We start from the raw sequence: 113,150 nt of genomic DNA on the forward strand, positions 1-113,150 counted from the left end.
CCTGCCCCACAAGGAATTCAGTACGCAACCGTAGGTAGAGACGAGTTTCGTTGCTGCAAAGTAGCGCCGAGTCGCTCTCATTGAAACATTCACTCGTACAATCGGTTTCCGCCGGTGGGGGTGCATATCAGTCGCGTAGCATCCTCTGGGATCAAAGCGACTGCGCGCCAATAGAAGTACCCATCCTCACCTTCGGCGTCATACGCATTCGCTGTGATCAGTGAACATGCTGCTCGGTAAACCAAGAGCGCCTCTCGTTGGTAGCCGAGACGTTTCTCGATCGGCGTGTAGAGCCCAGTTCTGTCTCGTGAGCCTTTGGTATCGGTCAGAGGGTGAGTAGCACTTTGGTGGCGCGCCGCTCGTCCATCGCCCGGTAGCCTGCGGCGGCGTCCTCCAACGGGAGAGTGAGGTCGAAGACGATGCCTGGGTCGATCTGGTCGGTCATGATGAGCTCGATCAGTTCGGGTAGGAATCGCCTGACCGGCGCGGGACCGCCGAGCAGGCTCACCGTCGCGAAGAACAGGTTCATGCCGTCGAGTTCGACGCCGTGGGATACCCCGACGTAGCCGACATGTCCGCCGGGGCGGGTAGCTCCGATAGCCTGCATCATCGATTCTTGGGTACCTACGGCTTCGACGGTCGAGTGGGCGCCGTAGCCGCCGGTGAGTTCCTTGATCTTCGCGATGCCCGCGTCGCCCCGCTCTTCGACGATGTCGGTGGCGCCGAATTGTGTGGCGAGTGCCTGCCGGTCGGCGTGACGTGACATGGCAATGATCCGCTCGGCGCCGAGTTGTCTGGCAGCGAGGATCGCCAAAAGTCCGACTGCGCCGTCGCCGACGACGGCGACCGTTTTGCCAGGTCCGGCTTCCGCAGCTACGGCGGCGAACCAACCGGTGCCGAGTACGTCGGAGGCTGCAAGGAGGCTGCGGGCCTGCCGCTCGGTCGGCTCTCCGTGGACAGGGACGAGGGTGCCGTCCGCGAGCGGGATGCGAGCGTATTCGGATTGGGTGCCGACCGAGCCCATCATGACCTGGTGTATACAGCGAGACTGAAAGCCGGCCTCGCAGATTTCGCAGGTGTTGTCCGACGCGACGAACGAGCCCACGACGAAGTCCCCAACTTCGATGTCGTTGACGTCGGGGCCGACCTGTTCGACGACGCCCACGTATTCGTGTCCCATCGGCGTCGGGCCATTCAGCTCTTCGATGCCGCGATACGGCCAGAGGTCGGAACCGCAGACGCAGGTGGCTGTAACGCGAATGATCGCGTCGGTCGGTTCGACGATCACCGGCGCATCGATCTCTTCGACCCGGACATCGCCGGGGGCATGCATGACGACAGCGCGCATGACGTGGCTCCTCACCATCGGTTTCTTCGTGTCACTTCAACCTGATCACGATTCGGCGGCGTGCGGGAGTCCCGCGCGATAGTGGTACTGCGAGGGACTCCCTCGCTACCGGTCACTGACTTACGCTCGATGGCATGGACGATCGAGCGCAAGTACGCGAATTCCTGACCTCGCGGCGCGCCCGAGTCACGCCCGAACAAGTTGGACTTCCGGCCGGATCGAACCGCCGCGTGGACGGTCTACGTCGAAGTGAAGTGGCAACCCTCGCCGGCGTGAGCGTCGAGTACTACACGAGGCTCGAGCGCGGAGCGATCAGCGGCGCATCGCCGGGTGTACTCGACAGTATCGCGAAGGCCTTACGACTCGACGACGCCGAGCGCGCCCACCTTTTTGATCTCGCGCACGCGGCAAGCCCGGTAGCCAGGCCCCCGCGTCGGCGAAATGCGAAGGGCTGGAAGCCCCATCAGAGCCTGCAGTGGGCGCTTGATGCAGTCACCGCGGGACCCGCTTTCGTGCGGAACGGTCGCATGGATCTTCTTGCTGTCAACCCACTCGCGCGTGCGTTCTACAAGGACCTGTACGACATGCCGGGGCAGCCCCCGAACATCGCGCGCTTCACGTTCCTCGACGAAAGGGCTTTCGAGTTTTATCCGGACTGGAACGAGTTTGCCGAGGTGACCGTCTCGATTCTGCGAACCGAGGCCGGGCGAGATCCTCACAACAAGGAATTGCACGATCTGATCGGTGAACTCAGCACTCGGAGTGAGGAATTCCGGCGTCGGTGGGGCGCGCACGACGTCCGCCATCACGGCACCGGATTCAAGACATTTCACCACTCCGCCGTGGGGGAGCTGACGCTTGCCTTCGAAGGTTTGGAGATGGCCGCCGAGCCGGGGTTGACGCTCACGATCTACACCGCAGAGCCGGGATCGCCGTCCGCGGAACGGATGCAGTTACTCGCCTCGTTGGCAGCCAGTGAGAATGCGGACTCTTCGCCTCACGTGTCGGAGCGGTCGCTGACGGACGGCTGACGAACTGCGCGACGGTTGATCGGGTCGTCAGTTGACGACTTCGACGGCGGTGCGCTTCGTGCGTTCCTTGCGCAACAGGATCATCAGCGGCAGAAAGTAGAGAGCGGCAACGCCGGTGCCTACCAACACCGGCCCAGTGGCACCGAGACTCGAGGCGAACGCAAACCCGGCGATCCAGGAGCCGACCGCCGTGCCCAGATTGAACGACGAGGTGCTGAGAGCAGAAGCCATCGTCGGCGCCTGATCGGCATAACGCACAGCCATCCCGATCAGGATGGGATTGGTCGACATGCCGAATAGTCCCAGCATGACTACGAGAAACACCGTCACGATCACGTTGTGCGAGAAGAGGCAGAGCGCCCCGAGCACGAGAAACGTCATCGCTGCCGAGACGAACAAGACCCCGTACTGATGCTTCGCACCGAGTCGACCGCCGAGATTGGAGCCGACGAACGCACCGAGTCCGTAGCCGACAAGCACTAGCGGCACTGCCGACGCAGCAAGTCCCGTGTTCTCGGTCAACAGCGGAGAGATGAAGCTGTACGCCGCCAGCGACGACCCGCACACGACGGCGCAACCGGACAGAACGAGCCAGATGCGTCCGTCCCGTAGGCTCGCGATCTCCGCTCGCCAGGACGGCACCGCACCGGATTCGGTGTCGGCGGGTACCAATCGGTGGACGACGGCCGCGGCGACGAGTGCGAGGGCGGCGAGGGCCCAGAAAGGACCACGCCACCCGATGCTCTGACCGGCCAGAGCGCCGAGCGGAACACCGATGACGTTCGCGAGCATGCCTCCGCCCAAGACGATGCCGAGCGCGCGCGAGGAAGACGCCGGGCCTGCCGCTTTTGCTCCGACCACTGCAGCGACTGCCCAGAAGGCGCCCGTCGCCACGGCTGTGAGGAAGCGGGCGCCGAGAATGAGTCCGAAGTTGGACGAGAGCGCGACGATGACGTGTCCGATCGCGAAAACAATCAGGGCCGAGCTCAAGGTCACGCGTCGGGGAACCCTGAGTGTCAAGATCGCCATCGCCGGCGTGCCGACGATCATCCCGATCGCGAAGACGGTGATCATCAAGCCGACGTTCGCGATCGACGTCCCGAGGTCACCCGCAATCTCGGGAAGAATGCCGGCGACGACGAATTCGGTTGTGCCCATCAAGAAAACTCCGACGGCCAGCACATAGATCACGAGCGGCAGGCGGCCGGTTTCTTCGACGGTCGGGGCGGAAATCATGAGGTGGTCAGTTCTCTTTCTGTTGACGACGCGCATGTCGTGGCGCACCCGTCCAGGGCATCACGCCCGTCGCCTGCGAGGGAGTCCCGGTCGTTGGGGGTACTCGAAGGGACTCCCGGTGTGACCGATTGCGCGCTACCGTCGGCGCAAAGACTGCCTGAACCCGGGAGGCGCGCCCATGACACGACGACAGATCCGAGGGCTTGGCGCCGCAGTGGTCCTTTCGGCCTTCCTGACTGCCTGCGGTAGCGAGGATCCTGAAGGGCCCGGTCCGCAGGCAAGCACGACAACACGATCGGCGCCCGCCGCGGCCTTCGGCGAACCCGAGACCGTCGCCGACGGCTTGGACGCGCCCTGGTCGATCGCATTCCACGGCGATACACCACTTGTCAGTGAGCGCGACAGCGCGCGAATCCTCGAACTCGACGCCGGCGGAAACAGCCGCGAGGTGGGAGTCGTCGACGGCGTCAGCCCCAGGGGTGAGGGCGGTTTACTAGGGATCGCAGTACGTGAAAACCGCCTGTACGCGTACTTCACCGCGAACGGGGAGAACCGGATCGAACGCTTCGACATCATCGGTGCTCCGGGGGAATTCGCGCTCGGGCCGGCCGAGACGATTCTCGACGGGCTCGCTTCGGCCAGCTACCACAACGGTGGTCGCATCACGTTCGGCCCGGACGGGATGCTGTATGCCACTGTCGGTGATGCCGGTAGTCGAGACAGAGCTCAGGACCTCGACTCGATGTCCGGGAAAATCCTTCGAATGACTCCGGATGGCGATGTGCCGCTAGATAATCCATTTCCGAACTCGTTTGTCTACAGCTACGGCCACCGCAACTCCCAGGGCATTGCCTGGACCGAGGACGGCACGATGTACGCCAGCGAGTTCGGGCAGGACACCTGGGACGAACTCAACCGGATCGAAGCAGGCGGAAACTACGGGTGGCCCGAGGTCGAAGGGATTGTGGGTGAAGACGGATTCATCGACCCGCTCCAACAATGGTCACCTGACGACGCCAGCCCCAGCGGAATCGCCATCCACGACGGCACGATCTACATCGCCAATCTTCGTGGTGAGCGACTCCGCACGGTGCCCTTGACCGATCCCGCGACCGCCGACGAGCAGTTCGTCGACGAATACGGGCGCCTCCGTGACGTTGTAGTCGCACCGGACGGGTCGCTGTGGATACTGACGAACAACACCGACGGTCGTGGCGACCCCAACCCCGGTGATGACCGCATCCTTCGCGTGCCGTTGCGCTGATGTCGATTTCCGGCGAACGCAGTACTTCCAGCCCGAGGGTCCTGGCCGAAGCCTGTGATTCACTAATATCTTTACGACAGGTGCGCCGGGTACGGATCGGAGAGACAGCATGGGGACTTGGGGTTCAGGACCTTTCGACAACGACGTAGCGGGCGACCTGCTCAGCGCAGTACAGGCGGGTGACTACGACATCGACGATTACGCTAGCCACCCCGATGGCGGTTATCTCGATGCCGATGATGCTCAAACAGCAATCGCCGTCGCCGAGATTCTTGCGGTTGCGCACGGCGTTGCGCCGAAGCCTGTGCAGCTGGATGGAATTGACGCCGCCGGGTACGTCAGCACCTTGAGCCCGGAGCAGAAGAGTTGGGTCCTCTCCGCACTCGAGCGTGCAGTTTCCGACAGCGACACTTCGGAGTTGTACGAGTTGTGGGAAGAGAACGGTCCGGAAGACCTCGCAGCTTGGCGGGCACCGATCCTGAGCAGATTGGCCACCCTCAAAACGGTGGGGTAAGCGTCACTCGTCTGCAGTCCCTTGCTTACTCGGAGTTCGACGAGGACAGACTCCCCTTGACGTACCGGGTGGTGTCGTCAGCGAGGATCTCGGCGAGCCCGCTTTCGATACCGTCCAGTGCTTGCGCGGCGACGTCGGCAGGATCGATCTTCTGTTCGGCGGGTACGCCAGCGGCCATGTCGGTATCCATGTATGCGACATGCAGTGCCGATACGGAGATTCTGCGCGGCGCAAGTTCTTCTCGAACGGCGTCGGTCATCGCCCAGGCCGCTGCCTTCGACGACGCGTAAGACCCGAGCGCGGCTGGATGGAACCAGGACAGCACCGAAAGAACGTTGAGTATTGTTCCGCCGTCGTTGTTTTCGATGACGGGAGCAAACGCCCGGGTCACGGCGAGCGGGCCGTAGAAGTTGACGTCCATCTCTCGTCGAATGTCATCGATGTCGCCCCCGATCAAGGGCGCCGAGGTAGAGATACCTGCGTTGTTGACCAGCAAGGTCACATCCGATGCGATTTGCGCGGCGGCGGTTATCGATTCGGCGTCCGTCACGTCCAACCTCAGGGGGATGACGCCGGGTAGATCGACAGTTTCCGGATTGCGCGCAGCCGCGTACACCTTTGCGCCGCGCTCGACGAGTCCCGCAGCCAGATGGCGTCCGAGCCCGCGATTGGCTCCTGTGACGACCGCAACCGTCTTGTTCAGGTCCATGATTCTCCCAGAGTTGTGATTGCTCGTGAGGTTTAGATTATGAATCAAATCTAAGTGTCGGCTAGGATAGATGTCAAGTGAAATCCAAACTGGAAGGCGTTGTGATGGGCCGCGTATCGCAGCAACAAGCGGAAGAGAACCGTCGGCGCGTCGTGGAAACCGCAGCCCGACTGTTCCGAGAGAAGGGCACTCACCTCAGCGTCGCCGACCTGATGAAGGCGTCGGGGCTGACCCACGGTGGCTTCTACAAGCAGTTCGCGTCCAAGGACGCTCTCATCGACGAAGCGACCACCCACGCCTTCAAGGAACTGGCTCAGCTGCATTCTGTGGGACTCGAAGAGCATGCAGGGCAACGTGACTCCGCCCGAAAAGCTTTGATCGATACCTATCTCTCGGTGGCGCATCGCGACAACCCGGCAGACGGATGCCCCGCTGCTGCGCTCGCCGCCGACATGGCGCGCGAGCCTGCAGACAGCGAGGCCCGTCGGGTTTACACGGAGGGAGTGGGGGATTTTGCCGCAGCTCTTGCCGACGACGAAGCTGTCGGTCTCCTCCGGCTCTCCACCATGCTCGGTGCACTGGTTCTTTCGCGAGCTACCAAGGGTTCCCCGCTCTCCGAGGAAATTCTCGATTCCGCGCGCGTCGAACTGATCAGAGGGCTTCGAGAGCCGCTGTCATCTTCTTGACGGTCTCGGGTGCCCCTGGCCGCGAATCCCGCTTTCACGAGGTCCAGTGCTCGCGGTTCCGAGAGTCGGACTCTCGATATGTCGATTGAACGCTCTAGTTGATTCCGACGACTTCCTGGGCGATCGCTGCGAGTCTTGCCTGGGCAGCGGATACGACGCCGTGGCGGTTCTTGTGCGCTTCCTCGTACGCAACGATGTCCCGCACCTGTGCGGCGTCGGTCAGTTCCTTCACGGCGGAGACGGCTTGGGTGACGTTGAGTTCGTCGAAGTCTTCGATGGGAAGTTCAGTGGGGTCGAGTAGCCCACTCGACTTCCGTACCGAACGGAAGACGTCGGCGGCACCGTCAGCACCTTCTCGGCGAGTGACCTTTTCTGCAGTGGCAATCGCCGCATCCCTACTGGCCGAGAGTGTTTTCACAGTCACGTCACCGGCATATGCGCCCCAGCTGATCAGCTCACCCAGTACCGGCGGTGAGGTGCGAACAGCGTCGATGGCACGGTCGAGGCTGCGGGTGGACCAGGAGACCGGAACGTTGACCAGCCGTATCGCCGCGCCGGTGGCAGCTTGCATCGGTGTGCGGCGCAAAGCTGCCGGTCCACCGAGTGCCTCTTCGGCCAAGACAGTCGTGAGCCAGTCCACGGTCGCGGAGTGTGCAGTGATGAGGCGGTCGGCCAACGCCGCGACGGTCTGATCGCCGCCGGCAGTGGCCAGGGCCTTGAGGTAGCGGGAGCGGTCGAGGAGTTGGTGTTCGAGCGCAAGGTCTCCCAATACCGCTTCGTCGAAGGGCTGAGCCTGTTCGACCATCGCTTTCACTCCGGCTGTCGCGCGTCCGATGAACGGACCGACCAGTTCCGGCACGCCCCCCAGATCGCGAACAGTGGACTCTATGGAACTCGCCCTTTCACGGCCGTTCTCTGCGTTTTCCGTCAATTCGCGTCGAACAGCCTCGGTTCTGGCCTGTGCGACGCGCGTTTCGGCGACCTGGATCTCGGTGTGCGTCAGACCGAGGAGGATGCGTAACTGGGTGATCAAGGCGGACGTGGTTTCGGAGTTGCTCATATCGGGGTCGTCCCTTCGTCGGTGCGTGCTTTACGTGATGTTCAGCTTCTGCTCGACGAGTGCTCCGCGGGTCGCGGAGCCACCGCCGCTACGCGGGCTACCCCGACCTACCGCGTAGTAACCACAACGAACAAGTGGGGTCGACGCACCGAGATCGTCGGCGCCAGGACGAGTGAGATCCCGGCCACCCCGAGGTTTCGATTTCTATTCGGTGGGAAGGAGGCATGTGCAGTGCATCCATCCAGAAGCCCACGAGAAACTGCGTCACCCGAGGAGTATCGATATGCCGGACCAGTACGCAATGCAGGACCCGACCACGCGGTTCCCCGCTCCTGTGCGTGAGCGGCAGGCGGAGATCGCACACCCCGGTCTCACCGCAGACATGATTTCTCCTCCCGACCACGGTGAAAACACCTATCGAGGAAGCGGTCGACTCGAAGGAAGGCGTGCGATTGTCACCGGAGCAGATTCGGGCATCGGACGTGCGGTCGCGATTGCATTTGCCAGAGAAGGCGCGGACGTTGTCCTGAGTTATCTCGACGAGGAAGAACAGGACGCTCGGGAAACCGCTCGCTGGGTCGAGGAGGCAGGTCGCAAAGCCGTCTCGGTGCCGGGAGATCTCCGAAGCGAGGAACACTGTTCTGCTTTGGTCGAAACCGCGGTGCGTGAACTCGGCGGACTCGACATCTTGGTGAACAACGCCGCGTTTCAGATGGTGCAGATGGGCGGCATCACCGATATCACCACCGAACAATTCGACCGTGTGATGAAAACCAACCTCTACGCACTATTTTGGCTCTCCAAAGCAGCGATCGCGCAGATGGAGCCCGGATCGACGATCGTGAATACCTCGTCCATCCAAGGTGCGTCCCCGTCGCCCGAGCTGCTCGATTACGCCACGACAAAGGCGGGCATCATCGACTTCACCAAGGGGCTGGCCGCCGATGTCGCACGGAAGGGAATCAGGGTCAATGCCGTTGCACCTGGACCGATTTGGACGCCACTGATTCCGGCGACGATGCCCAAGGAGAAGTTCGAGACGTTCGGGGACGACGTTCCGCTCGGGCGGGCAGGTCAGCCGGCCGAGCTTGCTCCCGCCTATGTATTTCTCGCCTCTGGCGAATCCAGTTACACCACTGGGGAAGTCATCGGCGTGACGGGTGGAAAACCGCTCACCTGAATGTGCGACTAGACAAGGCGTACGACGACGGCGTAACGGTCAACCGTTGTCGAGGCCGGCGGCGACCATCGCTGCGGCGGTCTCTCGTTCGGAGAATGAGCCCTTCTCCAGACCCCGGATGACGCCGGAGCGATCAGCGGGGGAACGGTTTTGGTTCAACTTCGCTTTTCCGTAGACACGGGCCACGTGCAGTTCGATCCCCACAATCCCTCGCAGCTGCGCATCGACGAACTGCGGCGGCGCGTCGGTGACCTTCCATTCGTTCTCACGGCCGGATTCATGTCGAGCTGTCAGTGCGGTGACATGAGCACGCAGCCACTGCTCGTCGTCGTGCGCAACCAGTTGGCCGTAGACGTAGAGAACTTCGTAGTTCCACGTCGGGACGACCTTCCCGTGGACGCTCTTGCTCGGGTAGAACTCGGGGCTCACGTAGGCGTCGGCGCCGGGGAGGATCACCAGAGACTCCGATGTCCCGGTGTATCGCCAATGCGGATTCGTCCGGGCGAGATGCCCCTCCAACACGTTTCCTTCGGCGTTGTACAGCAGTGGCATCGACGTGACTTCGAGGGTCTCGGGGCCCGGTGTGACCAGGTGTCCGAATCCACCGGCGTGGAGAGAGTCGGCGACCGCGTCGTCGGAGAGGCGGAATTGTCCGGGCAGAATCATGTGTCTCCTCACAGATTTTTTGTCATGTGACAATGTGTCACAGCGTGGAGGTTTTGTCATGTGCTAATAGAGTGAGCCTGTGACCAGCACTGTGGCGGACCAGGTGAGGCTCTATGTCGTCCGCGGGACAGCGGGCGAGATTTCCGAGGGCATCCGCAATCTCATCAGTGCTGGGGTACTGGCTCCAGGGGATGCGTTGCCGCCCATACGGGCCTTGGCCGACGATCTCGAGGTTCACCGGAACACAGTTGCCGGAGCCTATCGCTTGCTCGTGGCGGCGGGAGTTGTGGAGACACAGGGCCGGCGCGGCAGCTTCGTGCGAGCCATACCGTTCCTGGAAGGAGAAGGCGGTATCGCTCTTCCTGGCAGCGTGGATCTCGCCAGCGGAAATCCTGATCCGGCATTGCTGCCTGATCTCAGAGCCTCGTTGGACCGGACCACTTACACGCCCCGGTTGTACGGCGCCGCAGCCACCGAGCCTCTACTCGATTCCTGGGCACGTTCCTCGATCGAGGACGAGGTTCCAAGGCCGTGCTCGATCACCATCACCAACGGTGCCGTTGACGCGGTCGAGCGACTGTTGACCGCTCATTTGACCCGAGGTGACGCCGTCGCGATCGAGGATCCGTGCTTCCTGGCGAGCATCGGAACGCTCAAAGCCAACAGCTTCCGAGCGGTACCGATGGACATCGACACTTCGGGTATTACCCCGCAAGGGCTGCTGCGTGCTCTCGAAAGTGGTGTGCGCGCGATTATTTGCACCCCTCGTGCGCACAACCCCACCGGGGTCAGCATGAGCGCCGACCGAGCGGCGATTCTCGGAAGCATCCTGGCCGAGTTCCCTCACGTTCTGGTAATCGAGGACGATCACTTCTCTGCCGTGTCCAGCGATCGGTACTGTCGGCTCGCTCCGATGAGCACGACGCGGTGGGCGCTTGTTCGTTCCGTGTCGAAATTTCTCGGGCCCGACCTGCGCGTGGCAGTGGTCGCCTCGGACCTCGACACCGGCATTCGGCTGAGCACTCATCTCCGGTCGGGCGCCAACTGGGTCAGTCACCTGCAGCAGCGCTTGAGTGCTGAACTGCTGAGTGATCCGACGGTGATCGACGGCCTCGCCAATGCTCGCGCTGTCTACGAGCGCCGCCGAACCCTTCTGAAATCTGCACTGTCAGAACATGATATCGAGGTTCCTGACACTTTCGACGGACTCAATGTCTGGGTTCCGCTGGATCGGGATTCCGAACCGATTGTCGAGCGACTCGCCGAGTCTGGCTGGCTCGTGCGGGACGGAAGTCAGTTCTCGGCGACGCCGGGTCAGTGCCACCGGGCACTTCGTGTGACCGCCTCCACCATCACCTCTGACCAAGCACGCGAGTTCGCCAGTGCCCTGGCTGAAATATTGGCGAGCCCGTAGTTGTCCAGCTGCACTACGGTGCGAATCTGAGTCTCTCGCTTCTCGACGAAACTACCGGCGACGGCTGGATCGATAGGATCGGTTCGAGCGACGACGAAGGGTGTAATTGTGGCGAGGGCGGTTGTTGTCGGTGCGAGCCGAGGTCTTGGTCGTGCTTTGATCGAGGGTCTGAGGAGCGATGGCGACGAAGTTCTCGGCATATCGCGTCGGCGTCCTGACGGGTTCGACGTCTCCGAGTGGATCGAAGCCGACCTGACCGATCCTGTTACGGCAGCGAATTCGATCGATCAGGAGCTTGTCGGTGGTGTAGATACCCTGATCTGCAACGTCGGAATTTGGGAAGGGGATGCCTTCACTTCCGATTATGCGTTCACAGATCAATCCGATGTCGAAATGCTCGAAATGATCAACGCCAACATCACGGCCACAATTCTCCTGCTCAAGCGCCTGATCCCGAGAATGATCGGCCGTCCTCGACCTCGGATCATCTTGACCGGGTCCACCTCGGGACTCCCGCGAAGCGGTAGGCCGGAGGTTGCGTTCGGTGCATCGAAGTTCGCGATCAACGGCATTGCCGACGCGTTGAGAGAGGGCTATCGGAAGGACAGACTCGCAGTGACTGTCCTTCATCTCGGATATCTCAATACAGAAGACGGACTCGACGTGCCCCGAGACGTCGCTGCCGCCAGGGGAGAGGGATCTCTGGTCCCGGTACATGACGTTGTGGATACGGTGCGCTCGATCTCGAGTTTGTCGTCTTCGACGTCAGTGCGGGAAGTAGTCCTCACTGCGATCGACGATCCGCGATTCTGATTTGCGGCTGTCGACTCAATCTGGTTGCTGAACAGACGTATTCAGAGAATCTAGACCCCGATCAAGAAGTAAGCTCCGGTCAGATACGTCAGGGTGAGGCCCGCCAAGGTCCACGCCATGTACGGCCGGATGTAGAGGCGCCGCAGGCGGTGCAATCGCAGGGAGGCTCGCAAGAACGCGCCCACGGTCCCGAGCAGCAACATCAGGCTCGGGACGAAGACCGCCAGTCGGCGATCCTTCTGTGAGCACAGCAAGGTGTCGGTACCGAAGCATTCGCCCCGCCGGGAGCCCAACCACACGATCGCGATAACCAAAACCGCGGTAGCCAGAACGACTGACACGCCGTACGTCAGGGTTCGCCTGTTGATCTTTCGCTCTCGACGCTGAATTACATCTGACGCGTCAGAACTGTCGGTCATCACACCGGCTCCTGTACATCGCACCTCACTTCGTGGATCGGCGGTGGGAGAGGGCGTACAGCACTACTCCGACGGCCAAGAGTAATGATGCGCGTAACCACGTCGCAGCGCTCTGCTGGGTGAGCAACGCAACGCACGTACCGAGAGCGAGGATCGGGAAGATGATCGGCGTTCGGAAGTGTTTGTGTTGCACTGCGTCACGGCGCAGAACCAGGACGGCGATGTTGGTGCTGATGAATACGAAAAGCAGCAGGAGTACCACCGTCTCCGCCAGGGCTGACAGCGATCCGGTGACGCAGAGAGCCATGGCGACGGCGGTGGTCGCGATAATCGCCACCCAGGGGGTCCGTCGCTGCGGCAGTACCCGAGCGAAGACGCTCGGGAGCAAGCCTTCCGATGCCATCCCGTAGGTCAGCCTGCTCGCCATGATCATTGTCAGCAGTGCGCCGTTGGCGACGGCGACCAACGCGATCAGACTGAACAGGCGAGGCGGAACACCGACATCGGCAGCTGACACAACTTCCAGCAGTGGCCCGGAGGATGCGGCAAGTTCGTCGGCGGGCAGGACCACCGAGACAGCCAGGCCGACAAGGACATAGGCGGCGCCGGCTGTCAGCAATGCTCCGAACAGTGCGCGTGGGTAGACCTTGCTCACGTTCTTCACTTCTTCGGCGACGTTCGCGGACGTTTCGAAGCCGACGAAAGAGTAGTACGCGAGGAGTGCCGCAGCCAGCACCGCGAGTGCAGGCGATCGGCTGTCGTCGAACTCCACGACTCGGCTCAGGGTTCCGTCGCCGCGCCCGAGAACTATGCAAGCGAGGACGACAACGAGGACGAGCCCGGTGACCTCCACGACTGTCATGACGACGTTGGCGCGCATCGACTCCTTGATGCCTCTGGCATTGAGAAGTCCCACCAGGAGCAGGAAGACGAGCGCCGCTGGAACGGTTGGGACGTCGATGAAGGCTTTGAGATAGTCGCCCGAGAATGCGAGGGCGAGTCCCGCCGCACTGGTTACGCCGGCCGCCAGCATCGAGAAGCCGACAAGGAACGAGATCAGTGGTTTCCGATACGCCCGTTGGGCGAAGACGGCTGCGCCGCCCGCTCGCGGATATTTGGTGACCAGTTCGGCATACGACGTTGCTGTCAGCAATGCCATGACGAGCGCTACGAGCAGTGGTACCCAGACGGCTCCACCAACTTCACCGGCGATGACGCCCACCAATGCGTAGATGCCGGCACCCAGAACGTCTCCGAGGATGAACACGAAAAGGAGTGGGCCGGTTATGGCCCGAGTGAGAACGTTCTTACCGCCGCCTTCATCTCCGCGTGCGGTTTCGTCCACGTTCTCAGCACCCGCGGCGCGTCGCATATGCAAGGTTCGTCCTGTCTTCATGGTGACGTGCCGCCACCTCAGGAGCAGACATGTACCCAGTGGTCGAAGTTTCAAACGTGGGTCGCTCGCCTTCTCGTGCTTTGCTTGTAGGTGAATCGCAGAAATAGTGACTGGAGGACGACGTGGCTGAAACGACGGTTGCTGCGGTGATGGACGAGCTGGCTGCGCTCGAGGATCCGAAGGCGCGCGCGGTGAACGAGAAACACGGTGACGATCACGGTGTGAACCTTTCAAAGCTGCGCGCTGTTGCGAAGCGATTGAAGACTCAGCAGGAACTCGCACAACAGCTTTGGGCAACGGGCGACACCGCAGCGAGACTGCTTGCCCTTCTGATCTGCCGCCCGAAGGTGTTCGAGCGTGACCAGTTGGACGTCATGTTGCGTGAGGCCCGTACTCCCAAGGTGCAGGACTGGCTCGTCAACTACGTGGTGAAGAAGAACCCGCACGCGGAGGAATTGCGGGTGGTCTGGACCGCAGACTCCGATCCCGTGGTTGCGAGCGCCGGCTGGGCCCTGACCACCGAACGTGTCGCGAAGAAGCCCGAGGGCCTTGATCTTTCAGGGTTGCTCGACGTCATCGAGGCGGAGATGAAAGATGCTCCTGATCGCCTGCAATGGGCGATGAACCACTGCCTGGCTCAGATCGGGATCGAACATGCCGAGTTTCGGGCCCGCGCAATCGACATCGGTGAGCGTCTGCGAGTGCTCGAGGATTACCCGACTCCGCCGAACTGTACCTCGCCGTTTGCGCCGATCTGGATCTCGGAGATGGTGAGCAGACAGAGTGAGAAGTAGGTCGACTACCGCGACGTTCGAAACTGCGTCCGGTATCGCTGTGGACTGGTGCCGACCAGGTCTCGGAAGCGTTCGCGGAATGTCGTGACGGCATTGAATCCGACTTGTCCCGCAACACGTTCGATCGAGTGGTCGGTAGTCTCGAGCAGAAATTGCGCTTGGCGGAGCCGCGCGTGATGGAGCCACTGCAACGGCGTCGTACCGATTTGTTCCTGGAATCGGCGGTTGAGCGTGCGAGTGCTCATCGTTGCCTTGGCCGCGATTGTCGTGATGTCGAGTTGCTCCCCGAGGTTCTCTTCCATCCAGTTCAGTAGCGGCCTGAGGGTTGTCCCGCTGGGTACGGGAGGCTCGTGAACGATGAATTGTGCTTGCCCTCCGGCACGTTCGAGCGGCATCACACTCAGCCGCGCCGTGTCGGCGGCGACCGCGGACCCGTAGTCCTGACGAACCATGTACAGACACAGGTCGAGTGCGGCCGCGGCGCCGGCGGAAGTCAGGACGTGCCCGTTGTCTACGTAGAGAACGGCAGCGTCGACGTCGATAGCCGGGTGCCGGCGGGCCAACTCCGACGCAGCCGCCCAGTGCGTCGTCGCGCGAAGTCCGTCGAGCAGGCCTGTGTCGGCGAGGGTGAATGCGCCGACGCACAGTGAGGCGATGCGCGTGCCGCGATCCGCGGCAGTTCTGAGGGCTTCGATGATCTCGGGGTCGATCGGCACATCGAGATCGGCGGTGCCCGGGATGATGATCGTGCTGGCTTGGGCGAGACGTGACAGTCCGTGCGGTACGCGCATCGTGAACGTTCCGGTCTCCACCTCCTCGGTGAGCGCGCACACGGCGGTCCGGTAGGCCGGTGCGCCTGAGGGAAGCCTGCATCGTCCGAAGACTTCGAGGGGTGCTGCCAGGTCCATCGGCACCACTCCGGGCAACGCGAGAACTGCAACGTCATGCATGTCTGAAACGTAGCGTATGTGGCGCGAGATTCTGTGATCTCGTGTCGTGAAATATCCTCTCAACTGGTATTTCACAGAAGATGTGAGGTTGGCTGAAAGCCGTCGAAGGTTGGCTTTCAGCCGTCGCCGCAGGGGTCAACTTCCTCCTACTGTCGTAGGAACAGCGACGCGCACAGGAGCGCGTCGCACAAAATCGGAGGTTGCAGTGCACGCGCAGATCGTGTTGTTCGACGGATTCGATCCCATGGATGTCGTGGGTCCGTACGAGGTGCTCTACGCCGGGGGTCTCGCCAGCGGTGGGGCGTTGAGTGTCGAACTCGTCAGTGCGGAGGGGCCTCGGACCGTCCTGAGTGGAAGTGGTGAACTCGCTATGACCGCCACTGCAACCCTCGATGTCGAACACGCGGATCTGATTATCGTTCCCGGAGCATCGGGTCTCTTCGAACCCGATGCGGACCAGCCGGGCACCAGTTTGCCGGAAAGACTCGCGGCCACAACGGAAACCGAACTGCCTGTCATGATGCGGCGTGCACTTGACGATCCTGGTGTTCTTGTTGCGACCGTCTGTGGAGGATCTTTGGCGCTGGCGATGGCGGGGCTTCTCGAAGGGCGCCGCGCCGTGACGCACCATCTTGCCGTGGACGCATTGGCGGCCGGCGGCGTTATTCCGATCCAGGCGCGAATCGTCGACGACGGTGACCTGATCACCGCCGGCGGTGTGACATCCGGTCTCGACCTTGGCCTGTACCTGTTGGAACGATGCCTCGGGCCCCGGATAAGTCTCGAGGTCGAAGCGCTCTTCGACTACGAGCGTCGTGGAACGGTGTGGTCGGCCAATGGCGCCGAGCCTGTAATCACCTTCGCCCCGGACGCTGCGTGAATACGCTTGTGCGTACCGAAACGCGAGAAATCCCATGACCGGAATCCTGCTGTCCCTCCACGTGATTGCGGCCATTCTTGCCATCGGCCCCGTCGCGGTGGCGGCGAGTATGTTCCCGGTGGCGAGCCGCGCCGCGCTCGCCGATCCGGACAGCGCCAGTGTTGCGACGACGGGCATGCTGCATCGCATCGTTCGGGTGTATGCCACGATCGGCGTTGTCGTTCCGATGCTCGGTGTCGCCACCGCCGTCAATCTCGGAGTGCTCGGTGACCTGTGGATCCTCACCTCGATCGCACTCACCGTCGTTGCCGCCGTGATACTCACCGCGGTCGTGCTTCCCGCCCAACGGCTGACAATGGCGGCGATCGAAGGAACCGGGTCCGTTGTGGATGTCGCAACGCGGCTCACCCGTCGACTGGGCACAGCGACGGGGATCTTCAATCTGCTCTGGGTCGTTGTCGTCGTGCTGATGATCTTTCGGCCAGGATCGACAACCGGCGTGTGATCCGAGGCGATATTTCCCGTGTCGGAGACAGCGACGCTTGACCTTGACACAGTGACAAGGACTCCAATGGTCGACGAAGGAGGTGGTTGTCGTGAACACAACCAACCATGGTGGGCAGAATGCTCACCTCGTCGACGCATTGGCCGCGGCTGATCCCTCGGTTAGGCTGCGCGCCGCGCTAGCCGCCGGCACACGCCCGGACCCTGAGCTGACGGTTGCCCTGGTCGATCGGTGTGCCGTCGAGCCGGATTTCTTCGTCCGCGACATGCTGACCTGGGCGTTGTGCCGCCTGCCGGCCGAAATCACGGTACCGAAGCTGATCCGTGAGCTCGGGTCCGATGGTTCGCAAGCCCGCAGTCAGGCGCTCCACACCTTGTCCAAGATCGGCGATCCGACCGCTTGGCCCGAGGTCTCTGCGCTGGTGCACGACCAGGACGACGAGGTCGCGCGCAGTGCGTGGCGCGCCGCAGTGGCACTCGTGCCGGCAGGAGTCGAGGGTGCACTCGCAGCGGATCTGGCGACCGAACTCGGGCGGGGTGAACTGCAGATGCAGCTCAGTCTGAGCCGTGCTTTGACCGGGCTCGGCGAGGCTGTACTCCCGGTGCTCGACGCGGCCGGTATGAGCCCGAATCCGCGTGTCCGGGCGCATGCTGATGCTACAAAGCAACTCTGGCACGACCCCGACGGTGGGTTCGCACTCTCTCACGAGTTGGCGAAGCGCGTCGCGGCAATCGGCCCGGACGCGTAGGAAGGGGAGACGGATGTTGATCGGCGAGGTCTCGCGGCGTTGTGGTGTCAGCACACGGATGCTGCGTCACTACGACACCTTGGGACTGGTGAAGCCGACGGGCCGCACGTCCGGCGGTTACCGGGAGTACTCCGCCGACGACATCCGTCGACTCTTCCACGTCGAGAGCTTGAGGACGTTGGGGCTCTCGTTGAACGAGGCCAAGCGTGCACTGGACGAACCCGACTTCGCGCCGGCCGATTTGGTGGGTGAACTTATGCAACACACTCGGCAACGGATCGCGGCGGAGGAGGAATTGCTGACCAAACTCGAAAGGGTCGATGCCAGCGCCCCTTCGGAGTGGGACGACGTCCTACGCATGGTCTCACTGTTGCGTGCACTCGAATCCGAGTTCGCTGCCCATCGTCAGCAAGCGATCCTGTCGCAGGAGCTGAATGCGGCGTTGCCCGTCGACGCACTCGTCGAGGCCATCCTGTCGGAGAAGGATGCCAACGTGGCCGGAGCGTTGCAGTGGGCGTTGGCGAGGACCGAAGGTGCGGGCCTTGCAGGTCTCACGAAGGGCCTCGAATCGGAGGACGTCGAGGTTCGACGCCGCGCGACGTCGGCCATCTCCGGGATCCACACCGAGGAAGCAACTCGGGCGCTGAAGCGAGCTCTCGATGATTCGGACGCGATAGTCCGCGCTGATGCCGCTCTCACCCTCGGATCTCGCGGAGAGGCCGTCTCGATGCCCGCTCTCCTCGAGATGGTCGCCGACGGGCGACGCGACGTCGAGGCCGGAGAGGTGCTCGGTCTTCTCGCGGAGCACTCACCGACAAGCGGTGAGGTCGTCGATGCCGTGCAGGCAAGGCTCGACGGCACTGACGACGCCCCGACGAGGTTGCGAATCACGCAGGCACTCGCTGAGATTCCCGGCGCGGCGGCCCGGGAAGCGCTCGCCCGGCTGACACGCGACGACGACAAGACGGTCGCGTCCACGGCAGCGGCGATCCTCGCGATGCGGGACCGTGGACCACGCCGACGCGAACGACCGCGTATCGGGAACTGAAATCGGAGAACTAGGGCACCTCTGAAAAATGCGGGCCCGGGTGGTCAGCGCCGCAACGATTTTGCCGCAGCGTTGCCCTTCAACGCTGCACAGAGCAGGACAAGGAGCACCGCTAGAAACACGACTGTTGAGGCGACAGCCGACACCACAGATCCGAAACCTGTCACGACACCGATGGCGACCTGCATGCACAGTCCCACTACGGCTGTCCACACCGTCCGGCGTAGAAGGGGCCACGCAATCCGATGGGCCAATTGCCACGCCTCGGGGCTCGAGATCGTCGCCTTCGTGCGTATGCCGACAACGGGATTCGGTTCATCACCGACGACTCGCGGAAGAATCCCGGCAACGAACGCGAGGACAAGCGTCGACGACGACAGCGAGGCCGTCAGACCCAGTAAGTCAGGCGATCCCACCCGTCCAGCCCCCCTGTCGGCAGATTTGACACAGCGGACATTCCAGTCTGGGTTGCCGCTGGGACACACCCGACCGTATGCGAACGAATGCATGTACGGCTGTGCGGGTGACGCACTTTCAAGCTTTGCCGAATGAGCAGTGGACTCGATCTCGGACTAGTTTTCAGACAAGCCCTAGTGTGGATTGCCTAGGCAGAAAAGGTTTCCCGCCGGATCTGCCAACACGTGCCGGATGATCCGCCCGAATCAAGTCGAGGTGAACCGTATTCCTTTGGCTGCGAGCCTGATCGATCTCAGGCAAAGCCTCGAAGCTGCTGCGCACCCGCTGCGCGGTGATCAACGGATATGGTCTCTCACGTGGTGGATCAACGGCGAATGAGTTTGCGACGCAGGTACCTGAGCCTCGGTCTTGGCGAACTGGCCGCCGCGGGAGTGTTTGCCGCCGTGGCTGTCAGCGTCGTGATGCCTCGGCTCGAAGGTCCGAAAGACTCCGCGGCGCTGTGGTCGGCGCTGGCCCCAATGCTCGTGGTTCTCGTGCAAGCGGGTGTCTATTGGCTGCTTGCCCGAGGCTGGGTCGAGCAGGCGCCGGTGCCTGCCCGCCTCGCGGCGCTCTACCGTGTGTTTCGGGTCCTCGACATTGTCGTCTTGGCGGTCGGTCTCCTCGGCGTGCTCATTTGGCTACCAGATCATTTCGTCACTGCGGCGGCCATCATGGTGGTGTGGGCTTTCGGCGTCGTCGAATACGTCAATTACTTCGTGGCCCGTCTCGCTTATCCGCTGCGGCGGTGGCCGTTCGAGGTCGGCAAGTGGCGGACGCCTCAACTTGTGCGCGACCTGCATTCGGCGCGGTGATACCGGCAATTAAGCCGGCCTTTGCCGCAACGGCAAAATTTGATGCGGGATCGGCGTGAGTTCGGAAGGATCGGTACTGCCTATCCAGGAATGAAGCCTCTTCGTCGTTCTTCACCGAGGAAGGAGATCCACCATGGCAACGTCGCGTCGGAGCCGCCGTGATGTCCCACCGCCCCGGACAGGGATTAGCGAGACCGATACGCTGCGCGCGTTTCTCGACTACCTGCGTGATTCGATCGCTGCCGAGGTTGAAGGTGCTCCGGAACCTCAGGTGCGCACCACAATTGTTCGGTCGGGAACAACCTTGCTCGGGCTGGTCAATCATTTGACCTTTGTCGAACGATCGATGTTTCTCGCCGAAAACGTGACGGATTGGAAAGCGACGTTTCAGCGAAGAGACCGGGCGCCATGCCGGGCACGCTGACATCCTCCGCGAACTTATCGACGGTTCGACCGGTCGGTGACATCGCAACATCGATCACAACAGTGGTTCGAAGTCGTCCGTCTCGCCGACAGCTTCCGCGCTTCATTGAGGCGAATGTCCACTACCGAAATCGGGGCCCACAGGTATCGGGTCGGTCGCTCCGTCGGGAGTTGTTACTTCCCAGTGCAGTTCGGATGCAGTCGGGGGAACGAGCGCGCCGATCCACTCGGCAACGACACCGACGATAACTTTCTCGAGTTCCGTGCGTGACCACTCTCGCGGACGAGTGGGAACCGGTGGCTCCCAGCCTTCCTCACCCCAGATCACGCTGAAAAGCTCCCGCTCGTCGCCGATCTGCTGATTCAAACTGAACGCATCCGGATCGTCGAATCGCGCCCAGACGCCGAAAGTGCCCTCGCCGTCCTGGTCCACGGAGACGTCGATGACAATGCCTTCGGCATGTGCTGTCGCCGCGGCGCGCATCGCCGCCAGCCGGCTTTCGACTACCGACGATGTGGTGTCGAGGACGGACCTCAGCGAGTCACGGTATTCGGTAGCTTCCACGGACTCAGAATATAGAACTCGTGGCTTCGAGCATGGTGGTATCGGGTCTTGGCCGAAATGTGGAGCGATGACGAGACCTGGGGGACTCGCAGTGCATCTTCGTGTCAAAGGATAACCATTCGCCTGCAAGCATTTTCGGAAATCGATAGGGTTTGGCTTGTATTGATGTGGGGAGACTCGCAGCGTTGAGTGCGGAATCTGCGCACGACGGTTTCGCTCCTCGAGATCAGAGCGGTGAAGGTGGCATATGTCCGTTATCTTTTAAGCGGTGGTCCCATCTCCGGCCGCCACGCACTTGCGAGTGCGGACTGCAAGTGGAAGGCGGCCCTCGTGCAACAGGTATCGAGCCGAGTCTTGTGACGGCCCTGCGAGTGGTCATCGCCGACGACGACGTGCTCCTACGGGAGGGGGTGGCCAGCCTGCTCACTCGGGCAGGCCTGGAAATCGTCGGACAGGCAGGGGATGCGGACGAACTGCTGACACTGGTCGACGGGCAAAATCCGCAACTGGCCATCATCGACATCCGGATGCCACCGTCACACACTTCGGAAGGGCTCGACGCAGCGCTGCGTATAAGAAGAGAGTTCCCCTCCGTTGCAATGCTTTTACTGTCAGCACATGTCGAGGTCGATCATGCGTTGGAGCTTCTCGACGGAGGGAAGGGGATCGGGTACCTCCTCAAGAGTCGAGTGACCGACGTAGACGATTTCGTCGCGACGCTCGACAGGATCGCAGCCGGCGCCTCGGTCATCGATCCCGCTCTGGTCTACGAATTGGTGGCGGCCAGGCGACGTGACGACCCGTTGGCGGCACTTAGCGTCCGCGAGCGAGAAGTGCTGACGCTGATGGCAGAAGGCCTGTCGAACGTGGGGATAGGGCGTCGGCTGTGGATCACCGAGGGCACCGTCGAAAAGCACGTGCGGAGCATCCTCACCAAGCTCGATCTGGAGAGTACCGCCGACGACCATCGCCGCGTGCGCGCAGTCATCATGTATCTCGATGCCGTCAGCTGACGGGTGTCTGCGTTTGAATCGGCACACTCATCCTTGCGAAAGAATCCGCGCAATCGAGTCTGCGGACAGTTCGAACTTCGAGAGGAATCCGATGGCTGAACTCGATTCGACAAGATCGGCGAAGTCTTCTTCGTCGTGTGTCGACACAAGGATGATGGCCGGCGTCGGCGCCAAACCGGCGGCGTGGAGAATCTCCACCACGTCGAATCCGCTTTCGAAACCGAGGTCGATGTCCACCAGGACCAGGTCGGGGTGGGTAGCTTCGGCCACTGTGATGGCCGTGCCGAGGCTGGATGCGGTTCCGACAACCGTCATACCCGCGGCCTCGAGCACTCGTCGTGCAGCGGTGCAGAATGCATCGCTGTCGTCGACGATGAGGCAGCTCCGGTCGGAAGACTTCACCCTGTCAAGGCTGTCAGACGTCGGCGCACCCGGCATTACCGCTACCCGTAATTTCTCGGGGAACCCGGGCGTCCGATGACTTCGTCAGTTCCGTTGCGCGGCCGTCTCGTCACGTCCGTGCTGCGTCCGAGCGCTCCTCCCCTCGGTTGGGGCATCGCCCTGGCTACGGGATTGATTGTCGTGGAGATTCTTCTCGTTCTGATGTTGAAGCGGATTGCACCCGAGAATGCGTTCGGCGCGGTTTTTCTTTTCGGTGTCCTCGTCGTTTCGGCAGGCTGGGGATTTCGGCTGTCAATTGCGACGGCGGTTGCCAGCACTGCCGCGTACGCCTACATCCACGTCGTCGAAAGCCGTGAAAGCCTTGTACCGGCAGTGGTGGTTTTTCTCGTCCTGGCCTTGCTGACCAACGTTCTCGTCGGTCAGTCACGTCTTCGCGCCATGGAATCGGATCAGCGTCGTCGTGAGGCGGATCTGTTGGCTGCGCTGGCTCGGACGATGCTTCGGACGTCGAATGTAGTGGAGATGCTTGACGACGCGAGCGTGCGATTGTCCGCCGTGCTCGACCTGCCCGCGCCGTATGCGAAGTTAGGGCCCGCGGATGCCCCGGTGGGGCGCGGGCAGAGGCGGATCGTTCTACGGGATGGAGCCTGTGTCGCGGGTTCGCTACTTGTACCGGCAGAGTTGACCCAGGCCGATGCTCGCCGCGTTCAACGAATCGTACCGTCGCTCGAGGCCCTGCTTGCCGCTGTGCGAGATCGCGGGGTACTTCTCGAACAGACTCTCGCGTTGGCGCGTCAGCAGGCTTCACTGCGACGCGTAGCGACACTTGTTGCCTCGAGAGCCGAACCCGACGATGTCCATCATGCTGTCGCCGCGGAGTTGGCCGACGGACTGGACATCGAACACGTGTCGGTCGTGCGTTACGACGACGACGACTACTTCACAATTCTCGCTGCGCGGGACGATACTACAACCGGAGAACGATTGATCCCGGGTGAACGCTTCCCTGTCGGTGGATACAACGTCTGCACGATCGTCGAGACTTCGGGTGCGCCGATTGCCATCGACTTCACCACTGCGACAGGGGCGATCGCGGGGAGGCTGCGCGGACGCGGGTTGCGTACGGGAATCGGGGTACCGATCAACGTCGACGGTCGGACGTGGGGAGCTGTAATCATCGGCGGTACGGGACGTGTTCTCGCGAGTGACGTCGAGGACCGGTTGACCGACTTCGCAGACCTGCTCGCAACCGCGGTCTACAACGGTGAAACCAGGCGCGAGCTCACACGGTCCAGGGCGCGCGTCGTGGCTGCAGCCGACAAAGCCCGCCGAACCATCGAACGTGACCTGCACGACGGGGCGCAACAGCGGATCGTCACTCTCGGGATGGAGTTACGCGGCGCTCAGGCCGCAGTTCCCGACGGATTCGATGAGCTGCGAATCAGCTTGGCCCGCACCGTTGAGACACTGGCTCAAGTCAATACCGATCTTCGTGAACTCTCGCGAGGGATTCACCCGGCGATCCTGTCCCGCGGGGGTCTCGCGCCGGCGCTGAAGACTTTGGCTCGCCGCAGTCCGATCCCGGTCGCGCTCACAGCCGAGATCGTCACTCGACTAACCGATTCTGTGGAAGTCGCGGCGTACTACGTTGTCGCTGAAGCGCTCACCAACACCGCGAAATATGCCGACGCGTCCGTGGTTACGATCGCGGCCGTCTCGCAAGAGGGTCGTCTGGACCTCACCATCAGTGACGATGGCAAGGGGGGAGCAGACGCCGAAAGCGGTTCGGGTCTGATCGGGCTGCAGGACCGCGTTGCCGCGGTTGGAGGAACTCTGACGATCTCGAGCCCGGTCGGTGGTGGCACCACCATCACCGTTCGCATCGATCCCTCTACCAGTTAGCCGGTAGTGGGTTCCCCGGGTAGCGCTCCCCCACAATGGAAGCCAGCAGCGACGACATCGCTCCTGAAGTGGACGAATGTTCTTGTTACCCAACGAGAACCTTTCGCCCAGGAGGACATCATGCCGTACATCACCACTTCCGACGGAACCGAGATCTACTACACCGAACAGGGCGCCGGGAGGCCTGTGCTGCTCAGCCACGGTTGGCCCCTCTCCTCGGACGCCTGGCAGTTGGAACTCAAGGTGCTCGCCGACGCCGGTTACCGTGCCATCGCACACGACCGTCGCGGCCACGGCCGGTCCTCGAAGACCTATCAGGGCAACGACATGGATACCTATGCCCGTGATCTGGCTGAACTCGTCGAAGCGCTCGACCTCCACGATCTGACGCTCGTCGGTCACTCGACCGGAGGCGGCGAGGTCGTTCGGTACGCAGCGCAACACGGCGCAGGGCGTGTTGCCAAGGTGATCACCGCCGGCGCCGTTCCGCCGATCATGGTGAAGTCGGAGAACAACCCGGAGGGCACACCGATCGAAGCGTTCGACGACATCCGGTCCGGAGTTCTCACCGACCGTTCGCAGTTCTATCGCGACATCGCCGAGCCGTTCTTCGGCGCAAATCGCGAGGGGTCGAACGTGTCCCAGGGGGCGAAGGACGATTTCTGGCGCCAGGGAATGCTGGTCAATCTGGCAGCTGCCTACGACTGTGTCAAGGCGTTCTCGGAGACGGACTTCAGCGAGGACTTGAAGGCGTTGACCGTTCCCGTCTTCATTGCGCAGGGTGACGACGACCAGATCGTTCCCATTGGCGCAGCCGCCCTCAAGGCAATCGAATTGGTCAATGACGGCACATTGAAGATCTACAAGGGTGCGCCGCACGGAATCTACGGCGACTACCAGAAGGCTTTGGACGCAGACATTCTCGACTTCATCGCCAAGTAAGCCATTCAGCCCAGGCCGGTGGTGACCATATGGTCACCACCGGCCTTTACGCGACAGAGTCCCGCCCTCGTCCGGAGACGGGACTCGGGTGTCAGCGAACTCGGCAGCGCGTCAGACTGCTTCCTTTGTCGCCTGCGCTGCGAGGGTGAGCGCGATGTCGACGATCATGTCCTCCTGACCACCCACCAGACGGCGGCGTCCAGCTTCGAGCAGCAGTGTGCGAACGTCGATTCCGTAGCGCTCCGACGCAGCTTCGGCGTGGCGCAGGAAGCTCGAGTACACGCCGGCGTAGCCGAGAGTGAGGGTTTCGCGATCGACGCGGACCGGCCGGTCCTGCAGCGGTCGGACGATGTCGTCGGCGGCATCCTGCAGGGCGAACAGGTCGCAGCCGTGCTCCCACTCCTCGATGTTGGCGACGGCGATGAAGGCCTCGAGGGGGCAGTTGCCGGCACCGGCGCCGTGACCGGCAAGCGAAGCATCGACGCGGGTGACGCCGTTCTGCACTGCAACAACGGAATTGGCAACCGAGAGCGAGAGATTCTCATGGGCGTGGATACCGATTTCGGTGCCCTCGTCGAGGATGTCGCGGTATGCACGAACACGATCCGCGACTTCGTTCATCACCAGACGTCCACCCGAGTCGGTGACGTAGACGCAGTGCGCGCCATACGATTCCATCAACTTGGCCTGCTTGGCCAGTTCCTCGGCAGGCGCCATGTGGCTCATCATCAGGAAGCCCGAGACGTCCATGCCGATCTCGCGGGCGGTTTCGATGTGCTGCGCGGAGACGTCGGCCTCGGTGCAGTGCGTGGCAACGCGAACCGAGCGCACACCGAGGTCGTAGGCATGCTTGAGTTCACTGATCGTGCCGACACCCGGAAGTAGCAGCGTGGTGAGACGAGCGTGCTCGAGTACCTCGGCCGCTGCTTCGATCCATTCCCAGTCGGTGTTCGAGCCGGGGCCGTAGTTGAGCGAGCCGCCGGCGAGGCCGTCACCGTGTGCTACTTCGATCGCGTCGACGCCGGCAGCGTCTAGAGCTGTGACGATCCGCTTGACGTCGGTGGGCGAAATGCGGTGGCGGACAGCGTGCATGCCGTCACGAAGGGTGACGTCCTGGACGAAGATCTTGCGGTTGCTCACTTGGTTGCTTCCTTCTGCTGGGCGATGCGCTCCGCGATCTGCATTCCGGCGGACGTCATGATGTCGAGATTGCCGGCGTACGCAGGCAGGTAGTGTGCCGCGCCCTCGACCTCGAGGAACACCGACACCTGGTGGGTGGGGCGATTGCCGTCGACGAGCAACGTCTCGACGGGCTGGTCGGCCGGGATCTCGGTGATCTGGACTTCCTGCTTGAGTCGATAGCCGGGGACATACGCGGAGACGTCGCCGACCATCTTCTCGATCGACTGACGGATCTCGTCGTGAACAGCCGGGTCCGGTGCGTCGACGAGGCAGAAGACCGTGTCGCGCATGATGAGCGGCGGCTCAGCGGGGTTGAGGATGATGATGGCCTTGCCGCGACGAGCGCCGCCGACTGCCACGATCGCCTCGGACGTGGTCTCGGTGAACTCGTCGATGTTGGCGCGCGTTCCGGGACCGGCCGACTTGGAGGCGATGGACGCGACGATCTCCGCATACGCCACCGGGACGACCCGAGAAACAGCGGCAACCATCGGGATGGTGGCCTGGCCGCCACACGTCACCATGTTGACGTTGGGTGCGTCCAAGTGCTCGTCCGCGTTGACAGCCGGTACGACGTACGGTCCGATCGCGGCAGGCGTCAGGTCGATCATGCGCTTGCCGAGGGGAGCCAGCCGCGCGTTGTTGGCCACGTGAGCCTTTGCCGAGGTGGCGTCGAAGACGATCTCGATCTCGTCGAAGTTCGGCAGACCGACAAGGCCTTCGACGCCTTCTGCCGTGATCGGCACGTTCAGACGCGCGGCGCGAGCGAGGCCGTCGGACGCGGGGTCGATACCGACCATCGCGCCCATCTCCAGGTAGTCGGAGTTGCGCAGCACCTTGATCATCAGATCGGTGCCGATGTTGCCCGATCCGATGATCGCGACCTTGACCTTGCTCATGCGTTGTCCTCTTCGCTGGAAAAACTGGTGGTGACGGAACCGAGCCCGGAGACGGTCACGGTGACTACGTTGCCTGCGGTGACCGGTGCCATGGGGCCGAGAGCGCCGGACAGGATCACCTGCCCTGCGGTCAGCGGCTGCCCCAACTCACGTGCAGTGCGGGCGAGCCAGACGACGGCTTCGATCGGATCGCCCAGGCAGGCGGTTCCGACGCCGGTGGACACCTCGGTGCCGTCGACGGACATCGACATGACGACGCCGGCGGGTTCCACCTCGTCGAGGGTGCGTCGTTCGGTTCCCAGGACGTACACGCCCGAGGACGCATTGTCGGCGACGGTGTCACCGAACTTGATGTCCCACGACTCGATGCGGCTGTCGCAGATCTCGATCGCGGCGACGGCGTAGTCGATCGCACCGCGCACCTGCGCACTGTCCAGCGGTCCGTCCACGAGGTCGGCACCGAGCACGAAGGCAACTTCCGCTTCGACCTTGGGCTGGATCAAACGGCTCATGGGGATGGCGCCGCCGGCGGGGAACTCCATGTCGGCGTACAGCACGCCGAGGTCGGGCTGGTCGACACCGAGCTGCTGCTGGACTGCCACCGAGGTCAGGCCGATCTTGCGGCCTACGACCACGGCCCCCGCCTGCCGACGGATTTCGTCGACGCGGCGCTGGACGGCGTAGGCGGCGACGAGGTCGTCGGCGCCGATCAGATCGCGCACGGGCGCGCAGGGAGTGCCGCTCGCGATGGCGGCTGCGAGGCGGTCCGCAGCAGCTGCGATGTCGGTCTCGCTAGCTGTACTGGTATTCGTGGGCTGGCTCATGGCCACTACTTTCGCCGCGGCACCGAGATTGCGCCAGGGAACTGTCTCACTCAGCGATACGCTGGGGAGGTGACTGGCAGCGCAAACCTCGACACCGTACTCGGCAAGGCGGTGACGATCCTGCGCGCCTTCCGGGCCGACGACCACGTGTTGCCTCTGGCCACCCTGGTCCAGCGGACGGGCCTGCACAAGGCGACGGTGCACCGCCTGGCCAACGAACTGGTCGCGAACCGGCTACTCGACCGTATCGACGGTGGCTACCGGCTCAGCGGCGGCCTCTTCGAACTCGGCATGCTCGCCTCTCTCGAACGGAGCCTTCTGGAGATGGCGATGCCGTTCCTCCAGGACCTGTACGAGCGGACCCACGAGACAGTCCACCTGGGGGTCCGTGACGGCCACGACGTCGTCTATGTCGCGAAGATCGGCGGCCATCGACAAGCCAACTCCCCGTCTCGGACCGGCGGCCGGATACCGCTGTATTGCACCGCAATCGGAAAGGCGCTCCTTGCATTCTCCGACAACGAATTTCGCCGCGAAGTGTTGTCGGAACCGATGACGCGCCGAACCCCGCACACAATTGTTGCGCCCGGCATTCTCAACACCCAACTGAACCGAGTGGTCGAGACCGGTATTGCGTTCGAGCGCGAGGAATCAGCGCCGGGTCTCGCGTGCGTTGCGGCGCCGGTATTCGGAACCAATGACAAACCCGTCGCGGCCATCAGTGTCACCGGTCCCACCAGCCGCTTCGTTCCCGAGAGCCAAGTGCCTTACGTCCGCGCCGCTGCCGAAGGACTACACAGCACCATCGCTCGCCGCGAACGATTGCGGTGATCTGGCCGTCCCGACCCGGACGAGCCCGGTCAATGCGTGCGGCAATGGCCCCTCGTGTAAGACGCCGAGACGTTGGGTTGCGCGGGTGAGGGCGACATAGAGTTCAGACGCACCGCGTGGGCCGTCGGCGATGATTCGCTCCGGTTCCACGACGAGCACGGCATCGAATTCCAGACCCTTCGTTTCCGAAACCGGCACAGCGCCGGGCACACCCGCAGGTCCGATGACGACGCTCGTACCCTCGCGTCCGGCCTCGTCCTGATTGAATTCGTCGATGGCGGAGGCTAGTTCGTCGGCTGATATTTGTCTGGACCACGGCGCGATCCCGCAGGCGCGGACGGACTCGGGTGGCTGGACGTCCGGCGCGAACTCGGCGAGCAAGGCGGCGGCGACGCTCATGATCTCGGCGGGGGTGCGATAGTTCACCGACAGGGATCGGTAGATCCAGCGGCCGGGGACGTACGGCTCCATCACCGTCGCCCACGAGCGAGCACCTGCGGGCGAACGTCGTTGCGCGAGATCACCTACCACCGTGAAAGACCGGTCCGGGCAGCGGCGCATCAGGACTCGCCAGTCCATCTCGGACAGCTCTTGTGCCTCGTCGACCACGATATGCCTGTACGTCCAGTCTCGGTCAGCAGCAGCGCGTTCGGCGAGCTCCCGGGTATCGCGTTCGACGAAACGATCCGCCAGGTCCTCGGCGTACAGCATGTCCTGGGCGAGGAGATGATCCTCGTCGTCCATCAAGTCTTCACGACTGATCATCATGTCCAGCACGCCCGCTGCATACGCAGCCTCGTCGCGGCGTTCACGTTCGGCACTCTGGTCGACGGGCTTGTCCCGGCCGAGCATGTCCACCAATTCGTCGAGAAGCGGAACGTCGGACACCGTCCAGGCATCGCCCTCTCGGCGCAACAGTGTCTCGTCTGCGCCGGCCTTGCGTAGGCGTTCCGGCGAAGTAAAAAGCTGTGTCAGTAGCTCTTTCGGTGTCAAGATCGGCCAGAGTGCGTCGAGTGCGGCGGCAAACGCGTCATTCTCCGCCAACTCTGCGGTCAGATCTGCGCGCACTTGTTCCCAGGCTTCACGGTCACTGCGTGTCAACCATCCCTTGCCGATCCGCGCTATCGCCCGCTCGGTCAGTGCCCAGGTGACGATTTCGGTGAACACAGTGCGAGCGTCGTTGTGGGGGAGTCCGCTCGAACGAGCTTCTTCGCGGGCCCACTCCGCCGTTTCGGCGTCGATTCGCACTGTGACGTCCGCCAATTCGATCAACAACGGGTTCTCGGGCAATCGCTGATGATCGGCAATCGCTGCGCCGAGAACGTCCAGGATCTTCAGCGAGCCTTTGAGCCCAGCGGCCTCAGGAGCATCCTCGGCGGTGACGCGTAAACCCGGAACGAGATCACCGGTGGTCATGAACACCACGTCGGACTCGCCCAGCGAGGGCAGTACGCGGCCGATGTGGTTCAGGAACGCCGGGTTCGGCCCGACCACGAGAACGCCGTGACGTTCCATTCGCTCTCGCTGCGTGTAGAGCAGGTAGGCGACGCGGTGCAAGGCGACGACGGTTTTCCCGGTACCGGGGCCACCTTCGATCACCAGCACCCCGGGGTGTTCGAGTCGGACGATGTCGTCCTGCTCGGCCTGGATCGTGGCCACGATGTCGCGCATGCCCTCATCTCGCGGTGCGTTAACCGCAGCGAGCAAGGCGGAATCGCTGTGGGTGTCGTGTTCTGCGCCGTCAGGGCGCCCGAGTACCTCGTCGGTGAAATCGACCACGTGTCGACTGCGTGTGTGGAACTGACGGCGTCGACGCATGTTCTCCGGGTTTGCAGCGGTGGCAACGTAGAACGGGCGAGATGCCGGCGCCCGCCAATCGAGCAGCACCGGTTCGTAGTCGTTGTCCGCATCGAGAAGGCCGATTCGGCCGATGTACGAAGTCTCACCAGTCAGCGAGTCCAACCGGCCGAAGCACAGGCCGTTGTCGGCTACGTCCAGCCTCTTCACCTCTTTGGCAAGCGCGCGCACCTCTGCATCGCGTTCCATGAGTGCTTCGCCGTTTCCGCGCAGAGCGGTGCTGTACCTGCCCTTGACTCGGGCGCGCTCCGCATCGAGGCGTGCGTAGAGCCCCTCCACATAGTTCCGCTCGGAACGCAGTTCTTCTTCGTATCCCTGGATTGGCACGTGCCCTCACTTCCGCTGACTGTTCCGATCCCGTAGTAGGTCGTGCGGGATCGGAAGAGCCATTCTGCGGCACTACCCGGGCCTTGCCGCAAGGCCCCCGGTGAGATATACATTGATAGTGGAAGGGAGTGTCGATCCTCCCCCGCTTTTTCCAACAGATCCTCTCGCAACCCCCAGACTGGTGCACGGCTCCGCGCCTGGTCGATGTTTGGACCCCGAGTGCCACGGGTACAAATCCAGTGACCGGTGTTCCAAAATCGGTTCCCCTCATGAACTTACGTGGATCGAGGGATTGTGAAGGCGATACTGGCAACGGCCGCGAGCATCCTTCTGGTGGTTGCCTTGGCCGTCGCCGTCTTGCTTCTCCTTTCCGGATCACCGCGCGAAGGTACTTCGCACGAGCTCGCCGATACGGTTCACACGATCGGTGGGAAGCCGACAACCTGCACCGAGTTGTTCGGTGAAACATGCAGCTTTGCTTTGCAGTCGGACTACAACCAGTGGGGACAAAACCTCGAGGGTTTTGTCAATGCCGGGACCCTCGGACCTTTCGCCCGCAGTATCGGCTTCGTGGCGGAGGCGAAACTGAGCTTGCAGGCATGCGAAGTCAGCGCAACCGCCGGGCGGACGATTCTCGATTTCTACACTCTCGCCGAGATCGACCACCCCACGGCCACCACCACCGACCTCTTCCCCTTCTGGAACGAGTCCCGCCAATTCCTGTGCCCGGTAAACAGTTTTTGAGAACGGGTGATCGCTACTTGAGGCCGGACTGAACAAATGCGTCGCGCACGTAGCGCTGAAGGAAGAGATAGATCAGGAAGATCGGCAGACACGCGAGTCCGGACGCCGCCATGATGGCGCCCCAGTTGTTCCCCTCGGCGCCGAGGAAGCTACGGATACCGATCTGCAGCACGGAATTCGACTGACGCATGATCAGCGCGGGCCAAAGGTACTCGTTCCAGGCCGAGATGAACAGCATGATGCCGAGTGCTGCGAGAGCGGGCTTCATGTTGGGCAGCACGACCTTCCACAGCGTTGCCCACGAGTTCTGTCCGTCGATCTGACTGGCGTCCAGTAACTCCCGTGGAAATGCCTCCATATGCTGACGCATCAGCAGAACTCCGAAAGCCGAGCACAAGTTCGGGATCACGATGCCTGCGACGGTGTTGAGCAAGCCCATCTGGGAAATGAGAAGGTAGTTGGGGATCATCGTGACCTGAAACGGAACCAGCCACGACCCGACGAAGAGCAGAAACAACGCTTGTTTGCCGAAGAAGTTCCACCGCGCGAACCCGTACGCGGCAAGGATTGCGACGAACAGCTGGCTGACCGACATGGCCAAAGCCATGGTGAAGGTGTTCACCATCATCGACGCCATCGGGATCGTGTTCCACACGTAGCGGAAGTTCTCGAGGCTGAAAGGCGAGGGGAGGGGACTCGCCGACAGAGAATCGTCGGGGCGACGAAAGGCCGTGGTGAACAGCCAGTAGATCGGGAAAATGCTGAACACGGTCACGGCCGCGAGGACAACATGCCCGAGCACTCGCCGCGTTCGAGAGCGGGACCGGACCGGTCCGTCATTGCTCTTGCTCCGTGTGTCGAGGTGTTCCACCGCCGGAGTTGCACCGGGACCATGCGTCTGGCTGGGTGCGTCGACCAGAACAAATGCCATGTCAGTTCCTAATTGTCGTAGAAGCTCAGTCGGTCCGACAGGCGGACGAAGATGACGGCGATGATTCCGAAGCCGACGAAGAAGAGAGTGCCTGCGGCTGCTGACAGTCCGGCGTCGAAGTTCTGGAAACCGAACTGGTACAACAGGTAGTAGATGTTCGTGGACGCACCGCTCGGTCCACCCTGGGTGAGAATGTCGATCACGGGGTACGCCCACTGCGCACCCAGCAGAATCGTCATGAGGGCGAGGAAGACCAGTGTCGGGGAGAGCAGTGGCAGCGTTATCTTTCGGGTGATCGTCGCCTCGGATGCGCCGTCGAGTGACGCTGCCGAAGCGTAGTCCGGGTTGATGCCGGCAAGCCCAGCCGAGATGACCAGGACACCGAAGCCGAGCATTTGCCATCCGACGATCACGACGACGCCTAGCAGTGCGAATTTCGGATCACGAAAGATGTTGCCCATCTCTATTCCCCACGTTGCGGCCACCCGTGGGATTGCGCCGCCGTCGGGATTGAAGAGCCAACGCCAGACGGCACTGCCCGCGATCGGTGTCACCAGGAACGGGACAAAGATCAGAGCTTGATAGATCGTCTTGGACCGTCCGGATATCCGCTTGGACACCAACGCGATGACGATCGGCAGCAACAGCGAGAACACCATGAAGGCGAGTGTGTAGACCACGGTGTTTCGTAGTGCCTGATGCAACTCGGGCAACGACAGAACACGCGTGTAATTATCCAGTCCTACAGCCACTTTGGGAGTGGTGGGAATCATGTTCCACTTGTAGAAGGACAGATTGACAGTCTCGCCGAGTGGCTTGTAGATCCACGCGATCAATAACACCACAGCCGGCAGTAGGTACAGGTAAGGCACCAAGGCGCGGGGCGCCCACCCGGAACGGGCCGGGTGCGCCGCTACGGCACGCTCCGACCCGCCGGTGCTTGGAACTTCGACAAACATGTTCGAAACTCAATTCGCCAGTGCAGCAGAGGGACTGGACGAATTGTTCGCAGGAACCAGCTTGGAGATCGCCTCCGCAAGATACTCCGCGCTCACTTCGTATACAGTTGCCGACTCCTCTACCGGAACTACCGTGTGCAGAACCCGATCTCGGAACACATGGACCATGTTGAATGCCTGTGCACCGTCGCGGCCGCGCATGCTGCCCTTGTTCGCAAGAAGATCCTGTGTGTAGCAGGTCGCTGAGGCAACCGAGACGGGAATTCCGGCGAAGGTACAGGTGGTCGAGTAGTGCAGGTGGCCAGCGAGGATACCGCGAACGTCGGTTCCCTCGAGTACCGTGGCAAGTCTGTTCTGCTCCTTCAGTTCCACCAAAGTGAGCACATCCAGAACCGACGGGACTGGCGGATGGTGCAGCGCGAGAAGGGTTCCGTGTGGTGCGGGTACAGCCAGAACCTCTTCGAGCCAAGCGAGCTGTTCGTCGGTGATCAGGCCGTGATGGCTTCCGGGAACAGTGCTGTCCAACACGACGATGCGGAGGCCGTTCACGTCGACCACCGAGTCGACGGATTCCTGGGTCGGAGCGGTATCCAGCAGGCCGCTACGGAATGCCGGGCGTGCGTCGTGATTCCCCATGACCCAAATCACCTTTGCGCCTAGCTGTTCGGCGGCCGGTTCGACGATCCGGCGCAGTCGCACGTATGCCTCGGGTTCCCCCATGTCGGCCAGATCGCCGGTGAAGACGATAGCCTCAGGACGCTGGCCAGTCCGTTCCAGTCGCTCGAAGATGCGTGCCAGATTGGCATCGCTGTCCACGGAATCGTGGAGAAGATCTCCGTCGGTGACGAAGTGAGTATCGCTGAGGTGCAAGATGTAGTGATCGGGTTCGCCGTACTGGGACATGAAAAATTCTCCTTCAAGTGTGTGTCAGTTGACCAGTGCAAGATGTAGGCGGTCGAGTTCTTCGGAGCTCATTCCGTGGGCAAGAAGGTAATCGGACGCACTTCCGTACGAATCGTCGATGGTTTGCAGGCTTGCACGCATGAGCGCAGCCGGGCTTGCCCCGACGAGCTGGGCGAGGTTCTCCCCGTCGCCGATGCCGTATTCGCGCATCCTGACGGCCATGGCCGTTGCCCACTCGCCGGCCAACATGACCTCCGAGAGCGAATAGTCCGCGACGATGTCGCGGTAGTCAACGCCGACCGCTGCCAGAGCGAGTGCAACGACGAGGCCGGTACGGTCTTTGCCTGCCGTGCAGTGCACGAGTACTGCGCTGTCGTCGGACTCTGCTATTGCGCGTACAGCTCGAACCAGTCGGACACCGCATTGATCGATGACCTTCGCGTAGATTGCTGCGAGGTCCAAACTTGTTTCTCGAGAGTTTATTTCGCTCTCGAAGATGGGCAGGTGGAGTTGCTGGAGGTCAAGTCCTCCGAGAGCGTTCGGTGCTGTGTCCAACTCTTCCTGCTCGCGCAGGTCGATGACGAAGGCCAGCCCACGGGCGCGGAGGATCTCGCGGTCAGCTTGATCGAGTCGATGAAGAGCGTCCGCACGAAAGAGCTTGTTCCACTTGGTGCTGAGGCCGTCGCGGGTAGCGTATCCGCCCACGTCGCGAAAGTTGTAGGTGCCGTTCAGGTCGAGCCGACGATTGGCCCGCTGAACCGGAAGAGCTGTAGTCATAGTTGTTCCCGATTCGGAAGTGATGTTCGCTGGAATTGGAATGGACCGTGTCAGCCGATCAAGGCCTGAGCCCGTTGCTGCGCGGCTTGCATGGTCGCTTTCGGGTCCTTGCCGTAGAACACGGATTCCTCGATGGCTTGCGCGAGAATGTCGTCGACCTGGACGTAGCTGTTGCCGGGGTACGACTGCCACGGCTGAAGCGAGTCGAGCTGCTTGAGGTTGGGCGCCAGTAGCGGATTGCTGTCGGCCCATGGCTTGAGTGCAGCAGGATCCTGTGTCAGCGAAGAGCGGAGAGGCAGGTATCCGATCTTGGTGGAGATCTGTGTGTACGCGTGATCGCTGGTCATGAATTTGATCAGTTCCCAAGCAGCGCGGGCCTTTGCCGGGTCTTGCGAGAAGACGGAGAGGACCGAACCTGAATTGGTGGGGACCGCTGCGTGCCCGTCGAAGGCAGGCATCGCGGTAGCGCGCAGATCCCAACCCGCCTTGGCCGCAGAACTGACAAACATGCCTTGCAGCGCAGACGTGTTGAGATCGATCGCGATGTCGCCCTTTGCGAAACCTTCGTACTGTGTGGCCGAATCCGCGTTCACCAAGACTCCGTCCTCGTAGAGTCCACGAAGCATGGAGACTGCCGACACTGAGGCAGGCTCGCCGAATTCGATGGTCTTGCGATCTTCGGACAACACACCCCCTCCGGCCGATTTGAAGAGTGCCTGCATACACCAGCTGCCACCCTTGACCGAACAGCTCACTCCGAGCGACGGCTTTCCTGTCTTGGCGGTCACTGCCTTTGCGGCAGCGGCAACCTTGCTCCAGGTGGAGAGATCGGTATCGGCCGGGAGCCCGGCCTCGGTCAGTGCGGTGGAGTTGTAAAACAATGTCGGGGTGGAGAACACGTACGGAACGCCGTAGGTTTCCCCATTCCAGTCGCCGAGTGTTGCAGCTCTGGGGTGGAAGGGATGGTCGCCGCCGAAGTTCGCCTGCACTGCGTCCTTGCCGACGAGTTCGTCGAGATTTCTTGCTTTCAGCGCGGTGACGGCGAAATCAAGTGTGTCGAAGGTCAATTGAGCGACATCGGGTGGCGAACCGGCGAGCATCTGTGTTTGCACGCTGCTCGCGGTGCCGGAACCGGCCGCACCACCGCTCTGCGGCGGCTGAGCTTTGACGTGGATGTTCGGGTGGGCGGCCTCGAAGTCGGAGATGAGACCGGTGACGGTGTCTGTCCACAAACCTGCCTGGGCAAGGTTGTAGGACTCGAAGACGATGTCGACCTGCTGATTCGGGTCGAGTTCCGGAACCTGTACTGCGGAATCGGAGCCGCCGGTGGTGGCACCTCCCGTGGCACATCCGGCAAGGGCGAGGGATGCCGCCAATGCTGTGGCGATCTTCCATCGTGTTTTGCGCATGACAAATCTCCTGGTGGTGGAATGCAGTGTCAGAGGATGAGTTGAAGGTTCAGCTGAGAACGGATGAATCAAGGTCCAATGTTGCTGGTATGTCCAGCCATTCGAGTCGCCGTCCGCTGGATCGGTCGAAGAGGTGAAGATGGCGCAGTTCGGCGGACAGCACCGCGGGCCGACCCTCGTGAAGTGCGATCGGTCGCGGAGCGCGCACGCAGATCGTGGTCGACCCGACCAGACAGTAGGCCACTTGCTCGCTTCCGAGGTTCTCGACCGAAGTGACGTCGACGGTGATACGCGCACCGGTTCCGGAATCCGTGCCTGGATGTATCGGTGTGAGGTGTTCGGGACGAATGCCGAGTACGACGTCGCGCGAATCGGTCTCCCCTGACCAGAGTGAGGCTTCGATTCCTTCTGCCGAAACCCTCACTTGCCCGTCCGTCGAGAATGCTCTCGCATCAACAAGATTCATGGCTGGACTGCCCAGGAATCCTGCGACGAACACCGATGCCGGACGATCGTAGACATCCTCCGGGGTGCCGAGTTGCTCGAGCCTGCCATGGTTGAGCAGTGCGATACGCGTCGCCATTGTCATTGCCTCGACCTGGTCGTGGGTGACGTAGACGAAGGTGGCACCCAACCGTCGGTGGAGGTCGGTGAGCTCACGACGGGTCGCCGTTCTGAGCTTCGCGTCGAGATTCGACAGAGGTTCGTCCATCAAGAACGCCTTCGGATTTCGAACGATCGCGCGTCCCACCGCCACTCGCTGACGCTGGCCACCAGACAACTCCTTCGGCTTGCGCTCCAGCAGATGTGCGATCTCGAGCTGCTGTGCTACCTCCTCGACACGCGCTACTGCGGAGGCTTTGTCGATCTTCTTCACCTTCAAGGGGAATCCGAGGTTCTTTGCCACGGAGAGGTGAGGGTAGAGCGCATAGTTCTGGAACACCATCGCGACGTCGCGTCGACGCGCGGGAGCGGTGGTGATGTCTTCGTCGTCGAGCAATATCCGGCCGCTGGTCGGTTCCAGCAGGCCGGCGAGCATCCTCAGCAGTGTCGTCTTACCGCAGCCACTGGGCCCGAGGAGGACCAGGAAATCGCCGTCACGAACATCGATGTCGATGTTGTCGACTGCGGTGACATCTGCGAACTTCCGACTCAGATTCTCTATTCGAATCCTGCCCATTGGCTTCTCCCGATGAAATGACGTTACCCAATCGCATCGAATTGGGAATTTTCGTTACATCGGAAGTTAGCCAGTCGAAGGTGAACGGCGATCGAACGCTGTCGTAAATGTCCGTAATTCTCAGGGCAACTATTCGGGCCGGAACGTAGGGAGGATCCGAATTTCAGCTAGTGGAACCGTGATTGAGGATTCCGATCACATGCTCGAGGGTCTGGGCGGCAGCTTCCGCCGACCCGCCGCGTCGTTCACTGACGGCGATCTGGAGGCCGATCAGAAAGGTCAGCTGGATGACGGTTGCCGAAGCGCCGTGCGCGCCCCACGGCCCGGTTCCGCCACCGAGAACCAGGCCCATGTCGGCCAGTTCCACCAGTGGGGAACGTGCGTATCCGGTCACGCCGATGACGGTGGCGCCGGCCTCTTTCGCGGCATGGGCCGGTTGGAGGGTCAACGAGTTGAGTCCACTGTCACTGATCGCCAGACAGACGTCTCGAGAGGTGAGGTGGCGGGCTGTCAGCTGCTGCATCACTGCATCGGTGGGTGCTTCCGCGGCCCGTCCGTTCAGGATGAACCGCACAGCCACTGCGGATGCCGACGGCCCGGATACCCCGTTTCCCACAACGAGTACGCGGTCGGCGTCGGCGATGGCTTCGACGGCCTGGTCGAAAGCATCGCGATCCAGTGGTGTGAGTGCTCCGCCGAGATCGGCCGCCACTTCGCCGAATACCGCTTGCATCAGCCCTATGCTGTCCTTGGTGTGCGATGCATCCTGCACGCGTGATTCCGTAGCGCCGAGATCTCTGAGCAGCAGCATCCGCAGATGCTGAAAGCCTTTGAATCCGAGATTCTGACACGCTCGAATAACCGTTGCTGTCGACGTGGACGCGTGCTCGGCCACATCTGCCGCCGACCACCAGGCGAACTCCTTGGGCCGGGCTATGCAGATGTCCGCGACGCGTCGCTCGCTCGGAGCCAGGTTGGGCGCAAGCGCGCGAATCGTGGACAGCGTTCCGCCCACGGGGGGATCGGTCTGTAACTGGCTCATGAGCACTGAATAACACACGAGAGTGAACGGCACTCCTCTCCGTGGCCGCTTCTTGTACGCGTTGCGCCGTGTCGGTGCACGGATGTTTATGCGAATTTCGACGGGGTAGGGCCTTCTGTGTGGGAGTCCTGCCTGTGTGGGAGCCCTGAGCAACAATCCGAAACGTATTGGAGGGTCAACGTGCCAGATGACAAGAGCGGTCCCAGCGAGGGAATCAAAGGCGTCGTAGAGGACGTCAAGGGTAAGGCCAAGGAAGCCGTGGGTGCGGTTTCCGGAAACGACAGTTTGACCCGAGAGGGCCGCGCCCAGCAGGACAAGGCCGAAAGCCAGCGAGAAGTCGCGAAGAAAGAGGCAGAAGCCGAGAAGGCTCGCGCAGAAGCGGCCGCGGACGAAGCGCGACAGAAGTCCGAGCAATAGCCCTGACGCACTCGTCACCCTCGGCCTGGAATTGATCCCAGCCGGGGGTGAGTCGTGGCTCCGCGTTCAGTTTGAAATCTCGACTTACATAAGGCGTAACAAGATTCTTGCGCCCAGCATGACGATCAAGAGGAGCTGTTCGATGCCTTCATCTCAGTCCGTCCCAGGTGCACCGGCCCCGAAAGCGCCGGACCTGAAAGAGCCGGTCAAGCCTCGACAGCCGTTGCCGCCCAAGGATGACCAGCGGCAGCCGGAGGTGCGTACTGTCGCGGGTGCCGAGGAGAAGGTGAAGGGAAACGGTCGCGGCCAGCGGGGGGAGTACCTCACCACCGCAACCGGTACACGTCTCTACGAGACCGACCACTCACTCACTGCCGGCGAGCGCGGCCCGACTCTTCTTCAAGACCACCACCTGCGTGAGAAGATCACACACTTCGATCACGAGCGAATTCCGGAGCGCGTCGTCCACGCCCGCGGGGCGGCTGCACACGGAACGTTCCTGGCGAATGGCGCGGCCGAAAACATCTGTAAAGCATCGGTGTTCGCTTCCGGTGCTCGAACCCCGGTGTTCGTGCGGTTCTCGACGGTGCTGGGTTCACGAGGTTCGGCGGACACCGTACGCGACACACGCGGTTTCGCCACCAAGTTCTACACCGACGAAGGTGTCTTCGACCTGGTGGGCAACAACATCCCGGTGTTCTTCATTCAGGACGGCATCAAATTCCCGGACATCATCCATGCCGCGAAGCCCCACCCGGACCGCGAGATTCCGCAGGCGCAGAGCGCGCACGACACTTTCTGGGATTTCGTGTCGCTGCACACCGAGGCCACGGCGCACACATTGTGGAACATGTCCGATCGCGGCATCCCGCGCTCCTATCGCATGATGGAGGGCTTCGGTATTCACACGTTCAGGCTCGTGAATGCCGACGGCGAGACGAATCTGGTGAAATTCCACTGGAAGCCGGCCGCCGGAGTGCATTCACTCGTGTGGGAGGAAGCGCAGATCGCCGGCGGTGTGGATCCGGATTTCCATCGACGCGATCTTGCCGACGCCATCGAGGCGGGCGCATATCCGTCCTGGGATCTGGGCGTGCAGGTGTTCCCTGATACCGAAGACGAAATGTTCGAAGGCATAGATCTATTGGATCCCACCAAGATCGTGCCCGAAGAACTCGCGCCGGTTCAGGTCATCGGAACGATGACACTCGACGCCAATCCGACGAACTTCTTCGCCGAGACCGAGCAGGTTGCATTCCATCCGGGTCACTTGGTTCCGGGTGTCGACATCACCAACGATCGTCTCCTGCAGGCACGTTTGTTCTCGTACCTCGACACCCAGATCACGCGACTCGGTGGCCCCAATTTCGATCAGATCCCGATCAACCGTCCTCACGCGCCTGTCAACGACATGCTTCGCGACGGCTTTCACCAGGACGGTGTGCATACCGGAGTCGCGCCGTACCATCCCAATTCGTTGGACGGTGGGTGCCCGTTCTTGGCCTCGGCGGACAGCGCGGCCTATATCGAGGTGCCCGAGCAAGTTTCAGGGCGAAAGGTGAGGCAGGCGCCGGCATCGTTCGACGATCACTTCTCGCAAGCTCGACTCTTCTATCGCAGTCTCTCCCCTGTCGAACAGGAGCACGTCGCGCAGGCGTATACCTTCGAATTGGGTAAGTGCTACGAGGAGAACATCAAGACCCGGAATCTGGGCATCTTGGCAAATATCGACGCGGGTCTCGTGTCGATCGTCGCAGGGGGGCTTGGCCTTCCGGTTCCCGAACCGACCGAGCCGTTGAGTGATCCGGAGCTCAGCCCTGCACTGTCCCAGGTTGGTGCGGAATGGCCGGTAGACGGAAGGATCATCGCACTACTGGTCGATGAGAACTCCGATCTCGAAACGGTTGTCGCCGTTCGAGACAAGATCTTCGACGCCGGCATGGTGCCGCTGATCCTCGGCCCGCACGGCGGAACCATCGGGGACGGTGACGACGCGGTGACGGTGCAGCGAACGTACCTCACAGCTCGTTCGATCGAATTCGATGCAATCCTGCTGAGCGGCGACGTTTCTCGGATCGGCGAGGGCAAGTTGGATCCACGGGTGGAGACTCTGCTGAACGAAATGTATCGTCACAGCAAGGCAATTGGTGGTTGGGGAGAGAGCATGAGTGCGCTGGCTGCGGCCGGTATCGACGAGTCTGCATTGGGAGTCGTCGTCGATGCAGACGCGGAAGGAGCGCTCGCCTCGCTGGCTCAGCTTCTGAAGACGCACCGCGTGTGGGGGCGTTTCGAGGTGCCGCCTACATCCTGAGTGCCGACGTACGTTCGAACCTGCGGTGTGGCCGAATTGCCAGTTCGGCCACACCGTCGGAGTGAAGACGAGTGAAGGGACGAAACAGTGGCTCGCAAGGACTCACAACCTCAACTCAAGGATCAAGAACTCTACGAAGAGCTACGCGAGAAGGGCGATTCCAAGGAGAAGGCGGCCCGAATCTCCAATGCGGCCGCCAATCGAGGGCGGTCGAATGTCGCCAAGTCCGGCGGACAATCCTCGCCGTACGAGGAGTGGACAGTCGACGAGCTGAAGAAACGTGCCAAGGAACTCGATCTGCACGGCTATTCGAAGCTGAACAAGAGTGAGCTGATCGAGCAGCTCCGCACTCACTGAGCTGTGTTCTGCTCGAGTCGTATTCTGCTTGAGCAGAATACGACTCGAGCGGTCGGTTCAGTGCCCTTCTTGATCGAAGAGTTCCTGACCTTCCAGTCGTTTGACCCGTCGGTGTTCCATCAAGATGGCCAGTGTTCCGACGATGAAGGACACCACACACACGACGCCGGCAATGACTGCCCAACCACGAAATCCGTAACCTGCTGCCACCAAGGTCAATCCGAGTGTTGCCAGACCCAGCCCGATCAGCAGGTATCCGGGATAGTTGCGACCGTCGCTGATTGCCTCCCCTACGTGCGATCGATTTGTGTGTTCGTCATCTACCGGTGAACTTTCGCTCGCGTTTGTCACGGCACACTCCATCCTGAGCTCATGAAGACTTGCGATTCTTCGCTCGTCGTCGGTCCACAGGGCAACTACCCGATCGGTGACTGGATGAAACGGTCGGAGTAGTGCCGAAAGGGGTAGAAGGTCGTACGCTCGAAGTATCGGATGTGGATGAAAACCGGTGCGAGGAAGCCCTATGAACGCGAAGCCGACTCCCGACATATTCTCGGTAGGTACACCGACTCTCGGTGTCGAAGAGGAGTTCTTGCTCTGCGATCCGCAGACTGGACATCCCACTCTGCGCAACTCCGAGGTTGCTGCCGCCGGGCGGGAACTCGGTATCTCGCTGCAACTCGAACTCACGCGCTGTCAGGTGGAGACGTCCACGTCTATCGGAAACCATATTCGTGATCTTCGTGATCAACTCTGTGAGTCGCGTGCCGTCACCGCCGACGCCGCTGCCCGTGTGGGTTGTCAACTCATCGCAGTCGGGACGCCGTTCTACGATCCGCCGGTAGACGAGATCACTCAAACGTCGCGATACCAGCGAATGGCCGGTCAATTCAGAGCGATCACCGAAGGTGTGATGTGTGGTTGCCACATTCATGTCGGTGTGGAAGATCGAGAACGATCGGTCCAGATCATCAACCATCTGCGCCCATGGTTACCGACCTTGTTGGCACTGACGGCGAACTCTCCGATCAGCGCCGGTCGCGATACCGGTTATGCGAGTTGGCGTTACGTTCTGTTCGGCCGATGGCCCAGTTCGGGTCCGCCGCCCTACTTCGAGTCCGTGGCGCACTACGAAGATGCTGTTGCAGCAATGCTGGAGACAGGGGTCATTCTCGATCCACACATGGTCTATTGGGATGTGCGCATGTCGGATCACCTTCCCACCGTGGAGATTCGGATCAGCGACGTGCCCGCCACCGTGGAGGAGACGATGACTCTGGCCACACTGGTGCAGGCACTCGTCGGTACCGCATCCGCCGCGATCACGAAAGGTGAAGCAGCGCCTGCTGTCGATCACGAGCTACTCCGCGCGGCTTGCTGGCGGGCGGCGCGTGACGGACTCGACGGGAGGTCGCTGGACGTGGAATCCGTGCGCTTGCTGACTGCACACCAGGCGGTTCGGCAATTGGTGGATCACGTCGAACCTGCGTTGACTGCATTCGGAGAATTCGAGCAGGTCACGGCCTCCTTGGACAAGGTGTTCAGCAACGGAAACGGGGCGATCGTGCAGCGCCGTCAACTCACGCGTCGGTCACGTGTAGCTGATGTGATCGACGAGTGCGCTCGACGCACTTTCGAAGGGTGCAGTTCGCAAGGGGGCAGTGAGCTGTAAGGCACGGTTGGAATGGGCATTCGAGAACTTTCAATGTCTTGTCGAAGTCACCGATCGGACTGCAGGAGGAGGAACATATGAATGGCGATCCACGACCCGAGCTTCCGTCGGGCAAGGATCTCGACGATATGTGCAGGCAATTGGCTGCGGCAGTAGAGGAACACGGTCTGTCGGTGGCGACGGCGGAATCGTTGACTGCCGGGAACATCGCCGCACATCTGGGAAAGGCGCCGGACGCCGGATCGTGGTTTTGTGGTGGGATCGTCGCGTACACCCGCGAGGTGAAACATTCCGTACTTCATGTTCCGGACGGGCCAGTGGTCTGCGAAGAGGCAGCCAGGGTCATGGCGCACAGCACCGCCACACTGATGGGTGCGTCGCTAACGCTGGCCGTCACCGGTGAAGCCGGTCCTAATACCCAGGAGAACGATCGACCCGGAACTGTGTGGTTCGGAGTCGTCGACCATGGGACCGCCGAAACGGAGAAGCAGGTTTTCTCGGGCGACCCCGAAGCTGTCCTCGGTGCAACTGTCGAGCACGCGATCCAACTACTTCTGCGTCACGCATCCGGTCGCCACACACCGAGTTCGAGAGTTGTGAACTAGTCGAGTTTTCAACTCTTCGAACGGTTCTTCTTGTGACGACCTGTGTGTTTCGCAGGCGCCTGCGCGGTTGGAACCAGATGACCGTCGGCCGTGTATTTTTCGACTACGAGGTTCTTGCTGACTCCTCGGTTCGCATCCACTGCGCAAGTGATTGCTTCCTTGTCGGAATTGAAAGGTTCCTCGGTCGAAGAGCCGTCGGGCATCGTGATTTTGTACCGATCCATACATCGACTATTGCGGGTTGATCCGTCTCCGACAACCCGAGTTCACGGAAATATCGGTCTGGGAGTCAGGCGGATCAGCGGGTCCAATACTCTTCGGGACGTTGACCCGGACGGAATCCGTAGTGCGCGAGCATCGCGGTCGCTTCCGGAAAATTGGCTGCCAGAGCTTCGGGCACATGTGCATCGCTGCCGAATGTCACCGCTTTACCTCCCTCTTCGCCCCACCATTGGGGTATCCAGGGCCACAGCCGACGGGTGTTCATCTCGAGGATCCGGTCGCTGTCGGCGATGGCGCGCATCGCATTTCGGAATCCCTCTTCGAATCGACGGGGATCGAAAGGTCCGGCACTTTCGATCGGCCATGCACGCACCGCGTAGTCGATATGGGCGAACACCTCGAAGGTCCGAGAGCCAGCCACCATACGCCGGATCTCATCGAGGTATGCCCACATGACTTCGTCGGCGCTCCACTTTCGAAACAGAGTGTTCGGTTCACTCCGATCGTCGCCGACCTCAAGCGTGTGCAAGGAACCCACTACCCGGTCGATGACACCGAGATCAAGGAGGTGCGACGCCTGCGCTTCGTGCAGGTGCGGTTGTCCGAACTCGACGCCGGTGAGTATCCGCAATTCAGGAAAACGGTGTCGGCATCGTTCGATGCTGTCGAGATAGCCGTCGACGTCCAGGATCGGTGCGCGCGCAAGTCTGTTGCATTCGTCCGGATGCGTGCGACAGCGGTCCGCCGGTGTCCCACGACCACTCGCTGTGAACATGACTGTCCGCGGGTAGTTGCATGTTCAGTTCGTACCAGAGCCGGGAGTTTCGAGGGGCGGTTAAAGCTCGGACTGTCGCGCGAATTCGCTCTGTGCAGTGGTTCCCCAGATCTCGGAGGACTGAGTCTCGGGCTCGCTGTCCAGCTTTCGGACGTCGTGAATGAACTCCACACCGTGCAGTTCGTCGGACGGAACCGACAGAAGCTTGCACGTGGTGCTGACGAAGAATCGCTGGACATCTTCCAACTCGAGACGCCCACCGGGCCGGTACCAATGCGCGACCCCGGTACACATCTCGAGTATCGCGAGTCGGCTCAATGCCAGATCTTCGATGTCGAAGGCGCCCACGCGTTGTCCGCGTTCGAGGATCTGTCCGAAAAGTTGCTCGTACTCGTCGCGCAGGGTCTGCAACTCGATGCGGTTGTCTCCGGTCAACCCGCGCATCTCGTACTCGGCGACGCGGGCAGTCAGTTGGTTGACGGCGGTAATGCCGACGTGTGACGACACCAGGCCGGCGAGCTGGACTACGGGATCGGCGCTTCGGCGCATTGCCCGCTCTCCCGACTGCGTCAGCTCGTCGAGGCAGGACCGAATGATCGAGGCCAACAGTGACTCTTTGCTGCCGACGTAGTGGTAGAGCGTTGCCGAGTTGATGCCGGCTTCGGCTCCGAGCTCACGAATGCCGGTGGCGGCGAATCCTTTCGTCGCGAACAGCGTGACTGCCGCCCGTTGAACGCGCCCCAGGTCCATGATCCTCATTTCGGTTGGTTGCCCAATCATGCTAGCATCGCCGCCGAAATCGACCGGCTGTCAATCAGTCGATTGATAGCTGTTTGTGTACTGGCAAATTGCATCTCAACTAATCAATCGATCGATTGAAATACGCTTGACTGTGCCCTGGGTCACTGCATAGTCTCCTTGTCGAGCCTCCCTCTCGGTGCGAGAGCTAACAGGGCACTCCATACAAGGAGCAATGACATGAACGACGCGAATCCCCCATCTCCCGCAACTGTCGACAGGCCTGCCCTGCGGCGTGTGGCCGGATCGGTTCTGGTCGGCACCACGATCGAGTGGTACGACTTTCAGATCTACGGCGCCTCCGCCGCGTTGGTCTTTGCGCCGCTGTTCTTTTCGGGCGCAGACCCCGCGCTGGCGACAATTCTTTCCTTCGCCACCTTCGCTGTCGGCTTCCTGGCGCGGCCACTCGGCGGTGTTGTGATGGGCCACTTCGGCGACCGCATCGGACGCAAGAAGGTCTTGGTGCTCGCACTTCTCTTGATGGGAGCAGCGACGTTCCTGGTCGGCGTCCTTCCGACCTCCGCCCAGATCGGTGTGTGGGCCCCGATTCTTCTCGTATTGCTGAGACTGATTCAGGGCTTCGGCGTCGGGGGTGAGTGGGGCGGTGCAGTTCTGACTGCTGTGGAATACGCACCCAAGAACCGCCGCGGTTTCTACGGCAGTATGCCGCAGGTCGGTGTGCCTGCTGGCCTTCTGCTGGCAACGGCCGTCATGTTCGGCACCAAGGCGCTCACCGGGGACCAATTCCTGGTGTGGGGGTGGAGAATTCCCTTCCTGCTGAGTATCGCGTTGGTCGCCGTCGGGCTTTACATTCGCACCGCGTTGGAAGAGACTCCCGCATTCGCTCGCGTGAAGCAGCAGAACACTGCGGTCAAGATTCCGATGGTCGACGCGTTCAAGAACTACCCTCGTCAAATCATTCTTGCCGCAGGTTCGATGATCAGCACGGGCGCTTACTTCTACATCCTCAACACCTACAGCCTGACCTACGCCGATCAGTTCGATCTGCTGTCCGGAAACCTCATGCTCGGAGCGGTCATGGTGTCCGCGCTCGTTGCAGTCATCTTCATTCCGATCTTCGGTCAACTGTCCGAAAAATTCGGCCGACGCCGGATATTGATGGTCGGCATCACCGGCATGGGAGTGTGGGTCTTCGTTGCATTCGCCGCGATAGATACCGGCAACTTCTGGATCACCACCGGCGCATTGGCAGTCGGCGCATTCATGCTCAGCATCTCGTACGGGCCGCAGGCGACGTTCATCGCGGAACTGTTCGACGCACGGGTGCGGTACAGCGCAGCGTCCATCGCTTTTCAGATCGGGGTGCTCTTGGGTGGTGCAATCGCGCCGATGGTTGCCGCCATGTTGGTTCGCGCAACCGGTGGATCGCTTGCGGTCGCTGTGTATATCGCTGCCCTGTCTGTTATTTCGCTGATCAGCGTCTACTTCGTCCGTGACACCGACCTCGACGAAGGAAGTCGCGACATGTACATCGATGACAACGGGGCGTATCTGCCGCCGGTCGATCAACGCTCCACGGTTGTCAACTAATAGAGGAAACTTCAATGATCACAAAGAGTTTCGAAGAGATCTCTGTCGGAGACATTGCGGTGACGGACCCGCGGGTCGTCACCGAAGACTATGTGCGAAATTTCGCCGACCTCACCTGGGACCGCCATCCTCTTCACCTCGACCCCGACTACGCGCAGCAGACGCGCTTCGGTCGCCAGATCGCCCATGGTGCTCTCATGTTGTCCACCTTGCTCGGCCTGGTGGAGTTGGACCCCCGTTACCTGCAGTGCTTCTACGGGCTCGATCAGGTCAGATTCCACCGGCCGACTTACCTCGGCGACTCGGTGCATGCGGTGTCGGAAGTGCTGTCGGTGCGCCCTCGCTCGGACGGTGAGACCGCGATCGTGACGTCGAAAGGCTCACTCGTCAACCAAGACGGAGACCTTGTCTTCTCCGGCGAATTCTCATTCCTGGTAGGCGAGACCCATTCCCTCGAAATCGAAGTGGGTGCTCGGTGAGTTCTCGGCGGCATATGTCATGGTGGCAGGACCTCGAAGCAGAACACTTCGAATGGGCTGTGCCAGAGCAATTCAACATTGCGCACGCATGTGTCGATGAACAGAATCCCGATGATCTGGCCCTCGTCGTAGACACCGGTGGGCACTGGGCGCGGTACACATTCGGTGAAGTCGCCACGATGAGCCGAAAGTTCGCGACCGTGCTCGCAGATCTCGGCCTCGTCTCAGGCGACCGCGTCGGTGTGATGGTCCCACAGGGAATCGAGGTTCTGGCGACACATCTGGGCGCCTTCCGATCCGGAATAGTTACCGTTCCGCTCTCGGTCAAGTTCGGGTCCGACGCATTGGTGCATCGAATGCGTGACTCCGGTGCGAAAGTTCTTGTGGTCGAGAAGGACTGCTATGAAAGAGTTGCCGACGGAATCGGTGACATCCCTGGCCTCGAAGCCGTAATCGTGGTCGGAAGGCTCGATCAGCTCTCCGATTCGACGCCCGTGCAAATCCTCGATTTCCACAGCCTCGTCGACGATGCCGCAGAATGTAGTGAACTGGTAGCCACGGGCCCCGATTCACATGCCATCATCATCTACACCTCAGGGACGACCGGGAATCCGAAAGGCGCGCTCCACGGGCACCGAATTCTCCTGGCGCACATGCCCGGTATGCGGACGGCGTTCGACAATGCTCCGCAGCTGGGAGACGTCTTCTGGACGCCGGCAGACTGGGCCTGGATCGGTGGTTTGTTCGACGTACTGTTCCCCGCACTTGCGTTGGGGTGCCCCGTAGTTGCGACGCCCGACAAATTCACGCCTTCGCGTGCGGTCGAGATTCTGAGCCGTCACAAGGTGACGGGCGCCTTCATTCCGCCCACTGCCCTCAAGCAGATGCGAAGCATCGGCGTCGACAAGACTGCTGCGCGTGGTATTCAGCTGCGGGCATTGGGAACCGGTGGTGAGGCACTCGGTGACGCCCTGCAAGCCTGGGTTGTGAGCACGCTCGGTGTAGATGTCAACGAGTTCTACGGGCAGACGGAAATGAATCTGACCATCGGGACTTCGCGTTCGAAATGGAACCCCGCCAGCGGTTCGATGGGTCGGGCCTTTCCGGGCTTCGAAATCGCCCTACTCGATCCGCTCGGCGAGCCGGTCGAGATTGGTGAGGTAGGCGAGATCTGTGTGAAGGCAGGCAACCCCGGACAGTTCCTCGGCTATTGGAACCAGCCGTCGAAGACCGATGAAAAGGTGTACGACGGTTGGATTCACACCGGTGATCTGGGGCGGACTGATGACGCCGGGAACTTCTGGTACCAGGGACGTGCCGATGACGTCATTTCGTCCGCGGGGTACCGAATCGGCCCCGGAGAGATCGAAGAGTGCCTGCTCTCGCACGACGAGGTAGCCATGGCAGGTGTCATCGGTGTTCCGGATCCGTTGCGCGGCGAAGCGGTTCACGCTTTTGTCGTACTGTCCGAGGGGTCGAACTCCTCGGAGGAGCTCCGTCAGGAGTTGCAGACCCACGTGAAAAGTCGCCTTGCTTTCTACCAGTACCCGAGGGAGATCACGTTCATCGACAGCTTGCCGCTCACCACTACCGGCAAGATCCTCCGACGTGAACTCCGAGCGCTGGCCACCTCCGCGAACGGACTCGGCTAGCAGAGGGCTACATGTTGGGTAGGACCACGACGAAGAACCAGCCGCTCAGTGCCAGACCGATGAATCCGGTGAAGAGGCCGACTATTGCATCCCATGGCAGCTGGCGGGCATTCGAGAGCAGATGCCCGCCAGACTTCTTCGGGTGACGTCGGAGCGCGAAGATTCCTGTTGTGATCGCGCCGACGCTCAGCAGGATGCCGAAGCCGAAAGCCCAGAACAGGAGTACCGACAGCGCGCCGAGCATCTCAGACCGCTCACTCCAGCGTGCGATGCGCTGTGTTTCGGTGGGCGGAGGCCACTTGTGTGAAGGCGACAGAGCTGCTCCGAAACGGCGGGTGTGGTGACGAATTGACTGGTCGCTGAGAAACATTGTCCACCACGCCTGGAGTTGAGTCGATGTGCCGCTGGTATGTACTCGTCTACCCCGTCTTCGCGGATGTATTCCGCTGATTTCGAGGCTAGGTGGTTGCCGCTTCTTCCCAGGAGTTTCCATTCCACACGATGGAGATGGGGTATTCGTTGTTGACCCCGTTTTCCCAGTAGTCGATGACGCCGTGGCGCTCCGATTCGAGTTCGATCCAGCCGATGCTGAATCCCCCTCGAAGTACGCGTTGAGCCCGGCGGTCGATCTTGTCCAGGGAACTGCAGAGTCCTCGCACGCGGGAGTCGATCCAGCCCGCAGAGGCATCAAGAACGGTGATCTCGACGATGCTCGCGTCGCTCAGCGGAATCTCGATGAGAAGCTCGCCGGAATCTCGTACCTCTCGAGTCGATCGATTCTCGTAGGCGTGCAACAGCTCTCGCGGTTCGAACACCGAAGGGTCGCCGTCGGACCGTCGAGACCAACCGAAACGCTGCACGGACACATTGTCTCCCACGAATTGCAGGAATGTCATTCGATGTGAATGAGGCCGTCCAGGGCGTCCAGTACCCGGTCCAGCCCGAACTCCCACGCCGCCTCGGGACTGTACGGGGAGTTCTTGGCCTCGCCGGCCGCCCCTCCGACTCGCTGCGCCAGCGGGAAGTCGTCGCCGAGATAAGCAGCCAGACGCTGGTTCCAGGACGACCACACCTCGGCCATGTCGGCTGCTCGGGGGTCAGGGCGCCGCGCTTGCGCCGAGGACCGGGCGAAGTCGGCGACAAATGTCAGGGCGGAGTCCCGGTCGACGTCGGTCAGTCCCGTGCCGTCGAAGGCGTGAAGTTCGTGGTCGTACTTCGCGATAGTTCCCGGACCCAACGCGGAGCGCTGATCGGAGATGTCCAGGAGCCACCAATGCTCCGTATAGAGGGCAAGTTCTTCCTCGGCGACCCGACGCACACGTTGGCGCCAGGTCATGTTCCCGTACGGCAGGAGTGGGCTGTGTCCGTGTACTGCGTCGACCATGAGCACCAGCAGATCGTCGCGGGATCCGACGTGGGTGTACACCGCCATGCCCGAGATTCCGAGTTCGGCGGCCAATCGGCGGACCGTCACGGCGTCGAGGCCGTCGGTATTCGCGACGGAGATCGCGACGTCGACCGCCTGTGAGGTGGTGACCTTCGCTCGCGGGCCGCGGGTGCCACCCTTCGGCGCGAGGGGGTGATCGCGCCAGAGCAGGTCGATCAGTTCGCGGGCCATCAGTCGTCTCCAGAAATCGGGAATACCTCAACGGTGGTATACCTTATACGGTGCATACCGTATGCACTGCATAAGGTTTATCGATCATGGGAGGCCCACGATGAAAATCACCAGCACTGCTCTGTCCTTGAACGTCGCCGACACCGACGCATCGGCAGACTTCGCGACAACCCATTTCGGTTTCACCGAGGCCATGGCCGATGACGGCTTCGTTTCCCTGAATCATCCGGATGCCGGGGTCAACGTGGTCTTCCTGCGCACCGGGCTCGGGACGTTCAAGCCCGACTTCGTCGCAGGTCCGGCCGGTCAAGGCTTGCTCATTGCATTCGTGGTCGACGATGTCGACGCCGAGTTCGCCCGCATCGCTGCTGAAGGTGCCTCCGTCGTCACCGAACCGGAGACGGAACCGTGGGGTGAGCGTTACTGCCAGTTCGTCGACGCCAACGGAATCGTGTGGCAACTCGTTCAGTGGGTGTGAAGAACCCGAGCGCTCGGCTCCGCGGCGCGCGGCACAGAACGTAACCAGAGGGCGCGTTCGACGGACTGGGCTTGGAAGCGCTGCGGCGAGATCCCGTGCGCAGTGCGAAACGCTCGGCTGAATGCGGGCAGGTGCGCGTAACCCAGGTTCCTCGACACCGTGCCGGGTGCAACCCCGAGTTGGAGTTGGGTGCGTGCCTGGGTCATCCGTGAAAGCGATCGCCACTGCGGATACGTGGTGCCGGTTTCGATACGGAACTCCCGGCGCAGCCTGGCCGCGTCAGTACCGAACTCTTGCGCCCACTCGTCCAGAGTGCGAGGGTCGGCCGGCCGGGCTGCGATCGTCGCTGCCAGTCGTGTGGCAATCGAATCGGCGGGCGAGGGGTTCGAAACCGGTTGTGCAAGAGGGCCGGTGGCGATGATGTCGAATGCTGCGGAACTGTCGTGGCCGTGCGGGCGCAAGGGCGTGTATGCGGCGACGAAAGTGTGCAGCAATGCCAACTCGTCAGCGGGGGAGAACTGCACGGTCTCGAGGGCGTCGGCAGATACGGTCGACCCGTTCGAGGAACGGAAGCCGAGCGGCAGAAGCAGTGAACCAGTCGGAACCGTGACGGTATTGAGGACGCCTGCAGGAAGAATCATGGCCTCTCCGGTGCGCAGTTCCCAACTGCGGTCCGCGACGTCCACCCGGGCTTGGCCTCGGTAGACCCACACGGCGACGTGGGCGCCGTTGACGCGCGGCCACGTCGCATTGGCCGGTATCGGCGGCGCTGTTTCCCCGGGCTGCCTGGTCTCTGCGAGCATGCGGACCAATGCTTGATCGTTGTCGGTGTCCACGCTGCGATCGGTTGGACCGGAGAGGGCCCGGCGGCGATAGTCGCTCGGGCTCTCTCCCATCTGGGACCGGAACGCACGCGTGAATCCGCTGCCCGTTTCGAAGCCGACTTCGTTTGCAATCCAACCGATCTCGCGGTCCTGCTTCAGGTACTCCAACGACGCGGCGATCCGAGCTCGAAGCCGCCAGCGCGTGAAGGTGAGGCCGGTTTCTTCCACGAAGTACCGCTGGAGCGTTCGAATGCTGATCCCGGCACGCTTCGCGAATTGTGCCTCGGTGTCGTCGGTGCCAGGTGTTCGCAACAGGGCGTGCGCGATCTCGAACGCTTCCCGTGATTGCGGCAATTGCGGCAGCGAGGTGGCCCCGTCGTCGGCCCGGGTAATCATTTCGAACAAGGACGACGGGTGTGCAGCGTCGCCGCGCAGATAGCCCAGGTTGTGAACGAACTCGTGGATCAGTCTGTCTTCCCATCCGGGCGGAACGCGCAGACGCGTCACGGTAGCCGGCCCGGCGCTGACGCCGTTCGAGGGCGGAAGCAGGATGGGAAACGCGACGGAATCCGAGTCCGTCTCCATCGAATATCGCACGCCCGCAGGGATCCACAGCAACTCGCCCGCCGGCACCTCGTAGACGGTCGATCCGGTCCTGACGCGTCCACTACCTGCGAGAACCCAGAACAACAGCGGTGAGCGGCCGATGCTTGGCTCGGTGCGGCAGGCGCGGATCGACCCCAAGTCGATTGCGTCCGACCTTCCCGATAGTGGTAACACGTTGGCGCTCCTGGACAACCTATGCGACTTAAGTATGGCTAACTTTACCTCTGCCGACTGCGTTCGCAGCGGCGCACTCTCGTATCTTCAGAAAGCCACATACTCATGCGCAGATCTCTACGCCCGACGGCGGCAGTACTCGCCGCGGTCGTCGCCCTCGCTCTTGCCGGTTGCTCGAATTCGTCAGGTAGTGACACCGGAACCGAGGGCACCCAGGAAACCTCCGGGGCCACCGAGGGCTGGCCGCGCACCGTCGATCACGGCGGCCGTAGTACCGAGATCACTGCAAAGCCGACTCGGATCGTGTCCACCTCGCCGTCGTTGACCGGCACGCTGCTTGCGATCGGAGCGCCGGTGGTCGCGAGTGCGGCGACAACGCCGTCGGGAATGACCGATGACCAGGGGTTTTTCTCCCAGTGGTCGGGCGTGGCGGCTGATCGTGGCGTCGCGGTGCTCTACCGAAATCTCGAGCTGGACCTCGACGCGATCGAGACCTTCGAGCCCGATCTGATCATCGGCTCCGCCAACGGCGGCGACTCGACGCTCGATGCCTACTCGCAGCTGAGCGACATCGCACCCACTGTTCTTCTCGACTACGGCGCCAGCTCCTGGGAGGAGCTCGCTGATCAGCTCGGGACTGTCACCGGACTCGAGAGCGAGGCCGCCAAAACCGTCGACGAATACGACAGCTGGGTCACCACCCAAGCCGCGAAGATCAAACTTCCCGAGCAGCCGGTGACGGCACTGGTCTACATGCGTGCCGACGGTGTCTGGACGTTCCGAGCCGACAGCCCGCAGGGCAATCTGCTGGCCTCGCTCGGCTTCACCTATGCCGAGCCCGCTGAGCAGTTTGTCGCTCCGGACAAGCGGGGTGCCTCCGGCGTCGCGATCGTCAGCTCCGAAAACATGTCTGCCGCACTAGACGGGGCGCAGACGCTGTTTGCCGTCTCGATGGGGCCCAAGGACGTGGAGAAGCAACTCGCGGCCGACCCGCTCCTTGCGAATCAACCTGCGGTCAAGGGTGATCGGGTATACGCGATGGGAACGGCAGCTTTCCGTCTCGATTACTTCAGTGCAAAGCAGACGGTCGAGTCGCTGGTGTCCACGTTCGGTGGATGACCGCGTGGGCGTTTCTGCGCAGTCCCGGACCGAAGCGCCACCGCGGTCCGGGACGGCCGCGCGTGCGGGGTTGTTGGTCCTCGTCTCCATCGTTGTAATCGTGCTGGCATCCGTCGGCGGACTCGTCATCGGCTCACGCAACATCCCCGTCTCCACTGTCCTCGATGCAGTTCTTTCCTACGACGCCGGTAACAACGAGCACCTGATTGTGATCGAATCACGTTTGCCTCGAACAATTCTCGGGCTTGTGGTCGGGGCCGCGCTCGGACTGGCCGGCGCGCTGATGCAGTCGATCACCCGCAACCCTCTGGCCGATCCGGGACTACTCGGTGTGAACGCCGGAGCATCAGCAGCAGTCGTGATTGCGATTGCCTATCTGGGGGTGACTTCGGTCGGCGGCTATCTGTGGTTCGCGCTTGCCGGCGCGGCCGTTGCCTCGGTAGGTGTGTACATGTTGGGGTCGGCGCATCGCAGCGCCGCGACCCCAGCGCGCATGGCGCTTGCCGGTGCCGCTGTTGCGACGGCGATCACGGCTCTCACCAGCATGGTTCTCATCAGTAACGAGGCCGCATTCAATCAGTTCCGATTTTGGGCAGTGGGTTCGTTGCAAGGCCGCGGCGGAGACGTGATCGTCACTGTTCTGCCCTTCGTCATCGTCGGTATCATGTTGTCGTTGTTGCTGATTCGTCCACTCAACGCAATCGCGCTCGGCGAGGATGTCGCCAAAGGGCTCGGTGCCAGCACCGGACCCGCACGGGTCGGATCCGCTGTCGCAGTCATCCTGCTGGCAGGGGCCGCCACTGCGGCGGCTGGACCGCTCGGATTCGTGGGCCTGGCTGCGCCGCACATCGTGCGCAGCGTCGTCGGACCGGATCTGCGATTTCTTCTGCCGTGCGTGCTCGTTGTCGCCCCGGCATTTCTGCTCTTGGCCGACGTTCTCGGTCGCGTTGCCACCGCGCCGGGAGATCTGCAGACGGGGATCGCCGTGGCGGTGCTCGGTGGACCCTTGTTTGTTGCGCTCGTTCGCTCGCGTCGGGTGGCGTCGCTGTGAACGCGATTGCAGCGCAGCCGGTTCCACCGCTGTTCCGCGGTTGCGTGGTTCGAATCGGGCCGTACTCGTGGCGGATAGTTCCGCGAGTGCTGTTCGTAGCCGTGACGATCAGTGCGGCATTGGCGGCGCTCTCGTTTGCCACGCTGATGTATGGAACCCTGGATCTGTCCTTGGGCGAAGTATGGCGTGCCCTGCACGGCGAAGGCGCCCCAGCGGCGGTTCGGTCCGTCCAGAATCGCAGGCTGCCGCGGCTGATCACGGCGATCGGCGTGGGCGGAAGCCTCGGTGTGGCCGGCGCGGTTTTCCAGACGCTTTCGCGCAATGTTCTCGGATCGCCGGACATCATCGGTTTCACCACCGGCGCTGCGACTGCAGCCGTGGTTCAGATCGTCTTCTTCGGAGGCGGGGTACTGCAGACCGCGGGCGCCGCTGTTCTCGGCGGCATGCTGACGGCGCTTCTGGTGTATGCGCTGGCACGCAAAGACGGAGTCAGCGGCGGTCTTCGACTTGTCCTGGTCGGTATCGGTGTGGGCGCGATGCTGAGCGCCGTGATGTCGTTCCTGGTGGTGCGTGCGGATATCGACGACGCCACCGTTGTGCAGCAGTGGACGGCCGGCTCGCTGACCGGGCGCGGTTGGCCACACGCGGTCAGTGTTGCGATCGCCGTCGGTGTTCTCGTTCCTGCTCTCGTCGTGGTGTCCCGGCGCGTCACCATGATGGAGATGGGCGACGACGCAGCGTCCTCGCTCGGGATCTCCGTGGAGCGATACCGATTTGCCGGCATTCTGCTTGCGGTCGCGCTCACCGGCGCGGCGACCGCGGCCACCGGCCCCATCGCATTTGTGGCGCTCGCCGCTCCCCAGATCGCACGACGGTTGGCACGGCGCAGCGGTGTTCTTGTCGCGACTTCCTTCCTCCTCGGCGCAGTTCTGCTGGCGGGCGCCGACTTGATCGCGCAAGCGGTCGAGGTCGGTCTCCGCACTCCGGTCGGTCTTGTCACCAGTCTGCTCGGTGGTGCCTATCTGATCTGGCTGCTCGCTCGTCAGGCCTGAAAAAAACTCGCTACGAAAGAGATTCATGACTACTGCCACCCCAACATCGCGGCTGCGCGCCGAGAAGATCGAACTACGGTACGCCGATCGAACCATCGTGGACGAGTTGAGTCTCGAGATCCCCGATGGAGGGTTCACCGTCGTCGTCGGACCGAACGGGTGCGGCAAGTCGACATTGTTGCGTGCGCTCGGCAGAATGCTGACACCTCGATCGGGTCGTGTTGTGCTCGACGGTAACGATATTCGGTCCTATCGAACCAAAGAAGTCGCCCGGCGAATCGCCCTGTTGCCACAGTCCCCGCTCTCGCCTGGAGCGATCAGTGTCGCAGACCTCGTATCCCGCGGCCGATATCCGTATCAGAGCATGCTGCGCCAGTGGTCACCCGAAGACGAGCATGTTGTCTCCGAGTCCCTGAATGAAGTCGGAATGCGATATGCAGCAGACCAATTGGTGGACGAGCTGAGTGGGGGACAACGTCAGCGGGTATGGATCGCCATGACGCTTGCGCAGCGCACCCCGGTGTTGTTGCTCGACGAACCGACCACCTTTCTCGACATCGCCCACCAGATCGAGGTTCTCGACCTCTGTTCCCAACTCCACCAGTCCGGTCGAACATTGGTCGCGGTCCTGCACGACCTGAACCTCGCGGCCAGATATGCCACGCACGTAGTTGCCATGCGGTCCGGAAAAATTGTCATGCAGGGCAGTGCCTCGGACGTCTTCACCCCTGAGCTACTGCACGAAGTCTTCGACCTCGAGGCGCTGGTTCTCGAAGACCCGGAAACCGGACGGCCACTTGTTGTTCCGCGTGATCGAAGACCTGTCAGTCAGCTACCCGTCCACAACTGAACCACCGATCAGGAGATATCAATGACTACCGCATCTCGACCTGAAGAAACTGAAACGTCTGCGTCGGCAAAGGCGCCACGCGGAGAAGACCACGACCGCGGTCTCAACGACGTGGTTGCCGTCGTCGAACGCGTCGAACGGCCGACCGAGAGCATCTTGCGCATCGCCGTCCAGTTGACTTCGTCGGCGGACGACCCGAATTGGTTGCGGCCCAACGTCGCATTTCGCATCCAGCTCGGTCCGCAGTACGGCGACGTCTCTCGTGTCTACACGGTGCGCACCTTCGATGCGTCGAGCGGTTCGATGACCTTCGACGTAGTGCTGCACGGCCACACCAGCCCGATGATGAGGTGGGCCGCCGACCTGCGTGTGGGTGACACGTTCTCACTCACCGGTCCTCGCCCGCACTTCCTCGTTCCCGAGATCGCCGGGCGCCGCGTCGCACTGTTCGCCGACGACACCGCGATACCTGCCCTCTATTCGATTCTGCTTCAGTGGCCCGAGGGACTGACCGGCGTCGGCTGGGTCGCCACCGGTGACGCCGAGGCTTTCGCGGAACTACCCGTGATCCCCGGCCTCGAGCTGCACCATGTCGAAGATGGCCTCGCCGAGTACGCCGTCGAACTCGAAAACCCAGGAGACTACGCGGTGTGGGGTGCCGGGGAACGGGACGAGATGCGAGCCATTCGAGCGCATTTCCGCAAGACAGTCGGCCTGGCGAAGGACGATGTAGTTGTCTTCGGGTACTGGAAGCGAGGGGTCAGCACTACCGAGATAGATCAGAACCGACTTCGGAACTACACGAGCATCCTCGAAAACGGCGGCACGCTCGCAGACATCGACGATCTGGCAATCGGTATCTGACGCTATCACCGGGAACTAGTGCCGGCGGGAGGTTCGGGAACGTCGTGCCTCATCGCCTGTGAGACGTACCCCGTGCCGATTCTGACGCCGCCCAGCCACTCGGTGAGGCGCGCCGCCTCGGCATCGAGAGAACGTCGCGCAGACGCTGACACGGTCTCGAGCAATCGGACGTGCACCACACCGGTTTCGTCTTGGATCCAGCACCCTACGACGCGACCGTCGACCCAAGCGGTGGTGCCGGCATTACCGCGGGTGTCGAAGAGTTGGTTGCGGTGCGGGCCGAGGTAGAAGTCACGGTTCTTCCACCCCATGATTGTCGGGTCGAGCACCGGTAGGAGTGCCACCCAAGGACCTGGATCAGGCACCGTGGCGACGTCATCCGGTAGCAACCAGCCGGTGTCGCCTCCGTCGAGTGAGACTGCAACGGCGTCGAGTTCGGCGAGGGCGGCCCGGACGACCGTCTTCGTCGAGCCCAGCCACCAGACGATGTCGTCTTCCGTGCCCGGTCCGAAGGTGTAGAGCCAACGGCGGACTATTTCTCGATAGCCGTCTGCAGATTCGAGATCGACGGGGGCGTCGTCGAGCCAGTGTCGAGTGAGAGTCCACAGTGGGCGTGAGACGGGGAAGCGGGCGGTGTTGGTGCCGCGCATGATGTCTGCGGTCGCCCCGAGATGCGTGAGAACCCTGGGTGCCGACCAGATTTCACCTGCCGAACCCTCGACCTTGACGTCTATCATCGGCACGGCCTGACGAATCTCTACCGCTGAAAGCCCTTCAGGCCTATCGGTGAGCAACTTCAGCACTTCCGTCCGTGCGCGATCGAGCCAGTCGTTGCCGTCGACGGCGAGTCCGGCTTTGACGACATCCTTGGCCATTCGTGCCCGCTCGGTGTTCGCGACGCGGGCGGACGCACTCGACCACGCGGCCGGCAGCAAGTCGCGGGGAAAGGTGAAGAGTGTGCGGCGCATTGCCAATTGCTTCACGAGACTGCGTTGGTCGTACAGGGCGCGGTCGACGTCGGCGGCGTCCACGGACCGAACCCTCGCCCAGCAAGACAGATAGACCGTCGCTGACTCGGTGGCGTGCAGTACCGTCATCGCCCGCGTGGCAGCTTCCGGCGAATCGACGTGGAACATTGGCTCCAGCGCATGACGTACTCCTATGCGAGCACGGCGTTCGTCGTCGGAGACATGGCGCATCAGGCCATCGTGCCACAGTCCAGGTGCGTCGTATCAGCTAGTTGCGCGAGGGTTCGGTTGCGCCAGTAGTCGTCGTGTCGGAGATGTGTGATTGCGCCCGGGGTGGTCGCGAAGGTCGCAAATCCTGCGGCGTCGACGGGAATCTGTAGCCAGGCGGAGACGACGAATGTGTGTGCAAAGCCGTGGGTTACGACGATGTGATCGTGATCGAGATCGTCCATCAGTTCGCGCATGCATTCGTGAACCCTTGCTGCGATGTCGCGGCGGGTCTCGGCACCGGCAACGGGGCCACGGTGATCGAGGCGGTTGTTGTCAGGGGCCGGGACCTGCCGCTGGGCCAGCCACGAGTTCGGGCGTCCTTCGGCTTCGCCGAAGCTGATTTCGCGCAATCGAGTGTCTGTTGTCGCCGGAGCATCGAGTGTCCGGGCGATGATCGTGGATGTCTCGGTGCACCGTTCGAGGTCGGACGAGGTGATGCGGACCGCGCGCGAAGTTCCGGTGCGTCGTCGTTTCAGTGCTTCGGCGATCAAACCTGCATCGCGCCGACCAGCGGGGGTGAGAACCGAATTGTGCCAACCGCCGACTACGTCCTGCGCTGTGTGTTCGGCATGAGGATGAGTGACGACGTAAAGATCCTGCATGAGACCCCTTTTGCTTACCCGACTTTTTCCGGCAACAGTATTCCAGGATTGAGGATTCCACGGGGATCCCAGGACGATTTGATCAACTGCATTGCGGCGATGTCGGTTTCAGTGCGCCCCAGCGATATCCACGGCGACTTCGCGCGGCCTATCCCGTGCTCGGCGCTGATGCTTCCATGGTGGGCGGCGACGAGTCGGAACACCATATCGGTCAGTTCGTGTGCGACCCTCGGCTCGGCATCCAGAAGGTTCACATGAATGTTTCCGTCGGCGAAGTGCCCGAACAGGATTGGCCGCACGAGGGGGAATCGTTGTGCCAGGCTTTCTCGGAGGTTGTCGATGAACATTCCCATCACGGACAAGGGGACGGAGATGTCGAGCTTGACTACCGGCGTCGTCGACGACGCGCTGATGCTTTCGGTATGGCTTTCCCGCAGAGTCCACAGTTTTCGAGCCGGCCCAGGCTCGACCGTCGCGTCCTCGATGAGGTCGGCAGAGTCGGAGAGTACTTCGAGGAGCGACTCTTCCGTTTCGCGCGGTGATGACACCTCGATGAGTGTGTACATCGGTGAAGGGGTGCCGAACGGGCGACGGGCATCGGTGTGTGCGCAGACGAGGGAGATGCCGTCGTCGGTCATGATCTCGGCGGCTTCGACGGTCAATCCGCTCTGACGCACGCGATTACACAAAAGTAGCGCTTGATCGACGTCGCGTACACCCGCGAGCACGACCTGGGTGTCGGTCGCCGGGGTGACCAGCTTCATCAGGACCTTGGTGATGACTGCGAGCGTTCCCTCGCTGCCGGCAAGAAGTCCTGGAATATCGTATCCGACATTGTCTTTGACGAGTGGAGTCCATCTACTCAGTACCGAACCGTCCGCGAGCACGGCTTCGATACCGAGTATCTGTGCGCGTGTATTTCCGTATCGGACCATGCGCGTCCCACCGGCGTTGGTTGCGACTATGCCGCCGAGTGTCGCGGATTCCTTTGATGCCAAATCGATTCCGAAGCGGAGACCGTGTGCCGATGCCGCCAGGTCGGCGCGAGCAACGGTCACGCCGGCGCCGGCTGCGATTGTCCGACCGATGGGGTCGACGGCTTCGATCGTCTCCAGACGTCTGGTACTCAGCACCACGGACCCAGCCGAGGCGATCCCACCACCGACCAGTCCGGTGTTGCCGCCTTGCGGTGTGACGGGAACCCCCGCGTCGAAGCATGCTCGAAGAACCGCAGACACTTCGGAAGTGTTGCCGGGGCGGATGACCGCGATCGCGTCGCCGATCCAACGTCCCGTCCAGTCACGTGTGTAGCCCTCGATCAGTTCGGGATCGGTAAGGACATGCGTGTGGCCGACGATCTCTGCGAGGGCGTCGAGAAGCCTCGCGTCTGTTGCAGGTTCAGTGAGTGCTCGGGGGTTCATGTGCAACCTTGTGATCGTTCGGGTGACAATTTTCGGGAGACAGACGGTGGATCAACGTGAACTCGATCCTCCGACCTCAGGTGATGCCGTGTCCAAGACCAAGTAGTGACACCACCATCTGTTTTTCTTATAATCGCCGTATGAACCTGCAGCGTGCCCGTTATCTGATCGCTCTGTCGGATCATGGGAGCTTCACTCGAGCCGCTGCGAACGTCCACGTCGCGCAATCGGCCCTCAGTCAACAGATCAAGGTTCTCGAGCGCGAACTCGGAGTTCCGCTGGTGGATCGTCGGGGTCCGCAGTTCACCTTCACGGAAGCCGGCAAGGTGGCGGTACGAGAGGCGCGCTTTTTGATCGGGTGTGCGGACCGGGCTGTCGAACGAATTCGGTTGGCCGCGCGCGGTGTGGACGGAGAACTGCGCATCGCGTACACCCGTTCGTGGGCGGGCGGCGCAGTCGCGGATCTGGTCAGCACCTATCGAAGGCTCTACCCGGGCGTCGAAGTTGTCGTTCATCGTGGCACTTCGGCGCAGACTGTCGACCTCGTCCGAACCGGAGCCGTCGACATCGCGGTTGTTCGCCCGCCGCTCGATGAAGACGATCGAGAACTTCCCCTGATCGTCCTCGACACCGAACCTATCCTGGTCGCTGTTCCCGTGGATCATCCGTTCGGAGATCGAGCGACGCTCGAACTCGGAGATCTGGTGGATGTCCCCGTTGTGTTCTGGCCGGAGGCCAACGCCCCGGGGATGTATTTGCGTACGCTCGAACAACTTTGGCCAAACGGGGCGCCCAGCATCGTTCGATTCGAGGCCGACGACGAGCAGGTGCTGCATGCCGTCTCGGACGGGGTGGGTATTGCGCCGATCCCCCAGGGCAGAGCGCGGATGCTCCGCATCCCGGGTGTCCATCTATGTGAGATCGCCGGTGAGCAACCAACTCTCGACGTGGCAGTGACCTACCGGCCGGATAATCCGAATCCGGCGCTTGCGCCGTTTGTTGCGCTCGCTGAACGCGAAAGATCTTCAACCACTGCGTAGTACCTGTGATGCGCGGTGGGTCCTATCCGCCATCGAGGACCAGCATCATGGCCGTTGCGCGTGCTCGGTTCTCGATGGAATCGACGTGGAATCCGACGTGCTGGGACAGTTTCGCCAATCGGTGCGCGACGCTGCTGTGGTGAAGATGCATGGAATCTGCTGCGGCCCTCAAGGTTCCGGACTGCAGGTATGACCTCAAGGTTTCGAGTAGTTCTAACCCCTGTTTGGTGTCGCCGATCTCTTCGGCACGAACCAGATCCGGTATTCGCGAGTGATCGATGTGTGGTCCCGGCGCCAGGAGGTTGAGGGCGCCGAGATCGTCGGCGTTCACGATCGGTGTTGTTGCCGACGCCTGTGCGCGAGCGAATCGTGCAGTGCTCAGTATTGTGCTCACTTCGGAAGCGGGAGCAGTCAAAGATATTCCGGCGCGAATGAATGACGACAGCGCGGCCTCGGACAGCTCGGGTGTCGCCGCGAACGAACCCGTCACGAGATTCAGATACTCGCCGTCAGCGTCTATCCCAGTGGCTTTGCCAGGTTTGTAATCTGGCGAAATGACAAGGTGTGCAGTACCTTCGGCCGTGCCTGAGACTGCCTTGGTTGCCATTACACGGACTGGGGTATGGGGTTCGATACCGAGACCGGCGCAGGAGGTGAGCACCGCGAGTTCATCCATCGGGAACAACAGATTTCGAGTGTGCTCGGCTTCGGTAGGCAGGCGTCGCGGTTGCAGAATTATCGCTGCGGTCAGGGCCATCCGGTCGACGAGCATTTCGTCGAGTGGCAAGCTGGCCCCGGGTCGTTCGATCCATACCGTTCCGAGAACCTCGTCGTCTACGGCAATGTTTCTGGTCATGCTCGGTGGGAGCTGAGGATCGGGTGACCAGCGGCCGCGCGGATCGCAACGGCGCAAATTCTTCTTGCTTCTGCCGCGCTCGACGATCTCGATACCCACGACGCAGTCCGCCAACTGCGCGCTCGCACGAAGCAAAGACGCGGTGTCGGAGCCGTGCCGCACGAGGGCGTCGAAGTAATCGATGACACGTACCAGGCCTGCCGAGTCTGCATCGAGCTCGGCAAGCCGGTACATCAGTCCCTGCATCTCGCAACGCTACGAGACCGGCGAGAGCGAACGCAACCCTCTCCTGAGCGCAGTGAGGGCTTCGGCGGCACCTCTTTCGCTGACCGCGGCGGTCGCGACCAGTGCCGACCCGTGAAAGGTTCCGGGGAAGGAGTGCAATTCGACGCTGACTCCCGCTTGCAGCAGCCGAAGGGCGTATTCGATTCCTTCGTCGCGGAGCGGGTCGAGTTCCATGGTGGACAGGTAGGTCGGCGGCAGGCCGGTGAGGTCGGTAGCCCGGGACGGCGCAGCGTAAATGGACACGTCAGGATCTTCGGGACCGGAATACGACTCGCCGAGATAGTACTTCCACGACAGGATGGCGTTAGGGCGGTGCCACAAGGGGGTGTCGACGAAGTTCGTCATCGAGACCGTCGCCAGGCGGTCGTCGAGTTCAGGGATTTCGAGGAATTGGAAGGCCACGGGCACAACGCCCTCGTCACGGGCTTTGAGGACAGTGCCTGCGGCCAGTCCACCGCCTGCGCTCTGCCCTCCCACTGCGATGCGGCGTGGATCGACCCCCAGCTCCTCGGCATGGGCGTGGATGTAGAGGAGTGCGGCGTAGCAGTCGTCGACGGGGCCGGGGAAGGGGGTTTCGGGGGCGAGGCGGTACTCCACGTTCGCAACGGCGAATCCGAGTTCCCGCGCCACCTCGACGCAAAATGGATCGCTGGATTCTGCGGTGCCGATTGCGAATCCGCCGCCATGGATCCAGAGCAGAACGGGGACAGGGCCGGCAGTGTTGTCCGGGGTGAAGAAACGAATCGTGACCTCCGGATCGCCGTCCAGGCCGGGTGCCGACAGTTCACGAAGCGAGACTCCGTCGAATGACAGGTCGGCCAACATGGTGCCGACCAGAGCGTCGTAGGTGGCCCGTGCGTTGGGGAGGTCAGCGAAGTCCACCTTCGGGAGCATGGTGAGTGCCGCGGCGAGTTCGGGGTCGAGAGTCGGGAATGTTGTCATGCACCCATCATCGAGCCTGATTGTGTCCTACGTCACCAGCGGCTTGTAGGAAATCGGAGAGTCTCCCTCCGACACCCGTCGGATCTCCCTAGGATGACGCCGGTGGACAGGGTACATCTCGGGGTGGGTTCGAGCGATTCGAATAGTGGGGCACGGATTGGTGGACGACCTCCGCAGGTTTTCGCTGGTCAGGCGATTCTGCGGTCGCACGAGTACCTTCTGACGCTCGAGGCACACACGGCGCCGTGGCTCGGCGTGCGAGAGCTTTCGATCTTCATCCGTCGAGGTTTCTCCATCGGCGACGACGACCTCGAATACCCGGACATCGGGGTTAGGGCAGTCCTGCACTTGCCGTCGTCACGAAGTGCGGAATCGGCGGGCAGCCATGCGGGCCTTGGCAGCGCGGCGTTGATCAGGATTCCATCGGACGACGAGGTGATGCCGTTGGTGTTGATAGCTCCGCAACCGGTGCTCATTCAGAACGAACCGTCCTACGCCGATGCCGTTGAGGCGGATGGACACAGCTTCCTGTTCCAGATCAACGAAGAGGGGTGGCCGGTGGTTGCCGAGTCCCACCCCGATTTCGTAGAGGAGTACCTATTCGGTTACGGGTCGGTGTATTTCTACGGGAGCTCTGACGCGACCGGGCTCGTTCGCGAAGTTGTACCGGGATTTCTCGACTTCTGACCGGCCCGACGGCCCGTCCGCCGATACCGTGGGCAGCGTATCGCGACCGGCGGTTATGTACTCGGAAAAATTGTTGCGGAAGTTTGTCGATCGGTGAGTGCGCCGTTCGACGTGTAAGCAGAGGGATCGAACAGAGCGGTCCACGAACGAAGGAGATTCTCATGAAGTACATGCTGATCATGCGTTCCACCGATGAGGCCATCGAAGCATCCAAAGACATGGACTTCGACGAGATCATCGCCGCGATGGGGCAGTACAACGAGTCCCTGATCAAGGCAGGTGTCTTGCTGGCCGGTGAGGGACTGGCGATGGAGGAGGGATTCATCGTCGATTTCGAGTCCGATCCTCCGCTGGTCTCCGACGGCCCGTACGGGGAGACGAAGGAGTTGTTCTCGGGATTCTGGATCATTCAGACGTCGACCAAAGACGAAGCCTTGGAATGGGCGAAGCGCTGCCCGCTCGGGCCGGGAAGCAAGCTCGAGGTGCGCCGCGTGAGCGAGATGTCGGACTTCGATCAGGACAACGAGTACATCCAGAAAGAGGCAGGCTGGCGTGAAGAGCTCGGTACCGATCGTCCGGTCGCAGGCTGAACCATGACCGACGAGGCGGTGCGAGAAGAAACGAGAAAGGCTGTCGACGCGGTCTGGCGTATCGAATCCGCGAAGATTGTCGCCACGTTGACTCGCACCGTCGGAGATCTTGATCTCGCCGAGGATCTGGCCGCGCAGGCTCTGCTCGAAGCCGTCGAGCAGTGGCCCGCGACGGGGGTTCCGAGAAACCCCGCTGCCTGGCCGACATCTGTGGCGGCACGACGAGCAATCGACGGGTGGCGACGACGTGAGAGGTTGGACGAGCGCTACGCCCACTTTGCGCGTGAACTCGAGAACGACGCTTCACATTTCGACGACGTCAGCTGGGATCCGGACCGCATCGACGACGATGTCCTTCGCCTGATGTTCATCGCCTGCCATCCCGTGTTGAATCGAAAAGCGCAGGTGGCGTTGACGCTTCGAGTGGTGGGCGGTTTGACCACGGAAGAGATTGCGAAAGCGTTCCTCACGCCGACGGCGACGGTGCAGCAGCGGATAGTCCGCGCGAAGAAGGCGCTGACCGCCTCGAAAGCGGTTTTCGAAGTTCCAGGGCGAGAAGAGTTTTCGAGCAGATTGAGCGCCGTCCTCGGAGTGCTGTACCTGGTGTTCAACGAAGGCTATGCAGCCAGTTCCGGGGACGAGTGGATGCGGGCGGAGCTCAGTGCTGAGGCTCTGCGGCTCGCGCGAATACTCGCCGAATTGGTCCCCAGGGAGTCCGAGGTACACGGCCTTGTCGCTTTGATGGAGCTGACAGCCTCGAGATTCGGCGCTCGGACAACCTCGACCGGTGAGCCCATCCTGCTGGCTGACCAGGATCGGACGAGGTGGGATCGCCTACAGATCTCGCGTGGGCTTGCCGCGCTGGAACGAGCTGACGCCGTCGGGCGTGGACGAGGCCCGTACGGCCTGCAGGCGGCGATTGCCGAATGTCATGCGCGAGCAGCAACTTTCGAAGACACCGATTGGAAGAAGATAGTGATCCTCTACGAGGCTCTGGCGCAACTGGCGCCATCGCCCGTGGTCGACCTCAATCATGCGGCGGCGGTATCCATGGCATACGGTCCTGGCCCTGCGCTCGAATTCGTCGACAAGCTTGTCGCTTCAGGTGAACTGGCCGACTACCACCTGCTTCCCAGCGTTCGGGGGGAGTTGCTCAGTCAGCTCGGCCGATCCGAGGAGGCTAGAACCGAACTCCTCGAAGCGGCTCGGCTGGCCGGGAACGAGCGTGAGCGCGCTGTGCTGGTCGCGAAAGCCGATGCGCTGCTGCCGGATCGGTAGTCACGCGATTGTTAGTCACGCGATTGTTAGTCAGGGCTGAGTCGGATCATCATTCGGCACCATGGGCGGCATCCCGACTCCGTAGGGATCGAGCATGTCCGATACACGTCGACCCCACCGTTCATGCGCGGACTGACGGGTCATTCCCGCTGCGCGGCCGATGGTTGACCATGTTGCGCCGAATCTACGCAGGCTCATGACGCTTGCCGTCGAATCGATACCTGCGGCGAGCTGAATCCGGAAACAGGCCAACTGCCACGCCATCTGACGCTGCGCCGGGATGTCGGTGTCCTGTTCTGCCTCCCACTCAGGGCTGCCAGGTAAAGGATCTGTTCCGACAATCTTGTCTGCCTGAGTGCCGGCCTCGGTGATCGCGGCGTTGACCGTGGTGATCGCGGCGGTCTCGATCTTCGCAGTCAGGGCGCGTTCGATCAGGTCTTCCATGAGAAGTTCTCCTTTCGTCAGGACTAGCCTGACAGGCGCTGTTGAATTCTGTCAAGAATCCCCTGACAGACTTTGAGTTTAATTAATGCACGATTTATTTGTGTACTATCTAAATAGTCTCCGGTTCTGTTGACCGTCGTCGAAGGGGTTGCTGGTGAAAATCGTGGTTTTGTCGTTCCTGGTGGCATTGACTTTGATGACGGTCGGGATCATCGCCGCGCGCAACCGCAGCACTCGACCTGCCGTGACCGGGGCAGTTACTGCGGCGTCAACGGTTCTCGCTGCCGCCTGGACACTTTTTGCCGTGGCCTTCGTATTGGCCTGATCGTGCTGCAGTGCCGATGCGCCGGTAGTGGTGGTGAAGGAACTTCGCAGCAGGTCAGATGCGTTTTGTGTGCGGCGCGATGCCGCATACTCTGGCAGACGTGGCAATCGCTGAAACAGACAGAAATTACGGCGGAAGGTCGGTCGCGGCTCGCAAGGCCGAACGCCGTTCCCTCTTTTTGAATGCTGCTCTCAGCGTGTTTGCAGACCAGGGGTATGCCGGAAGTTCGGTGGCGGATATCTGCGCGTCCGCGAGTCTGGCCAGAAGGCAGTTCTACGACGAGTTCGGTAGTCGCGAGGATCTACTCCTCGCGCTGTACGACCAGATCCAACTCGACGCCAGAATTGCAATGGTCGACGCACTCGATGCAGAGCCTTCGGTCAATCTCCGTGACAAGGCAGCGACGGCCATGGCCGCCTTCGTCGAGTCGGTCGGAAGTGACCCACGACGCGCACACGTTGCCTTCATCGACGTCGTAGGTGTCAGTCCCCGGGTGGAAAAGCATCGTGTGGACCAACGTTCGGTCTGGGCAACATTTTTCGAGTCGATCATCAAAGGGATCGTGGGCGAAGATTACGAACCGCCGGGTGGTTACCGGTGGGCGTCCACCGCCTTCATCGGCGCGCTTACCGCGCTGGTGCACCAGTGGAGCACTGCGGAGCCTCGTCCTCCCGTGTCGGTACTGGTCGATCTGATGACGGTGCTCTTGAATGCGTTGATCGACGACGCGCCCCTTCACGCCGACGAATAGGTCACGAACACCAGGGGATTGTAATCCGGCCCACAATGCTCTACTCTCGTCCTCAATGTGTTAGACACTCGCATCTAACTTGTGTGCTCGTGATGAGAACTGCGGCAACACAAGGCAATCTGTGCTTTTCCGGGGAGGAATTGGTATGGGACGACGCTGGACAACTGACCGACAACGCGGGGGCCTCGCAATTGCCGTGATTGCAGTAATCGGGCAGATCGGACTTTCGGCACCTGCCTCAGCGGCACCGGACGAAGGTGTTCCCGCCCAAATTCAGGTCCAGCCTGCCCTGCCGCCTGCGGTTGCACCGCCTTTGCCTGAACTGGACCAGGCCTTCTATGAACCGCCTGTCGAGGTCGTCGAATCCAAGCAACCGGGTGAGATCATCGCCGCTCGTGCGGTGAATCTCGGTACTCTCAACCTGATTCCGACCAACGTGGATGCGTGGCAGATCTCGTATCGATCCAATAATGCTGCGGGCGAGGCGATTCCTGCTGTCACCACAGTGATCAAGCCGCGTGGCGACACTCGCGATGGAGGCCCGCGCCCGCTGCTGTCCTTTCAGATGGCAGAGGATTCACTCGGAAACTACTGCGCACCTTCGTATGTCATGCAGCAAGGCGCGTTGCCGTGGCTGGTGACGGGCGCTGCGACCGGTGGGGCTCAATTCCTCGAAGTGCAGGCGGCACTGGCGCAGGGTTGGGCATTGTCGGTGCCCGATCATCAGGGACCCAATTCTTCCTTCGCCTCCGGCCCCGTCGCGGCCCGGATCACGCTCGACGGTATCCGTGCTGCTGAGAACTTCGAACCCATGGAGCTACAAGGGCGGTCAACTCGCGTAGGGCTGCTCGGCTACTCGGGTGGATCGATTCCTACCGGTCACGCAGCTGAAATACGGCAGGCGTACGCGCCGGAACTGAATATCGTCGGAGTCGCCGAAGGTGGTGTTGCCGCGGATCTCGGCGCTTTGCTCGACAATGCCAACAACGCTCTCGGGGCCGGGATCGTCGCTGCCGGTGTAGTCGGAGTGAGCCGAGAAGATCCTGAACTTGCAGGCTTCATCGATCAGCACATAAACCCTGCCGGCCGAGCGCTTTTCGCTGCCAAGGACAACCTGTGCATGCTCTGGACGTCAGCTGCAGTGCCCTTCCTCAACATCAAGGGCTTCCTCGATGTCCCGGGAGATCCCGTCCAACACCCCACGGTGAGAGCTGCGCTCTCCCGAGCTGCCATGGGTAAGTCGGTTCCTGACGTGCCGATGTACATTTATCAGTCGAATCCCGACTGGTTGGTGCCTGTTGGCCCGGTGAACAAACTTGTCGATACCTATTGCCAAGATCCTTCTGCGAGTGTCGTTTACACCAGAGACCACTTTAGTGAGCATGTCAGCATGGAAGTCGTCGCTTTGCCGAGTGCTCTACTGTGGCTTCGTGATCGGTTCGCTGGTGTGCCTGCTCGGCAGGGATGCAGCACCTTCGACGCTGGATCCATGGCGCTTGATCAGAGGACCTGGCCAGTCTGGGTGGATGCGGTCGGTGAACTCGTCGCAGGCCTGTTCGGCAAACCGATCGGGACCTGACGGGTGACGTGATTCTGCGGTGGTGAGGAATTCTCACAAGGGCAGCGTGTTGCACTGACTGGACGTTATTTCATTGATCGGGCCTTGAAGATGGTGTCTTGTCACCAATGGGTTCCTGTTACCGACGAAAGGTTGCGCGATGACAAAGCTGTTGTTTGCGGTCACTTCTGCAGATCACTGGACGCTGAAGGACGGAACACCCCACCCGACCGGGTACTGGGCGGAAGAACTGGTCGAGGCGCATCGCGTTTTCGTCGACGCCGGCTACGACATCGTGATCGCGACGCCTGGCGGTAAAGCTCCCGTTGTGGACGAGGGAAGCCTGGCGCCCGAGGTGAACGGTGGGCAAGAAGGCGCCGACCGTATGCGCAAGTACATCGCCGATCTGCAGCCGGTGCTCGATTCGCCGGAGATTTTGGAGAACGCCGATGCTGCCGATTACGACGTGGTCTTCGTACCGGGTGGACATGGACCGATGGAGGATCTTGCGGTGTCGGCATCCTTCGGTGAGCTTCTCGTGAACTTCTTGGACGCGGACAAGGTGGTCTCGGCGGTCTGTCACGCGCCGGCGGCACTCCTGCCGGCCCAGAGACCCGATGGAAGCTGGCTGTTCGACGGCTATCAGCTGACCGCGTTCACCAACGAAGAGGAGACGCAGGCTGGTCTGGCGGACAAGGCTCCGTGGCTGCTCGAAACTCGCCTACGCGAATTGGGCGGCAAATTCTCGAAGGCTGAGGCGTGGTCGCCTTATGTCGTGGTGGACCGCAAGCTCTACACCGGTCAGAATCCGGCGTCGTCACGGCCTCTCGCCGAGCGGATTGTCGCCGACTTGGGCTGAGCATGTCTTTTGGCGCCGCATCGAGGTCTCCTCGATGCGGCGCTGGTCCGTGTTCTGTTGTCGCCAAAGAGGTTTGACCTCTCAGGTTTTGAAGATGGTGTTCGCCGGCCTGGGTTGCTGTCCGGGGTCGATCGAGGGTGGCGGGATGAACCACGGTTTGTTGTCGACACCGATCCGAATCGCCCACTTCCCGACGAACCCTGATTTCCGGTGCATCAACCGGTGGTGCGAACGGCACAGCAGGACCAGGTTGTTCATCACCGTCGGGCCGCCGTTGGCCCAGTGCCGGATATGGTGCGCATCGGTCCACGCCGGTACACATGTGCAACCCGGGAACGCACAGCCTCTGTCTCGGGCAATCAACGCAGTCCGTTGTTCGGCGGTGACCAACCTCTTCCCTGGTTTCGCATCGAGCGGCGCCCCGTGACCGTCGAGCAGAACGGTCGACAGGAAACAGTCGCAGCCGAGAAGCCTGCTCTGCGACACCGACAGTGGTCCGAGCCACGGCATGTGCCCGACATCAAGATCAGACGGAGACTCTTCACCATCGGAGGGCGCGGCGGCGCAATCCCGATGCTCAGCGAGATCACGCGCGTTGATGTGCACGTTCACGTGCGGGCGCTGGCCACCATCGGTTCCGGTCTTGGCACAGTCCAGATAGCGGCGGATCAGTTCGCTGAACCCGTCCGCCGTGCGTTTCGCCGCCGACCTAGAATCCGGGGTTCCATCCGGTGCCGGGGTCGGCATCGTCAGATTCGACAACGCCGACAGCAACATTTCCCCGGTGAGGGCGTCGAAATCCCCGCGCACCACCACTCGACCATTCAATGTCGACGCGATCCGCAGCTCATTCCGGTCGACGTCTTCGGCGGGTGGAATCTCATCGGACTCGAACAACCGCTCCAAGGTCGCGATCACGTTCCGCACCTTCGTGGTCGTCGCTTCCACCCCCGACGCAGCAGCCAACAACAGATCGATGCACTTCGGTAGTGCTTCCTCCGGCATGCCTTTCGGTGGTGATTCGCAGAACGCCACGATCAACACGGCATGATCGAACGAGCAATCCCCATCATCGAAGCCTGCCGCCACCGCCGGAAACGGCCGCAAAGCTGCACCCAGGGCGGCGATCTTCTTCCCGTCCCGAACCTGCAGCATCGTGTTGGCCGCCAACCACGAACCGACCCCGCGGCTGGCGATCACCTGATCATCCGGGCGCATCGAGAGTTCGTCGACCACTGCCACCCGCACAGCCTCGAGACGAAGAATCTCCGCGCTCGCCGACACCGCAGCCGCACGTAACTCAGCAGCCGACAACTGCCACAGACGTCCACGTAACCCCACCGCAGAACCCGAAACCACGTCCGACAACAAGACACTCATTGAATCCCCCGATCCCCTCCCCAAATCATACTCGAACACGCGTTCGAGTCAATAGGGAATTAGGCGAGGGCGCGAAGGAGTGGAGTGGGGTCCGCGACGACGAACAGATGGCCGCCTCCGTTGATCTCTTCGAAGCGAGAGTCGGGAATCAACGAGTGTGCCCAGCGGGCTACTTCGATGGGTACGTTTCCGTCGTCGGTTCCGTGTAGGAAAACCGTTGGTACCGAGATCGATTGGAAGAGTCCAGGCATCTCGTGGCGATACCGAGCCAAGTCGACAACCCCTGCGGATCCGCCCTGTGCGATCCCTTCGGATGAATCCAACTGGAGGGCGGGGCGATGTACCTCGTCGGTCATGACTGCCTGATCGGCGGCCGGCCAGATCGAGACTGAGTCGCTGCGTAGCTTGGAGAACACTCCGGTTCCTGCGAGCATTGCGCCGGCCACACGGGGAGCCCAGGTGGCGGCAAAGTACAACGCAGATACCAGTTTTATTCTGCGTCGCAAAGTATCTCGCGGTGCCCCGGGGATCATGGCGCACGCCAGCACCAGTTTCGAGACTCGTTCGGGAACGGCTGCAGCGACTGCGAGCGCGTAACCGCCGCCTCCGGAGAAACCCATCAGTGTGGCCGAGCCCAACTCGAGGTGATCGACCAGGGTGACGAAGTCGTCGTCCCAGGAATGAAATCCCTTGTCCGTGTACGGATCCGTGCGTCCGAAGCCGGGTCGATCGGGGACTATCAGCCGTATGCCTGCCGTCGAAGACGCGTTGTGGAGTGAGAGCCCTTCGTATCGGCTGCCAGGTGATCCGTGGGCCACGACTACCGGGTTGCCAGTCGGATCGCCGTACTCGCAGAATGCGATACGACGCCCCGACGCGTCGCGAATTTCGGTTGTGGTCACGCTGCTCGTCATGATGTGGTTCCTTGCTGCGCGATCGACGCCACACCGTCCAGGATGAGGGCGACTCCGAACTCGAACCTTCGGGTGGGATCGTGATGAAGTGCGAACACCGATGCCTCGCGTCGATCGGCAGGTGCGCTGTCGAAAGCGCCGCGTCCCAATTGAATTGCGACGTGTCCGGTGACGAAATCATGCAGCGCGCCGTATGCGTACGTGGCCTGCTCGTCCTCGAGGCCTGCCAAGGAAAGGGCGCTCACGACTCGGTGGGCGGTATCGTCGGCCCCGGGTGCTTCCAGTGATGCCTGCCGATGGGCTTCCAGGACCAGGGGATGGCGCATCAGGAGGTCGTGGAGGCCGTAGGCGAACGTGCGGGCAACCCCGCGCCAGTCGGTCGGCCAGTCGATCGACGAGACGGCTTCGCCTACGAGAGTCGAGATCAGATCTCGCCTCAAGGCGTCGATGCCGCCGGTTGTGCGGTGGACGGACATCGGCGATATGCCGAGTCGTTCGGCGAGCACTCGAAATGACACCGCATCCAGGCCGTCCGTATCGGCGATCTCTGCCGCGGCATCAAGAATCTGTCTGTGACTCAATGCTTTTGGTCGACCAGCCCTTGCAGAGCTGGTGGATTCGGATACCATGCTGACAACAATAGCGATACGCGTATCGAAATTACAAGTGTCCATCGACCTCCAAGGAGCGCTGCCCGATGACCGATCTCCATCAACTGTCCGCCGTCGAACTTGCCGGTGTTATCGCCGCCAAACAGGTCTCGATTCCCGAAGTCACCAGGTACTTCGTCGACCGTGCGACCACTTCCGATGACGTCGGCGCCTTCACGACGATCGCCGGGGAGCACGCAGTCGCCCTCGCCGAACAAGCGCAGCGCAGGTTGGACGAGCGGGACGCCGGGCCCCTTCCGCGTCTGTTCGGCGTTCCGACGGCAATCAAAGACCTCGACGCAACGCGCGGCATTCGCACGACCTTCGGATCGGCGCTCTTTCGCGACTTCGTGCCGGACGCTGACGACGAGATCGTCGAGGCGATCCGAGAAGGTGGGTTGATCGACATCGGTAAGACGACGGTGCCCGAGTTCGGGGCAGCCTGTTACACCGAGCCGGAAGTCGCTCCGCCTGCTCGCAGCCCGTTCGATCGCACGCGGAGTGCCGCCGGCAGCAGTGGCGGCGCTGCTGCCGCCGTCGGCGCTGGTCTGGTGCCGTTTGCACAGGGAAGTGACACCGCCGGTTCGTTGCGTTCGCCGGCAAGTACGTGCGGAGTCGTTGGCCTCAAGCCGAGCCGCGGTTTGATCACGATGGGCGTGGCGGGGCATGACAACTTCGGATTTGCAAGCAAGGGGCCGATCGCCCGGACAGTTCGCGATACCGCTGCGCTGCTGGACGTTCTGGCGACGCGACCCGGCGCCGGAACTATCCACCCGCCTCGGCCGAAGTCGTTCGAAGAGTTCGTCGTACAGGCTGGGGGAGTTCGGGCTCGCCCCTTGACCGTCGCTCTTGCTCACGGATCGGTCTCCGGCGGAGCCGTGGATGCGCAGCTCTCGGCTGCTGTATCGAAGGTTGGGTCTGTGTTGGAGGGGCTGGGTCACAACGTGTTCGAGCGACCGCAGGCTCGCGATGACATTTTCATCGATGCTTTCGTCAAGATGTTCTCGTCATTGGCGGGAACCAAGCCGATCCCGGAGGAGTACGAACACCTTCTGCGTCCGATAGTGCAGCACTTGCGAGTTCAAGCAAACCAGGTGTCTTCGGGTGAGCTGGCCGCGGCAATCGGTATTGTTCAGGCCTGGGCGCGGCGATGGAGTCTCGACTACGCCGACGCCGACCTTGTTGTCACTCCGACTGTGACGAAGCCGCCGCTTGCGATCGGGGAGTTGCGCAACGACGAAGATCCCGCGACCGAACTGATCGACATGGTCGCTTTCACCGGAAACACCGTCGTCGCCAATGCAACCGGTTTCCCGTCGATCAGTCTGCCACTCGGTTGGACGGAAGACGGCGTTCCACTCGGCATCATGATCTCGGCGAAATGGGGTTGCGACGCGGAATTACTTTCTGCCGCTGCAATGCTCGAGGCCGAGATGCCGTGGAAGGATCGGTACCGATTCGACCGCGCAACCGTGCTCTAGTTCGGGAGCGGTACCCGGTCGCTCGCCGATGCGAACCCCAACCACGTGTGGCGGTTACCCCACCAGCACCACCCGACTTTCGGGGCTTTGCGGTTGTCTTTGCCGTCGCGACCGGTTCCGTTGCTGATCCACACGGCGGGAGTTCTGGTGTCGAAGGATCCGTCAGGTTTGCGCAGTCGGGAGCCGATGGTCATGAAACACTTTCCGCGTTCGAGAATGTCGGGGCGCTGCAACAGCCAGTGGATGCCTTCGGTAAGCGTCAGCGGCGTACGGTGTGCGTCGACGATTGCGGGCAATGCTTCGTCCGGGCTCCAGTTGGCCAGGTGATCCCCGCGGTCGACTCCACTGAGCAGATGTAATGAGCTTTCGGGCAGCGTTGCCTGCTCGGTGGGGGCGAACAAATCGACGTCCGCCATGTCGACGACTATGAATCCGCGCTTGTTCTCGAGCTCGAGCAGCGGAGTCAGAACTGAAGCCGGAGCCAGTTTTTCGTGCACGGTGAGTAGTCCGACATCACCGTGCCCGGTTGCGGCCTCCCTGACATCGCCGGCAGAAAGTCCGGCCATCTCGTGAACACCGAGTTCGATCAATCGCTCGGCCTGCTGATCGATGGGCGGGAGGTCGAAATGCATATCTGCGATCCTACCGATCGTGAGCAGAGCGATCGGAGGGTTCGGCCGCGAGGGAAGTCGGCCACGCAACGCCCAACGCGCGCATGATGAACGGGACGGTGGTCGCTACGACGGCGTCCACTCGGTCGCCGGCCATGAGCATCGGGCGTCGGCTTTCCACGCAGGCGAGGATGAGTTGCGCGGATGCGGCAGCATCGGAATCGACAAAGACACCGGCGTCGACACCTTCCTGGACGACCTGTTCGACCAGAACCGACAGCGGGACAATATGTTCGAGGAAACTTTCGCGATCCTGCGCTGACAACAATTCGACCAACGCGATTCCTGTGAATCGTTGCAGTGAGAACTCGACGAGTGTCAGTTTGACGAGGATTTCGAGTCGGTCCACAGGATTCTCGCGGTCCGCGAGTTCACGCTCGGCCAGGAGTAGGAATCTGTCCATCTCGCGTGTGGACCAGGCGAGCAGCAACGCGGATTTGTCGGGGAAGTAGTTGTACACCGCTGTCCGCGAGACGCCGGCCGCCTGGGCCACGGTCTGCAGCTTCACGTTTTGCCAACCCTGCTCGTGAAGTTCGCGAATGAATGCGTCCAACATGGCTTCTCGGGTGGCGATTTTGTGCTCTGCGGTCGTCGCACCACCGGTCAACTTCGGCATGGTCGATCCTCCTGGGTCTGATTGACGGTCACGGGGAGGTCGAACAGGTCCGCAACAAGGCGCGGATCACCTTGCCACATCGAGACGGGTGCGAGCATCATCTGCTGCGCGATCGAGCGTACGGATCGGCAGACCTCTTGTTCTTCGGCGAGTGTGAGCGTCGTGCGTTTGCGCAATCGCTCCATCTCCGCGGTAGTGAGATCAGTGATCCATTCCTCAGCTGCAAGCGAGAGGGGTGAATCCGGTGTCACGACCGATCCAACTCGGCACTGGAGAACCGCGAAGTCATCACGGACAGCGTGATGACGGCGACGACCGAGACGGCGTGTGCCGCCGCCAGCCAGAGCGACTCGGGTGCATGTTTGTGAAGGGTGGGCGCCATCAGCATGGCCATGAGGAGGGCGAGACTCGACAACATCGCGGGACCGTTGGGGCGGCCGACAAGCAGGCTGACCAGAAGAACGAGCGTGACGACGCTGCACGCCACATCTACAGGCGGGTACGTGGCCGGAACGATTCCGCTGACAGTGTCGGTGAAGTTCAGCCCGATCGACACCAATTGTGCGAGACCTGTCGCGCCGGCCAACCAGGCCGTCCAACGTAGTCCGTGGAGTCCGGCTTTCCGAATGCCGGTCAGGGTTCCTTCGGCGGATTCCCACGCTTCGGACGTCGGTGTTGTCACGGCTACTCCTTTTTATGACGAGGTGTCGTCATAAAGTAGCAGTGCGCGATCGCGAGATTCTTGCCGGTAGGTGACTGGCCTGCTTCGAAGGGATAGCGTCGAAGTACCGGCCGAAATGACAATCGCGGGGAGGTGGCTCGATGACGACCTCTGCCCACACGGATCGGCCCTCGTCGAAACAGAGTTGGTTGGCGCGCGCAGCCTTTGCGGCCCTGGTTCTTGCAGTCGCGGTGCTCCTGATCTTCGCCGGACTGAAAACCTTGACCATGCTGATCCTGGGGATCGGTGGGGTGGTCGTGTGCGTCGTGGCCGTGTACTGGTTTCTGACGACCCGCGGATTCCTCCGCTGGCTCTCGTTGGCCGTGGCGGTTCTGACGCCGATCGTGGTGCTCACCTTCCTGGTCCGAGAACGACTCCTGTGGGTGGTGCTGCTCGCGATCGGGTTGTTCGTCGTAGCCGGTATCTGCGCTCGCACCGCCTTGGCGGGGGAGGAGAAGGAATTGCCGGTTGTCGAGCGACCGGCACCGCCGCCCGTCAAGCCGTTCTTCGTGATGAACCCGAACTCCGGTGGTGGCAAGGTCGAGAAGTTCGACTTGAAACGCAAGGCCGAGGAACTGGGGGCCACGGTCGCACTGCTCGAGGGGCCCGAGAAGATCGACGTGACGGCCTTGGCCAGGCAGGCGGTCGCGGACGGCGCCGACCTACTCGGTGTTGCCGGTGGCGACGGAACACAGGCACTGGTTGCTGCTGTCGCGGCCGAACACGACCTGCCCTTCCTCGTCGTCAGCGCGGGAACGCGCAACCACTTCGCCGCGGATCTGGGGCTCGATCTCGAGGATCCATCTCGGTGCCTCGACGCGCTCGTCGACGGCGTCGAGGTCACGGTGGATCTGGGAAATGTCGGCGGTCGAACTTTCGTCAACAACGCATCGTTCGGGGCGTACGCCGAGGTAGTCCAGAGTCCGGAGTACCGCGACGCCAAGACCAGCACCTTCTTGCAGATGCTCCCGGATCTCCTCGCCGGACGTGCCGGAGCGGTGCTGACCGCGCGCTCCCCGAGCGTGTCCGCGGTGGGTCCACAGGCTGTGCTGGTCAGCAACGGCCCGTACGAGATGAACGACCTGGCGGGGCTCGGTCATCGGCCGCGATTGGACCGGGGCACTCTCGGAATCGTCGCGATCTCCGTCAGCAGTGCACGTCAGGCCATCGGGTTGCTCCATAGGGCGCATCAACACGGTCTGGCTCAGGGCACCGGATTCGAGGTGATCGTCGACGCCGACACCGACGAGATTCCGGTCGGCGTCGACGGCGAGGCGCTGGTGATGCCAACTCCGGTCAGATGCACGGTCAGTCCGCAGGCGCTGAGGGTCAGAGTCCCCCGAGATCGACCGGGTATCCGTCGCCCCCGGCACGCCTGGGATCTGGTCCGGTTGCGAGAGTTGGCGAAGTTCAGGAGATCCGGCGCATGACCTGACCGACGGCCAGAACTCCCTGTGGATCATGCGTGTCCGCCAAAGCGCTCAGCCAGTGAGCGGTGTCCTCGTCGTAGGTGCGGGCGATCTTCTCCGGGTCGACGCTCGGCGCGAAGTTGGGCAGTGCATGCCCGTTCGTCCATGGCGCCATCGTTCGTCCGAGAGTCTCGGCGTGCGGGACTACCGCGTCGACCATCGGTGGGGCAAGAACTCCGACGGTGAACAGCGAGAAGGCAGCGTCCCGATGGCAGAAGGCGCTGCGGTGCTCAGGTTCCCGTGCGAGGGCGCCCCCGAGGAGACGTAATTCGACGACGGTTTGGGGTGAACCGGATCCGGGGCCGGCAGCGGCGAGCAGTGCGTCGACGGCCTCGTGTGACAGCTCGTTGGTCAATGCCGTGGATTCGTGCGTCGGCATCGGGTCGACGGGATCGGCGTGCACTGCCCCGAGGGCGGCATAAGGCAGCACACCGACTGCGTCGATCAAGGGTGTTGCGATTGAACGGATTCGGTCGATCAGTGACTTGGCATCGGATTCCTCGGCAAGACTTGCGAATCTGACCGCGACGGTGAGCCTGCCGGCCAGCGGTGGCGGAACCTGTGGAAGGGGTGGAAGTTGCAGAAAGGCAAGAGAGGTCGAGCTGTGCTCAGGCAGGTCGGCGCACCAGTCCAGCCAGGCGTGCGCGACCGCGCTTGCATCTGCGCCGTCGAAATAGAGTGCACCGCCGTAGAAGTGGGTGACCGGTAGTAGGTCGATCTCGATGGCTGTGACAATGCCCAGTGTGGCCTTGCCGCCGCGCAGTCCCCAGAACAATTCGGCATGTTCGACGGGGGTGACATGAATGAGTTCGCCACTGCCGGTGACGATGTCGAACGAACGAACGTGATCCGACGACAGCCCGTACGTGCGCACCAACGGGCCGATGCCGGCGCCGGTGAGGAAGCCGGCGACTCCAACCGTGGGTGAAGAACCTGCCAGTGGCGCCAAGCCGTGGGGTGCGGCAGCGTCGATGACGTCCTGCCAGATCAAGCCCGCGCCGATTCGGGCAGTGCGGTTTTCGGGGTCGACGACGCACTCCGTGAGCCTGCCGGTGTGGACGAGGAGAACGTCACTGCCGAGAGGGACCGCGCCGTGGCCGGTGCGCTGAACACCGACGCGCAGACCCAACTTCGCCGCGAATCGCACAGTTGCGGCAATGTCTTGCGCGCTCTCGACTGCCACCACAGCGCCAGGCGCGACGGGAACCGCTGCATTCCACGGAATCGCCAACTCGTATCCCGTTTCGCCAGGCAGGGAAACGGAGCCGGTCACCTCTGCGCGCAGTGATTCGACCGCGGCGTCGAGCGTGGGGGTTTGAAGGTTCATGGTCTTCCTTTCCTCATCCGTCTTTCGGTCAAGGGAAGGATGTCCGAACAGGCTTGGGTGGTTCTTGACGTATGTATCCCGAGCGGATCCAAGTTTTATCCAAGCGCATTCTCGCAGTTCAGGGCCATGTCGATCGCGCTCGTTCAGCTACGCCCCGCATGCCGAGTGTCTCCGATTCGGCCGCCACTTCCGTCAGCTCCCGTTCACGTTCGGCGGACGGCTCTCGGAGCTGCGCCCGAAGCAGTCGACAGCGCAGCAGTGTTGGTGCTCCGCCGGAGCCAGTTGCGATCTTCTCGGCCTGATCCAGGAGAGTCGATGCCTGCTCGACGTGACCGAGAAGCGCGTGCAGACGCGCGGAGGCTTCGGCAACCGAGCCCAGTTCACCGACATGGCCTACCGTTGCGATGCAGCCGGTGTGTGGCGAGAGAAGGCCGATGAAGGTGTCGGCGTATTCGACCAGTTCCAGATCAGCCACGACGCGTGCAAGTAGTGTCTGGTGTCCCAATGTCGTCCACGTCTGTGGCCCGCGATTGATCAGCCACTTCTTGATGCCTTCGGAAGTGGCGTCGCGCTCGCCTCGGGCGGCGTCGATGGCGATGTTCCACGAATCAGGTTCCACGACACCGGGATCAGATTCTGCCAACGCACCTCGCTCCCACTCCAGAGTGTTGAACGCCAGATCTGCGCTGCCAGCCGTGTACAACTCCGTTTGCAGATGGATCTGCCTGGCCGTCTCGTACTGCCGGCGGGCTTGCGCGAAGTCTCCGTACCATTCGGCGAGAGTTGCTTCCATCCAACGTAATTGGACCCGAACCACCGGGAGTCTCAGTAGCTCGCAGCCGATGATCCCCTGCCTGACGTGTTTGACGGCAGCATCGACATTGGCCAGATTCATCTCCGTCATGCTCGCGACGGCGTGTGCGACGACGCTGTCGACACGCGATTGTTGGTGCGGCAGTTCGAAAAGCTCGCGCAGTAGGCGCATGGACTCCGCGCTGTGCACCGCGACTCCGGAGAAAAGCAGAATCCGTCCGAGCAGCGCGTCCGCGATCACATCCGGATCGTCGAGTTCGCGGGCGATGTCGAGAGCACGGGCGCTCCATCGATTCGGGATCTCGGCTTCGGGGTGGTAGCAACTTCCCACCGCCAGCGCAGCAAGAACCCGTGCGTGAGCTGACCTGTCGTTCTCGACCAAGGGCTCGACCGCCGCGAGCCGTTCGAGCAGTGGTCCCGGATCGGTACCGTAGGAAACCCACGGCCACGCACCGGCGGCCCGAAGTAATGCGCCTGCCAATCGTCCGACGGCGGAGGTTCGCCCCTCCCGAACAGCCTCGAGGAGACCGGCATTGACGACGTCGAGAACTGTCTGCCCTCGACCTGCGCGGGCGAGGGCCTCGACTCTGGCCACCAGCAGGTCGTCCCGATCGTCAGCGGATTGCTGGGACACCGGAAGTAAGTCGAACGCGCGGACAGCTGCCTCCCACCACTCGGCCGCGGTCTCCGAACTCCACCGATCGGTCGCATCCTGAGCTGCAGCCGTGCATGCCTCCAGAACGACGAGTGGATCGACCAGGGGAAGTGCCGACATCAGATGTTGCGCGCGGCGGCTCAGCCGGTCCGGATCGGAGGAATTTTCGAGCACTTCGGCAACTCGGGCATGTATCCGCTGGCGACGAAGCGTGGGTATCGCTTCGAGGACTTCGTCTCGGAGAAGGCCGTGAGCAAAGACGTAACCGCCGTTTGCCGAGTCCGCGACGATGATTCGTTCATCAGCAGCCGCGTCGAGATGGTCGGCGAGAGTGTCGACATCGAGACGGGTGGCTGCGGCCAGTGTGTACACCTCGATGGCGTCGCCGATAACTGCGGCAACCCGAAGAGCGTGCAACACTGCCGGTTCCACTGCGGCAAGCCGTCGACCGAGGACAGATCGAACGGCGACGGGGATGCCGTCGCCCAGTCGCTCGTTCCGGGGAAGCCTGGCGTACTCCGAGACGAACAGCGGGTTGCCGCCGGTTCGTTCCGCCAGGGTTCGCGCCTCCGCGTCGTCGAGCGTGTCCCCGGAGACGCACCTTGCGAGTGTTGCAACCTCGCCCTGCGCGAGCGCCGGCACAATCATGGTTCGGTTTCCTTCGCCGTGGAGTACGGCTTCCTCGAACTTGCGCACTGCCGGCCCGACTTCCGAGTCTCGGAGCGTCGACACGAACCAGACTCTGGCACTGGTCATTGCGCCGACCAGGTAGGTCAGACAACGAAGGGACGTGGGATCGGCCCATTGAATGTCGTCGATGACGACGGTCAACAGTGCATCTTTCGCCGCAGCTTCGATGGTGGTGCGAACCCGTTCGTAGACGGCAAATCTCGCTTCGTCCGGATCGATGTCCGTCGGCGGCGTCAGTACGAAATCGGCGTCGGCTCCGAGTTCCCGAACCAGTCGGCGGATCGGCCACCACGGCGGCGTTCCGTCGTCCTCCGGGCAACGTGCCCAGACGGTGGCTCCTCGAATGGACGTTGTTCTCGACGAACACTCCTCGGCGAATCGTGTCTTGCCGATGCCGGCGGGGCCGGTCAAGATCAACCAGCGAGGTGAGCCACGGCGAACGTCGTCGAGCATCTTGTCGGCGACAATCGTCTGAGCGTCGCGCCCGACGAACAAGCGTGAGGAATCCGTCTCGGGCATCGCTGCTAACGCTGGGGGAGAAGCCGGGACCGACACTTGTTCGGCCCCCGTCCATCCCGGAGTGCGCGGCCAGGCGGCCAGGCCGGGTTCGTGGCGCAGGATCGCGCCTTGCAATGCTGTCAGCTCCCCGCCGGGCTCCAGTCCCAGCTCGGCGTCGAGCCGAGACGCGTGTAATCGAAACTGTTCCAAGGCTTCCGGTGACCTGCCCGCCCGATGCAGGGCAACCATTCGCAGCCAGCAGGTCCGGTCGCGGAACGGGTACTCGCCACAGAGTTGAGCAGCTTCGACCAGCGCGGGTGCCAGGCGCCCCAGAGCCAGAAGCGCCGTTATCCGGGTCTCCCGGCACTCGGTCCGCACTTCCTCGAAGGCTGCGGCTTCCACCTCCACCCAGTGCGCGTCGTTCAGGTCGTCCAGAAGCTGCCCCCGGACCGAGGCGAGGGCACGGTCAGCGGTCGTCAAAGCCTCCTGCCACCGTTCGTTCTCAGCGTGTTGTCGCGCCGTTTCGGCGTCGTCGAGAAACACCGACAGATCGACGTCTGCCGGAGCGACCTCGAGGACATAGCCCGGCGATTGACGCACTATCGGTGACGCCGTACCGGTTTCGACGCGTAGCGCTCGGCGCAGGTTGGAGATGTACGCCTGGATGCTTGCCATCGCACTCGCCGGTGCGTCGTCGTGCCAGAGAGCATCGATCAGCCGGTCGGTGGAGACGACGCGACCACGGTTGAGCAGTAGAACGGCAAGGACCGTTCGTTGTTTTCGAGGGCCCAGATCGATCACGTCGCTCGTCGCCGGACCCCGTGCGACCTCCAACGGCCCGAGCAGTCGATAGATCATCCGTTTCCCCTCGTACCTGCGGATGCAGGACGGTTCGATTCTAAGGAGCGAAATTCATACATGCAGGACAAAACGGTCAACTAGTTCTCGTCAACATCTGCTCGGATTCCTCGGAAAGAGTCTGGTTGACGCTGGTAGTGCGCAGCGTCGCCGCACAGACCAACGCACCGAGAGCTGCGATGAAGGCTGCGACAAACAGTGCCAACCGAAGTCCACCGACAAAGTCGTCCGGTGATCCGCCGGGCAGCATCGACTGCGCCGGAAGGAAGGCGCCGAGCACGGCAACCCCGACTGCGATGCCGGTCTGCCGGAACGCGTCGTTGATCCCTGCGGCCAATCCGGAATGGTTCGAAGTGCTTTCGCCCAGAACCAACCCACTCATGACGGGGTTGAACACCCCGGCCCCCACGCACGCGACAACAAATCCGGGAAGTATCGCGTACGGCGAACTGGTCACGTCGACGACGGTCATCATGACCAGCCCCACCGAGACGAGTAGAAGCGAGCACGTCAACGAGACCGAGACGGGGATGCGCCCGTCCAATTTCGCGGTGGCGCCCGCGACGAAGAACATCGCTATCGTCGCCGGTAGATACACCAGGCCGGCGTCCACGGGAGACAGATGCAGCACGTTCTGCAGGTAGATGGTCGTGTAGACGAACACCGCGAACAGGGAGGCGGAGATCGAGAACGCTGCGATCTGCGCTCCGGCGAAGGCCCGATTGGCGAGCAGATGCGGGGGCAGCATGGGCTCGGTGGTACGAAGCTCGTGCAGGGAGAAACCGATCATGGCGGCCGCGGCGATCACCGCGGCGATCATCGGCTGCGGCTCGAACCACCCATCCTCGTTACCGCGTAACAAACCGAACACCAGAGCTGCCAGGCCGGTGGACACCAGAATCTGCCCGGGCACGTCCGCGCCGCGAGGTCGAGGATCGCGTGACTCGGGAACCCACCGCACCGTCATCGCCAGTGTGATCAACCCGATCGGAACGTTGATCAAAAAGATTGCGCGCCAATCCAACAACTCGGTGAGCAACCCGCCCACCAGTGGGCCGACGGCAAACGCGCCCCCGATCGTGGCGCCGTATGCAGCCAGAGCAGTCGCGCGCTGGCGACCCTTCTCGAACACGTCCGCCAGCAAGGCAAGTGAGCAGGCGAAGAGTACGGCACCGCCGATACCCTGAGCGGCCCGCGCGAGGTCGAGCACCCAGATGTTCGGCGCCAGAGCGCAGAACAGAGATGCCGTGGTGAACCACAGAATGCCGATGATGAAAACATGGCGTCGACCCCGTCGGTCTGCCCACGATCCGGCGCTGAGAACCACCGTCGCCAATGCCAGCGTGTACGCGTCGATCACCCATTGCAGGGCGCTGACTCCGGTATCGAGATCGGATGCGATCGACGGCAGGGCGGTGTTGACGACGGCGATGTCGAGCATGAGCATTGCGGTGCTCACGCATACTGCCAGCAAAGTGGCTCGTCGTACTGCGGTGTTCTTCGGGGTGATCGGTGCGGTCATGGCCCGTCCTGATGGTCGAAGGGGTGTGTACTCGGAACACCCTGCGCTCCGACGCTTGGGACATATCGGGCGAAATGCTTGGAACCCGCATGGTTGATAACTGCCGTGTTACTCGGAATCCGTCACCACCTGCTCGGTCGAATACGCACTCTCCCAACGGTTAATCTCTGGTCATGGAGACCAGCCAGTGGGTGCGACGGGTGTTGGTGGTGGAAGACCAACCACTGATGCGTGCGCTCGTCGGTGACACGCTCACACACGCCGGTTTCGTGGTCCATACGGCCGGATCGGCGGTCGAAGCGCTCACGGAGTTCGACGGATTCGATCCTGACCTCTTGGTCACGGACATCGACCTTGGCGTGCGGCCGAACGGCGTCGATCTCGCGAACATCGTCACCGTGAAGGCTCCGCATTGCGCGATCGTGTTCCTGACGAACTACCCCAACGCATCGACAGCGCCAGGTTCTGCGGGTGTGCCGCCGAAATCGCTGTTCGTGGACAAGGCGGCTGTCCAGTCGGCGGATCAGTTGATCGGCGTAGTGGAGGCCGCGTTGACGGAAACCGAGCCACCGGCGCTCGGGAGTGATCCGGACTCCGCCTTGTCGAGCCTCACCAGATCACAGCTCCATCTTCTGCGTTACATCTCGCTCGGGTGGTCGAACAGCGCAATCGCAGCGCATCGTGGGTCCTCGATCCGAGGTGTGGAGAAGCTCATCGCGCGCACTCTCGAGAGCCTGGGATTGACGCACGATTCGTCCACCAATCCGCGAGTGCTTGCTGCGAGTATCTTCATCCGCCATTTCGGTGTGCCCGAAGTGACCGACTCGGTGTGAACCCGCGCGAGTGGTGGCTTCGACTCGGTGATCGGAACATCGTCACCAAGTGGTCCTGGATTCTGACGCTGCCGTTCGCGGTGACCGTGATGGCCAACTACTACCTGTGTACCGGGGTGCGCGAAGTAGGCGTGATGGCAGTCGGCGCCTTCGCGACCCACTGCGTCGTCGGGCTGATGCTGCTGATGGCGAGGGCTGTTCTTGCAGCGCACCGATCGCAGCTCGCAGCCCTGGCCCTGTTCGCAGTGGTCGGCGCGATCCGCCCGTTCGTCCTCGACGCGATCACCCGCTCGCTCGAACTCCCCGTCGACCCCAGACCGATGCTCGTCCGTGTGGCACTCAACGTCGTGTGCAGCGTTGTCTTCTTGTCGTTGACCGCCGTACTGGTAAGCGCTCTCCGTGACCGCCTCGCGCTGCAACGGAGTTTGAAGGTTGCCGGGGCCGCCGTCCAACTCCAACAGACCCGGGATCGATTCCGCCTCGGCCAAACCCGTGCGCAGTGTCGGCGAGAGCTCGAGCGCAGTATCGAGACGGTCATGCACGCGGTTGCTGAAACGGAACTCGAGGGAGTGCGAGGAGCAGCTCTCTTGAAGCGAATCTCCGACGACGTGGTTCGCCCGATGAGTCATCGACTGTTCCGGGAGATTCCCCCGATCGAATCACCGACGCCGACTGTGCGGCTGACGGCGAGAGATCGACTGATCGGCGTCGTACGCAGTGTTGAACCGGCGCCACTGTACGTACCGGTGTTCGCGTACACGGCACTGGTGACCGTCTACCTGCTCACGACTTACGGCGTGACGTTCACGGCGGTCCAGCTCGGCGTCGGTTTCTGGCTCTTCGTCGGTGGCAATGCGTGCGCTCGCCGAGTTGTCAGCAGCGGAGACGGCCCTCTGAGACGGATCGCGACTCTTTCTGCGGTGTACTGCTCGAGTGCGCTGATCAGCAGTACCGCGACGTGGCTGCTCCTGACGGTGTTCGGCCGTACCCCGACTTTCTATCTCTCGTCGATGGCCGTCTACCCGTTGGTTGCGCTGTCCGTCTGCCTGATCAGGGCTGCGGATACGCAGCGTCAGGACGAGGAGCGTCAACTCCGCAGTGCCCTGAGCCGGCAAGCGCTCGATGCAGCTCGTATCCATGCCGAGCTCATGCACACCCGACGTGGACTGGCCAGGTTGTTGCACTCGTCGGTGCAGGGCGAACTCGTAGCGGCCGCATGGTCTTCGGGCGCCGTTGCCGGTCGCCCAGTCGATGTTGCGGCAACCATTGCCCACATTCTCGACGGCTTGGAAAGCGACCTGTCTGCGTCATCCGATAAGCCGGCTGACTCCGATGCCCGAAAGCGTATCGATGATCTTGTCACGGTGTGGCGATACGCAATTCCGGTCGTCAGTCACGTCGACGACGAAGTCTGGGCGGTGATCGGTTCCGGCTCCGCTCGGCTCGACAGCGTGGTGGAGATCCTGTCGGAGGGACTGACCAACGCCGTGAAACACGGTGCAGGAGGGCCCGTCTTCCTCGAGGTGACACTCGCCGATGCTCGGGCGGTAGTAGTGCGGATCAGTTCGCCGGGTCGGCTGCCGGTGGCACGGGACTCAGGGATCGGGCTTGAATCGCTCGCCGGTACGGTAACGTCCCTCGAACTTGTCGAAGAGGAAGACCGGGTGGTCCTCACAGCCGTGCTTCTGTGACACCGTGAGTGGCGATGTCGTGGAGGCCGAACGTTTCGCCAATGGCCGGATTGGCCGCTTGTACGGTCGCAGAAATGGAATCGATTACTGCGCAGCTCATCCCACTCGCCACCGGCGTCGTCATCAGCCCGATTCCTCTGGTTGCGATCATCGCGATCCTGCTGTCCACTCGGGCGAAGGCAAATGCATTCGCGTACACCGCGAGCATCGTGCTGGCCGCGGCAGCGATCACAGCAGCGACGGCACTCTCGACCACCGGAGTGGAATCGAAGTCCAGCGGCAGCGCGCATACCGTCCAGACGGTGTTCGCCGTCGTGTTCACTGTCGGTTTTCTGGCGCTCGCGTACTCGAGTTGGCGTGGCCGTCCGAAAGACGATGCCGAGCCGGCGATGCCGTCGTGGCTGGCGCAGATCGACTCGATGCAACCGGCCAAAGCTGCGGTTCTGGGACTGTTGTTGACCGTACCCAACGCGAAGAACCTGCCGCTCGAACTCAAGGCAGGTTCGATCATCGGTGGCGGGCGCCTCGGCTGGGTATCAGTGATCGCGTACTCCGTTCTGTTCGCGGTAGCGGCGTCCATCGCCTTGATCGTGCTGTCAGCATTGGCTGCCGTGCCCTCGGCGAAGGTGACCGATGCACTGAGCGCCACCAAAAGCACTCTGATCCGCCACAATGCGGCAATCATGACCGTTTTGTTCCTGATGCTGGCAGCATTGGAACTCTCGCACGTTGTCGAAGCCCTGTCGAAGTAGCAACTTGTTTTCGAGGAGAAATCGAATGACGATCACACCCAGCGAAGCGCCGGTAGTCGAGACAACGTACGGGCCGGTTCGAGGATCGACGAAAGGCTCGGTGTCGAGTTGGAAGGGGATTCGTTACGCGGCACCTCCGGTCGGTGCGCTGCGATTTCGCGCGCCGGTTCCGCCGCAGCCGTGGACCGAGGTCCAGGACGCAACAGAATTCGGGCCGTGTGAGCCGCAAAGTCGGCTCGCGATGATCCCGCTCGGTGAGAACGTTCCGATGGACGAAGACTGCCTGTTCCTCAACGTGTGGGCACCGGGCCCCGTCGGTTCTGATGCGCCGGGTAAACCGGTGATGGTCTGGATTCACGGCGGAGCGTATTTCCGCGGAGCGTCCAGCCAACCACTTTTCGACGCAACCACATTGGCTGAGAACGGCGACGTTGTCGTCGTCTCGATCAACTACCGCATCGGTGTGTTCGGCTTCGTCGATTTCTCGTCCTTCAATTCGAGTGAACATACCTTCGAGCCCAATGTCGCTCTCCGCGACATGATTGCAGCGCTGCAATGGGTTCAAGGCAACATCGCGGCTTTCGGTGGCGATCCCGACAAAGTGACGTTGTTCGGCGAGTCGGCAGGTGGCGGCGCGGTGACGACGCTGATGACCGTCCCGTCCGCTCGCGGCCTGTTTCATCGCGCTATTGCCGAGAGTTCGCCCGCCACTTCGGTGTACGGTAGTGAACGTGGTGAGATCGTCGCGAAGCTGTTTCTCGAGATCTTCAGCGGCGGAAGCGATCTGGGTCTGTTGCGGTCCACGTCTGCCGAAGACTTGATCGGGCCGTCAGACGAACTGTTTGCTCGCGTCCCCCAGGAGACGCCTGGCACTTTGGCGTTCGCGCCGATCGTCGACGGTGATCTGCTCCCTGACTACCCGGTGCGCGCGTTCCGTCACGGCAATGCACACCCGATTCCGCTGATCATCGGAACCAACAAGGACGAATCTTCGCTCTTCCGGATGATGAAGTCGCCGTTGATGCCGATCGATCCCGTCGTGATCACGTCGATGTTCGCGGAGATCGCCGACGAGCATCCAGGACTCGAGCTACCGGATCATTCTCAAATCGAAGGCGCGTATTCGGGACTGTCCAAGCTGGGCGCCGGTCTCGGTTTGACCCGTGATTTCGGATTCCGGCTGCCTACGTTGTGGATCGCCGAGGCGCACAGCAAGGTTGCGCCGACGTGGTTGTATCGCTTCGACTACGCGCCGCCGATGCTCAAGGCGCTGAAGATCGGTGCGACCCACGGCACCGAACTTGCCTACGTCTTCGGCAACATCAACCACGGGGCACGAGACATTACCTACAAGTTGGGTGGCTTGAGCGCGGCGCGTCATGTCTCTGAGCGCATGCAGGCGAGGTGGTTGGACTTTGCCAGAGCTGCAGGCGATTACGACGCCGGGGACGATCGCGAACTGGGTGCGGACCCGGGGTGGCCCACTTACGACACCGACACACGCTCGACACTGTTGATCGACAAACGCGATGCCGTCGTCGCTGATCTCGACCGCGAGATCCGGGAGGCGTGGGGTGAGACGGTGATTGCATTCACCTGACGGTTCAGCCCTGCTCCAATTCGGCCAGGTAGTGCGAGACGGGTCCCACGGTGAGCATTCCGCTTCCGGCGCCGGCTATTTCGGCGGCGGCAGGTAGGAGCGCCGCTCGCGCACGCTCCTTGACTCGACGGTCGCCGACTGCAGTCGCCGCTGCGGCAGTCAAGCACCACAGTGCCTCGGAGAGTAGGTCTTCGGGCGGGTCCGGCAATGCCTCGACGGCCTTCGCTGCTTCGTTCGTCTGCCCCTGTGCGATGAGCAGGTGTGGCCGGGCCCAGGGTTCGTAGGGGCCCCACTGCGTGGTCGGGTCGAAAATCGCCGGCAGTCCCCGCCATACGCGGAGGGCGAGAATTGCGAGAGGGAGTATGCCGTCCGCGAGACCCGGCATGCCGGCATCGGAAAGATTGACCGCCGCAGCTTCGTACAGCTTCTCGCAGTGCGCGGCCTCCGCGCCGGCAGCGGCAGTACGCATAGCGCGAAACCAGGTGGTGAACACCGCTGCCAACGGGCGTTCGTGACGTCCGGCCAATCGATCAACCGTCTCGGAATGTAGCTCGGCTGCATCGAATTGCCCAAGGGCGCTGAGGGCTTGCATGCGGATCAGATGGCCGAGGATCTCGAAGGTAGCCAGGCCGTGTCGAAAGGCGAGGTCGACCAGTTCACGGCCGATGTCGTCGCGCTCGGAGGCCAGACCGTTAGTCCAGAACGTCTGCATGAACAATCCGTTCAGAGCGAAGGCCTGGAGCCCTGGATCGTCGAGAGCGCGACCGATCTGTACTGCGGCACGGGCACATTCGAGACCGTGATGACCGGGCAGTCCGCGCGATTCGAGTGCGATTGTCGCCAACAGTCTCGCCCGAGCGGGTTCGTTGCCGCCCGGAAGTCGATCGAGAGTGCGCTGAGCGGCCTCGACGATCTGCGTAGCCTGCCGAGGATCGTCGGATCGCGTCCAGATCCCGGGCACGTCGTAATTGCCGATGATCCGCGCGGTGAGTTCGACGTCGTCCAATTGTTCAGCGGCGCCGATGATTGTCAGTCGTTGGTTTCGGGCAGTCTCGAGTCCGCTTCCGCCCGCAACTGCCAAACTTCGGAGGAGGCCGACGGTTGACTCCAGTCTCGATTTCGATCCTGCCGCTACGGTCCGGTCGTACGCTGCCGAAACCTGACTGAAGATCTGTTCTGCCCCTGCAGGATCCAGGTGGGTTTCCCGGCGGAGAATGTCGGACTCGAGGTCGTTCAGCCGTGGGCCAGGGTCGATGCCCAACTCTTCGGCGAGTAACTTCCGTGCGCGACGTAGGACTGCCAGAGCATCGCCTTGACGATCGGACCGGTACAGCGCGAGAGCGAGTAGTCGCCAACCATCCTCGCGCCAAGGGTGTTCCGTCACGTGGGCATCCAGATCGGGAATCGCTTCGGCAGCTCGCCCGAGATCGAGCTGCGCGGATGCCAAGCGTTCGACGGCAGTCAGACGCAGTTCCTCCAAGCGTGATCGCTCCGTTCGGGCCCAAGGCTCGTCGGCGAACTCCGCGTAGGCCGGCCCTCTCCACAGCTGCAGCGCGGTTCGGAGCAGTTCGAGTGATTGCGCCGGCGTCGAATCTGCGGCTTCTCGCACCAGTCTTTCGAATTCCCAAGCGTCGACCGCGTCGGGTGCTGCATGAAAGGCGTAACCGGGCCCTTCGGTGACAATGACTTTCGGCTTCTTTCGCGGCGCGCGATCCGGTTCGAGCGCACGCCTCAATGCGGAAACGAACGTACGTATTGCGCTGGTAGCGCCGGACGGAGGATCGACCCAGAGGTCGTCGACAATCACGTCCACGGGAACAACACGTCCGCGGGCGACGACGAGACGAGCGAGGACCGCTCGGTGTCGTGGACCCTTCAGATCGATCTGGTGTGAAGACTCGTTCCACGCGACCACGGGTCCGAGCACTCCCAAAGCCGGGGCTTCAAATGTGTGGTCTCGCATTTCCCCACGCTATCGCGCTCATCGAACGCTCATCGACTGCGGCGAAGCTGATTGCCATCACCCCGACCTGCCATCACCCCGACTAACGAGAGCGATCGATGACTATCACCATTCCAGGCTTCGACTACCAGCAGATTTCCACAGCAGACGGAGTGCGGCTCAACGTCGCGGTCGGCGGAAGCGGAACACCACTCGTCCTTCTGCACGGCTTCCCTCAGACTCACCTCATGTGGCGTCACGTAGCCACTGCCTTGGCGTCGGATCACACCGTCATCTGCCCGGATCTCCGCGGATACGGAGCCAGCGACAAACCGGTCGAGGAAAACCCGGACACCTACTCCAAACGAACAATGGCTGCCGACATCGTCGAGGTGGCGAGGAAATTGGGACACGAGAAGTTCGCCCTCGTCGGCCACGATCGTGGCGCACTGGTTGCCGTCAGAGCGGGGCTGGATCATCCGGATGTGATCACGCAACTCGGCTCGCTGGACGTGCTCCCCACCCTGGATATGTGGGACATCCTGCATGGATCGAATGCTGCTGTGGCGTTCCATCTCTATCTCATGGCTCAGCCACCTGGTCTTCCCGAGCAGATGATCAGCGCCAGCGCCGATGCGTTCTTCGAGTACTTTCTCGACGTGTGGACGCAGAACCGCGAAGCGATTCCGGTAGACGTGCGGGCGGAATACCTGCGCGCCTCACGGGAGGCGGTGCCGTCGATCGTTGCTGATTACCGGGCGTCGGCAGGCATCGACATCGAACACGATCAGTCCGATCGGGAGGCGGGCAACCAACTGCACATGCCGGTCACGGTCATTCAGCAGGACTGGGGCTCGATGCTCGGCTACGACGCCGAGGCCCTGTGGAAAGCGTGGGCGCCCGATCTCGAGCACCGCACGCTGTCCGCAGGTCACTTCATGGCAGAAGAGGCGCCTGCCGAAGTGGTCGAGGCGATCCGGACCCTACTCGAGAGGTAGTTTTGACGCTTCTCGGCTGTCGAGGTACTGGCGAGCGCATCACGTGCGTCGCGAATGGACGAGGGGGATCGATGGGTTTCTCGCTGCACTTCATGCGGGTGACGAAGGACGTGCAACTCGATGTTGATCGGGCGGCGGTCGCCGCTTTCCTCGATCAGCACGGGCTGCGCGTGGTCGAGAGCCCGTACGGAGGCGAGATCGTCGACCGTGACGACAGGGCATTGACGATCGACGGGGCCTTCTCCGACCTTCATCTCGACTCGCTCGAGCAGAGCGATCCACTCAGTGGTGGAATCTTCCACGCGACGCTGTCGCCTGCCGAGTGCGCGTTCGTCTACGACCTCTGCGCGGCCGCTGGGTTCCTGATCGTCAACCCTCAGGGTGACCCGACGTTTCTCGTTCCTCAGCGCAATCACGAGCCCGACGACGTTTCCGAGTTGGAGGACGTCGTCTGGGTCGACAGCGCCGAGGAACTGGCGCGGGCGCTCACCGGAGGATTCGAAGCGTTCCGCGAGTTTCGGGACCGCGTGACAGGACGAGCCGCCGGCGCCGAATGATCGGGGCCCCGTCGGGCTGACGAAGGACAGGTTCTACCGCTTGACCCCGGCCGCCAAGTCGTCGACGAGAACCTTGGCGGTCAAGGCGTATCCCGCGGCCTTGTAGTAGTCGAAGGGAATCACTCGACCAGCCTGCGCGGCGGGCAGACGCTGCCACGTCGGCGAGGTGTACACGCTGCCGGAGGCGCTGCGATCCAAGGCGAAGATGACGTCGGCTTCTTCGAGACGGTTGAACTGCTCCGACCCGAGCATCACGCGAAGGTCGGGGCCTTCACGGAGCACCTCGAATCCCAGGTCCTCGGCGACGGCGGTGCGGAAATCGTTCTGGAACCACGCGATCTGATCCTCCGCGGCGGCGACGAAGGCAACCTTCTTGCCGGCCATCAGCGGTTCGACGGTCGGGCGGACCTGAGCTACATGGGCGTCGTACTCGGCGAGTACTTCTTCGGCGCGATCGCTGCGCCCGATGCCGGTGAGGAAGTCCGACATGACCTTCCGCCATTCCGGGGTGAAGTCCTTGCCGACGGGCAGGACCGGTGCGATCTGCTGCATCCGGTCGTTGCCGTACGACCCGGTGTCCCACCAGCCTGCGCTGAGGACGAGAAGGTCTGCGCCGAGGGTCGAGATGTATTCGAAGTTGGGATCGGAAGCACCTTCGGCGAAGATCTCGACACCCGTGGCATCCGGGACCTCACGGCGCAGGTGTTCGGCGGCGCCGGTCGGGTAGGCGGTCACCGGGTATCCGGCGAGGATCGACAATTCGAGGCCGTCCCGTGGATCGAGGGCAACGACGTTCTGCGGGTCCGTCGGAATGATCAGCTTCTCGTCGCCGCGCGTGAACTCGAAGGTCTCCGCGTTGTCGGGCGTCGAACTTTCCGTGCTGCTGCAGGCGGCGAGTAACGCGGCCGCAGCGACGCCCGCGCCGACGCCGAAGAAACCGCGTCGCGTCAGGTTGTCCACGATCGCCCAGTAGTCGCGATCGGTCGTGGAGGGAGAAAGGAGTCGAGTCATGCTTGTTAGGTTAGCCTTAGGGGCTGTCTTCGGGAATGCTGAAACAGCTCCCGCGAACGCCAAGAAATACGGCGAACACGCCAGCACAGAGAGTGTTGTCCGCGTCACCGGCAGGTCTGATTCACAACCCACTTTCGACCTCTGACGTGCATGACGTCACAACCGGCCGCCTCCTCGATCGCGATTTGGCCCTGATCGCGCCGACTATGCTGAGTTGACCAGCAGTACGATTTCGGAGGTTGCAATGCAGATCACCAGCGTCGGCCACGCAGGATTTCACATCCAGACCGAGGCCGGATCCATCCTGTGTGATCCATGGGTGACCCCGACGTATTTTGCGTCCTGGGTGCCGTTCCCCGACAACACAGAGTTGGACTGGGACGCGCTGGGCAACTGCGACTACCTTTACGTCTCGCACCTGCACAAGGACCACTTCGATCCGAAGAATCTGATCGCGCACGTCAACAAGGACGCCACAGTCCTGCTCCCCGATTACCCGGTGCCGGACCTCAAGCGTGAACTCGAGAAGCTCGGCTTCCACAAGTTCTTCGAGACGGAAGACTCCGTCAAGCACACCGTCAGCGGTCCCAAGGGCGATCTCGACATCATGATCATCGCTCTGCGCGCTCCCGCGGACGGTCCGATCGGTGACTCGGGCCTCGTCGTCTCGGACGGGGAAACCACCTGTTTCAACATGAACGACGCCAGGCCCGTCGACCTGGACCCGCTGACCGACGCCTTCGGGAAGGTCGACATCCATCTGCTGCAGTACTCGGGCGCGATCTGGTACCCGATGGTCTACGACATCCCGAAGGGCACCAAGCGCAACTTCGGCAAGCAGAAGCGTCAGCGCGGCATGGACCGCTGCCGCAACTACATCTCCCAGGTCGACGCTGCCTGGGTTGTCCCGTCGGCCGGCCCGCCGGTCTTCCTCGACGACGACCTGCGTTACCTCAACGACGATCACGGCGACGAGGGAAACATCTTCCCCGACCAGATCACGTTCCTCGAGCAGATGCGCATCAACGGCAACGATCGTGGTCTGCTGATGATCCCCGGCTCGGCCGTCGAACTTCGCGGAAGCGAGAAGGTCGCGCTGACGCATCCCATCCCGGACGCAGACGTCGACAAGATCTTCTCCAACAAGGCCGAGTACATCGAGAAGATGGCGCAGAAGATGGCACCGGTCATCGCCGCGCAGAAGGCCACGTGGGCTCCGGCCGAAGGCGAGCCGCTGCTCGACGGTCTCAAGGCCAAGTTCGAGCCGATCATGGCTCAGTCCGATCTGATCTGCGACGGAATCGGCTACCCCGTCGGACTCGTGATGGGAGAGGAGACGGTCGTCCTCGACTTCCCGAAGCGGATCGTTCGTGAGCCCATCGACGGAGAAGGCAAGTACCGCTACGGCTTCCGCATCGCTCCCGAACTGGTTCGCACCGTTCTGCGCGACGACGAGCCCGACTGGGTCAACACCATCTTCCTGTCGACACGCTTCACGGCGTGGCGCATCGGTGGGTACAACGAATTCCTCTACACGTTCTTCAAGTGCCTCACCGACGAGCGCATCGCGTACGCCGACGGCTGGTTCGCCGAGGCCCACGACGACAGCGCGTCTATCGAGTTGGGCGGGTACGAGATTCAGCGTCGTTGCCCCCACCTCAAGGCGGACCTGTCGAAGTTCGGTGTTGTCGACGGCACCAACCTCACCTGCGATCTGCACGGCTGGCAGTGGGATCTCGAGACCGGCCGCTGCAAGACGTCCAAGGGCCACGAGCTGCGCACCAGCAAGCTGAGCTGAACCGAGCTCGTCGGGTGACGGGATACAGCAGGTCGCTGATCGGCCTGGCGACAGCGCTCGCCGGGTTGGCCGGTTACGTCGACGCGCTCGGATTCATCACGCTCGGTGGGCCTTTCGTTTCGTTCATGAGCGGCAACATGACGCAGGCGAGCGTCGCATTTGCCGACGGGGTGTGGTCGACCGCGAGAGTTGCCGGCGGAATCATCGTGCTCTTCCTCCTGGGAATCGCGCTGGGAACCGTCGTCACCCACTTCACGGAGCGCTATTCGGTCCGGGCTCGCAAGGTCACGGTGCTCGCGGTTGTAGCCGGGCTGCTGTCCATCGGTTCGGTGATGAGCAGCCTCGACGTCACCCCCGGCGCGATCTCGGCGATGGCCTTGGCGATGGGAGCCGTCAACTCGGTGTTCCAGCGCGACGGCGAGGTGACGATCGGTGTCACGTACATGACCGGTGCGCTGGTCAAGATGGGCCAGCGTCTGACCGGAGCCTTTCTGGGTGGCCCGAAGTGGGCGTGGCTGCAGCACTTCGGGATGTGCGCGGGGTTGATCGCGGGCGCGGTGGTCGGTGCGCTCGTTCATCGGTGGATCGGTCTTCACGCTCTGTGGCCCGCATCGGCGTTCACGGTTGTTCTGATCGCCGTTGCCTGGCAGGTCTCGCCCCCGTCTCCGGCAAAGGTGTAGAAAGAGCCAGACACAAATCCGGGGGTACAGGGGGAAGCAGTGGATGCTCTGATCATCGTGGTGCTCGGACTGCTCGGAATCGTCGCGGCCTCGACGCTCGGAGCGCGGATCGGAGTCGCAGCACCGTTGATTCTGGTGATGGCCGGGATCGTTGTCAGCCTCCTACCATTTGTCCCAGCAGTGGACATCGACCCGGAATGGATTCTGGCAGGCGTGCTTCCGACACTGCTGTACTCCGCCTCGGTCTCGATGCCGTCGATGGAGTTTCGGCGTGAGTTCGGTGCCATCGGTGGGCTTTCCGTTCTGCTCGTGGTCGTGAGTGCGCTTGTTCTCGGTGTGTTCTTCTCCTGGGTGATACCAGGACTCGGTATCTGGTGGGGCATTGCACTCGGTGCGATCGTGAGCCCGACGGATGCCGTCGCGACGTCCATCGTCAAGAAACTCCCGGTCTCGCCGCGGGTGGTGTCGATCCTCGAAGGCGAAAGCCTGCTCAACGACGCCACCGCTCTGGTCCTGTTGCGTACTGCCATCGCCGGGGCCGCCGCATCGGTGTCGCTGTGGAGTGTGTTGGGCAAGTTCGCTTTTGCCGTCGTCGTGGCCGCGGTCATCGGAGTTGTCGTCGGCAAGGTCAACCTGATGGTTCGCGCCCGTGTCACCGATTCGACGGTCAACACGGTCATCTCGTTCACGGTGCCGTTTCTGGCGGCGATCCCCGCCGAAGAGTTGGGTGCGTCAGGGTTGGTTGCTGCCGTCGTGGCCGGGCTCGTCACCGGCTACGACGCTCCTCGGAAGCTGTCACCGCGACACCGGTTGTCCGACTCCCAGAACTGGCGCACAGTCGAATTGGTCCTCGAAGGTGCGATCTTCCTGGTGATGGGCCTTGAACTCTCGTCGATAGTCGACGATGTCCGGGTCGACCACGAGGGCATATCCACGGCGGTCTTCGTGGCGGCGGGTGCACTGTTCCTCACGATCTTGGTGCGGGCTCTGTACGTGGCCCCGCTCCTGCGAGCGCTCCAAGCGCGGGCGAATTTTCGTGAACGCATGAAACCCAGACTCTCCGACATCGCGAATCGCCTCGACAATCCCGAGGATTACCCGCCAGACGAACGACGCAGCAGGCGCCGGGCACCTTCGGCGAATCAGATGGAAAGGTTCAAGGTTCGGGTTCGGCGGACGGTTGCCGATATCGACTACTACCTTGCTGCGCCGTTGGGATGGCGTGAAGGCACGATCGTCATCTGGGCCGGCATGCGCGGGGCGGTCACTCTGGCTGCAGCGCAGACTCTGCCGGAAGACACCCCGAGTCGATCGCTCCTGATCTTGGTTGCGTTCCTGGTGGCAGCAGGCTCGTTGATCCTTCAGGGAGGAACGTTGAAGCGCGTCGTAGTGGCGACCGGTCCGGCAGCGCAGGACCTCACCGAATCCGAACTAGACGAGCATCGCAGGTTGCTCGACCTCCTCGAAGATGCTGCTGCGAGTGTCGTTCCGCCAGAGGGTCGGTCGAAGAAGAGGATCCGCCTCGACGTGATCGACGCGCAGCGTCAGGCACTGCTCGACGCACGTGACGATGGCGTGTTCGACGCACGGATGCTCGGATCGGCACTTGCCGCGCTGGATGCCGATCAGATCAGCCTCGAACTCAAGGGCGGTCCGGACGGTTGATCACGTGCACAGTCTCTTTCGAGCGGACGTCATCATTGCCCGCGTGATCACGCCGTGCAGTACCTGAACGGGTGCGAAGTAGATTCGGCCCGCGCGGTTCTTCAGCTCCACGGCGGTGACGACGTGCAGGAGGCCGGCGTCGTTGTCGGCCTGAACCGAGGCGACGAATCGTAGGTGTTTCTCGTCCGCTTCGATGAGGGCCTCGCCGTCGGCGATCTTGTCGACGGCAAAGGTGTCGGGGCGTCCCTTGGCGATGCCGAGCAGTCCGACTATCCGCTCCCTGAGCCAGAACATCGCGAGGACGGGTGCGGGGACATTCCTGACGTCGAAGACTGCCTGCGCCCACTCCTCGGATGTATGGGTCGGAACAGACGGGATGGTGATCGTGGTGGCTTCTGCCCAGTCCGGTGCAGGCATTGCCTTGAAAGCGAGTGTCATTTCGTCCTCCGTACGGTGCCGTATGGAACTTACCCATACGGTACCGTACGGAGGTGCCGAATGCCCGCGCCCGACTCTCTCGCGACCAGTGGATCGATGCAGCTTTCCAGGCTCTGACAAGCCATGGGCCTGATGCAGTTGCAGTCGAAAAGGTGGCGCGCACGCTCGGATCGACCAAGGGTTCCTTTTATTGGCACTTCGCCAACCGCGACGAATTGCTGCAAGCTGCGCTCGGCCGGTGGGAAGTTTTGGCAACCGAGAGACTGATCTCCTCCGTCGAGTCCTCTGGTGAACCGGCGGAGGTGAGGTTGCGTCGTCTGGTGGATTCGGTCACGACCGGATTGGCCGGTCGCCGTGCGGAGTTGGAACTGCTTGCCGGGATCGGCCATCCTTTGGTTTCGGCGGCGGTTCGACGTGTCACCGAGCGTCGAGTTACCTACATCGTGACGTTGTTGGTCGATCTGGGGATGGACAGGCAGAAAGCGGAACATCGTGGCGTACTTGCCTATTCGATGTACCTGGGGCAGATGCAATTGGTACACAGTGCGCCCGATGTGGTTCCTGGCAGCGGTGCGGACGCTCAGGCGCTCGCCGACGAGTTCGTGAACATGGTTCTGGCCAGGTAAGTTCGCCGTCGAACGCAGCGTGATCTGCGCATCACCCTGCGCTTTCAGGTGAGGGACCACACATTGCGCGTAACCCACAGTTACAGATACTTTGAGGTCAGCTGAAGTGGGGTGCCGGATATGTCGACATTTCCCGGAGGCGCAAAACCGTTTCACGACAGGAAGAAAGGTGACTCACCATGAGCGTTGTGCTTATTTCGTTGCTGGTCGCCGCTGGACTCACCGTGCTGGCCACCAGTGACGGTGCCGGTCTGGACTTCGGGAGTCGGCAGCTGAACCGCCAGTTGAAGACCCGCACGCACCGGTAACCCCGGAAATCGGCCGGCTCCACGCGATACTTCGCGGAGCCGGCCGTTTGCGTTGTTCCGGTCAGTTCACTCCGAGATCTACCAGCCAGGCCCGGGGGCTGCGGGCGACGATGCCCAAGGCAACGGCAGAACCCGTCGCGGAGTCGAACGCGACGCTGTCGGCAGATTCGAGCCCCGTGTAGAGCTGGGAAACCCCGGCTGCTGCGCCCGCTCCGATGATCGGCGCAATCGACGCACCGAAGGCGTCGGGCGTCACGGCTTCGAAAGTTACCGCGCGCGAGAAGTGTTCGGCGAATGCCTCGGCCAGTTCGATGCCGGTGATCGCCGGAATCTGTCCGATGTCGACCGCGTCCGGTGCTACGTCGAGAGTCAGGGCCGCAACGGCTGCATCAGCGACGTCGAGATGTGAACTCCATGCGACCGCGAGATCGGCACGTAGTGGGTAACGCAGGACCCCTTCGTCTTTCACCCCCGACAGCACGGTGGGCAGAAGAAGATTCTCGAGGAACAAACGCGGGGTCAGGACGGTCACCGCGATACCTTCGGCGCGGAGTCCGTCGACGAGCTCGGAGAGAACGGGTGTGTTGGGACCGGCAAGCGGCGAAGTAGCGTCGCCGGTCACCGTGCCGCTGGTAGAGATCACGAACCGCGAAGGACCTGTCACTCTTGCTGCTGCCAGAACGTTGTGGGCGTAACCAGCTAGCGTCTCGGTGTCGCCGGCGAGTGGCAGGTGGAAGAACACCCCGTCTACCCCGCGATAAGCGTCGGCGAGAGAGTCGGCTGACGCATTGTCCGCGACGACGGTGTTCGCACCCTCGAACGTCTGGTCGGGGTTGCGGGTGATTGCTCGGACTTCGGCACCTGTCGATCCGGCGAGAGCCGCGACCAATCCCGCGAGAACGGGAGAACCCTGTGCGCCGGTGGCGCCATGCACTGTGTAAGTCATGACGCCTATAGTTCAGATTGGGAACCAGTTACTTCAAGTGAACTAATGGGGAATCGATGAGTGAATCAGGTCACGTGCTTCCGGAGTGCGGCGTCGCGCGCTTTCTGCTGGTTCTGGACGGACCGTGGGCAACGCTGATCGTTCGTGAGCTCACGCACGGCCCGATGCGCTTCACGGAACTACGACGCGCATTGCCCGGCATCAGTCCCAGGACACTGTCCACCAGACTCAAGCGATTCGAGGAGTTCGATCTGGTGACCCGGACTGCCTACGCCGAGGTGCCGCCGCGAGTGGAGTACGAACTCACCGCGACGGGGATGGAACTGCGCTCCGTGCTCGAAGCGATGGTCGAGTGGGCGGATCTGGCACTCCCCGTTTCGTGACCCTGCCCTCAGTGCGGGCCCGAAAGTCCAACCCGCAGAGCGCCGCAGGCCTCGAACATCGCATCTTGACCGGTATGGCCGACACCGGTGGTGTTGACGAAGGCATGGATCAATCCATTGTGACGCCTGAGTGCAACCGGGACTCCGGCCTCTCGCAGCCTGTTCGCGTATTCCTCACCCTCGTCGCGTAGTGGGTCGAAACCGGCGACGGCAACGTACGCGGGCGGTAGGCCGGCCAGGTCCGGAGTGAGCAGCGGGGAGACTCGCGGGTCGAGGGCCGAAGCGCCGCCCGACAGGTAATGGGCCGCATACCAGTCGAGTTGGGCGTCGGTGAGAAAGAAGTCGGTGCCGAACATCTTGTGCGAAGGGCGCTTCGACGAAAGGTCCACCCAGGGAAAGAAGAGTAGCTGAAATGCGGGCTTGACGTCGTCTTCGATCGTGGACTGCGCGACGACGGCAGCCAAGTTCCCACCCGCGCTGTCTCCGCCTACCGCAATGGATTTCGGATCTGCTCCCAGATCTGTGGCATGTTCGACGCAGTACCGGAATGCGGCGACGGCGTCATCGACCCCGGCGGGGAAGGGGAACTCCGGTGCTAACCGGTAGTCCACCGACAGCACACTGATCTCGCCGTGGCGGGCCAGGAAGCGGCACACACTGTCGCCGCTCTCGAGGCTGCCGAGGACGAACCCGCCGCCGTGGAAGTACACCAAAAGTGGAGCGGGCGTTGAGACTCCGGCCGGGCGATACAGCCGAGCCGGAATCGCGTGATCCCCGGCCGGGATCTCGAGGTCACGTACCGTCTCGATGTCGATGGGCGTACCGCCGAACAGTCGCGATTCGGCGTCGATCTGAGCCCGTCCCTCTTCGACCGGAAGATGCTCGAAGCTCGTACCTTCGACCGCTGAGAGCAATCTCAGCGCAAGCTGGATCTCGGGGTGCAGAGTCTGCCCGTCGATCTCCTTCGGCTTGCCACCGAGAATGCGCTGCGCGCCGGTCGGTAAGGCGCCGACGACATCGAGCACCACCCGCGCAAAACGATCTTGGACAGACATCTTCTCCGTGGACATACTCGCCTTCCGTCGGCCGATCACCCGTCGCTTGTACGTTACGAAAGAACCGGACAAATATCCAGGAATCTCGACGCTCGCGATCAGCTTGCCGGCGTCACCGTGACCGTGACGGGGCCCGCGTCGTCCGCGGTTTCCACTGTGAGAAGACGGCTTTGGGGGTTCCAGTTCACGATGTCGGCGCCCGCGACGTCGACGCCGCCGGGAAAGCCGCTTTCGGGTAGGTAGATCTCGGTCGGTGCCGTTACCGCGGGGTTCGGGGTGAACGTCAGCTGAAGGCGGTCAACGGTCGAGGACCATTCGGTGGGTGTGCCCGCGACGGCACGCGGATACGGCTTGTTCAGGGTGTCGACGAGGAGTGTCTGCGATCCGTCCGGCAGGTACGGGCCCCAAGGACCTGGATCACTGGACCAGTAGGAGACACCCGCGCCGAGTTCTCGGGCGGTCGTGTAGACGCGGTCGATGTAGTCGGTTGCGCCGGGCAGTGTTGTGTCGAGCCCGAATTCGCCGAGAATGATCGGAACGCCGCCGAGTACGTTGCCTGCGATGTGTTCGACGCTGTCGCGCCAGGTGTCGATGGTCGCGTCGGTGAGTGTGCGTGAGAGACCGGAGTATCCGTCACCGAGGTCGAGGGGCAGCGGGTACAGGTGTGGGCAGTAGGCGATTCGCTGTTCGCCGGCTCGTGGGTCGTTGATCTTCGTGAGTCCGCTGGGGACACCTTGGTTGACGCCGACTGCCTGCGGGGCCACACACACCCAGCTGTCCTGATCAACTTCCCTGATGGCGTTGGTGGTTCGCTGATACAGGGCAGCGAGGGGCCCACCTTCGAAGGCGGGGCCTTGGAGGGAACCGCCCCACGGCTCGTTCATCAGGTCGTATGCCACGACGGTGTCATTGCCTGCAAAACGTTCGGCCACCGCCTGCCAGGCGTTCGCGTAGTGCTCGACCAGTTCGGGGTGTTGGCCGGTGGTGTTCCAGAAGTTGTCGAATGCGCGCATCACGCCGGGTTGGATGTAGTACAGCTCCCAGCGGTCTTGAGGGCTGACCGGAAGGCCGTCCATGTAGGTCGCCCAGGCCGGTGCGCCGTTGCCGATGTTGCCGGCGCCGTTGCCGCTGTTGCCCTCTGGTGTGATCGCGCCGGAGTAGACGTCCTGATGCATGTCGAGCATGACCTTGTACCCGCGTTCGGCGTACCAGCTGACCCGGTCCTCGACGCGGTCCAGATATTTCTGGTCGTACTGTCCCGGCTCTGGCTCCACCGAACGCCAGGAGATCAGGAAACGCACGAAATTTGTTCCCATGTCGGCATGTTCGCGCTCGAGATCGGCTTCGGTGAACTTCGGCATGCCGTCGGGTGCGCTTTTTGCGCTCGACGCCGTGTTGAACCCTTGCAGGATCAAGGAGCGCCCGGCGTCGTCGGTCAGGTACGACGGTGGCACCGACGTGCCATCGGCGCTCTCCGACGTGGGCAGGCTGCCCTGAGCCGCGGCAATTCCGCCGCCCAGTATCAGTGAGCCCGCGACTATCAGTGCTGAGAGCGGGATACGACGCACGGAAACTCCTTCTGGGTGTGTGGATGGATTGACTTGTCCGAATGGGGATTCGGCCCTGGGCTTGAACGCTCGGTGTCGATTCACGTCGGTTGGCTTACACTGGTCCGCCCGTTTTCGATGTGTCCGACGAGCACGCGCTTGAATTCAGGATCTTCGTCGACCGTCACGGCGGCCTGATACCAGCCGTCCACCGAACGCACCGTCCACTGAGAGTGTGCACCGGCAGCGAGTTTGCGTCGGTTTCCGTCCACATTGACCGTCAGTGCACGACTTCCGGAATTGGTCGCCGTCAGTACAAGCGTGCGCGTCCCTGCGTCGACAGTTGTCGAGACGTCGAGCGAAGCTGCCGCACTGTCTGTAGCTCCGCTGAACTCGCGCCTGAAACCGTTGGGACCCAACAGGGTCAGGCTGTAGACGCGATCACTGAGCGCAACGGTGTCATCGACCTCACCCAGGAGGTCGTAATGCCGTGGCTCGTCGAACTCACCTGCGTACGGGTACAAGGCCAGGTGCGTTGATGCGGCGCCGGTATTGGCCAGATGGACCGCCAACGAGCCGGTTTCCGGGTTCACCGTCGTGTAGGCGTCGGGTTGATAGGGAAGGGCCCGTGCTGGTCGAGTGCCGCTTTCCTGCAGGGGCATTCTCTGTTCGGTGGGCGGGGTCGGTGTCCACCGCGGTTCCAGCGGCGGAGTGGGTTGCGGGCGAGCCAAAGTCGGTCGGCTGCGCGGGTTGGCGAAGTCGAACGCCGACGTCAGGTCGCCACTCACCGTGCGTCGCCACGGGTCGATTTCCGGTTGCGTGATTCCGAACCGCGTCTCCAGGAACTGCGTGACGGACGTGTGGTCGAACACCTGCGAACAAACGAAACCGCCAACAGTCCACGGCGAGATGATCGTCATCGGCACCCGCGGGCCGAGACCGAGCGGCTGATTGCCGACCCATTCGGTTTCGACCGAGCGCGGTGGTCGAGGTGGCGGTACATGGTCGAAGTACCCGTCGTTCTCGTCGAAGTTGACGATCACGGCCGTCTTCGCCCACAGATCGGGATCGGAGGCGACGGCGTCGAGCACTTGATAGAGCAGTGTTGCGCTCGCCGCAGGTGACGAACCCGATGGATGCTCCGAATCCACCTCGGACGGAACGAGATAACTGACTTGCGGCAGTCGGCCCGACTCGACGTCCTTCCTGAACTCGGCGGCCAGTGTGCCGGGCCGGGATCGGTACAGTGCGCGATCGTAGAGTTGGCGATCAGCGGGCGACAGTTGGTCTGCAGCATTCTCGAGGGCCAGTACCGCTGCTTCCTGGACCGGCGCCGGCATCGACGGCAGGGCGAGATAGAACCCGGCCAAGGTCTGCAGTTCGTAGGGGAGCAGGCTTGGCCGGCCAAGCAGCCCTGCCGCCACTTTCTTGAAGGCAGTGAAGTATTCGAGGTTGTTGTCTCCGAAGTTGTCCCACTCCTGGTAGGTCTTCCAGGAAATGCCGGCGGACTGCAACCGCTCGGGAACCGTCGTCCATCCGTAGCCGGCGTGCCAGGGGTTGTAGGCCGCATTGGTTACAGCTCTTCCCTCGGGGCCGGGCGGATCCGAAGGCAGGACCGACTCGGTCGGATTGGGCGAAAGTGGCTCGTATCCGGTGTATCCAGAGACCCAATAGTTCCGGTTGGGGCTCGTCGATGTCGGTACGGAGCAGTGGTAGGCGTCGCAGATCGTGAACGCGTCCGCCAGTTCGTAGTGAAAGGGAATGTCTTGCCGGTCGTAGTAGGCCATCGTCGTGCCGGTTTTTGCCGCGATCCAACCGTCGTGCCAGCCGTCGGCGAGTGCGGCATGTCCGCCCGCCCAGCTGTGGTCGAGTCCGGTCACGTTCTGGGTGTCCATGCGTTGCGCCGCAGCCGAATCGCGGATAGGGAAGGGGAGCACAGGACCGGTAGGCCCGGGTTGTTCGAAGACGCTGTGGCCGCCGCGCAGACGCAGCGCATTCGGATCCCCGAATCCGCGAACACCCCTCAGTGCGCCGTAGTAGTGATCGAAAGATCGGTTCTCCTGCATGACGAGGACTACATGCTCGATCGAATCGAGCCCGCCGGAGTTTGCGGGTGTCGCCAGTACACGTTGAAGCGACGGCGGCAGAAGGGAAGTAGCGGCGACTGCAGTTGCACCGACCCCGGCGGCGAGAAACGACCGTCGAGAAAGAGAGTTCCTGGACACTTGTGCTCCATCGATAAATCAATCAGTTCTATGACCACGGCCGCGACATGCTGCTGCCGCTGCTCCGAATCGGTGCAGCGGCAACAGTGTCGAGAAGAATTCGATCAGGAACCGAAGAGACCGCCCAGTGAACCGAGGCTGCCCGAACCGCCGTTCCCGCCGTCGTCAGGCGCAGCAGAAACCTTGACGACGGATTCGTCCGACGCGGACTGTGTGAATCCACTTCGCCCGGCGTATGACGCCTTGATCCGATGATCGCCCGTCGATGCGAAAGTGTGCGTCAGTCGCGCCACTCCATCGACTCCGACGACAACGGGCTGTCCGATGGGTTGGTCGCCGTCGTAGAACTGAACCGAGCCCCCGCCGGGGTTGGGGGTGACCGTCGCGGACAGTTCTGCCGCGACATTCTGCTTGGTCGTCGCGGGAGCTGCCAGTGAGGTCGAGGTGGTGACATCGGACGGTGCGGGATCAGACACGGTGACCGTTTGAGCGGGTGCCATCGACGGCATGAATCCTGTTGCACCGGAGTAGTAGGCCGAGACGGCATGAGATCCAGCCGAGGTGAAGGCATGTTCCAGAGTGGCTTTGCCGTCAGTGCCCACCGGGACCGGAGCGCCGATATCTGCAGCGCCGTCCTTGAACTGGAGAGTGCCACCGGTGGGTGTCGGCGTGACCTGCGCCCTCAGTGACACCGAAACGCCCGTCTTAGCATCGGTAGGAACGTTCACGGCAGTGTCGGTCTGCTTGACGACAGGTGCGGCAGTCACCGTCACCATCGCCTCGGTCGAGTTGGAACTCTGGAATCCGTTGACGCCCTGGAACGTTGCGGAGACCCGCGCGGTTCCGGCGGTGAAGAAGGTATGCGGTAGCCGGGCAGTGCCGTCGGCACCGGGCGTGACCGGTGTACCGACGTCGGCGCCGTCCACCCTGAACTGCACGTTTCCGTTGACCGGAGCCGGATCCACCTTTGCGACAAGCTCGGTCGGTGTGCTGGCTTGGATCGAGCCGGGCATCTGGATTGTGGTGGTTGTCGGTTGGCTGACGTAGATGGTGGTCAGGGCCTGCCCACCGGCGTTGAGGCCGGAGTTCCTGTTGTCCCGCGGGGAGCAGTTGTAGCGCTCCCAGTAGTTGACTGTGAAGACATCCTTTTCGCGCTGGACGAATGTGAGCGCATTTCGGTCGTCGTCGTAGTTGGCGGAACCGGGATCGGAAACCCTCAGCGAAGGCTTGATCTCGGTACCGGCCGCACCAGCTTTGACCGTGACGTCGACTGCGGGGAGTCGGAACTTGGTGTTGGCACCGACGATGATGCCGTCACTCGATCGAACTGCGGAGGACGGACCGTTTCCGGTGGTTCGATTCGATCCGGAGATACGCAGGTGCGTACCGGATGCCGATGGATTACCGCCGTCGTCGATCCGTGTGACTGTCGGAGTGGCACTGTCGGATCCGAGGCCGTACGCACTGTCCGCCACAAGCTGGGAACTCACGAATTCGACGCCGGACGGGATGTCGAAGTCGTACTTGATCCGGGCCCAATGCACGACTCCACGGCTGGCATGGCCGCCGCTGTTTGTCTTCATCTCGTTCGGCTGCACGCGGTAGGTGACGGTCTCACCTGGTGCCGCGGTGGTCGGCGCGGTGATGGTGACTCCCGAGCCGAGTGTCTCGTTGAACGTGATCGGGCTTGCCACACCGTCCATCTCGCGCACATGGCATGCAGTTGTGAAGGCCACGCTCTTGGTCTCGGGGGCAGCCGAGGCGATCCCGCCGCCGACGATGAAGAACAAGCCGCCGGCCAGTACCGAGACGGTTGCAATCGCAGAGCCGCGTAGGAGTTTCGAGTTCATCGTCGAATCCTGGTTTCTGTTCACAGTTTTTACGACCCGAATCCGGGGGTACCAAGGCTGCCGAGGCTACCGGTGCCAGGCTCGGGCTCGGACGGTTCGACGACGTTGATCGTCACGGCGCCCGACATCGACTCCATGAAACCGGCCGATCCCGTGTAGTACGCCGTGATGTTGTGGTCGCCCGCTGTTGTCATCGTGCGGTTGGCCTTCGCGACGCCGTTGACGACGGCCACCGGAGCGCCGAGGTCGACCCCTCCGTCACGGAACTGCACTGTTCCTCCCGACGGCCACGGAGTGACCGTTGCCGTCAGTTCCACGGAGTCACCGACGACGGCCTTACCGGGTGCGTCGATTCGCGTCTGTGTCTGAGCGAGGCTGGAGTCGACGTTGATCACGGCGAGCGGCCGGCCGCCGGCGTTCAATCCGGCCGAACGATTGTCGCGTGGTGAGCAATTGGTGGTCAGCCAGTATTTGACGCCGCCGAGCAGGGTCTCCTGCTGCAGGAAGGTCAGGTAGTTGGCGGCACTGTCGTAGGAACCCGAGTTGGAGTCGGACACGCGCAGCATGGGCTTGATCTGGGTGCCGACAGCCCCTGACGTGACGGTGACGTCGACTGCCGGGAGCTGGAACGTCTTTCCTCCACCGACCTCGATTCCGCCGCCGCCGTTGTCGTCGGTGTTGGGTCCGTTGCCCGCCGTGATGTTGTTGCCGGAGATACGAAGATGCGTCCCATTCGGATCGGGTGAACCGGCATCGTTCACCCGCGTGATCGTCGGGGCGACCCCACCCAGATTCGAGCTGGTGCCGGCCACGATCTGCGCCCCCACGTAGGAGGTGCCTGCGGGGATGTCGAAATCGAACTTGAGACGCGTCCAGTTCACGACGGACCTGAGGTCGTAACCGTCCTTGGGGACCGTCATCGGCTTGGGCGCGAGGCGGTATGTGAAGGTGGAGTTCGGCGGGACCACGGCCGGCGCACTGATCGTGACGCCGGAATCACGCGTCTCGTTGTGCGTGATCGGTCCGGGGAACTGCCACCCGTGGCACGATGCCGTGAACGGAAGGTCCACATCAGCGGCGGACGAGACTCCGGTTCCGCCGATCACGAGGGCAACGCATCCGGTCAACGACGCGGCCACCCCCACTCCTCGGCGCATCAACGTCGACACCATTCACATTCTCCTTGAGTAGCGCTCGACAAGATCGAGCTCTCGGCTTGAAGCCGGGTCCGGGAACCGGCCTCGAGCTGACAGAGAATCGAATACGTCTCGTCGTTTGCTCACCACCAGCTCAAACCCTGGAGAGGAGTAGAACACAGAGCGAGCCGCAGAATATGCGATTCGGACAAATTGTTGGACAAACGTCCAACCGGTGAAATTTCTCCACTTCTCCGACCGCTCTGCACTGCTTTAACGTGGCGTGAAGTGGGCCCGGTAAACGGTCAGGCGATCGCGCGGCGCATCAGGTCTGCCGTATCCTTGTTGAATGCGACCAGTGTGACCGTCTCGACCTCGGTCTTCGCCGCGCGAATCGCTGAAACGGCCTGTCGGACGGCATCTTCCTTCGGCCAGCCGTAGACCCCTGCCGAGATCAACGGAAAGGCGACGGTACGGGCGCCGATCGAGTCGGCCACGGCGAGGCTGCGGGTGTATGCCGACCGAAGCAGACCGGATCGGTCCTCGGAGCGCGAATACCTCGGGCCGACGGTGTGAATCACGGCCTTGGCGTGCAGCTTTCCGGCGGTGGTGGCTACGGCCGCACCCACCGGCAGGCCGTCGGGAAGGCTGGTGTTGCGCAATACCTCGCAAGCCTTCAGGATCTCCGGTCCCCCGGCACGGTGGATCGCGCCGTCGACACCGCCGCCGCCGAGGAGCCTGGAGTTGGCCGCATTGACGATGGCGTCGACGGTCAGCGTCGTGATGTCACCTTCGACGACTGTAATAGCGGGCATGGATCCTCCTGTGTATCCGACGGCTGTGTGTCCGACGGACGCGTTTCCGACTGCCGTGTTCCAGAGTTCACGCTTCGGGCGAGCCCACGGCATAGCCGAGCGTACGTCGTAGGGATCACGTCCGATCAACATCGAGTATCGCGCTGCAACCGACGGCGTGCGACTGTGCGCCTGAACGCAATGGAGGAGTACGCGCTTTCCCTCGGCCCGCAACGCCTGGACGGTGCGCGCTGCGTCGTCGAGAACGAACTCGAGGTTGGCGTTGGAATCGTGACCGTCGTCGACCAACCAGAACTCGACGTGATCAGGGGCGACCTGTCGTGTTCCCATGCGGCACAGGCTGACCACGGCGTCGTAGTCTGCAGTGGACACCGCATCGACGCCGCCGAGCATGACGCCGTCGTCGTGCGGGTGCGTCGTCAGGTGGTGGGTTCCGCGAAACCTCGAGTAGTCGAGTTCTGCCGTCGACGGCCATCCGTTCTTGTCGTCGGTACCGCCGCGAGCAGTCTTTATTGCCAGGCGAATCAGATCGGAGGAACGGTATCCCGGCCAGCCATGCATGATTCGGCGCCAACGGGCGGGAACCGCCGACGCTCCCCAGCGGGCGCCGAGGAGGCCACCCGCGATGGCCGCCGTCGTGTCGGTGTCCCCGCCGGCTCTTACTGCTGCTTCCAATGCGTACTGGAGGTGGCGAGCATCGCCATTGTCCGTGGAAGTGATTGCCCACCAAGCAGTCTGAAGTGCATGCACCACCCAACCGTTCTTGGAGAAGTCCTGCGGGTTCCCGGTTTCGGCCTGATCGAGCAGCGGGCCCCAGTATTCGGCGACGTCCTGATCGGCAACGGAGAGGAAGCCGCGAACACCGTCGAAGTTGCCGGAGACAACGGCATGGCGGATGGCATGGGTCCACAACTCGCACGCCTGTCCGGCACGCGGGTCGTCGTGCGTGAGTGAACTGATCCGGTGCGCTGCCGACCTGGCACCTTCTGCATCGTCCAAGTAGGAGAGGGCGACGGGAGCAGTCCGCATGAGCGAGCCGTTGCCGGCTTTGCGGCCGCTGATCGCCCGCACACGATCCGCCATCGCCGCTGCGCTTTCGGAGCGGACGGACAACACTGCTCGCGTCTGGTTGCCGATGTCCGCGGGCGTCGAGTCGTACCACCGGATGAACTGTGCTGCAATGGCATCGAGACCGTCAGCGCTTCCGATGTCGATTCCGGTAGCGGCCACCTCGGCGATCGCAACTGCCATCGAGGCGTCGTCGGTCCATTCTCCCGGAGCCCAGTCGAACGGGCCGCCACCGATCATGTCGATCGTGACCTCGGCCTTCGGGTAGGTGAATTCGTAGCCGGCGCCGAGTGCGTCTCCTGCTGCGGTGCCGAGCAGAACGCCGGCCGCTCGATCGGACTGCTGTGCGGTGAGTTTCATAGCCACCTCTTCGGTTCGCGATGATCGTTTGATCAACTTTGCGCTAACCATAGATCATGTTTGAGATAACATGCAAGGGTGAATAAATGGACAGACACGAGCGGCAAGGGATTGACGGACTATCCGCGTCCGTCTGTGGCAGTGGACGTCGCGGTGCTGACGTACAGCGGTGGATCTCTGAAAGTTCTGGTGGTTCGGCACCGTCTCGGTGCGCTGGCGCTACCGGGAACATTTCTGCACGAACGCGAATTGCTCACGGCTGCAGCCGATCGTGCCCTGTCGGTCAAGGCAGAGTTGGCCCAGACGAGCTTCCACCAGTTGGCGATCTTCGACCGACCGGACCGCGACGACCGTGGATGGGTTTTGTCGGTCGCACACACGGCTTGCCTACCGGAATCGGCACTGCCCGATTCGGCGCTTCTCGTCGATGTGTACGACGACGAGGCAGTGAGCGGACTCGCATTCGATCACGCCGACATGGTGCGACTCGCGGTCACGGACCTACGCACGAGGTATGCGTCGTACGTGGATCCGGACGGATTGTCGGGCGGGACGTTCACCGTCGCCGAACTTCGGGGACTCTACGAGGTGATCTTCGATCGTCCGTTCCAGAAGGACAGCTTCCGCCGGCAGGTGTTCGACGCGCTCGAAAGTACCGGCGAGATGAGCAGACCAGGTAACGGCCGACCCGCCGAGACGTACCGGAGGCGGGGTGACGGCGCACTGACTGCGCAGGCAATGGCATTTTTGACCGGATGAAGTGAAACGAATTCTTGCAGTTCTGCTGACCTGACGCGCTGAGCTGGGTAATGTCCGATTGATGGGTGCAGTTTCGAATGAAGCCGAGTCCAAGATTCCGACTGTCGTGTGGGGTACCGGCAACGTCGGGCGTGCATCGATTCGCGCTGTGACAGCCAATCCGGCCCTCGAACTTGTCGGCGTCATCGTTGCGAACCCCGAGAAGGTCGGGCGAGACGCCGGTGACCTCGCCGATCTGGGAGTGCACCTGGGCGTCGCGGCTACCGACGACGCCGATGCCGTGCTCGCAGCGTCTCCCGGCGCGGTGGTCTACGCGGCGTCCGGCGACATTCGGCCCGACGACGCGGTTGCCGACATCACGCGGGCACTGGCCGCCGGAGCTGTGGTGGTCACGCCGTCGGTATATGCGCTGTACGACCCGAAATCTGCGCCTCCCGAACTTCGTGATCC

General features: G+C 62.3%; 112 protein-coding genes and 1 pseudogene (1 of these 113 only partly in view). 58 read left to right on the forward strand and 55 right to left on the reverse strand.

Features of this window, described 5'->3' with window-relative positions; translation table 11 throughout:
• Positions 1–325 precede the first annotated feature (325 nt).
• Positions 326–1,348, reverse strand: a complete 1,023-nt coding sequence (locus G4D79_RS06480) for a zinc-dependent alcohol dehydrogenase family protein (protein ID WP_083058640.1) — start codon at positions 1,346–1,348, stop codon at positions 326–328.
• A gap of 134 nt (positions 1,349–1,482) precedes the next feature.
• Between G4D79_RS06480 and G4D79_RS06485 the strand changes: the two genes are divergently transcribed.
• On the forward strand, positions 1,483–2,379 hold the full coding sequence (locus G4D79_RS06485) for a helix-turn-helix transcriptional regulator (protein ID WP_030537174.1): 897 nt from the start codon (positions 1,483–1,485) through the stop codon (positions 2,377–2,379).
• A gap of 27 nt (positions 2,380–2,406) precedes the next feature.
• On the opposite strand, the gene G4D79_RS06490 is transcribed toward G4D79_RS06485, so the two are convergent.
• Positions 2,407–3,615, reverse strand: coding sequence for an MFS transporter (locus G4D79_RS06490; RefSeq protein WP_116057661.1), 1,209 nt, complete (start codon positions 3,613–3,615; stop codon positions 2,407–2,409).
• A 178-nt stretch (positions 3,616–3,793) separates the two neighbouring features.
• Between G4D79_RS06490 and G4D79_RS06495 the strand changes: the two genes are divergently transcribed.
• A complete protein-coding gene (locus tag G4D79_RS06495) occupies positions 3,794–4,879 on the forward strand; it encodes a sorbosone dehydrogenase family protein (protein ID WP_099697238.1) in 1,086 nt (361 codons plus the stop codon).
• Between the two features lie 109 nt (positions 4,880–4,988).
• A complete protein-coding gene (locus tag G4D79_RS06500) occupies positions 4,989–5,393 on the forward strand; it encodes a DUF4259 domain-containing protein (RefSeq protein ID WP_099697237.1) in 405 nt (134 codons plus the stop codon).
• Between the two features lie 25 nt (positions 5,394–5,418).
• On the opposite strand, the gene G4D79_RS06505 is transcribed toward G4D79_RS06500, so the two are convergent.
• Positions 5,419–6,102 carry an SDR family oxidoreductase gene (locus tag G4D79_RS06505; protein ID WP_099697236.1) on the reverse strand — a complete coding sequence of 228 codons (684 nt, stop codon included), beginning with the start codon at positions 6,100–6,102 and terminating at the stop codon, positions 5,419–5,421.
• A gap of 77 nt (positions 6,103–6,179) precedes the next feature.
• Here G4D79_RS06505 and G4D79_RS06510 point away from each other — a divergent pair, with 77 nt between their 5' ends.
• The gene (locus G4D79_RS06510; protein ID WP_214514227.1) at positions 6,180–6,788 is read left to right on the forward strand and encodes a TetR/AcrR family transcriptional regulator; all 609 of its coding nucleotides are present in this window, start codon (positions 6,180–6,182) and stop codon (positions 6,786–6,788) included.
• 94 nt (positions 6,789–6,882) lie between these two features.
• On the opposite strand, the gene G4D79_RS06515 is transcribed toward G4D79_RS06510, so the two are convergent.
• A complete protein-coding gene (locus G4D79_RS06515; protein WP_054188329.1) occupies positions 6,883–7,848 on the reverse strand; it encodes a hypothetical protein in 966 nt (321 codons plus the stop codon).
• A gap of 283 nt (positions 7,849–8,131) precedes the next feature.
• Here G4D79_RS06515 and G4D79_RS06520 point away from each other — a divergent pair, with 283 nt between their 5' ends.
• Positions 8,132–9,028 (forward strand): SDR family oxidoreductase, encoded by an 897-nt coding sequence (locus G4D79_RS06520; RefSeq protein WP_050654950.1) that lies wholly within the window; start codon positions 8,132–8,134, stop codon positions 9,026–9,028.
• Between the two features lie 39 nt (positions 9,029–9,067).
• On the opposite strand, the gene G4D79_RS06525 is transcribed toward G4D79_RS06520, so the two are convergent.
• Entirely contained in the window at positions 9,068–9,694 is a 627-nt protein-coding gene (locus G4D79_RS06525; protein ID WP_030537447.1) for an FMN-binding negative transcriptional regulator, read from the reverse strand.
• Positions 9,695–9,773: 79 nt separating this feature from the next.
• Here G4D79_RS06525 and G4D79_RS06530 point away from each other — a divergent pair, with 79 nt between their 5' ends.
• Both G4D79_RS06530 and G4D79_RS06535 read left to right on the forward strand, forming a co-directional pair.
• Complete coding sequence (locus G4D79_RS06530) at positions 9,774–11,108, forward strand: aminotransferase class I/II-fold pyridoxal phosphate-dependent enzyme (RefSeq protein ID WP_235867767.1); 1,335 nt, start codon at positions 9,774–9,776, stop codon at positions 11,106–11,108.
• Between the two features lie 108 nt (positions 11,109–11,216).
• Positions 11,217–11,921 carry an SDR family oxidoreductase gene (locus G4D79_RS06535; RefSeq protein WP_042448150.1) on the forward strand — a complete coding sequence of 235 codons (705 nt, stop codon included), beginning with the start codon at positions 11,217–11,219 and terminating at the stop codon, positions 11,919–11,921.
• Between the two features lie 50 nt (positions 11,922–11,971).
• Here the strand turns inward: G4D79_RS06535 and G4D79_RS06540 are convergent, their stop codons facing one another.
• Together G4D79_RS06540 and G4D79_RS06545 are read right to left on the reverse strand one after the other, a co-directional pair.
• On the reverse strand, positions 11,972–12,340 hold the full coding sequence (locus tag G4D79_RS06540; RefSeq protein ID WP_042448254.1) for a hypothetical protein: 369 nt from the start codon (positions 12,338–12,340) through the stop codon (positions 11,972–11,974).
• 25 nt (positions 12,341–12,365) lie between these two features.
• Positions 12,366–13,736: an APC family permease gene (locus tag G4D79_RS06545; protein WP_235867766.1), complete on the reverse strand. Its 1,371-nt coding sequence runs from the start codon at positions 13,734–13,736 to the stop codon at positions 12,366–12,368.
• Between the two features lie 122 nt (positions 13,737–13,858).
• On the opposite strand from G4D79_RS06545, the gene G4D79_RS06550 reads away from it, so the two are divergent.
• Positions 13,859–14,530 carry a DNA alkylation repair protein gene (locus G4D79_RS06550; RefSeq protein ID WP_099697235.1) on the forward strand — a complete coding sequence of 224 codons (672 nt, stop codon included), beginning with the start codon at positions 13,859–13,861 and terminating at the stop codon, positions 14,528–14,530.
• Positions 14,531–14,535: 5 nt separating this feature from the next.
• On the opposite strand, the gene G4D79_RS06555 is transcribed toward G4D79_RS06550, so the two are convergent.
• A complete protein-coding gene (locus G4D79_RS06555; RefSeq protein ID WP_003942841.1) occupies positions 14,536–15,480 on the reverse strand; it encodes a GlxA family transcriptional regulator in 945 nt (314 codons plus the stop codon).
• A 205-nt stretch (positions 15,481–15,685) separates the two neighbouring features.
• Here G4D79_RS06555 and G4D79_RS06560 point away from each other — a divergent pair, with 205 nt between their 5' ends.
• The 4 genes from G4D79_RS06560 (at position 15,686) to G4D79_RS06575 (ending at position 18,661) form a co-directional block, all read left to right on the forward strand.
• Complete coding sequence (locus tag G4D79_RS06560; protein ID WP_081558639.1) at positions 15,686–16,360, forward strand: DJ-1/PfpI family protein; 675 nt, start codon at positions 15,686–15,688, stop codon at positions 16,358–16,360.
• A 34-nt stretch (positions 16,361–16,394) separates the two neighbouring features.
• Positions 16,395–16,865 carry a DUF2269 family protein gene (locus G4D79_RS06565; protein ID WP_003943264.1) on the forward strand — a complete coding sequence of 157 codons (471 nt, stop codon included), beginning with the start codon at positions 16,395–16,397 and terminating at the stop codon, positions 16,863–16,865.
• Between the two features lie 82 nt (positions 16,866–16,947).
• The gene (locus G4D79_RS06570) at positions 16,948–17,613 is read left to right on the forward strand and encodes a HEAT repeat domain-containing protein (RefSeq protein ID WP_180279561.1); all 666 of its coding nucleotides are present in this window, start codon (positions 16,948–16,950) and stop codon (positions 17,611–17,613) included.
• A gap of 13 nt (positions 17,614–17,626) precedes the next feature.
• On the forward strand, positions 17,627–18,661 hold the full coding sequence (locus G4D79_RS06575) for a HEAT repeat domain-containing protein (protein WP_063315452.1): 1,035 nt from the start codon (positions 17,627–17,629) through the stop codon (positions 18,659–18,661).
• A gap of 44 nt (positions 18,662–18,705) precedes the next feature.
• Here the strand turns inward: G4D79_RS06575 and G4D79_RS06580 are convergent, their stop codons facing one another.
• Entirely contained in the window at positions 18,706–19,077 is a 372-nt protein-coding gene (locus G4D79_RS06580) for an SdpI family protein (RefSeq protein WP_047272349.1), read from the reverse strand.
• 375 nt (positions 19,078–19,452) lie between these two features.
• Here G4D79_RS06580 and G4D79_RS06585 point away from each other — a divergent pair, with 375 nt between their 5' ends.
• From G4D79_RS06585 to G4D79_RS35395, 3 genes and pseudogenes are all read left to right on the forward strand, one after another.
• Entirely contained in the window at positions 19,453–19,929 is a 477-nt protein-coding gene (locus G4D79_RS06585; protein WP_099697233.1) for a hypothetical protein, read from the forward strand.
• Positions 19,930–20,062: 133 nt separating this feature from the next.
• A pseudogene (locus G4D79_RS35390) lies at positions 20,063–20,221 on the forward strand (mini-circle protein); the annotation flags it as partial.
• Between the two features lie 79 nt (positions 20,222–20,300).
• A complete protein-coding gene (locus tag G4D79_RS35395; protein WP_370852753.1) occupies positions 20,301–20,393 on the forward strand; it encodes a DUF664 domain-containing protein in 93 nt (30 codons plus the stop codon).
• 62 nt (positions 20,394–20,455) lie between these two features.
• On the opposite strand, the gene G4D79_RS06595 is transcribed toward G4D79_RS35395, so the two are convergent.
• Entirely contained in the window at positions 20,456–20,917 is a 462-nt protein-coding gene (locus tag G4D79_RS06595; protein ID WP_054188324.1) for a DUF6389 family protein, read from the reverse strand.
• Between the two features lie 356 nt (positions 20,918–21,273).
• Here G4D79_RS06595 and G4D79_RS06600 point away from each other — a divergent pair, with 356 nt between their 5' ends.
• A complete protein-coding gene (locus G4D79_RS06600; RefSeq protein ID WP_030537435.1) occupies positions 21,274–21,930 on the forward strand; it encodes a response regulator transcription factor in 657 nt (218 codons plus the stop codon).
• 27 nt (positions 21,931–21,957) lie between these two features.
• On the opposite strand, the gene G4D79_RS06605 is transcribed toward G4D79_RS06600, so the two are convergent.
• Complete coding sequence (locus G4D79_RS06605) at positions 21,958–22,332, reverse strand: response regulator transcription factor (RefSeq protein ID WP_030537434.1); 375 nt, start codon at positions 22,330–22,332, stop codon at positions 21,958–21,960.
• A 75-nt stretch (positions 22,333–22,407) separates the two neighbouring features.
• On the opposite strand from G4D79_RS06605, the gene G4D79_RS06610 reads away from it, so the two are divergent.
• Together G4D79_RS06610 and G4D79_RS06615 are read left to right on the forward strand one after the other, a co-directional pair.
• Positions 22,408–24,234: an ATP-binding protein gene (locus G4D79_RS06610; protein ID WP_030537433.1), complete on the forward strand. Its 1,827-nt coding sequence runs from the start codon at positions 22,408–22,410 to the stop codon at positions 24,232–24,234.
• A 120-nt stretch (positions 24,235–24,354) separates the two neighbouring features.
• Positions 24,355–25,176, forward strand: coding sequence for an alpha/beta fold hydrolase (locus tag G4D79_RS06615; protein ID WP_030537432.1), 822 nt, complete (start codon positions 24,355–24,357; stop codon positions 25,174–25,176).
• 111 nt (positions 25,177–25,287) lie between these two features.
• Here the strand turns inward: G4D79_RS06615 and dmpG are convergent, their stop codons facing one another.
• The 3 genes from dmpG to G4D79_RS06630 are packed head-to-tail and all read right to left on the reverse strand — an operon-like array spanning position 25,288 to position 28,081.
• Positions 25,288–26,316 carry a 4-hydroxy-2-oxovalerate aldolase gene (dmpG, locus tag G4D79_RS06620; RefSeq protein ID WP_099697232.1) on the reverse strand — a complete coding sequence of 343 codons (1,029 nt, stop codon included), beginning with the start codon at positions 26,314–26,316 and terminating at the stop codon, positions 25,288–25,290.
• The gene (locus tag G4D79_RS06625) at positions 26,313–27,257 is read right to left on the reverse strand and encodes an acetaldehyde dehydrogenase (acetylating) (RefSeq protein ID WP_003943168.1); all 945 of its coding nucleotides are present in this window, start codon (positions 27,255–27,257) and stop codon (positions 26,313–26,315) included. The genes dmpG and G4D79_RS06625 overlap by 4 nt, the downstream gene beginning before the upstream one ends.
• Positions 27,254–28,081, reverse strand: coding sequence for a 2-keto-4-pentenoate hydratase (locus G4D79_RS06630; protein WP_007735684.1), 828 nt, complete (start codon positions 28,079–28,081; stop codon positions 27,254–27,256). Before G4D79_RS06630 ends, G4D79_RS06625 begins: the two co-directional genes overlap by 4 nt.
• Before the next feature lie 69 nt (positions 28,082–28,150).
• Between G4D79_RS06630 and G4D79_RS06635 the strand changes: the two genes are divergently transcribed.
• Positions 28,151–28,912 carry an IclR family transcriptional regulator gene (locus G4D79_RS06635; protein WP_099697231.1) on the forward strand — a complete coding sequence of 254 codons (762 nt, stop codon included), beginning with the start codon at positions 28,151–28,153 and terminating at the stop codon, positions 28,910–28,912.
• Here the strand turns inward: G4D79_RS06635 and helR are convergent.
• A complete protein-coding gene (gene helR, locus G4D79_RS06640) occupies positions 28,874–31,090 on the reverse strand; it encodes an RNA polymerase recycling motor ATPase HelR (protein ID WP_374223442.1) in 2,217 nt (738 codons plus the stop codon). The genes G4D79_RS06635 and helR overlap by 39 nt on opposite strands.
• A 285-nt stretch (positions 31,091–31,375) precedes the next feature.
• Here helR and G4D79_RS06645 point away from each other — a divergent pair, with 285 nt between their 5' ends.
• On the forward strand, positions 31,376–31,840 hold the full coding sequence (locus G4D79_RS06645; RefSeq protein ID WP_225320190.1) for a hypothetical protein: 465 nt from the start codon (positions 31,376–31,378) through the stop codon (positions 31,838–31,840).
• 13 nt (positions 31,841–31,853) lie between these two features.
• Here the strand turns inward: G4D79_RS06645 and G4D79_RS06650 are convergent, their stop codons facing one another.
• From G4D79_RS06650 to G4D79_RS06680, 7 genes are all read right to left on the reverse strand, one after another.
• Entirely contained in the window at positions 31,854–32,771 is a 918-nt protein-coding gene (locus tag G4D79_RS06650; protein WP_099697229.1) for a carbohydrate ABC transporter permease, read from the reverse strand.
• Positions 32,772–32,779: 8 nt separating this feature from the next.
• Positions 32,780–33,730 carry a carbohydrate ABC transporter permease gene (locus G4D79_RS06655; protein ID WP_099697228.1) on the reverse strand — a complete coding sequence of 317 codons (951 nt, stop codon included), beginning with the start codon at positions 33,728–33,730 and terminating at the stop codon, positions 32,780–32,782.
• Positions 33,731–33,739: 9 nt separating this feature from the next.
• A complete protein-coding gene (locus tag G4D79_RS06660; RefSeq protein WP_099697227.1) occupies positions 33,740–34,633 on the reverse strand; it encodes a phosphodiesterase in 894 nt (297 codons plus the stop codon).
• A gap of 24 nt (positions 34,634–34,657) precedes the next feature.
• Positions 34,658–35,410 (reverse strand): tyrosine-protein phosphatase, encoded by a 753-nt coding sequence (locus G4D79_RS06665; RefSeq protein ID WP_054188317.1) that lies wholly within the window; start codon positions 35,408–35,410, stop codon positions 34,658–34,660.
• Between the two features lie 50 nt (positions 35,411–35,460).
• Entirely contained in the window at positions 35,461–36,819 is a 1,359-nt protein-coding gene (locus G4D79_RS06670; RefSeq protein ID WP_099697226.1) for an extracellular solute-binding protein, read from the reverse strand.
• 49 nt (positions 36,820–36,868) lie between these two features.
• The gene (locus tag G4D79_RS06675) at positions 36,869–37,999 is read right to left on the reverse strand and encodes an ABC transporter ATP-binding protein (RefSeq protein ID WP_099697225.1); all 1,131 of its coding nucleotides are present in this window, start codon (positions 37,997–37,999) and stop codon (positions 36,869–36,871) included.
• 163 nt (positions 38,000–38,162) lie between these two features.
• On the reverse strand, positions 38,163–39,041 hold the full coding sequence (locus G4D79_RS06680) for a MurR/RpiR family transcriptional regulator (RefSeq protein ID WP_099697224.1): 879 nt from the start codon (positions 39,039–39,041) through the stop codon (positions 38,163–38,165).
• A 180-nt stretch (positions 39,042–39,221) separates the two neighbouring features.
• Here G4D79_RS06680 and G4D79_RS06685 point away from each other — a divergent pair, with 180 nt between their 5' ends.
• The 3 genes from G4D79_RS06685 to G4D79_RS06695 all read left to right on the forward strand — a co-directional run bounded on the left by G4D79_RS06685 (position 39,222) and on the right by G4D79_RS06695 (position 42,126).
• On the forward strand, positions 39,222–39,458 hold the full coding sequence (locus G4D79_RS06685; RefSeq protein ID WP_003943084.1) for a CsbD family protein: 237 nt from the start codon (positions 39,222–39,224) through the stop codon (positions 39,456–39,458).
• A gap of 142 nt (positions 39,459–39,600) precedes the next feature.
• Positions 39,601–41,769, forward strand: a complete 2,169-nt coding sequence (locus G4D79_RS06690) for a catalase (protein WP_099697223.1) — start codon at positions 39,601–39,603, stop codon at positions 41,767–41,769.
• Positions 41,770–41,856: 87 nt separating this feature from the next.
• Positions 41,857–42,126, forward strand: coding sequence for a Rho termination factor N-terminal domain-containing protein (locus tag G4D79_RS06695; RefSeq protein ID WP_058038440.1), 270 nt, complete (start codon positions 41,857–41,859; stop codon positions 42,124–42,126).
• Positions 42,127–42,183: 57 nt separating this feature from the next.
• On the opposite strand, the gene G4D79_RS06700 is transcribed toward G4D79_RS06695, so the two are convergent.
• The gene (locus G4D79_RS06700) at positions 42,184–42,489 is read right to left on the reverse strand and encodes a hypothetical protein (RefSeq protein WP_007735689.1); all 306 of its coding nucleotides are present in this window, start codon (positions 42,487–42,489) and stop codon (positions 42,184–42,186) included.
• Between the two features lie 160 nt (positions 42,490–42,649).
• On the opposite strand from G4D79_RS06700, the gene G4D79_RS06705 reads away from it, so the two are divergent.
• Together G4D79_RS06705 and G4D79_RS06710 are read left to right on the forward strand one after the other, a co-directional pair.
• Positions 42,650–43,798, forward strand: coding sequence for a glutamate--cysteine ligase (locus tag G4D79_RS06705; RefSeq protein WP_007735690.1), 1,149 nt, complete (start codon positions 42,650–42,652; stop codon positions 43,796–43,798).
• A 77-nt stretch (positions 43,799–43,875) separates the two neighbouring features.
• Positions 43,876–44,403: a CinA family protein gene (locus G4D79_RS06710; RefSeq protein ID WP_099697267.1), complete on the forward strand. Its 528-nt coding sequence runs from the start codon at positions 43,876–43,878 to the stop codon at positions 44,401–44,403.
• Positions 44,404–44,701: 298 nt separating this feature from the next.
• On the opposite strand, the gene G4D79_RS06715 is transcribed toward G4D79_RS06710, so the two are convergent.
• Both G4D79_RS06715 and G4D79_RS06720 read right to left on the reverse strand, forming a co-directional pair.
• Positions 44,702–45,400, reverse strand: coding sequence for a hypothetical protein (locus tag G4D79_RS06715; RefSeq protein ID WP_234552261.1), 699 nt, complete (start codon positions 45,398–45,400; stop codon positions 44,702–44,704).
• Positions 45,401–45,460: 60 nt separating this feature from the next.
• On the reverse strand, positions 45,461–46,159 hold the full coding sequence (locus tag G4D79_RS06720) for a TetR/AcrR family transcriptional regulator (protein WP_225320187.1): 699 nt from the start codon (positions 46,157–46,159) through the stop codon (positions 45,461–45,463).
• A 219-nt stretch (positions 46,160–46,378) separates the two neighbouring features.
• Between G4D79_RS06720 and G4D79_RS06725 the strand changes: the two genes are divergently transcribed.
• The 3 genes from G4D79_RS06725 to G4D79_RS06735 are packed head-to-tail and all read left to right on the forward strand — an operon-like array spanning position 46,379 to position 49,880.
• Positions 46,379–47,749: an MFS transporter gene (locus G4D79_RS06725; RefSeq protein ID WP_007735697.1), complete on the forward strand. Its 1,371-nt coding sequence runs from the start codon at positions 46,379–46,381 to the stop codon at positions 47,747–47,749.
• Between the two features lie 14 nt (positions 47,750–47,763).
• Positions 47,764–48,228, forward strand: coding sequence for a MaoC/PaaZ C-terminal domain-containing protein (locus tag G4D79_RS06730; protein WP_083056207.1), 465 nt, complete (start codon positions 47,764–47,766; stop codon positions 48,226–48,228).
• A gap of 14 nt (positions 48,229–48,242) precedes the next feature.
• A complete protein-coding gene (locus G4D79_RS06735; protein ID WP_099697222.1) occupies positions 48,243–49,880 on the forward strand; it encodes an AMP-binding protein in 1,638 nt (545 codons plus the stop codon).
• A gap of 7 nt (positions 49,881–49,887) precedes the next feature.
• Here G4D79_RS06735 and G4D79_RS06740 read toward each other — a convergent pair whose 3' ends face one another.
• The 3 genes from G4D79_RS06740 to G4D79_RS06750 form a co-directional block, all read right to left on the reverse strand.
• Positions 49,888–50,250, reverse strand: coding sequence for a hypothetical protein (locus G4D79_RS06740; protein WP_235867764.1), 363 nt, complete (start codon positions 50,248–50,250; stop codon positions 49,888–49,890).
• Positions 50,251–50,338: 88 nt separating this feature from the next.
• Positions 50,339–50,776 (reverse strand): hypothetical protein, encoded by a 438-nt coding sequence (locus G4D79_RS06745; protein WP_007735701.1) that lies wholly within the window; start codon positions 50,774–50,776, stop codon positions 50,339–50,341.
• Positions 50,773–51,498, reverse strand: a complete 726-nt coding sequence (locus tag G4D79_RS06750; protein ID WP_099697221.1) for a TetR/AcrR family transcriptional regulator — start codon at positions 51,496–51,498, stop codon at positions 50,773–50,775. Before G4D79_RS06750 ends, G4D79_RS06745 begins: the two co-directional genes overlap by 4 nt.
• Before the next feature lie 100 nt (positions 51,499–51,598).
• On the opposite strand from G4D79_RS06750, the gene G4D79_RS06755 reads away from it, so the two are divergent.
• Entirely contained in the window at positions 51,599–51,976 is a 378-nt protein-coding gene (locus tag G4D79_RS06755; protein ID WP_099697220.1) for a glyoxalase/bleomycin resistance/extradiol dioxygenase family protein, read from the forward strand.
• Here G4D79_RS06755 and G4D79_RS06760 read toward each other — a convergent pair.
• Positions 51,964–53,580 (reverse strand): AraC family transcriptional regulator, encoded by a 1,617-nt coding sequence (locus tag G4D79_RS06760; protein WP_099697219.1) that lies wholly within the window; start codon positions 53,578–53,580, stop codon positions 51,964–51,966. The two genes, G4D79_RS06755 and G4D79_RS06760, sit on opposite strands and share 13 nt — an antisense overlap.
• A gap of 105 nt (positions 53,581–53,685) precedes the next feature.
• Between G4D79_RS06760 and fepB the strand changes: the two genes are divergently transcribed.
• Genes fepB through G4D79_RS06785 form a run of 5 tightly spaced genes read left to right on the forward strand, consistent with a single transcriptional unit; the run spans position 53,686 to position 58,516 of the window.
• Positions 53,686–54,699, forward strand: coding sequence for a Fe2+-enterobactin ABC transporter substrate-binding protein (gene fepB / locus G4D79_RS06765; RefSeq protein ID WP_099697218.1), 1,014 nt, complete (start codon positions 53,686–53,688; stop codon positions 54,697–54,699).
• Complete coding sequence (locus tag G4D79_RS06770; RefSeq protein ID WP_099697217.1) at positions 54,692–55,750, forward strand: iron ABC transporter permease; 1,059 nt, start codon at positions 54,692–54,694, stop codon at positions 55,748–55,750. Before fepB ends, G4D79_RS06770 begins: the two co-directional genes overlap by 8 nt.
• A complete protein-coding gene (locus G4D79_RS06775) occupies positions 55,747–56,802 on the forward strand; it encodes an iron chelate uptake ABC transporter family permease subunit (RefSeq protein ID WP_081377510.1) in 1,056 nt (351 codons plus the stop codon). The genes G4D79_RS06770 and G4D79_RS06775 overlap by 4 nt, the downstream gene beginning before the upstream one ends.
• Positions 56,803–56,827: 25 nt before the next feature.
• Positions 56,828–57,652, forward strand: coding sequence for an ABC transporter ATP-binding protein (locus G4D79_RS06780; RefSeq protein WP_099697216.1), 825 nt, complete (start codon positions 56,828–56,830; stop codon positions 57,650–57,652).
• A gap of 21 nt (positions 57,653–57,673) precedes the next feature.
• On the forward strand, positions 57,674–58,516 hold the full coding sequence (locus tag G4D79_RS06785; RefSeq protein WP_099697215.1) for a siderophore-interacting protein: 843 nt from the start codon (positions 57,674–57,676) through the stop codon (positions 58,514–58,516).
• A 5-nt stretch (positions 58,517–58,521) separates the two neighbouring features.
• On the opposite strand, the gene G4D79_RS06790 is transcribed toward G4D79_RS06785, so the two are convergent.
• The 3 genes from G4D79_RS06790 to G4D79_RS06800 are packed head-to-tail and all read right to left on the reverse strand — an operon-like array spanning position 58,522 to position 61,777.
• Complete coding sequence (locus G4D79_RS06790) at positions 58,522–59,715, reverse strand: winged helix DNA-binding domain-containing protein (protein WP_099697214.1); 1,194 nt, start codon at positions 59,713–59,715, stop codon at positions 58,522–58,524.
• Complete coding sequence (locus tag G4D79_RS06795) at positions 59,715–60,356, reverse strand: histidine phosphatase family protein (RefSeq protein ID WP_099697213.1); 642 nt, start codon at positions 60,354–60,356, stop codon at positions 59,715–59,717. The genes G4D79_RS06790 and G4D79_RS06795 overlap by 1 nt, the downstream gene beginning before the upstream one ends.
• A gap of 14 nt (positions 60,357–60,370) precedes the next feature.
• The gene (locus G4D79_RS06800; RefSeq protein WP_099697212.1) at positions 60,371–61,777 is read right to left on the reverse strand and encodes an FAD-binding oxidoreductase; all 1,407 of its coding nucleotides are present in this window, start codon (positions 61,775–61,777) and stop codon (positions 60,371–60,373) included.
• Positions 61,778–61,917: 140 nt separating this feature from the next.
• On the opposite strand from G4D79_RS06800, the gene G4D79_RS06805 reads away from it, so the two are divergent.
• A complete protein-coding gene (locus G4D79_RS06805; protein WP_003943243.1) occupies positions 61,918–62,817 on the forward strand; it encodes a LysR family transcriptional regulator in 900 nt (299 codons plus the stop codon).
• Between the two features lie 22 nt (positions 62,818–62,839).
• On the opposite strand, the gene G4D79_RS06810 is transcribed toward G4D79_RS06805, so the two are convergent.
• A complete protein-coding gene (locus G4D79_RS06810; protein ID WP_235867762.1) occupies positions 62,840–63,919 on the reverse strand; it encodes a helix-turn-helix domain-containing protein in 1,080 nt (359 codons plus the stop codon).
• A gap of 9 nt (positions 63,920–63,928) precedes the next feature.
• Positions 63,929–64,900: an alpha/beta hydrolase gene (locus tag G4D79_RS06815; protein ID WP_007735725.1), complete on the reverse strand. Its 972-nt coding sequence runs from the start codon at positions 64,898–64,900 to the stop codon at positions 63,929–63,931.
• Between the two features lie 93 nt (positions 64,901–64,993).
• Here G4D79_RS06815 and G4D79_RS06820 point away from each other — a divergent pair, with 93 nt between their 5' ends.
• The 3 genes from G4D79_RS06820 to G4D79_RS06830 all read left to right on the forward strand — a co-directional run bounded on the left by G4D79_RS06820 (position 64,994) and on the right by G4D79_RS06830 (position 67,455).
• The gene (locus G4D79_RS06820) at positions 64,994–65,587 is read left to right on the forward strand and encodes a hypothetical protein (protein ID WP_030537406.1); all 594 of its coding nucleotides are present in this window, start codon (positions 64,994–64,996) and stop codon (positions 65,585–65,587) included.
• 161 nt (positions 65,588–65,748) lie between these two features.
• Positions 65,749–66,177, forward strand: coding sequence for a YciI family protein (locus G4D79_RS06825; RefSeq protein ID WP_007735729.1), 429 nt, complete (start codon positions 65,749–65,751; stop codon positions 66,175–66,177).
• A 3-nt stretch (positions 66,178–66,180) separates the two neighbouring features.
• Positions 66,181–67,455, forward strand: coding sequence for an RNA polymerase sigma factor (locus tag G4D79_RS06830; RefSeq protein WP_099697211.1), 1,275 nt, complete (start codon positions 66,181–66,183; stop codon positions 67,453–67,455).
• A 30-nt stretch (positions 67,456–67,485) separates the two neighbouring features.
• Here the strand turns inward: G4D79_RS06830 and G4D79_RS06835 are convergent, their stop codons facing one another.
• Entirely contained in the window at positions 67,486–67,899 is a 414-nt protein-coding gene (locus G4D79_RS06835; RefSeq protein WP_003942828.1) for a hypothetical protein, read from the reverse strand.
• Positions 67,900–68,053: 154 nt separating this feature from the next.
• On the opposite strand from G4D79_RS06835, the gene G4D79_RS06840 reads away from it, so the two are divergent.
• The 4 genes from G4D79_RS06840 (at position 68,054) to G4D79_RS06855 (ending at position 71,392) form a co-directional block, all read left to right on the forward strand.
• Positions 68,054–68,224: a hypothetical protein gene (locus G4D79_RS06840; RefSeq protein ID WP_007735738.1), complete on the forward strand. Its 171-nt coding sequence runs from the start codon at positions 68,054–68,056 to the stop codon at positions 68,222–68,224.
• 58 nt (positions 68,225–68,282) lie between these two features.
• On the forward strand, positions 68,283–68,975 hold the full coding sequence (locus G4D79_RS06845) for a TetR/AcrR family transcriptional regulator (protein WP_007735740.1): 693 nt from the start codon (positions 68,283–68,285) through the stop codon (positions 68,973–68,975).
• A 145-nt stretch (positions 68,976–69,120) separates the two neighbouring features.
• On the forward strand, positions 69,121–70,554 hold the full coding sequence (locus tag G4D79_RS06850; RefSeq protein ID WP_099697210.1) for a lipase family protein: 1,434 nt from the start codon (positions 69,121–69,123) through the stop codon (positions 70,552–70,554).
• 139 nt (positions 70,555–70,693) lie between these two features.
• A complete protein-coding gene (locus tag G4D79_RS06855) occupies positions 70,694–71,392 on the forward strand; it encodes a type 1 glutamine amidotransferase domain-containing protein (RefSeq protein WP_047272333.1) in 699 nt (232 codons plus the stop codon).
• 81 nt (positions 71,393–71,473) lie between these two features.
• On the opposite strand, the gene G4D79_RS06860 is transcribed toward G4D79_RS06855, so the two are convergent.
• The 3 genes from G4D79_RS06860 to G4D79_RS06870 are packed head-to-tail and all read right to left on the reverse strand — an operon-like array spanning position 71,474 to position 74,267.
• A complete protein-coding gene (locus G4D79_RS06860) occupies positions 71,474–72,772 on the reverse strand; it encodes an HNH endonuclease signature motif containing protein (RefSeq protein ID WP_099697209.1) in 1,299 nt (432 codons plus the stop codon).
• A gap of 59 nt (positions 72,773–72,831) precedes the next feature.
• On the reverse strand, positions 72,832–73,686 hold the full coding sequence (locus G4D79_RS06865) for an alpha/beta fold hydrolase (RefSeq protein ID WP_099697208.1): 855 nt from the start codon (positions 73,684–73,686) through the stop codon (positions 72,832–72,834).
• Positions 73,683–74,267, reverse strand: coding sequence for a TetR/AcrR family transcriptional regulator (locus G4D79_RS06870; RefSeq protein ID WP_230359246.1), 585 nt, complete (start codon positions 74,265–74,267; stop codon positions 73,683–73,685). The genes G4D79_RS06865 and G4D79_RS06870 overlap by 4 nt, the downstream gene beginning before the upstream one ends.
• Before the next feature lie 116 nt (positions 74,268–74,383).
• On the opposite strand from G4D79_RS06870, the gene G4D79_RS06875 reads away from it, so the two are divergent.
• The gene (locus G4D79_RS06875) at positions 74,384–75,817 is read left to right on the forward strand and encodes an amidase (RefSeq protein WP_054188292.1); all 1,434 of its coding nucleotides are present in this window, start codon (positions 74,384–74,386) and stop codon (positions 75,815–75,817) included.
• Here G4D79_RS06875 and G4D79_RS06880 read toward each other — a convergent pair.
• Genes G4D79_RS06880 through G4D79_RS06895 form a run of 4 tightly spaced genes read right to left on the reverse strand, consistent with a single transcriptional unit; the run spans position 75,814 to position 77,786 of the window.
• Entirely contained in the window at positions 75,814–76,449 is a 636-nt protein-coding gene (locus G4D79_RS06880) for a DUF5701 family protein (RefSeq protein WP_099697207.1), read from the reverse strand. The genes G4D79_RS06875 and G4D79_RS06880 overlap by 4 nt on opposite strands.
• Before the next feature lie 10 nt (positions 76,450–76,459).
• Positions 76,460–77,104: a TetR/AcrR family transcriptional regulator gene (locus G4D79_RS06885; protein WP_042451661.1), complete on the reverse strand. Its 645-nt coding sequence runs from the start codon at positions 77,102–77,104 to the stop codon at positions 76,460–76,462.
• Positions 77,092–77,355, reverse strand: a complete 264-nt coding sequence (locus tag G4D79_RS06890; protein WP_007730221.1) for a hypothetical protein — start codon at positions 77,353–77,355, stop codon at positions 77,092–77,094. Before G4D79_RS06890 ends, G4D79_RS06885 begins: the two co-directional genes overlap by 13 nt.
• Positions 77,352–77,786, reverse strand: coding sequence for a hypothetical protein (locus tag G4D79_RS06895; protein ID WP_099697206.1), 435 nt, complete (start codon positions 77,784–77,786; stop codon positions 77,352–77,354). Before G4D79_RS06895 ends, G4D79_RS06890 begins: the two co-directional genes overlap by 4 nt.
• A 140-nt stretch (positions 77,787–77,926) precedes the next feature.
• Between G4D79_RS06895 and G4D79_RS06900 the strand changes: the two genes are divergently transcribed.
• On the forward strand, positions 77,927–79,255 hold the full coding sequence (locus G4D79_RS06900) for a diacylglycerol kinase family protein (RefSeq protein WP_099697205.1): 1,329 nt from the start codon (positions 77,927–77,929) through the stop codon (positions 79,253–79,255).
• Here G4D79_RS06900 and G4D79_RS06905 read toward each other — a convergent pair.
• The 3 genes from G4D79_RS06905 to G4D79_RS06915 all read right to left on the reverse strand — a co-directional run bounded on the left by G4D79_RS06905 (position 79,236) and on the right by G4D79_RS06915 (position 85,657).
• Positions 79,236–80,621, reverse strand: coding sequence for an FAD-binding oxidoreductase (locus tag G4D79_RS06905; protein WP_099697204.1), 1,386 nt, complete (start codon positions 80,619–80,621; stop codon positions 79,236–79,238). The genes G4D79_RS06900 and G4D79_RS06905 overlap by 20 nt on opposite strands.
• 118 nt (positions 80,622–80,739) lie before the next feature.
• A complete protein-coding gene (locus tag G4D79_RS06910; protein ID WP_099697203.1) occupies positions 80,740–84,135 on the reverse strand; it encodes a BTAD domain-containing putative transcriptional regulator in 3,396 nt (1,131 codons plus the stop codon).
• A gap of 76 nt (positions 84,136–84,211) precedes the next feature.
• Positions 84,212–85,657, reverse strand: a complete 1,446-nt coding sequence (locus G4D79_RS06915; protein ID WP_099697202.1) for an MFS transporter — start codon at positions 85,655–85,657, stop codon at positions 84,212–84,214.
• A gap of 173 nt (positions 85,658–85,830) precedes the next feature.
• Here G4D79_RS06915 and G4D79_RS06920 point away from each other — a divergent pair, with 173 nt between their 5' ends.
• The 4 genes from G4D79_RS06920 to G4D79_RS06935 all read left to right on the forward strand — a co-directional run bounded on the left by G4D79_RS06920 (position 85,831) and on the right by G4D79_RS06935 (position 90,533).
• Positions 85,831–86,490 carry a response regulator gene (locus tag G4D79_RS06920; RefSeq protein WP_180279560.1) on the forward strand — a complete coding sequence of 220 codons (660 nt, stop codon included), beginning with the start codon at positions 85,831–85,833 and terminating at the stop codon, positions 86,488–86,490.
• On the forward strand, positions 86,487–88,181 hold the full coding sequence (locus G4D79_RS06925) for a two-component system, sensor protein (protein WP_099697201.1): 1,695 nt from the start codon (positions 86,487–86,489) through the stop codon (positions 88,179–88,181). The genes G4D79_RS06920 and G4D79_RS06925 overlap by 4 nt, the downstream gene beginning before the upstream one ends.
• A 74-nt stretch (positions 88,182–88,255) precedes the next feature.
• Positions 88,256–88,933 (forward strand): GAP family protein, encoded by a 678-nt coding sequence (locus tag G4D79_RS06930; RefSeq protein WP_180279559.1) that lies wholly within the window; start codon positions 88,256–88,258, stop codon positions 88,931–88,933.
• Positions 88,934–88,958: 25 nt separating this feature from the next.
• A complete protein-coding gene (locus G4D79_RS06935) occupies positions 88,959–90,533 on the forward strand; it encodes a carboxylesterase/lipase family protein (protein WP_003943103.1) in 1,575 nt (524 codons plus the stop codon).
• Between the two features lie 4 nt (positions 90,534–90,537).
• Here the strand turns inward: G4D79_RS06935 and G4D79_RS06940 are convergent, their stop codons facing one another.
• Positions 90,538–92,496: a BTAD domain-containing putative transcriptional regulator gene (locus G4D79_RS06940; protein WP_099697199.1), complete on the reverse strand. Its 1,959-nt coding sequence runs from the start codon at positions 92,494–92,496 to the stop codon at positions 90,538–90,540.
• A gap of 98 nt (positions 92,497–92,594) precedes the next feature.
• Here G4D79_RS06940 and G4D79_RS06945 point away from each other — a divergent pair, with 98 nt between their 5' ends.
• Together G4D79_RS06945 and G4D79_RS06950 are read left to right on the forward strand one after the other, a co-directional pair.
• Complete coding sequence (locus G4D79_RS06945) at positions 92,595–93,473, forward strand: alpha/beta fold hydrolase (protein ID WP_003942926.1); 879 nt, start codon at positions 92,595–92,597, stop codon at positions 93,471–93,473.
• Positions 93,474–93,544: 71 nt separating this feature from the next.
• Entirely contained in the window at positions 93,545–94,030 is a 486-nt protein-coding gene (locus G4D79_RS06950; protein WP_081558609.1) for a hypothetical protein, read from the forward strand.
• Between the two features lie 33 nt (positions 94,031–94,063).
• On the opposite strand, the gene G4D79_RS06955 is transcribed toward G4D79_RS06950, so the two are convergent.
• Complete coding sequence (locus G4D79_RS06955; RefSeq protein WP_075834789.1) at positions 94,064–95,041, reverse strand: ABC transporter substrate-binding protein; 978 nt, start codon at positions 95,039–95,041, stop codon at positions 94,064–94,066.
• A gap of 244 nt (positions 95,042–95,285) precedes the next feature.
• Between G4D79_RS06955 and G4D79_RS06960 the strand changes: the two genes are divergently transcribed.
• The 3 genes from G4D79_RS06960 to G4D79_RS06970 are packed head-to-tail and all read left to right on the forward strand — an operon-like array spanning position 95,286 to position 99,184.
• Positions 95,286–96,839 carry an MBL fold metallo-hydrolase gene (locus tag G4D79_RS06960; protein WP_003942885.1) on the forward strand — a complete coding sequence of 518 codons (1,554 nt, stop codon included), beginning with the start codon at positions 95,286–95,288 and terminating at the stop codon, positions 96,837–96,839.
• A gap of 14 nt (positions 96,840–96,853) precedes the next feature.
• A complete protein-coding gene (locus G4D79_RS06965) occupies positions 96,854–97,519 on the forward strand; it encodes a YoaK family protein (RefSeq protein WP_003943143.1) in 666 nt (221 codons plus the stop codon).
• 39 nt (positions 97,520–97,558) lie between these two features.
• Entirely contained in the window at positions 97,559–99,184 is a 1,626-nt protein-coding gene (locus G4D79_RS06970; protein WP_099697198.1) for a sodium:proton antiporter, read from the forward strand.
• Here G4D79_RS06970 and G4D79_RS06975 read toward each other — a convergent pair whose 3' ends face one another.
• The gene (locus G4D79_RS06975) at positions 99,185–99,622 is read right to left on the reverse strand and encodes a DUF2867 domain-containing protein (protein ID WP_007730272.1); all 438 of its coding nucleotides are present in this window, start codon (positions 99,620–99,622) and stop codon (positions 99,185–99,187) included.
• A gap of 53 nt (positions 99,623–99,675) precedes the next feature.
• On the opposite strand from G4D79_RS06975, the gene G4D79_RS06980 reads away from it, so the two are divergent.
• Positions 99,676–100,248, forward strand: a complete 573-nt coding sequence (locus G4D79_RS06980; RefSeq protein WP_039973149.1) for a TetR/AcrR family transcriptional regulator — start codon at positions 99,676–99,678, stop codon at positions 100,246–100,248.
• A gap of 179 nt (positions 100,249–100,427) precedes the next feature.
• The gene (locus tag G4D79_RS34935; protein WP_003943237.1) at positions 100,428–100,556 is read left to right on the forward strand and encodes a hypothetical protein; all 129 of its coding nucleotides are present in this window, start codon (positions 100,428–100,430) and stop codon (positions 100,554–100,556) included.
• A 61-nt stretch (positions 100,557–100,617) separates the two neighbouring features.
• Here the strand turns inward: G4D79_RS34935 and G4D79_RS06985 are convergent, their stop codons facing one another.
• Positions 100,618–101,502 (reverse strand): SDR family oxidoreductase, encoded by an 885-nt coding sequence (locus G4D79_RS06985; protein ID WP_042922879.1) that lies wholly within the window; start codon positions 101,500–101,502, stop codon positions 100,618–100,620.
• Between the two features lie 56 nt (positions 101,503–101,558).
• Between G4D79_RS06985 and G4D79_RS06990 the strand changes: the two genes are divergently transcribed.
• The gene (locus G4D79_RS06990) at positions 101,559–101,885 is read left to right on the forward strand and encodes a helix-turn-helix domain-containing protein (protein WP_063315475.1); all 327 of its coding nucleotides are present in this window, start codon (positions 101,559–101,561) and stop codon (positions 101,883–101,885) included.
• An 8-nt stretch (positions 101,886–101,893) separates the two neighbouring features.
• Here the strand turns inward: G4D79_RS06990 and G4D79_RS06995 are convergent, their stop codons facing one another.
• From G4D79_RS06995 to G4D79_RS07020, 6 genes are all read right to left on the reverse strand, one after another.
• Positions 101,894–102,955 (reverse strand): alpha/beta hydrolase, encoded by a 1,062-nt coding sequence (locus G4D79_RS06995; RefSeq protein ID WP_081558884.1) that lies wholly within the window; start codon positions 102,953–102,955, stop codon positions 101,894–101,896.
• Between the two features lie 83 nt (positions 102,956–103,038).
• Positions 103,039–104,508: a cellulase family glycosylhydrolase gene (locus tag G4D79_RS07000; RefSeq protein WP_214514228.1), complete on the reverse strand. Its 1,470-nt coding sequence runs from the start codon at positions 104,506–104,508 to the stop codon at positions 103,039–103,041.
• 80 nt (positions 104,509–104,588) lie between these two features.
• Positions 104,589–106,712, reverse strand: coding sequence for a phosphocholine-specific phospholipase C (locus G4D79_RS07005; RefSeq protein ID WP_099697197.1), 2,124 nt, complete (start codon positions 106,710–106,712; stop codon positions 104,589–104,591).
• A 104-nt stretch (positions 106,713–106,816) separates the two neighbouring features.
• Entirely contained in the window at positions 106,817–108,562 is a 1,746-nt protein-coding gene (locus tag G4D79_RS07010; RefSeq protein WP_099697196.1) for an Ig-like domain-containing protein, read from the reverse strand.
• Between the two features lie 29 nt (positions 108,563–108,591).
• Positions 108,592–109,734 (reverse strand): Ig-like domain-containing protein, encoded by a 1,143-nt coding sequence (locus tag G4D79_RS07015; protein WP_042451633.1) that lies wholly within the window; start codon positions 109,732–109,734, stop codon positions 108,592–108,594.
• 269 nt (positions 109,735–110,003) lie between these two features.
• Positions 110,004–111,941: an O-acetyl-ADP-ribose deacetylase gene (locus tag G4D79_RS07020; RefSeq protein WP_099697195.1), complete on the reverse strand. Its 1,938-nt coding sequence runs from the start codon at positions 111,939–111,941 to the stop codon at positions 110,004–110,006.
• Positions 111,942–112,019: 78 nt separating this feature from the next.
• On the opposite strand from G4D79_RS07020, the gene G4D79_RS07025 reads away from it, so the two are divergent.
• Both G4D79_RS07025 and G4D79_RS07030 read left to right on the forward strand, forming a co-directional pair.
• A complete protein-coding gene (locus tag G4D79_RS07025) occupies positions 112,020–112,700 on the forward strand; it encodes an NUDIX hydrolase (protein ID WP_003943269.1) in 681 nt (226 codons plus the stop codon).
• A 61-nt stretch (positions 112,701–112,761) separates the two neighbouring features.
• On the forward strand, positions 112,762–113,150 hold the 5' end (the start) of the coding sequence (locus G4D79_RS07030) for a dihydrodipicolinate reductase (RefSeq protein WP_030536189.1). It continues 736 nt past the right edge of the window; the window shows 389 of its 1,125 coding nt (coding positions 1–389); the start codon lies at positions 112,762–112,764; the stop codon falls past the right edge of the window.

This window comes from Rhodococcus sp. WY5, from assembly GCF_018588185.1.
In the GTDB taxonomy this organism is placed as follows: domain Bacteria; phylum Actinomycetota; class Actinomycetes; order Mycobacteriales; family Mycobacteriaceae; genus Rhodococcus_F; species Rhodococcus_F qingshengii.

Excerpts from the sequence above, each read along its gene's own strand:
- G4D79_RS06505 (WP_099697236.1), bottom strand. The coding sequence starts at position 6,102 with ATGGACCTGAACAAGACGGTTGCGGTCGTCACAGGAGCCAATCGCGGG.
- G4D79_RS06755 (WP_099697220.1), top strand. The coding sequence starts at position 51,599 with ATGAAAATCACCAGCACTGCTCTGTCCTTGAACGTCGCCGACACCGAC.
- G4D79_RS06795 (WP_099697213.1), bottom strand. The coding sequence starts at position 60,356 with ATGCAGGATCTTTACGTCGTCACTCATCCTCATGCCGAACACACAGCG.
- G4D79_RS06920 (WP_180279560.1), top strand. The coding sequence starts at position 85,831 with ATGGAGACCAGCCAGTGGGTGCGACGGGTGTTGGTGGTGGAAGACCAA.
- G4D79_RS06680 (WP_099697224.1), bottom strand. The coding sequence starts at position 39,041 with ATGAGCCAGTTACAGACCGATCCCCCCGTGGGCGGAACGCTGTCCACG.
- G4D79_RS06690 (WP_099697223.1), top strand. The coding sequence starts at position 39,601 with ATGCCTTCATCTCAGTCCGTCCCAGGTGCACCGGCCCCGAAAGCGCCG.
- G4D79_RS06700 (WP_007735689.1), bottom strand. The coding sequence starts at position 42,489 with ATGGAGTGTGCCGTGACAAACGCGAGCGAAAGTTCACCGGTAGATGAC.
- G4D79_RS06565 (WP_003943264.1), top strand. The coding sequence starts at position 16,395 with ATGACCGGAATCCTGCTGTCCCTCCACGTGATTGCGGCCATTCTTGCC.
- G4D79_RS06905 (WP_099697204.1), bottom strand. The coding sequence starts at position 80,621 with ATGAACCTTCAAACCCCCACGCTCGACGCCGCGGTCGAATCACTGCGC.
- G4D79_RS06930 (WP_180279559.1), top strand. The coding sequence starts at position 88,256 with ATGGAATCGATTACTGCGCAGCTCATCCCACTCGCCACCGGCGTCGTC.
- G4D79_RS06935 (WP_003943103.1), top strand. The coding sequence starts at position 88,959 with ATGACGATCACACCCAGCGAAGCGCCGGTAGTCGAGACAACGTACGGG.
- G4D79_RS06735 (WP_099697222.1), top strand. The coding sequence starts at position 48,243 with ATGTCATGGTGGCAGGACCTCGAAGCAGAACACTTCGAATGGGCTGTG.
- G4D79_RS06955 (WP_075834789.1), bottom strand. The coding sequence starts at position 95,041 with ATGACTCGACTCCTTTCTCCCTCCACGACCGATCGCGACTACTGGGCG.
- G4D79_RS06860 (WP_099697209.1), bottom strand. The coding sequence starts at position 72,772 with ATGAGTGTCTTGTTGTCGGACGTGGTTTCGGGTTCTGCGGTGGGGTTA.
- G4D79_RS06675 (WP_099697225.1), bottom strand. The coding sequence starts at position 37,999 with ATGGGCAGGATTCGAATAGAGAATCTGAGTCGGAAGTTCGCAGATGTC.
- G4D79_RS06985 (WP_042922879.1), bottom strand. The coding sequence starts at position 101,502 with ATGACTTACACAGTGCATGGCGCCACCGGCGCACAGGGTTCTCCCGTT.
- G4D79_RS06835 (WP_003942828.1), bottom strand. The coding sequence starts at position 67,899 with ATGGAAGACCTGATCGAACGCGCCCTGACTGCGAAGATCGAGACCGCC.
- G4D79_RS07010 (WP_099697196.1), bottom strand. The coding sequence starts at position 108,562 with ATGAACTCGAAACTCCTACGCGGCTCTGCGATTGCAACCGTCTCGGTA.
- G4D79_RS06710 (WP_099697267.1), top strand. The coding sequence starts at position 43,876 with ATGAATGGCGATCCACGACCCGAGCTTCCGTCGGGCAAGGATCTCGAC.
- G4D79_RS06785 (WP_099697215.1), top strand. The coding sequence starts at position 57,674 with ATGACTACCGCATCTCGACCTGAAGAAACTGAAACGTCTGCGTCGGCA.
- G4D79_RS06815 (WP_007735725.1), bottom strand. The coding sequence starts at position 64,900 with ATGACAACATTCCCGACTCTCGACCCCGAACTCGCCGCGGCACTCACC.
- G4D79_RS06610 (WP_030537433.1), top strand. The coding sequence starts at position 22,408 with ATGACTTCGTCAGTTCCGTTGCGCGGCCGTCTCGTCACGTCCGTGCTG.
- G4D79_RS06655 (WP_099697228.1), bottom strand. The coding sequence starts at position 33,730 with ATGTTTGTCGAAGTTCCAAGCACCGGCGGGTCGGAGCGTGCCGTAGCG.
- G4D79_RS06845 (WP_007735740.1), top strand. The coding sequence starts at position 68,283 with ATGCGTTTTGTGTGCGGCGCGATGCCGCATACTCTGGCAGACGTGGCA.
- G4D79_RS06500 (WP_099697237.1), top strand. The coding sequence starts at position 4,989 with ATGGGGACTTGGGGTTCAGGACCTTTCGACAACGACGTAGCGGGCGAC.
- G4D79_RS06480 (WP_083058640.1), bottom strand. The coding sequence starts at position 1,348 with ATGCGCGCTGTCGTCATGCATGCCCCCGGCGATGTCCGGGTCGAAGAG.
- G4D79_RS06575 (WP_063315452.1), top strand. The coding sequence starts at position 17,627 with ATGTTGATCGGCGAGGTCTCGCGGCGTTGTGGTGTCAGCACACGGATG.
- G4D79_RS06800 (WP_099697212.1), bottom strand. The coding sequence starts at position 61,777 with ATGAACCCCCGAGCACTCACTGAACCTGCAACAGACGCGAGGCTTCTC.
- G4D79_RS06545 (WP_235867766.1), bottom strand. The coding sequence starts at position 13,736 with ATGAAGACAGGACGAACCTTGCATATGCGACGCGCCGCGGGTGCTGAG.
- G4D79_RS06705 (WP_007735690.1), top strand. The coding sequence starts at position 42,650 with ATGAACGCGAAGCCGACTCCCGACATATTCTCGGTAGGTACACCGACT.
- G4D79_RS06790 (WP_099697214.1), bottom strand. The coding sequence starts at position 59,715 with ATGCGCCATGTCTCCGACGACGAACGCCGTGCTCGCATAGGAGTACGT.
- G4D79_RS06780 (WP_099697216.1), top strand. The coding sequence starts at position 56,828 with ATGACTACTGCCACCCCAACATCGCGGCTGCGCGCCGAGAAGATCGAA.
- G4D79_RS06630 (WP_007735684.1), bottom strand. The coding sequence starts at position 28,081 with ATGAGCCAGCCCACGAATACCAGTACAGCTAGCGAGACCGACATCGCA.
- G4D79_RS06615 (WP_030537432.1), top strand. The coding sequence starts at position 24,355 with ATGCCGTACATCACCACTTCCGACGGAACCGAGATCTACTACACCGAA.
- G4D79_RS34935 (WP_003943237.1), top strand. The coding sequence starts at position 100,428 with ATGAGCGTTGTGCTTATTTCGTTGCTGGTCGCCGCTGGACTCACCGTG.
- G4D79_RS06855 (WP_047272333.1), top strand. The coding sequence starts at position 70,694 with ATGACAAAGCTGTTGTTTGCGGTCACTTCTGCAGATCACTGGACGCTG.
- G4D79_RS06650 (WP_099697229.1), bottom strand. The coding sequence starts at position 32,771 with ATGGCATTTGTTCTGGTCGACGCACCCAGCCAGACGCATGGTCCCGGT.
- G4D79_RS06915 (WP_099697202.1), bottom strand. The coding sequence starts at position 85,657 with ATGACCGCACCGATCACCCCGAAGAACACCGCAGTACGACGAGCCACT.
- G4D79_RS06585 (WP_099697233.1), top strand. The coding sequence starts at position 19,453 with ATGAGTTTGCGACGCAGGTACCTGAGCCTCGGTCTTGGCGAACTGGCC.
- G4D79_RS07020 (WP_099697195.1), bottom strand. The coding sequence starts at position 111,941 with ATGAAACTCACCGCACAGCAGTCCGATCGAGCGGCCGGCGTTCTGCTC.
- G4D79_RS06725 (WP_007735697.1), top strand. The coding sequence starts at position 46,379 with ATGAACGACGCGAATCCCCCATCTCCCGCAACTGTCGACAGGCCTGCC.
- G4D79_RS06865 (WP_099697208.1), bottom strand. The coding sequence starts at position 73,686 with ATGACGAGCAGCGTGACCACAACCGAAATTCGCGACGCGTCGGGGCGT.
- G4D79_RS06880 (WP_099697207.1), bottom strand. The coding sequence starts at position 76,449 with ATGCATTTCGACCTCCCGCCCATCGATCAGCAGGCCGAGCGATTGATC.
- G4D79_RS06940 (WP_099697199.1), bottom strand. The coding sequence starts at position 92,496 with ATGCGAGACCACACATTTGAAGCCCCGGCTTTGGGAGTGCTCGGACCC.
- G4D79_RS06810 (WP_235867762.1), bottom strand. The coding sequence starts at position 63,919 with ATGCAGGGACTGATGTACCGGCTTGCCGAGCTCGATGCAGACTCGGCA.
- G4D79_RS06945 (WP_003942926.1), top strand. The coding sequence starts at position 92,595 with ATGACTATCACCATTCCAGGCTTCGACTACCAGCAGATTTCCACAGCA.
- G4D79_RS06990 (WP_063315475.1), top strand. The coding sequence starts at position 101,559 with ATGAGTGAATCAGGTCACGTGCTTCCGGAGTGCGGCGTCGCGCGCTTT.
- G4D79_RS06820 (WP_030537406.1), top strand. The coding sequence starts at position 64,994 with ATGACGCCGGTGGACAGGGTACATCTCGGGGTGGGTTCGAGCGATTCG.
- G4D79_RS06745 (WP_007735701.1), bottom strand. The coding sequence starts at position 50,776 with ATGACATTCCTGCAATTCGTGGGAGACAATGTGTCCGTGCAGCGTTTC.
- G4D79_RS06950 (WP_081558609.1), top strand. The coding sequence starts at position 93,545 with ATGGGTTTCTCGCTGCACTTCATGCGGGTGACGAAGGACGTGCAACTC.
- G4D79_RS06830 (WP_099697211.1), top strand. The coding sequence starts at position 66,181 with ATGACCGACGAGGCGGTGCGAGAAGAAACGAGAAAGGCTGTCGACGCG.
- G4D79_RS06900 (WP_099697205.1), top strand. The coding sequence starts at position 77,927 with ATGACGACCTCTGCCCACACGGATCGGCCCTCGTCGAAACAGAGTTGG.
- G4D79_RS06805 (WP_003943243.1), top strand. The coding sequence starts at position 61,918 with ATGAACCTGCAGCGTGCCCGTTATCTGATCGCTCTGTCGGATCATGGG.
- G4D79_RS06960 (WP_003942885.1), top strand. The coding sequence starts at position 95,286 with ATGCAGATCACCAGCGTCGGCCACGCAGGATTTCACATCCAGACCGAG.
- G4D79_RS06910 (WP_099697203.1), bottom strand. The coding sequence starts at position 84,135 with ATGATCTATCGACTGCTCGGGCCGTTGGAGGTCGCACGGGGTCCGGCG.
- G4D79_RS06625 (WP_003943168.1), bottom strand. The coding sequence starts at position 27,257 with ATGAGCAAGGTCAAGGTCGCGATCATCGGATCGGGCAACATCGGCACC.
- G4D79_RS06885 (WP_042451661.1), bottom strand. The coding sequence starts at position 77,104 with ATGCCGAAGTTGACCGGTGGTGCGACGACCGCAGAGCACAAAATCGCC.
- G4D79_RS06540 (WP_042448254.1), bottom strand. The coding sequence starts at position 12,340 with ATGACCGACAGTTCTGACGCGTCAGATGTAATTCAGCGTCGAGAGCGA.
- G4D79_RS06850 (WP_099697210.1), top strand. The coding sequence starts at position 69,121 with ATGGGACGACGCTGGACAACTGACCGACAACGCGGGGGCCTCGCAATT.
- G4D79_RS06520 (WP_050654950.1), top strand. The coding sequence starts at position 8,132 with ATGCCGGACCAGTACGCAATGCAGGACCCGACCACGCGGTTCCCCGCT.
- G4D79_RS06495 (WP_099697238.1), top strand. The coding sequence starts at position 3,794 with ATGACACGACGACAGATCCGAGGGCTTGGCGCCGCAGTGGTCCTTTCG.
- G4D79_RS06720 (WP_225320187.1), bottom strand. The coding sequence starts at position 46,159 with ATGAGGATCATGGACCTGGGGCGCGTTCAACGGGCGGCAGTCACGCTG.
- G4D79_RS06490 (WP_116057661.1), bottom strand. The coding sequence starts at position 3,615 with ATGATTTCCGCCCCGACCGTCGAAGAAACCGGCCGCCTGCCGCTCGTG.
- G4D79_RS06730 (WP_083056207.1), top strand. The coding sequence starts at position 47,764 with ATGATCACAAAGAGTTTCGAAGAGATCTCTGTCGGAGACATTGCGGTG.
- fepB (WP_099697218.1), top strand. The coding sequence starts at position 53,686 with ATGCGCAGATCTCTACGCCCGACGGCGGCAGTACTCGCCGCGGTCGTC.
- G4D79_RS06825 (WP_007735729.1), top strand. The coding sequence starts at position 65,749 with ATGAAGTACATGCTGATCATGCGTTCCACCGATGAGGCCATCGAAGCA.
- G4D79_RS06875 (WP_054188292.1), top strand. The coding sequence starts at position 74,384 with ATGACCGATCTCCATCAACTGTCCGCCGTCGAACTTGCCGGTGTTATC.
- G4D79_RS06975 (WP_007730272.1), bottom strand. The coding sequence starts at position 99,622 with ATGACACTCGCTTTCAAGGCAATGCCTGCACCGGACTGGGCAGAAGCC.
- G4D79_RS06660 (WP_099697227.1), bottom strand. The coding sequence starts at position 34,633 with ATGTCCCAGTACGGCGAACCCGATCACTACATCTTGCACCTCAGCGAT.
- G4D79_RS06515 (WP_054188329.1), bottom strand. The coding sequence starts at position 7,848 with ATGAGCAACTCCGAAACCACGTCCGCCTTGATCACCCAGTTACGCATC.
- G4D79_RS06740 (WP_235867764.1), bottom strand. The coding sequence starts at position 50,250 with ATGTTTCTCAGCGACCAGTCAATTCGTCACCACACCCGCCGTTTCGGA.
- G4D79_RS07015 (WP_042451633.1), bottom strand. The coding sequence starts at position 109,734 with ATGGTGTCGACGTTGATGCGCCGAGGAGTGGGGGTGGCCGCGTCGTTG.
- G4D79_RS06750 (WP_099697221.1), bottom strand. The coding sequence starts at position 51,498 with ATGGCCCGCGAACTGATCGACCTGCTCTGGCGCGATCACCCCCTCGCG.
- G4D79_RS06555 (WP_003942841.1), bottom strand. The coding sequence starts at position 15,480 with ATGCATGACGTTGCAGTTCTCGCGTTGCCCGGAGTGGTGCCGATGGAC.
- G4D79_RS06995 (WP_081558884.1), bottom strand. The coding sequence starts at position 102,955 with ATGTCCACGGAGAAGATGTCTGTCCAAGATCGTTTTGCGCGGGTGGTG.
- G4D79_RS06525 (WP_030537447.1), bottom strand. The coding sequence starts at position 9,694 with ATGATTCTGCCCGGACAATTCCGCCTCTCCGACGACGCGGTCGCCGAC.
- G4D79_RS06715 (WP_234552261.1), bottom strand. The coding sequence starts at position 45,400 with ATGTTCACAGCGAGTGGTCGTGGGACACCGGCGGACCGCTGTCGCACG.
- G4D79_RS06485 (WP_030537174.1), top strand. The coding sequence starts at position 1,483 with ATGGACGATCGAGCGCAAGTACGCGAATTCCTGACCTCGCGGCGCGCC.
- G4D79_RS06670 (WP_099697226.1), bottom strand. The coding sequence starts at position 36,819 with ATGCGCAAAACACGATGGAAGATCGCCACAGCATTGGCGGCATCCCTC.
- G4D79_RS06665 (WP_054188317.1), bottom strand. The coding sequence starts at position 35,410 with ATGACTACAGCTCTTCCGGTTCAGCGGGCCAATCGTCGGCTCGACCTG.